Origin of the sequence: Thermobifida halotolerans (genome assembly GCF_003574835.2) — a bacterium.
Lineage (GTDB): Bacteria > Actinomycetota > Actinomycetes > Streptosporangiales > Streptosporangiaceae > Thermobifida > Thermobifida halotolerans.
In genome coordinates, this window is the sequence record NZ_CP063196.1 from 114,590 (window position 1) to 229,932 (window position 115,343).

93 protein-coding genes and 1 riboswitch (2 of these 94 running past the window's edge) are annotated in these 115,343 nt (G+C 71.0%); of the genes, 49 read left to right on the top strand and 44 right to left on the bottom strand.

Annotated elements, in window-relative coordinates:
- The 3 genes in view from pglZ to NI17_RS00540 are tightly spaced (each overlapping or abutting the next) and all read left to right on the top strand, a layout consistent with a single transcriptional unit that may run on beyond the window.
- Positions 1-805 carry the 3' portion of a BREX-2 system phosphatase PglZ gene (gene pglZ / locus NI17_RS00530; RefSeq protein WP_068687706.1) on the top strand. 1,946 nt of this gene lie to the left of the window's left edge, so only the last 805 of its 2,751 coding nucleotides appear in the window; its start codon lies beyond the left edge, outside the window; it ends in the stop codon at positions 803-805.
- On the top strand, positions 806-2,146 hold the full coding sequence (brxD, locus tag NI17_RS00535; RefSeq protein ID WP_119267870.1) for a BREX system ATP-binding protein BrxD: 1,341 nt from the start codon (positions 806-808) through the stop codon (positions 2,144-2,146).
- Complete coding sequence (locus NI17_RS00540) at positions 2,143-4,278, top strand: DEAD/DEAH box helicase (RefSeq protein WP_068687708.1); 2,136 nt, start codon at positions 2,143-2,145, stop codon at positions 4,276-4,278. The genes brxD and NI17_RS00540 overlap by 4 nt, the downstream gene beginning before the upstream one ends.
- A gap of 358 nt (positions 4,279-4,636) precedes the next feature.
- Here NI17_RS00540 and NI17_RS00545 read toward each other — a convergent pair whose 3' ends face one another.
- The 9 genes from NI17_RS00545 to NI17_RS00585 form a co-directional block, all read right to left on the bottom strand.
- Positions 4,637-5,290, bottom strand: a complete 654-nt coding sequence (locus NI17_RS00545; protein ID WP_084012342.1) for a hypothetical protein — start codon at positions 5,288-5,290, stop codon at positions 4,637-4,639.
- 7 nt (positions 5,291-5,297) lie between these two features.
- Entirely contained in the window at positions 5,298-5,807 is a 510-nt protein-coding gene (locus tag NI17_RS00550) for a hypothetical protein (protein WP_147416915.1), read from the bottom strand.
- 852 nt (positions 5,808-6,659) lie between these two features.
- Entirely contained in the window at positions 6,660-8,027 is a 1,368-nt protein-coding gene (locus tag NI17_RS00555; RefSeq protein ID WP_147416916.1) for a hypothetical protein, read from the bottom strand.
- Positions 8,028-8,349: 322 nt separating this feature from the next.
- Positions 8,350-8,487: a hypothetical protein gene (locus NI17_RS00560; RefSeq protein WP_157129656.1), complete on the bottom strand. Its 138-nt coding sequence runs from the start codon at positions 8,485-8,487 to the stop codon at positions 8,350-8,352.
- 384 nt (positions 8,488-8,871) lie between these two features.
- Entirely contained in the window at positions 8,872-9,468 is a 597-nt protein-coding gene (locus tag NI17_RS00565; RefSeq protein WP_147416917.1) for a DUF1275 domain-containing protein, read from the bottom strand.
- Between the two features lie 178 nt (positions 9,469-9,646).
- On the bottom strand, positions 9,647-10,360 hold the full coding sequence (locus tag NI17_RS00570; RefSeq protein ID WP_119267871.1) for an Rv1352/Rv1906c domain-containing protein: 714 nt from the start codon (positions 10,358-10,360) through the stop codon (positions 9,647-9,649).
- Between the two features lie 167 nt (positions 10,361-10,527).
- The gene (locus NI17_RS00575; protein WP_119267872.1) at positions 10,528-11,541 is read right to left on the bottom strand and encodes a DUF4236 domain-containing protein; all 1,014 of its coding nucleotides are present in this window, start codon (positions 11,539-11,541) and stop codon (positions 10,528-10,530) included.
- 142 nt (positions 11,542-11,683) lie between these two features.
- Positions 11,684-11,908 (bottom strand): hypothetical protein, encoded by a 225-nt coding sequence (locus tag NI17_RS00580; RefSeq protein WP_199859896.1) that lies wholly within the window; start codon positions 11,906-11,908, stop codon positions 11,684-11,686.
- A gap of 231 nt (positions 11,909-12,139) precedes the next feature.
- On the bottom strand, positions 12,140-13,942 hold the full coding sequence (locus NI17_RS00585) for an outer membrane protein assembly factor BamB family protein (protein ID WP_068687712.1): 1,803 nt from the start codon (positions 13,940-13,942) through the stop codon (positions 12,140-12,142).
- Positions 13,943-14,410: 468 nt separating this feature from the next.
- On the opposite strand from NI17_RS00585, the gene NI17_RS00590 reads away from it, so the two are divergent.
- The 4 genes from NI17_RS00590 to NI17_RS00600 all read left to right on the top strand — a co-directional run bounded on the left by NI17_RS00590 (position 14,411) and on the right by NI17_RS00600 (position 18,037).
- A complete protein-coding gene (locus tag NI17_RS00590; protein WP_068687713.1) occupies positions 14,411-14,764 on the top strand; it encodes a hypothetical protein in 354 nt (117 codons plus the stop codon).
- A 32-nt stretch (positions 14,765-14,796) separates the two neighbouring features.
- Positions 14,797-17,304 carry a TPR repeat domain-containing protein gene (locus NI17_RS00595; protein WP_068687714.1) on the top strand — a complete coding sequence of 836 codons (2,508 nt, stop codon included), beginning with the start codon at positions 14,797-14,799 and terminating at the stop codon, positions 17,302-17,304.
- A gap of 62 nt (positions 17,305-17,366) precedes the next feature.
- Positions 17,367-17,495: a hypothetical protein gene (locus tag NI17_RS24330; protein ID WP_267887157.1), complete on the top strand. Its 129-nt coding sequence runs from the start codon at positions 17,367-17,369 to the stop codon at positions 17,493-17,495.
- 107 nt (positions 17,496-17,602) lie between these two features.
- Complete coding sequence (locus tag NI17_RS00600) at positions 17,603-18,037, top strand: hypothetical protein (RefSeq protein ID WP_068687715.1); 435 nt, start codon at positions 17,603-17,605, stop codon at positions 18,035-18,037.
- An 11-nt stretch (positions 18,038-18,048) separates the two neighbouring features.
- Here the strand turns inward: NI17_RS00600 and NI17_RS00605 are convergent, their stop codons facing one another.
- The 3 genes from NI17_RS00605 to NI17_RS00610 all read right to left on the bottom strand — a co-directional run bounded on the left by NI17_RS00605 (position 18,049) and on the right by NI17_RS00610 (position 20,897).
- On the bottom strand, positions 18,049-18,228 hold the full coding sequence (locus NI17_RS00605) for a hypothetical protein (protein WP_068687716.1): 180 nt from the start codon (positions 18,226-18,228) through the stop codon (positions 18,049-18,051).
- A gap of 85 nt (positions 18,229-18,313) precedes the next feature.
- A complete protein-coding gene (locus NI17_RS24575; RefSeq protein WP_170163047.1) occupies positions 18,314-18,457 on the bottom strand; it encodes a transposase family protein in 144 nt (47 codons plus the stop codon).
- A 379-nt stretch (positions 18,458-18,836) separates the two neighbouring features.
- Positions 18,837-20,897, bottom strand: a complete 2,061-nt coding sequence (locus tag NI17_RS00610; RefSeq protein WP_211329460.1) for a DEAD/DEAH box helicase — start codon at positions 20,895-20,897, stop codon at positions 18,837-18,839.
- A gap of 208 nt (positions 20,898-21,105) precedes the next feature.
- Between NI17_RS00610 and NI17_RS00615 the strand changes: the two genes are divergently transcribed.
- The gene (locus NI17_RS00615; RefSeq protein ID WP_068687718.1) at positions 21,106-21,828 is read left to right on the top strand and encodes a hypothetical protein; all 723 of its coding nucleotides are present in this window, start codon (positions 21,106-21,108) and stop codon (positions 21,826-21,828) included.
- 511 nt (positions 21,829-22,339) lie between these two features.
- Entirely contained in the window at positions 22,340-24,616 is a 2,277-nt protein-coding gene (locus tag NI17_RS00620) for a GmrSD restriction endonuclease domain-containing protein (RefSeq protein ID WP_068687719.1), read from the top strand.
- Between the two features lie 46 nt (positions 24,617-24,662).
- On the opposite strand, the gene NI17_RS00625 is transcribed toward NI17_RS00620, so the two are convergent.
- Entirely contained in the window at positions 24,663-26,747 is a 2,085-nt protein-coding gene (locus NI17_RS00625) for a UvrD-helicase domain-containing protein (protein WP_068687720.1), read from the bottom strand.
- A gap of 347 nt (positions 26,748-27,094) precedes the next feature.
- On the opposite strand from NI17_RS00625, the gene NI17_RS00630 reads away from it, so the two are divergent.
- Entirely contained in the window at positions 27,095-28,150 is a 1,056-nt protein-coding gene (locus NI17_RS00630; RefSeq protein WP_068687721.1) for a restriction endonuclease, read from the top strand.
- Positions 28,151-28,176: 26 nt separating this feature from the next.
- Here NI17_RS00630 and NI17_RS00635 read toward each other — a convergent pair whose 3' ends face one another.
- The 5 genes from NI17_RS00635 to NI17_RS00655 form a co-directional block, all read right to left on the bottom strand.
- Positions 28,177-28,641 carry a hypothetical protein gene (locus NI17_RS00635; protein ID WP_068687722.1) on the bottom strand — a complete coding sequence of 155 codons (465 nt, stop codon included), beginning with the start codon at positions 28,639-28,641 and terminating at the stop codon, positions 28,177-28,179.
- Between the two features lie 1,123 nt (positions 28,642-29,764).
- Positions 29,765-30,355: a protoglobin domain-containing protein gene (locus tag NI17_RS00640; protein WP_068687723.1), complete on the bottom strand. Its 591-nt coding sequence runs from the start codon at positions 30,353-30,355 to the stop codon at positions 29,765-29,767.
- 134 nt (positions 30,356-30,489) lie between these two features.
- Positions 30,490-31,128, bottom strand: a complete 639-nt coding sequence (locus NI17_RS00645) for a metalloregulator ArsR/SmtB family transcription factor (RefSeq protein ID WP_068687724.1) — start codon at positions 31,126-31,128, stop codon at positions 30,490-30,492.
- The gene (locus NI17_RS00650; protein WP_243597578.1) at positions 31,121-31,951 is read right to left on the bottom strand and encodes an MBL fold metallo-hydrolase; all 831 of its coding nucleotides are present in this window, start codon (positions 31,949-31,951) and stop codon (positions 31,121-31,123) included. The genes NI17_RS00645 and NI17_RS00650 overlap by 8 nt, the downstream gene beginning before the upstream one ends.
- 102 nt (positions 31,952-32,053) lie before the next feature.
- The gene (locus NI17_RS00655) at positions 32,054-33,379 is read right to left on the bottom strand and encodes a vWA domain-containing protein (protein WP_068687726.1); all 1,326 of its coding nucleotides are present in this window, start codon (positions 33,377-33,379) and stop codon (positions 32,054-32,056) included.
- 473 nt (positions 33,380-33,852) lie between these two features.
- On the opposite strand from NI17_RS00655, the gene NI17_RS00660 reads away from it, so the two are divergent.
- From NI17_RS00660 to NI17_RS00695, 8 genes are all read left to right on the top strand, one after another.
- Positions 33,853-40,902, top strand: a complete 7,050-nt coding sequence (locus NI17_RS00660; RefSeq protein WP_068687727.1) for a DUF4011 domain-containing protein — start codon at positions 33,853-33,855, stop codon at positions 40,900-40,902.
- 1,134 nt (positions 40,903-42,036) lie between these two features.
- Positions 42,037-43,041: a serine/threonine-protein kinase gene (locus tag NI17_RS00665; RefSeq protein ID WP_084012346.1), complete on the top strand. Its 1,005-nt coding sequence runs from the start codon at positions 42,037-42,039 to the stop codon at positions 43,039-43,041.
- Between the two features lie 177 nt (positions 43,042-43,218).
- Complete coding sequence (locus tag NI17_RS00670; protein ID WP_068687729.1) at positions 43,219-43,422, top strand: hypothetical protein; 204 nt, start codon at positions 43,219-43,221, stop codon at positions 43,420-43,422.
- A 130-nt stretch (positions 43,423-43,552) separates the two neighbouring features.
- A riboswitch (cobalamin riboswitch) is annotated at positions 43,553-43,728 on the top strand.
- A gap of 62 nt (positions 43,729-43,790) precedes the next feature.
- Positions 43,791-44,816: an ABC transporter substrate-binding protein gene (locus tag NI17_RS00675; protein WP_068687730.1), complete on the top strand. Its 1,026-nt coding sequence runs from the start codon at positions 43,791-43,793 to the stop codon at positions 44,814-44,816.
- Between the two features lie 4 nt (positions 44,817-44,820).
- Entirely contained in the window at positions 44,821-45,846 is a 1,026-nt protein-coding gene (locus NI17_RS00680; protein ID WP_068687731.1) for a FecCD family ABC transporter permease, read from the top strand.
- Between the two features lie 19 nt (positions 45,847-45,865).
- On the top strand, positions 45,866-46,699 hold the full coding sequence (locus NI17_RS00685) for an ABC transporter ATP-binding protein (RefSeq protein WP_369974937.1): 834 nt from the start codon (positions 45,866-45,868) through the stop codon (positions 46,697-46,699).
- A 246-nt stretch (positions 46,700-46,945) separates the two neighbouring features.
- The gene (locus tag NI17_RS00690; protein WP_068687732.1) at positions 46,946-47,653 is read left to right on the top strand and encodes a lytic polysaccharide monooxygenase auxiliary activity family 9 protein; all 708 of its coding nucleotides are present in this window, start codon (positions 46,946-46,948) and stop codon (positions 47,651-47,653) included.
- 397 nt (positions 47,654-48,050) lie between these two features.
- Positions 48,051-50,003 carry an ABC transporter ATP-binding protein gene (locus NI17_RS00695; RefSeq protein WP_243597579.1) on the top strand — a complete coding sequence of 651 codons (1,953 nt, stop codon included), beginning with the start codon at positions 48,051-48,053 and terminating at the stop codon, positions 50,001-50,003.
- Here the strand turns inward: NI17_RS00695 and NI17_RS00700 are convergent.
- On the bottom strand, positions 49,955-50,422 hold the full coding sequence (locus NI17_RS00700; protein WP_068687733.1) for a helix-turn-helix domain-containing protein: 468 nt from the start codon (positions 50,420-50,422) through the stop codon (positions 49,955-49,957). The two genes, NI17_RS00695 and NI17_RS00700, sit on opposite strands and share 49 nt — an antisense overlap.
- 65 nt (positions 50,423-50,487) lie before the next feature.
- Here NI17_RS00700 and NI17_RS00705 point away from each other — a divergent pair, with 65 nt between their 5' ends.
- Positions 50,488-51,120 (top strand): class I SAM-dependent methyltransferase, encoded by a 633-nt coding sequence (locus tag NI17_RS00705; protein WP_068687734.1) that lies wholly within the window; start codon positions 50,488-50,490, stop codon positions 51,118-51,120.
- Between the two features lie 57 nt (positions 51,121-51,177).
- Here NI17_RS00705 and NI17_RS00710 read toward each other — a convergent pair whose 3' ends face one another.
- Positions 51,178-52,167: an MBL fold metallo-hydrolase gene (locus NI17_RS00710; protein WP_068687735.1), complete on the bottom strand. Its 990-nt coding sequence runs from the start codon at positions 52,165-52,167 to the stop codon at positions 51,178-51,180.
- A 109-nt stretch (positions 52,168-52,276) separates the two neighbouring features.
- A complete protein-coding gene (locus NI17_RS00715; protein ID WP_068687736.1) occupies positions 52,277-53,206 on the bottom strand; it encodes a serine hydrolase in 930 nt (309 codons plus the stop codon).
- A gap of 97 nt (positions 53,207-53,303) precedes the next feature.
- On the opposite strand from NI17_RS00715, the gene NI17_RS00720 reads away from it, so the two are divergent.
- The 8 genes from NI17_RS00720 to NI17_RS00755 all read left to right on the top strand — a co-directional run bounded on the left by NI17_RS00720 (position 53,304) and on the right by NI17_RS00755 (position 62,111).
- Positions 53,304-54,269 (top strand): LysR substrate-binding domain-containing protein, encoded by a 966-nt coding sequence (locus NI17_RS00720; protein WP_084012370.1) that lies wholly within the window; start codon positions 53,304-53,306, stop codon positions 54,267-54,269.
- Positions 54,270-54,373: 104 nt separating this feature from the next.
- Positions 54,374-55,402 carry an STM4015 family protein gene (locus NI17_RS00725; RefSeq protein WP_068687737.1) on the top strand — a complete coding sequence of 343 codons (1,029 nt, stop codon included), beginning with the start codon at positions 54,374-54,376 and terminating at the stop codon, positions 55,400-55,402.
- A gap of 77 nt (positions 55,403-55,479) precedes the next feature.
- Entirely contained in the window at positions 55,480-56,529 is a 1,050-nt protein-coding gene (locus NI17_RS00730) for an STM4015 family protein (RefSeq protein ID WP_119267874.1), read from the top strand.
- 75 nt (positions 56,530-56,604) lie between these two features.
- On the top strand, positions 56,605-57,639 hold the full coding sequence (locus NI17_RS00735) for an STM4015 family protein (RefSeq protein WP_068687739.1): 1,035 nt from the start codon (positions 56,605-56,607) through the stop codon (positions 57,637-57,639).
- On the top strand, positions 57,636-58,793 hold the full coding sequence (locus NI17_RS00740; RefSeq protein WP_068687740.1) for an STM4014 family protein: 1,158 nt from the start codon (positions 57,636-57,638) through the stop codon (positions 58,791-58,793). The genes NI17_RS00735 and NI17_RS00740 overlap by 4 nt, the downstream gene beginning before the upstream one ends.
- Before the next feature lie 221 nt (positions 58,794-59,014).
- Entirely contained in the window at positions 59,015-59,833 is an 819-nt protein-coding gene (locus NI17_RS00745; RefSeq protein WP_068687741.1) for an STM4013/SEN3800 family hydrolase, read from the top strand.
- A gap of 50 nt (positions 59,834-59,883) precedes the next feature.
- Positions 59,884-61,227, top strand: a complete 1,344-nt coding sequence (locus tag NI17_RS00750) for an STM4012 family radical SAM protein (RefSeq protein ID WP_068687742.1) — start codon at positions 59,884-59,886, stop codon at positions 61,225-61,227.
- A complete protein-coding gene (locus tag NI17_RS00755) occupies positions 61,224-62,111 on the top strand; it encodes an STM4011 family radical SAM protein (protein WP_068687743.1) in 888 nt (295 codons plus the stop codon). The genes NI17_RS00750 and NI17_RS00755 overlap by 4 nt, the downstream gene beginning before the upstream one ends.
- Before the next feature lie 121 nt (positions 62,112-62,232).
- Here the strand turns inward: NI17_RS00755 and NI17_RS00760 are convergent, their stop codons facing one another.
- Both NI17_RS00760 and NI17_RS00765 read right to left on the bottom strand, forming a co-directional pair.
- On the bottom strand, positions 62,233-63,690 hold the full coding sequence (locus tag NI17_RS00760) for a pectate lyase family protein (RefSeq protein ID WP_243597580.1): 1,458 nt from the start codon (positions 63,688-63,690) through the stop codon (positions 62,233-62,235).
- 299 nt (positions 63,691-63,989) lie between these two features.
- Positions 63,990-64,922 (bottom strand): 3-methyladenine DNA glycosylase, encoded by a 933-nt coding sequence (locus NI17_RS00765; protein WP_068687744.1) that lies wholly within the window; start codon positions 64,920-64,922, stop codon positions 63,990-63,992.
- A gap of 264 nt (positions 64,923-65,186) precedes the next feature.
- Here NI17_RS00765 and NI17_RS00770 point away from each other — a divergent pair, with 264 nt between their 5' ends.
- Positions 65,187-65,993: an OmpA family protein gene (locus NI17_RS00770; RefSeq protein WP_068687745.1), complete on the top strand. Its 807-nt coding sequence runs from the start codon at positions 65,187-65,189 to the stop codon at positions 65,991-65,993.
- 38 nt (positions 65,994-66,031) lie between these two features.
- Here the strand turns inward: NI17_RS00770 and NI17_RS00775 are convergent, their stop codons facing one another.
- Positions 66,032-67,804, bottom strand: coding sequence for a hypothetical protein (locus NI17_RS00775; protein WP_068687746.1), 1,773 nt, complete (start codon positions 67,802-67,804; stop codon positions 66,032-66,034).
- Between the two features lie 354 nt (positions 67,805-68,158).
- Here NI17_RS00775 and NI17_RS00780 point away from each other — a divergent pair, with 354 nt between their 5' ends.
- Both NI17_RS00780 and NI17_RS00785 read left to right on the top strand, forming a co-directional pair.
- Positions 68,159-69,580 carry an aldehyde dehydrogenase family protein gene (locus NI17_RS00780; RefSeq protein WP_068687747.1) on the top strand — a complete coding sequence of 474 codons (1,422 nt, stop codon included), beginning with the start codon at positions 68,159-68,161 and terminating at the stop codon, positions 69,578-69,580.
- A 236-nt stretch (positions 69,581-69,816) separates the two neighbouring features.
- Entirely contained in the window at positions 69,817-70,200 is a 384-nt protein-coding gene (locus NI17_RS00785) for a hypothetical protein (protein ID WP_068687748.1), read from the top strand.
- A gap of 57 nt (positions 70,201-70,257) precedes the next feature.
- Here NI17_RS00785 and NI17_RS00790 read toward each other — a convergent pair whose 3' ends face one another.
- The 3 genes from NI17_RS00790 to NI17_RS00800 all read right to left on the bottom strand — a co-directional run bounded on the left by NI17_RS00790 (position 70,258) and on the right by NI17_RS00800 (position 73,918).
- On the bottom strand, positions 70,258-71,232 hold the full coding sequence (locus NI17_RS00790) for a trypsin-like serine peptidase (protein ID WP_068687956.1): 975 nt from the start codon (positions 71,230-71,232) through the stop codon (positions 70,258-70,260).
- A gap of 134 nt (positions 71,233-71,366) precedes the next feature.
- Positions 71,367-72,968 carry a CocE/NonD family hydrolase gene (locus NI17_RS00795; RefSeq protein ID WP_068687749.1) on the bottom strand — a complete coding sequence of 534 codons (1,602 nt, stop codon included), beginning with the start codon at positions 72,966-72,968 and terminating at the stop codon, positions 71,367-71,369.
- Positions 72,969-73,141: 173 nt separating this feature from the next.
- Positions 73,142-73,918: a DUF4184 family protein gene (locus tag NI17_RS00800; RefSeq protein WP_243597581.1), complete on the bottom strand. Its 777-nt coding sequence runs from the start codon at positions 73,916-73,918 to the stop codon at positions 73,142-73,144.
- A 163-nt stretch (positions 73,919-74,081) separates the two neighbouring features.
- Between NI17_RS00800 and dxr the strand changes: the two genes are divergently transcribed.
- The 5 genes from dxr (at position 74,082) to NI17_RS00825 (ending at position 80,770) form a co-directional block, all read left to right on the top strand.
- Positions 74,082-75,281 carry a 1-deoxy-D-xylulose-5-phosphate reductoisomerase gene (dxr, locus tag NI17_RS00805; protein ID WP_068687957.1) on the top strand — a complete coding sequence of 400 codons (1,200 nt, stop codon included), beginning with the start codon at positions 74,082-74,084 and terminating at the stop codon, positions 75,279-75,281.
- 10 nt (positions 75,282-75,291) lie between these two features.
- Positions 75,292-76,647 (top strand): M50 family metallopeptidase, encoded by a 1,356-nt coding sequence (locus tag NI17_RS00810; protein ID WP_068687751.1) that lies wholly within the window; start codon positions 75,292-75,294, stop codon positions 76,645-76,647.
- A 259-nt stretch (positions 76,648-76,906) separates the two neighbouring features.
- Entirely contained in the window at positions 76,907-78,064 is a 1,158-nt protein-coding gene (ispG, locus tag NI17_RS00815; RefSeq protein ID WP_068687752.1) for a flavodoxin-dependent (E)-4-hydroxy-3-methylbut-2-enyl-diphosphate synthase, read from the top strand.
- Between the two features lie 178 nt (positions 78,065-78,242).
- On the top strand, positions 78,243-79,793 hold the full coding sequence (locus NI17_RS00820) for an alpha/beta hydrolase (protein ID WP_068687753.1): 1,551 nt from the start codon (positions 78,243-78,245) through the stop codon (positions 79,791-79,793).
- A gap of 134 nt (positions 79,794-79,927) precedes the next feature.
- Complete coding sequence (locus NI17_RS00825) at positions 79,928-80,770, top strand: GNAT family N-acetyltransferase (protein ID WP_119267863.1); 843 nt, start codon at positions 79,928-79,930, stop codon at positions 80,768-80,770.
- Between the two features lie 171 nt (positions 80,771-80,941).
- On the opposite strand, the gene NI17_RS00830 is transcribed toward NI17_RS00825, so the two are convergent.
- From NI17_RS00830 to NI17_RS00840, 3 genes are all read right to left on the bottom strand, one after another.
- Positions 80,942-81,697 carry a hypothetical protein gene (locus NI17_RS00830; RefSeq protein ID WP_068687755.1) on the bottom strand — a complete coding sequence of 252 codons (756 nt, stop codon included), beginning with the start codon at positions 81,695-81,697 and terminating at the stop codon, positions 80,942-80,944.
- Positions 81,698-81,799: 102 nt separating this feature from the next.
- Complete coding sequence (locus NI17_RS00835) at positions 81,800-82,498, bottom strand: Crp/Fnr family transcriptional regulator (protein ID WP_068687756.1); 699 nt, start codon at positions 82,496-82,498, stop codon at positions 81,800-81,802.
- Between the two features lie 1,406 nt (positions 82,499-83,904).
- Entirely contained in the window at positions 83,905-84,879 is a 975-nt protein-coding gene (locus NI17_RS00840; RefSeq protein ID WP_119267864.1) for an ATP-binding protein, read from the bottom strand.
- 375 nt (positions 84,880-85,254) lie between these two features.
- On the opposite strand from NI17_RS00840, the gene NI17_RS00845 reads away from it, so the two are divergent.
- Both NI17_RS00845 and NI17_RS00850 read left to right on the top strand, forming a co-directional pair.
- The gene (locus NI17_RS00845; protein ID WP_068687758.1) at positions 85,255-85,749 is read left to right on the top strand and encodes an ATP-binding protein; all 495 of its coding nucleotides are present in this window, start codon (positions 85,255-85,257) and stop codon (positions 85,747-85,749) included.
- Between the two features lie 195 nt (positions 85,750-85,944).
- Positions 85,945-86,232, top strand: a complete 288-nt coding sequence (locus tag NI17_RS00850) for a hypothetical protein (protein WP_068687759.1) — start codon at positions 85,945-85,947, stop codon at positions 86,230-86,232.
- 55 nt (positions 86,233-86,287) lie between these two features.
- Here NI17_RS00850 and NI17_RS00855 read toward each other — a convergent pair whose 3' ends face one another.
- The 5 genes from NI17_RS00855 to NI17_RS00875 form a co-directional block, all read right to left on the bottom strand.
- Positions 86,288-87,127 carry an AMP-binding protein gene (locus tag NI17_RS00855; RefSeq protein WP_068687760.1) on the bottom strand — a complete coding sequence of 280 codons (840 nt, stop codon included), beginning with the start codon at positions 87,125-87,127 and terminating at the stop codon, positions 86,288-86,290.
- 481 nt (positions 87,128-87,608) lie between these two features.
- A complete protein-coding gene (locus NI17_RS00860) occupies positions 87,609-90,011 on the bottom strand; it encodes a helix-turn-helix transcriptional regulator (protein WP_068687761.1) in 2,403 nt (800 codons plus the stop codon).
- A 247-nt stretch (positions 90,012-90,258) separates the two neighbouring features.
- Positions 90,259-92,715 carry an ATP-binding protein gene (locus NI17_RS00865; RefSeq protein ID WP_068687762.1) on the bottom strand — a complete coding sequence of 819 codons (2,457 nt, stop codon included), beginning with the start codon at positions 92,713-92,715 and terminating at the stop codon, positions 90,259-90,261.
- 203 nt (positions 92,716-92,918) lie between these two features.
- Positions 92,919-94,235 carry a histidine--tRNA ligase gene (gene hisS, locus NI17_RS00870; protein WP_068687763.1) on the bottom strand — a complete coding sequence of 439 codons (1,317 nt, stop codon included), beginning with the start codon at positions 94,233-94,235 and terminating at the stop codon, positions 92,919-92,921.
- Positions 94,236-95,314: 1,079 nt separating this feature from the next.
- Positions 95,315-95,752, bottom strand: coding sequence for a VOC family protein (locus tag NI17_RS00875; RefSeq protein ID WP_068687764.1), 438 nt, complete (start codon positions 95,750-95,752; stop codon positions 95,315-95,317).
- A gap of 28 nt (positions 95,753-95,780) precedes the next feature.
- Here NI17_RS00875 and NI17_RS24580 point away from each other — a divergent pair, with 28 nt between their 5' ends.
- The 6 genes from NI17_RS24580 to NI17_RS00905 all read left to right on the top strand — a co-directional run bounded on the left by NI17_RS24580 (position 95,781) and on the right by NI17_RS00905 (position 101,750).
- Entirely contained in the window at positions 95,781-96,500 is a 720-nt protein-coding gene (locus NI17_RS24580; RefSeq protein WP_084012351.1) for a transposase, read from the top strand.
- A 159-nt stretch (positions 96,501-96,659) separates the two neighbouring features.
- Positions 96,660-97,250 carry a GTP-binding protein gene (locus NI17_RS00885; RefSeq protein WP_068687766.1) on the top strand — a complete coding sequence of 197 codons (591 nt, stop codon included), beginning with the start codon at positions 96,660-96,662 and terminating at the stop codon, positions 97,248-97,250.
- 186 nt (positions 97,251-97,436) lie between these two features.
- Entirely contained in the window at positions 97,437-99,737 is a 2,301-nt protein-coding gene (secA2, locus tag NI17_RS00890; protein WP_068687767.1) for an accessory Sec system translocase SecA2, read from the top strand.
- A gap of 251 nt (positions 99,738-99,988) precedes the next feature.
- Entirely contained in the window at positions 99,989-100,252 is a 264-nt protein-coding gene (locus NI17_RS00895; RefSeq protein WP_068687768.1) for a DUF6406 domain-containing protein, read from the top strand.
- Between the two features lie 59 nt (positions 100,253-100,311).
- Complete coding sequence (locus NI17_RS00900; protein ID WP_068687769.1) at positions 100,312-100,605, top strand: Dabb family protein; 294 nt, start codon at positions 100,312-100,314, stop codon at positions 100,603-100,605.
- 161 nt (positions 100,606-100,766) lie between these two features.
- On the top strand, positions 100,767-101,750 hold the full coding sequence (locus NI17_RS00905) for an FkbM family methyltransferase (protein ID WP_068687770.1): 984 nt from the start codon (positions 100,767-100,769) through the stop codon (positions 101,748-101,750).
- On the opposite strand, the gene NI17_RS00910 is transcribed toward NI17_RS00905, so the two are convergent.
- The 6 genes from NI17_RS00910 to NI17_RS00935 all read right to left on the bottom strand — a co-directional run bounded on the left by NI17_RS00910 (position 101,734) and on the right by NI17_RS00935 (position 108,196).
- Positions 101,734-102,348: a DNA alkylation repair protein gene (locus tag NI17_RS00910; protein WP_243597582.1), complete on the bottom strand. Its 615-nt coding sequence runs from the start codon at positions 102,346-102,348 to the stop codon at positions 101,734-101,736. The genes NI17_RS00905 and NI17_RS00910 overlap by 17 nt on opposite strands.
- Positions 102,349-102,907: 559 nt before the next feature.
- Positions 102,908-103,843 carry a cytochrome d ubiquinol oxidase subunit II gene (locus NI17_RS00915; RefSeq protein ID WP_068687772.1) on the bottom strand — a complete coding sequence of 312 codons (936 nt, stop codon included), beginning with the start codon at positions 103,841-103,843 and terminating at the stop codon, positions 102,908-102,910.
- 30 nt (positions 103,844-103,873) lie between these two features.
- On the bottom strand, positions 103,874-105,112 hold the full coding sequence (locus tag NI17_RS00920) for a cytochrome ubiquinol oxidase subunit I (protein ID WP_068687958.1): 1,239 nt from the start codon (positions 105,110-105,112) through the stop codon (positions 103,874-103,876).
- A gap of 213 nt (positions 105,113-105,325) precedes the next feature.
- A complete protein-coding gene (locus tag NI17_RS00925; RefSeq protein WP_068687773.1) occupies positions 105,326-105,991 on the bottom strand; it encodes a response regulator in 666 nt (221 codons plus the stop codon).
- A gap of 39 nt (positions 105,992-106,030) precedes the next feature.
- Positions 106,031-107,182: a sensor histidine kinase gene (locus NI17_RS00930; RefSeq protein ID WP_068687774.1), complete on the bottom strand. Its 1,152-nt coding sequence runs from the start codon at positions 107,180-107,182 to the stop codon at positions 106,031-106,033.
- Positions 107,183-107,278: 96 nt separating this feature from the next.
- Positions 107,279-108,196: a DMT family transporter gene (locus NI17_RS00935; RefSeq protein WP_243597583.1), complete on the bottom strand. Its 918-nt coding sequence runs from the start codon at positions 108,194-108,196 to the stop codon at positions 107,279-107,281.
- 206 nt (positions 108,197-108,402) lie between these two features.
- On the opposite strand from NI17_RS00935, the gene NI17_RS00940 reads away from it, so the two are divergent.
- On the top strand, positions 108,403-109,086 hold the full coding sequence (locus NI17_RS00940; RefSeq protein ID WP_068687775.1) for a hypothetical protein: 684 nt from the start codon (positions 108,403-108,405) through the stop codon (positions 109,084-109,086).
- Between the two features lie 13 nt (positions 109,087-109,099).
- On the opposite strand, the gene NI17_RS00945 is transcribed toward NI17_RS00940, so the two are convergent.
- Positions 109,100-109,933, bottom strand: coding sequence for a spermidine synthase (locus tag NI17_RS00945; protein ID WP_068687776.1), 834 nt, complete (start codon positions 109,931-109,933; stop codon positions 109,100-109,102).
- Between the two features lie 230 nt (positions 109,934-110,163).
- Between NI17_RS00945 and NI17_RS00950 the strand changes: the two genes are divergently transcribed.
- On the top strand, positions 110,164-111,912 hold the full coding sequence (locus NI17_RS00950; protein ID WP_084012372.1) for a proline--tRNA ligase: 1,749 nt from the start codon (positions 110,164-110,166) through the stop codon (positions 111,910-111,912).
- 119 nt (positions 111,913-112,031) lie between these two features.
- Here the strand turns inward: NI17_RS00950 and NI17_RS00955 are convergent, their stop codons facing one another.
- Together NI17_RS00955 and NI17_RS00960 are read right to left on the bottom strand one after the other, a co-directional pair.
- Positions 112,032-112,487 (bottom strand): ferritin-like domain-containing protein, encoded by a 456-nt coding sequence (locus NI17_RS00955; RefSeq protein ID WP_068687777.1) that lies wholly within the window; start codon positions 112,485-112,487, stop codon positions 112,032-112,034.
- Positions 112,488-112,976, bottom strand: a complete 489-nt coding sequence (locus NI17_RS00960; RefSeq protein WP_068687778.1) for a hypothetical protein — start codon at positions 112,974-112,976, stop codon at positions 112,488-112,490. It abuts the gene before it with no gap.
- A gap of 279 nt (positions 112,977-113,255) precedes the next feature.
- Between NI17_RS00960 and rimP the strand changes: the two genes are divergently transcribed.
- The 4 genes from rimP to infB all read left to right on the top strand — a co-directional run.
- The gene (gene rimP, locus NI17_RS00965) at positions 113,256-113,729 is read left to right on the top strand and encodes a ribosome maturation factor RimP (RefSeq protein ID WP_068687779.1); all 474 of its coding nucleotides are present in this window, start codon (positions 113,256-113,258) and stop codon (positions 113,727-113,729) included.
- 24 nt (positions 113,730-113,753) lie between these two features.
- A complete protein-coding gene (nusA, locus tag NI17_RS00970; RefSeq protein WP_068687780.1) occupies positions 113,754-114,764 on the top strand; it encodes a transcription termination factor NusA in 1,011 nt (336 codons plus the stop codon).
- A gap of 17 nt (positions 114,765-114,781) precedes the next feature.
- Positions 114,782-115,042 carry a YlxR family protein gene (locus NI17_RS00975; protein ID WP_234401572.1) on the top strand — a complete coding sequence of 87 codons (261 nt, stop codon included), beginning with the start codon at positions 114,782-114,784 and terminating at the stop codon, positions 115,040-115,042.
- Between the two features lie 249 nt (positions 115,043-115,291).
- Positions 115,292-115,343, top strand: partial view of a translation initiation factor IF-2 gene (gene infB / locus NI17_RS00980; protein WP_068687781.1) — the beginning only. The gene runs 2,963 nt beyond the window's last position; 52 of the gene's 3,015 nt are visible here — the first part of the coding sequence; it begins with the start codon at positions 115,292-115,294; the stop codon falls past the right edge of the window.

A 115,343-nucleotide genomic window follows, 5' to 3' on the forward strand; every position in this document is an offset into this window, starting at 1 on the left:
CCCCGCGCTGCTGGACGCCGCCAGACGCGCCGAACGGCCGATCATCCTCACCTCCGACCACGGACACGTGTGGGACCGGGGCGAAAACCACAAGGTCGGCGACGGCGAGGCCGCCCGCTACCGCACCGGAACCCCGGGAGAGCGCGAACTCCTCGTCACCGGCGACCGGGTGCTCGCCGGAGGCGGCCGGATCGTCGTGCCCTGGGACGAACGCGTCCGCTACACCTCCCGCAGGGCGGGCTACCACGGCGGCATCTCCACCGCCGAGATGGTCATCCCCGTGCTGGTGTTCGTCCCCGACACCCGGCTCGCCCCGTCCGGTTGGCGGCCCCTGCGTCCCACCCAGCACGAACCGGCCTGGTGGACCCGGCCGCTGCCGGTGCCCACCCGCCACGCCGCCCCGGCAGCGCCGCCTCCGACCACCTCCCGCACCCGCGCGGAACCGGTGCAGGACACCGCGCTGTTCGGAGCCGAGGAAGCCACCCGAAGCCTAGGACAGCGCGTCGTGGACTCCCCCGTCTTCGCCGCGGTCCGCGAACAGGTGCCGCGCGGCCCCAGCAGAGATGAGGTCGCGGCCGTCATCGACGAACTCGCCGGGATCGCGGGCGACCGCCCCCGACTGCCCGTCGAGCGGGTCGCCCGCGCCGCGGGCAAGGAGCCCTTCCGCGCGGCGCGATTCGTGAAGATGGTCGCCAAGATGCTGAACGTGGAGACGTTCCCGGTCCTCGTCCTCACCGACGCCGAACGCGCGGTGGAACTCAACATCCCCCTGCTCAGGGAGCAGTTCCCGGAAGGGGCGTCCTAGGTGAACACCACCGTCAGCGCCGCCCGCCGCCGCGAGGTCCTCGACGCGCTGCGGCGCGGCACCGTGCCCCAGTCCGGCCTCGACCTGTTCGCGGTCGGCCTGGAGCGCTACGAGAGCGTCCTCGACACCGAACTCGCGGCCGCTGCGGCGGGCAGTGCCGGGTTCAAGGCGGTGCGCGGCGAGTACGGGTCCGGCAAGACGTTCTTCGCCCGCTGGCTGGCCGAACGCGCCAAACGCGCCGGGTTCGCGGTCACCGAGATCCAGATCTCCGAAACCGAGACCCCGCTGCACCGCCTGGAGGCCGTCTACCGGCGGCTCACCGAACGGCTCTCCACCGCCACCCAGCCGCCCAGCGCGCTGCGCGAGATCGTCGACAACTGGGTCTACACCCTCGAAGAGGACGTCCTCGACCAGGGCGCGGTGCCCGCCGGCGCGGACGGCCCCGACGAGCGGACGCTGACCGCCGAGGTCGCCGCACTCCTGGAGCGGCGGCTCGCCGCCGTGGCGCGCAGCAGCCCCGGGTTCGCGCTGGCGCTGCGCGGCTACCACCGCGCCCAGTCCGAAGGCGAGGGCGCGGTCGCCGACGCGCTCGCCGCCTGGCTCGGCGGGCAGCCCAACGTGGCTGCCGCCGCCAAACGCTACGCCGGAATCAAGGGCGACCTCGACCACTTCGGCGCGCTCGCCGCCCTCCAGGGGCTGCTGACCCTGCTGCGCGACTGCGGCCACCCCGGTCTGCTCGTCGTCCTCGACGAACTGGAGACCCTGCAACGGGCCCGCTCCGACGTGCGCGACAAGGCCCTCAACGCGCTGCGGCAACTCCTCGACGAGATCGCCGCCGGACGCTTCCCCGGCCTCTACCTGGTCATCACCGGCACCCCCGCCTTCTACGACGGACCCCAGGGCGTGCGGCGGCTCGCCCCCCTCGCGCAGCGGCTGGCCACCGACTTCATGCCAGATCCGCGCCACGACAACCTGCGGGCCGCGCAGATCCGCCTGCCCGGCTTCGACCTGCACCGCCTGCACCTGCTCGGCGTCGCCGTGCGCGACCTCTACGCCTCCGGCGCCGAGGAACCCGAGCGGGTGCGCGAGCGCGTCGACGACGCCTACCTGGCGGAGTTCGCCGAGGCCGTCGCCGGGGAACTCGGCGGACAGGTCGGCGTGGCCCCCCGCATGTTCCTGCGCAAACTCGTCGACGTCATCGACCGCGTCAACGACATCGACGACTTCGACCCCCGGCAGCACTACCGGCTCACCATGAAGGCCACCGACCTCACCGACGTCGAACGCAACGCCCGGACCCAACGCGCCGACTCCCCTGACGAGGTGGAACTCGACCTGTGAGCGCGCCCAGCAGCCTCGACCTGCTGCACCCCACCCTCGCCCACCACCTCGTCAACACACTGGGCTGGCCCGGCCTGCGCCCGCTGCAACGCGAGGCGCTGGCCCCGCTGGTGGCGGGCGAGGACGCGGTGCTGCTCGCACCCACCGCCGGAGGCAAGACCGAGGCCGCCTGCTTCCCGCTGCTCACCGCGATGGCCCAGGGCGGCTGGGACGGCGTGTCGCTGCTGTACGTGTGCCCACTGAAGGCGCTGCTCAACAACCTGCTGCCCCGGTTGCAGAGCTACGCCGGATGGCTGGGCCGCACCGCCGCCCTGTGGCACGGCGACGTCACCGCCGCCCGCCGGCGCATCCTGCGGGAACGCCCCGACGTCCTGCTCACCACACCGGAGTCGCTGGAGGCGATGCTGGTGAGCACCAAGGTCGACCACCGCGCCTTCCTCGGCGGGGTGCGCGCCGTCGTCGTCGACGAGGTGCACGCGTTCGCCTCCGACGACCGGGGCTGGCACCTGCTCGCCGTCCTGGAACGGCTGACCCGGCTGTGCGGGCGGCCCATCCAGCGGGTCGGGCTGTCGGCCACCGTCGGCAACCCCGACGACCTGCTCACCTGGTTGCAGGGCAGCGGCGCGGGGAAGCGCCCCGGCCGGGTGATCGCGCCCGGCCTGCCGCCGCCCGGCGCGGCGCCGGGGGAGGGGCCACCGCCCGGCGACGTGGAACTCGACCACGTCGGCTCCCCGGAGAACGCCGCCACCGTTATCGCCGCCCTGCACCGGGGCGAGAAGCGGCTGGTGTTCTGCGACTCGCGGCAACTGGTGGAACGCATCGGCGCGGCCCTGCGCGCCAGGGGCGTCACCGTGTTCCTGTCGCACGCCTCCCTGTCGGTGGACGAGCGCCGCCGCGCCGAGCAGGCGTTCGCCGAGGCCCGCGACTGCGTCATCGTCGCCACCTCCACCCTGGAACTCGGCATCGACGTCGGCGACCTCGACCGCGTCATCCAGGTCAACGCGCCCGGCACCGTCGCCTCCTTCCTGCAGCGCATCGGCCGCACCGGACGCCGCGCCGACAACAGGCGCAACTGCCTGTTCCTCGCGCTCAACGAGCACGGACTGCTGGGCGCGGCCGGACTGCTGCGCCTGTGGGCACGGCACTGGGTGGAACCGGTGGAACCCACGCCGGAGCCCCGGCACATCGTCGCCCAGCAACTGCTGGCGCTGTGCCTCCAGGAGTCCCAGATCGGCGAGCGACTGTGGGCGCAGTGGTGGGACGGCCTGGAACTGTTCGGCCACGCCGAGCCGGTCCTCGCCCACCTGCTGCGCGAGGGGTTCCTGACCCGCGACGGCGGCATGCTCATGGTGGGACCGGAGGCGGAGCGCCGGTTCGGGCGGCGGCACTTCGCCGAACTCACCGGCGTGTTCACCGCGCCCCCGGAGTTCACGGTGCTGCACGGCCGCACCGAGATCGGCCGCACCAACCCGGCGCTGCTCGCCGCGGCCGAACCCGGAGAGGGGCCGCGGCGGCTGCTGCTCGCCGGACGCAGTTGGGCGGTGACCTGGGTGGACTGGAAACGGCGGCGCTGCTTCGTGGAATCGGTCGACGACGACGGCCGGGGCGGGCGGGCGCGCTGGGACGCCACCGGCCACACGGGCTGGTCGTTCGAGTTGAGCCGGGCCGTGCGCGAGGTGCTGCTCGGTGAGGATCCGCCGGTGAGACTGACCCGGCGCGCGGTCGACGCCCTGGCCAAGGCCCGCGACCGGCACGCCGACCACGTCCACCCCGGCGGCACCGTCATCACCCGACACGGCGGCGACGTGCGCTGGTGGACCTGGGCGGGCACCCGCGCCAACCTCACCCTGCGCGCCACCCTCACCGGCCTCGCCGACCCCGCCCAGCAGGCCCGCGACACCCACCTGCGGCTGTGCGACGACGTCGACCCCGCCCGCTGGAAGGCCGCCCGGGAGGGCGCGGCCGACCGCGTCGCGTTGCCGGAGGTGGACGGCAAGGCTCTGGAGGGGCTGAAGTTCACCGCCGCGCTACCCCGCCACCTGGCCGAGCGTACCCTGGCAGCGCGGCTGGCCGACGTGGAGGGGGCCCGGGCGGTGCTGGTGGAAGAGACGCGGTTCGTGGTGGGGGAGTGAAACGGGCGACACCGAAGCAGGGGGAAGGACTCCGACCGGACGGTCGTCCCCGCCCCGCGGTGTCGTGATCCTGTCCCCGGGGTCGAGTTCGCGTGCCGAGTCCGACCCCGGAGTCACGGTGGATGGCTTCACAGCCAGTACTTCATCGAGGTTTGAGTGTCGGGTTCGTGGCGGATGCGATTCCGCCGCGCTCCGGCGAGGTCGAGGCATTCCACAGAACCCTCCAGAAGCGGGACACCACCGGCCACGGCCAGCCCATGGGGCCCGCCCCGGACGGCCGGTGCGGAATGCCTCATCTTCCCCTGATCTCTCTGCAAAGACCCCGCGCCCACCGCAGAACCGAACACTCACACCTCAGTCAGAGCCAGAAGAACTTTGTCACATCCGGGCCCCTGCCGTTCTCGTCCGGCTCGGGAACATGAAGGCCGTACCGCTTGGGTGCGCCGAAGAAGGTGTGGTCGCCCGGGTAGGCCTCCGCGCCGAGAACATCCTCCAGTTCCCTGAGTGCGGCTTCGAGGCGAGGCGCGTTGTTTCGGTACACCTCTGGGTGGGGGTTTCCGAAGAAGTCGTAGTAGGCCCACACATCGTGGTGCACGCTCAGTTTCACCCGGGCCGAGACCGGGTCAGTGTCCACCTGGAGATCTACCAGTTGCGGTTCGGGACGACGCTGACCTTCTGCGTCGATCCAGATCCCGGGACCCGGAAGTGTGATCCAGTTGACCTCGGCGTCGGGATACCCCACGGGGCGACTGGACAGGATGCGCTCGGCTGTTTCAGGCGAGTCCAGAGGATGATTTCCCAGAGCGAGGGAGGTGGTGATACCGGTTCCCCCTCGTCCGGGAACCAGCCAGGAGCACTTGATTCCGTACGGTTCGAGAAGGTCGTACCTGGCAAGTGTTTCCACGGTGCGCCCGGCCAGGTGCAGTCCGGTGGTGAGTCCGGGGTCGGATATGTCGTCGAGGTCGAACGTCCACGAGCCGTTCTCCTTGGGGGAGCTGATCAGAAAAGACATGGTGTCCTCATGGAAAGATGTTTTTGTCCGGGATTGTGACGAATCCATCTTCGAAACGGATCCTGAACGTGGTTCCGGATCGCTCCGCAAACCTCTCGAGTTTTCTCTGTTTGGCTTCTGGGAAATTGTCTACCGGCTGATGGCAGTCGATGATGATGATCCTCTCGGTCAAGGCCCCCTGGTTGATGTTGTCAAACTGCTGGTTTGCCTCCTTGGCTCTCTTGTCGATTCCGTTGATACTCAACACGTCCTTGAGTTCGTATCCGTGGCTGGGCTCTCCGTCCGGTCCGAACGCGACAACGTCGATGTCCTGTGTCTGACCGGTGTCGGGATCGGTGAACCTGTGTTCGAAAGCAATATTCGTTACTCCGGCGTCCTGGAGTTCGGCAGCGTGCTCCAGAGCCATGCGAGGCGCGGCCGGTCGGTTGTCCAGGTCCTGCTTGTCCGCGCACATTGACAGAACTGTCCGGTACCCTGGAACATCCGAAAACCTCCCGCTGGTGACGAGTTCCGCCACTCTCTGGCCGTAGGGAGATTTTCCAGCCTGGAGACAGCATTTTCCCAGATATCCCTGTCGACTCCCGCCTTCCGTAGTTCTTCCCTGACGCTGCTCTCAAGCTCCGGAGACATCCCCCCGGTGGGATCGGACACCGGTCTACCTCCGGGGTCAGAGCCTCCGGTCCCGCTTCCTCCCGCGCCGGAGGAGTTGCCGCTACCTGTCTCCTCGGCACTGCGACTGTTGTCCGGGTCGCGTTCGTCACGGATAGGTTCCTCGCCGTTGTCACCGTCCTTCCGGTCACCGAGATTCCGGTCTTCACCCGGGAGGCCGGAATTCGGCTCCCCCTCCCCTGAGGAGCCCCCAGCTTGGCCGTTGCCACCTGTGCGGCCGTCCAGGCCTTCACCCGGTCCGGATTCAGGGGGACGACCGCCTGTGGGAGGACCGCCGTTTCCGCCGCGGCCGAAGCTGTTTCCTCCGCCGCTGTTGGCGGAGGACCCGCCACTGGTTGACGTGTCCCTGTGGCCGCTGGTGGGACTGGAGTCTCCGTTTCCTGTTCCAGGAGGGTCGGCGGGACCGTCTCCCGGTCCGCCACCGGAACCGGTGGGCTCTCCCGTGGGTGTGTGGTCTCTGCTGTGGGCGCTGGGTGACAGGTCGGGAAGAGGGCCGCCCGGGGTGCGGCCGCCCACGCCCGCGCCGACCGGAGCCTCGGCGTGCTGTTTGAGGAAGAGTTCGAACTCCTCGTGCAGGCGGAGGATCTGTTCGGTGGTGGGCAGCTCGGCCGCCTGGTCGGCATCGGGGCTGCGGACAGGAGAGGGGCTGTCGCTGTTGTTGCCGTTGGGGGTGGTGTCTGCCGGGCGGGACGGAGGCGTGTCACCGGTGTCGGGGGAGGAACCGCTGGGAGTGTCTCCGATGTCGGGAGTCGGGGTGGTGGGCGTGGGGTCGGCGGGGGGCCGGGGTGGGGGTACCGCCGCCTCCACCGGGCTGGTTGCCGAAGTTGTTGGCGTTGGCCAGGGCGTCGTTGAGCGCGTCGGTCTGGGAGGAGGGAATGGACAGGGAGTCGACGGTATCGCCCAGGCCGGAGGTGATGTCGTCCGGGGAGCGGCTGTTGAGAAGACTCCGGAGGTGGGAGGCGGGGTCGAAGCGGTTCAGGGAGGAGTTGGGCAGGATGTCGCCGAGGTTGCTGACGGTGCGCAGAACGCGGGAGCCGCGCCAGGCCAGCAGCGGCACGCCCACCACCGCGCCCACACCGGTCGCGGTCAGCACCGCGCCGCCGACCATGCTGCCGATGCTGATCACTCCGGTGGTGATCACGTAGCCGGGACGGGTGCCCCACTCCCGCCAGGGCACCATGGAGTGGCCGACCTCCTTCCACGCGCCGGAGAAGTTGTCCCACCACTGGCCGCCGGAGTCCACGCCCCAGCCGTTCTCGCCGTAGAAGCCGGTCAGGTAGGCGATGCCTTCCAGGCTGCCGCCCCAGTAGTCGCCGAGATTCCCCCACCACTCGCCCCACGAGCCCACGCCCCAGCCGCGTTGGTCGTGGTAGAGGCCGAACATGCTCGCGAAGTCGGTGACGGTGCCCGCCCCGATGTCCCACAGTGCCGAGCCGACGTCGGCCCACCAGGGCGCGTCGTACTCCTGGGGGGTGGCCCAGTCGGTCTTCATGTCCTCGGGGGCCTCGGCCAGACCGTAGATCCTCTCGCCGTCGGCGGCGACGTTGGAGCCGTCCAGCTTGGCGGCGATGAAACGGGTGCCACCGAACAGGCCGGTGATGGTGTTGGCGCAGTCGCGTTCGGCCGCCTGGTACTCGGTCTGCACCGCGGCCAGGTCATTGTTGAGCTGGTTGTGTTCCTCGACCTTGTCCTCGTCCTTGTTCCACTCCTCGCCTGTTTTCTTGATTTCGACGGCCATGGTCTCGGCGTCGGATTTCAGGCTCTTCCACCTGGCCAGCAGGGGGCGGATCTCTTCGGCGAAGTCGATGAGCGCCTGACCGACGGTGCGGATCTTGCCTTCCATCTCGTCGCCGTCGTCGGCGACCGGATCGACCGCGGCCAACAATTCCTCGGATTCGGGGGCAACGTAGTTTCCCTCCAGTCCGGCCCAGGTCGACTTGATGTCGTGGCCAGCCTGGGCAATGTCTCCGCCATCGTCTTTGAGGGCTTTGCCCGCGGCCTCGATCGCGTCGGGATCCGCGCTGGGAATCACGATCTTGTCGGGGTTGGTCACTCCGCCGCCGCTCACCGACCGACCTCCGTATCTTTCCTCCCGTACCGAGCAACTCCAATTGAGAAGAATCGAGGAACACGGAGTAACGCGCAAGAGGCGCAGAAAAAGGATTGATGCAGGTTATTCAGGTAAACGAGCTGTCTTGGACGACGGAATGGCCAGAAGCGGTCACTACTTCGTGCCAACGATGCGTTGGGATTTCGGTGGAGTGGGGTGGGGCCGGATGCGTCGGACCGCTCCGGTCAGACAGACAGCGCACGCCGGACGTCCACGGCATGCCGCCTGCGACCGTTTCCCCGACGGCCGTCCGGAGCCTCAGGGGAAACAGTCGCGGAGATCAGTCGTTGGAGTAGGCGAAGGCGATCACGTAGACCGCCGCGGTCTCCTCGTCGGGGAAGACCACAACGGCCTTGCGGTCCACTCTGGAGTTGGGATGTCCGCCACGGCAGGTGACCGTGCCCTCGACCGCCTCCACGGTGATGTCGAATTCCTCCCGGTCCTCGGCGTCGGGGGACTGGGACTGCGGTAGGTGCTGAATCCGTCCGTCGTGCAGAACCGCTCGGCTCCGCCACGGCCCGGGGTGAACCGGACACGGTAGACGGGCAGGTCCGCCGCGTTGTTCTCACTGAGGTCTGACGGTCGCCTTCGCGACGGACACCGGCCGTGTGGAGAAGAGGGGGCAGCCGATCGGCCCAGGGCGTTCCACACCAACCCCTGCGGTGGGATACCACCGGTTGCCGGTTGCCGGTCGAGGTCAACCCGTGGTCGCCCGCCCCGAACGCGGGGGGTGGAATGTCTCGTCTTTCTCCGGTTGCTCCGAAAAGAACCCGCGCCCGCCGCAGAACCGAACACTCAGACCTCAGTCAGTGGTGATCCGCACGTCCGTCGCGTCCTGGGGAACGGTCAGGCCGTTCAACTCCTCGAATCCCGCGAGCAGGTCCTCGCTCGTGATGGGCGGGAGGGACAGCGTTTCAGGAGTCACCCGAGGAAAGACGATCCGGAAGGTCCCATCGCGGTACGCGAGGCGGTGCTCGCGGCTCGGGAACGGGAGTGTGTCCGGGGCTTCTCCGAATCCCGCCGGGGCTTCGTCAACGGCGGCGGGCCGCCGCGCCGGTCGCGGCCACCGCGAGGACCACGGCCGCCAACAGCAGCAGCGCGAGACCGGGGTGGACCCGCAGCGCCAGCGCTCCGGTGGCCGCGCCCGCGCCGAGCAGTGCGGTGGTGCGGCGTGTCCAGGCGGCGGGGTACGCCCCGCAGCACCCGCCCGGCCAGGACGGCGCCCGCGGCGAAGGCGACCAGGGCCACCGCGGGCCGCCATGCCGAGAAGCAGCACGTTGCCGGTGAAGATCCGGTACAGCCCGAGGAAGCTGACCGCGTCGACGATCCCGATGGAGAAGGTGAGCGCGAGCAGCAGTCCGGGAAGCCGGTCCGGGGCCGCGGGCGGCTGACCGGTCATGCCCCGCCACTGCCCCCGGCGGGACGGAAGCAGACTCCGGAAAAGCCCTTTTGCGTCCTGGTCTCGTTCGCCGCGGCCGCGCTTCCGCTCCCAACCGAACCGCCGTCCGCGCTCACGTCTGGCCAACGAGAGCGACAGCGGTCGGCGGACGGCCGGGAACTACGGTCAGCCGCCAGAGTCAGTCGCTGCGGGTCCACTCCCCGCACCCGCTCGTTTCGAAGGCGACGTCACCGGAGCGGATGGTGACGACCTGCGCCCCCGAACCGAAACTGTTGGTGATGATCGAGCCGAGTTCACCGTCGGTGCTCGACAGCCGCGCCCAGTAGCAGTCCCCCGAGCCACTGCTGCGATAGGTCCCGGGTTTGATGTCCTCGCCGACCAGGTAGGTCCCGTTGCCGGGGAAGGTGTTCTCCGCGATCTCCCGCTCGGTTGCGGAGATGTCCTCCTCACGCTGGTCCAACTCGGCCTCACGCTCGTCGAGGCTTTCCGCGCGGTCGTCGAGTTCGCTTTCCCGGTCGTCGAACTCGGCTGCCTGCTCCTGCAGCGGCTGGAGTTCCTCCTGAAGGTCCTCCTCCCGTCCGAGTGCCGCCTCCAGTCGCTCCTGGTGCCTGTCCCGGTCATCGACCGCACTCAGATACTCCTCGGACGCGGTCGGTGCCGGATGCAGCAGATAGCCGAGAACTCCCCCGGTCGGCAGTGCGACCAGAGCGGTGACCAGGGGAAGGACCCACGGGTTTGCGGTGGTGAACCATCGGGCAGCCGTACTCCACGTGGCACCGTGGGCACGCACCGCGGGTTCGGGGGCCAAAACCTCCGCAGTCGCCTCCTGCACCGCGTCGGCCGCGGCCTCTTCCGCGTTCTCCTCGCCGGACGGTTCGCCAACACCAGACATGACCAGACTCTCCAGGGGTGGGGGATGCCTGGATTGTGGCAGGGGCGGCCGGTCTGGCGCGGGGTCCGCGCCCGACGTGTTCCCGAAGCGAGACCCGACAGTCCACGCGGTCGCAAAAATTGAGGCCGCGGCCCGGGCCCGTGCCGGGAAACGCCGCCCGCGGGGGGTCAGTCCGCGGATTCCACCTGCCGCAGCAGGTCGGCCAGTCCGGGGAACGCGGCGTCGCGGGCGTAGAGCCGCTCCAGGATCTGGCGGGCCCGCGCACGCTCACCCCGGTCGAGGGCGAGCCGGGCCTGCTCGATGCCCGCGAGGGTCACGATCTCGGGGTCGGTGCCGCGGCGGCGCAGCACCTCCTTCAACGTCTGGTGCGCCCCGTCGCCCATCCCCCCGGCCGCCAGCGCGCGGGCCCGCATGACCAGGAGGAAGGCGTGCGGATCGGAGGCGTTGGACAGGTTGTTGGTCAGGTCGATGACCGCGTCGTGGCGGCCCGTCTCGCTGTAGAGTTCGGCGAGGGAGACGGCCGCGCTGAACGTGGGCTCCAGCCCCTCGACGACGGCGATCGCCTGCTCGGGCCGCCCGGTGGCCTGGTACAGCTCGGCGAGGGTGAGCCCGACCGCCTCCCGGCTGGGCGGCAGGGCCGCGTCCACCCCGTGGGCGATGCGCAGGGTGATCACCGGCATGTCGACGTAGGCGCGGACGAACGGGTGGTCGGCGATCTCCCCGCCGTGGTCGAGCGCGGTGCGCAGCGCGGCCTCCGCGTGGGCGAGGTCGCGGCCGTGGTAGGAGAGCAGACCGTCGAAGGCGGCGCACAGCGGCGCCCAGTCGGGGTGGCGCCCGGCGATGTGGGGCAGTCGGCCGCGGTCGCGGTCCTCGAACAGCGCCCGGTACAGCTCCTTCTCCGGGGCGGGGGCGAACAGTCCAGGCTTGTTCTGTTGCGGCTGTGCCGTCTTCGGCTGGGGTCGGGAAGCCGGACGGGAGGGGCGGCGAGGGCGGCCACCGTCCAGCCGGGTGGAGTAGGACAGCCCGGAACCGGGAATGCCGACGCTTCCTGTCAGCCGTCCGCCAGCCGACCTGCTGATGCGCATCCCCCGACCGCCGACGGAGTAGCCCACGCCCCGGTGGGAGACGGTCATCCGCACGCCCGGGGCGATCTTGAAGCTCTTGCGCAGCCGAAAACCCATCGGCTCCTCCTCGGCGGGTCCGCGTCACCTCGCCTTGAACAGTATCTGTCCTGGCAAACCACCTCATCCTTCACTTTTGTCACGTATTGCTTCGAAGGGTGGGGGAGGTCGAAATCCGGACAGCTTCTGGCGGTCACCGACGTCAGGCGGTGGCGAGGTCGGGACGGAGTTCGGTCGCCCGCATGGTGAGGGCGAGGAGTTCCCGCGCCTCCCCGGACAGGTCGCAGCCTTCGGAAACCGTGGAGGCGTCCAAGGCGGTCCTCAGGTTCCCCGCGTCCGCCGGTCCCGGCGAGACGAGAGGCTTGGCCAGCATGTTCGACGGGTGCTGCAGGTCGGGCACGACCGTTGTCATCAACAGACGGGGCACGGGGAACCCCCGTAGACAAACGGGTATTCATCCACCACCCGGTGGCGACCAGGGTGAAGAGGGCTCAGCGCGTCGCAGCACGCCTACGAGCGGGCGAGGGGGAGACAAGGCCTCGCGACCGCGTACGGCGGTGCCACCGCGTGTCTCCTCGCGGAAACGGAACTCCGGGCCACTGCCGGGAGCAGGCGGTAGGCGGGGGATGAACCGGAGGACAGGAGTTGGCCCGCCAGATCAGGCCAGGCCGACGATCTGGACGGGAGACTCCTCGGAACCGGAGGAGGAATCGGTGTGGTCCGGAACCTCGACCTGGCCGGTCCGTACCACCAGCAGCGCCCCGGGAGCGGGCAGCAGGCGTAGTGCGGACGGTTCGGGCACCGGGACGGCCACCCCGTCGAGCGGGACGCGCACGGGCTCTCCATCCCGGGGCAGTACGGTGACGTCGTAGCGCCAGCCGGGACCGTGCTCCCCGGTCTCGGTCCATTCCTCCAGGGACACCCACACGCTCTGCTCCTCCCAGGATCCCAGTGGCAGCGCATGCAGCAGGTCCTGGTAGGGCGTCTCCACCGTGTCGACGAGTTCGCCGGACAGGTCCCGGTAGGCGACCACGACCGGTTCCGTGTCGTCGCCGGGGCGGGGGAAGGCGACGAACCCGTCAGAGGTGAAACGCACCGGACCAGCCGATTCCGACACCGGGGAGCGGGGCGTCCCAGCCAGCAGGTCGCCCGAGGCGGGGTCGAGGACCAGAAGGTCGCCGTCGTGGTTCAGGGAGTCCACGACCACCACCGAGCCGTCGGAGACAGCCTCCCACACCGCCAGTCGGGGGGAGCCGCTGAACGCGGGCGGGTGGCTGCTCTGGTAGGCCCCGGCCTCAGCGGTCCACTCGTACCTCCACTGCTGCTCACCGGTCGCCGAGTCCAGGGCGAACAGTACGGCGGTGGCGTCGTCCTCTTCCCGCTGGGAGGTGCCGCAGAACCCGGAGACGAGCACGGAGCCGCCGACAACCTGAAGGGACTGGGGAAGGTCGGTACGCCACACACAGCCGGAGGGAACCTCCGCCGACCACACGAGCGTGTTGTCGGTCAGGTCCCGCGCTTCCAGAGCGCGGTCGGGGCCGCCGGTGATCCGCGCGGTGTCGGTCAGGGCGCCGATCGTCGGGGCCTCCTCCCACGCACCGCCGCCCGGCGTCGGCAGCAGGCCGGGCATCAGGTCGTCGCTCAGGATCTGGCCGGTGGCGGCGTCCAGGGTGAGCAGTCCGTCCCGGGGGCCGCGGGTACGCAGGTCGGTGAAGGACAGCACCACCGTGGCACCGTCCGGGGTGACCCGCACGTCCACGTCGCCGATGTCGGGGCTGCGGTAGCGCCAGGCCTCCTCACCCGTGGCGGTGTCCAACGCGATCACGCCGTCGCCGAGCGAGACGAGTGCGCCCGCGGCGGTGGGATGCACGCCGGTGACCCGCACTCCCTCCGGAGCGGTCCACTCCCACGCCGCTTCGGTCACCTTGGTGGGAACCGGCGGCGGTGTTTCCGCCGAGGCGGTCGTGTGCTCCGCCCGGGCGAGGTCCGCCACGAACGCGGGAACGAGCAGCAGCACCGGGGCGAGCAGCAGACCGACCGCCGGGACCAGCAGCGACGACCTGCGGCGCCCCGGGTGCAAGGAGGTTCCCGCGGCCGCGACCGCTCCCGCGCCGAGCAGCGCCGCGACCACGCCGACGAGGTGGGAGAACTGCCACGGACCGCCGTGCTCCTGCCCGGTGAGCAGGTTCCGGAAGGCCACCAGGTCAACCGCCGCGGCCACGACCACCCCGACAACCGGAAGCGTTCGCCGCCACCGCGACGCCCCTTCCGTCAGGAGAGACCCGACGGTGAGTCCGCCCGCCAGCACCCACAGGACCACACGGACCGCCGCCGGGACACCGGAACTCTCCGCGGTGGAGAACAGCGGCGCGGTGAGGGCGGCCAACGCCCCCGCGACACACAGCACGATCCCGGCCCACGCCGGGACACGGGCCCGAGGCGGCGCGTCAGGGGAGTTCATTGACCGTCCTTTCCGGTGTCCGCGTCCGTGTTGGCCCGTCCGGAACCACGCCGAGCACGGACAGGCGGGCCGCAGTTTACGGATGGAAGCAGAAAACCACGGACATTGATATCACAGCGGTCTCGTTGGCCACATTCGGTCACACCGCCGAAGCGGCGCCACCGGCCGCTGAGTCGCCACCAATTCTCTTTTCTCAGGATATGGAGGCTGACGTGTTTCCTGGCAGACCTCTGATCCGAACGAATCCCCCTGCCACACGCGGTTCCGCCCCCTTCGGAGACAAGGATGAATTGGTCTGGTGAAGGCGGATGGGAGATACTGCTCCAACCACCGCACCCATTTCTCACCGGGCGCGGAACGACCTTCGCCGGGTTCCCCGCACCGTTCCCGGCGGACGTGAGCAGAAGCGGTCAGGAAGCACGGTGGTCCCCGTGTGCCCGGCAGAACCCGTTCGACAGGAGGTAGGACGTGGGCGACGAGGTTGGCGCCAACCCCTACGAGGCTTACCAGCGGGGGGAGGGCGCGGTCACGATCGCGGAGACCTTCACCGGGTTGAAGTCGGCGTTCGACGACGCGATCACCGCCGCCAAGACCGCCGCGGTGGAGCCGCCGTGCGCGAACGCCTATCCCGACTTCGGTGAGGCCAACGCCGCGCTCATGGCCGACATCCAGGAGCACGGCATGTCGCTGGGCGGAAACGTGCAGGCCGGAGCTCAGCAGACCGCCAACACCGACAGCGAGGCCGGAGACGACTTCACCGACGTCGGCGGGGTGCTGTCGCGCCAGATCAACGAGCAGACCAGCCGCTACACCGGCGAATAACCCCTCCTCCAAGAACCGGACACACGTCGAAGATGGCATCGTTCGATCCCCAGGACACCGAAGCAGACGAGGAAACCATCCGCGCGGCCGCCGACGACCTGTACGACGTCGCCGGGCGCATCATCGGCCGCTCCGGCGACCTGCGGTCGGCCTTCACCGGCGCGGCCGTGGAGTTCACCGACCTGGTCACCGAGGACATCCGCAGCGAGGGCGACTACGACGAGCAGTTGTGGCAGCGTTCCTCGATGGCCGTGGTCTACGCGGCCGGCGTGACCGACATGTGGGCCGAGGACGTCAAGTGGTTCAAGGACAAGCGTCAAGAGCTCATCGACGGCTGGGAGGACGAGGTCGCCGACGACTTCGGCGTCCCCCATGAACCCACCTCCGAACCGGGACCGCCCCCGGTCGCCCCCGGAGAGACACCGCCGGAGCGGCCCTCCCCAACGGCAAGCCGCGACGCCAAGATCGCCGAGAAACGGCAGGAACGGCTCGACCACTACGAGGGCGAGGCCGCCGACCTGTGGGAGAAGTTCCAGGAACGCGCCGAGGAGAAGGGGCAGATGCTGCGTGACGGTCCCGAGCCCGAGCACGTGCGCGAACTGGTGGACGCTGGAGTGCTGGGATGGGCTCCCTACAACATCATGGGCGCCGAATCCGAGCCGCCCCTGCCCCTCACCGAGGACGAAGCGGTGCGGATGGCCAACAACCTCGACCGCTACCTATCGGAGGACGGTGAGGAACTCGACGCCGAGTACGCGGAGATCCTCGCGGCGCTCGCGGTCATCAGCCTCAAGGCGCAGGAGGCCCAGAAGAACGGTGACCGACTCCCTGCGGGGGAGATCGCCTTCCTGGAACGCTTCTACGCCGAACTTGACGACGCGGGCGGAGACCACGACCTGCCCTACAACGTCGTTGAGATCCCGGCGCACCTCGACGAACTCGACACGATGAGCGACGAGGAGAAGGACGAGCTGCTGAAGGTGCTGGGCGAGGGCATTCTGACGCTCTCCCACGAGGACCTCGGAGGGTCGTTCGAGCAGCTGCCGCAGAGTGTGCGGAACGCGGCCGTCGGCCCGGTGGACGACACCCAGACCGAAGGCCCCATGCCCTACGGGTACGTCGACTGGGCGGACGACATCGTCGGACTCTCCCGTCTCCTCGGCGGCACCGACGACGACCTGGAGGGAGGCGAGGACTTCTCCGTCAACCTGCTCTCCACTCTCGGCCACGAGATGGCGGATCCGGCTCTCGGGCCGCCGCTCGAACTCACCTCGGAGACGGGAATTCCCCTCGTTGAGGCCGCGACCCGCAACATCGAGGCCAACCACGCACTGCTGACCGGGGACTACTCCCACCCCCGCTTCGGTACGGAATCGGGAGAGGTGCTGAGCGGCCTCTATGCCTTCGAGTGGTCGGACGACGGCGAGGCGGTGAGTGGCCTGACCGACTGGATTCCCGAGTACTCCAGGGCCGACGGCGAAGCGGGGGAGGAGCAGCGTCTCCTGGCGGGCGAGGCCACCGCAGGCCTGATCAAGCACATCACCAGCAACGACGCGTTCGCGGCGCTCACCAACACAGGGGTGACCGTGGGCGACGACGGAAACGCGGCTTTCGGCCAGTACAATCCGGAACTCGCGGAGAGCCTCGCCGGGATCTTCGTCGCCTACATGGACGATTTCGGAATGGACGTCCAGTTGAACGAGGAAGGGCTGGCGGAGTCCGACTGGGTCTTCAACTTCGACAGCAACGAGAACCTGGTGCTGAACGAGTTCGGCCGGGCGAGGTTCCTCCAGTACATCGTTGCGGACGAGGCCACCGCGATCGACACTTACGCAGCCGTTCAGTTGCATTCGAGCGACCAGTTCACCAGTTATCTCGGCGGCGAGCCGGACAGTTACGGATTCCGGGTCAACGGCACCGAGGCGGGAATCCTCAACGGGCTCTTCGAGGCGGCCCTGATGAACGAGGCGGCGGACCGCTCGGCAGACATCGAGCAGACGATCACGGAACGGAAACTGGCCAGCGACATGGTGATGGCCTCCGTCACCGGGCCGCTTCCTCCCCCGGTCGGGGCGCCGCTCGCGGACTTCCTCAAATACCACGGGGGAAACATCGTCAATTCGGGAATCTCCTCCTACACGGTTCCGAACGTTTCCGGGGTCTCGGGTGAAACCCAGACGGTCAACGAGTACGAACTGCTCGCGGTCAAGTTCCTCGCGGAGGACGAGAACCGGGACATCTCCTACCAGGATCTTGAGGACATCTACGTTCACGGGGCGCCCGGACGGCTGGAGATCCCGAACTCCGCGGACGAGTGGGCGCCCGGCGACCAGCGACGGGCGGGCGTGGAAGCCGCCTCCAACATCCTGCAGCAGGAGACCGTGGAACTGCCCATCGGCGGGGACGGCGAGACGAAGACCGTGACTGTACACGAAGCCGTCGACGACTACCTGTCGGCCTACGGGAACGGATACAACGACATCCAGCGGTTCTACGCGTCGGATTACGAGAACTTCTCCCAGGGCAACAGGGGCAGGTGACCACAGGCACGGGGCGGGGTGTCTTTGAGATTCGTTGATCGGGTTCTGATTCGGAGTCGGGTGTGGGCGAGGAATCCGTGGAGCGGGTCGAGACGGTGCCGGAGGTGCCGAAGTCCAGCGCGGACGGCACCGGCCGGTTCAGCCAGGCCCAGCGCGGCGAGGCCGGCCAACGCGGTGAGTTTGAGGTGTGACCACACGCCCTCCACCGGATTCAGTTCCGGGGAGGGCAGGTAGACCATCTCCGGCCAGGAATGGGTCGCGGTGCTCTCCGGTCGGCCGGAGAACCGCCAACGAGATCGTGCTGAGCATCACCGACGAGGCGATCCGCTACGGACTCGGCCAACAGGACGGCCCCTCTGTGGAGTACGTTCCGACCAACAGCGGCGACAGCGAGACGACGCGCACCAGCCTGGGCACCCAGACGCGGCTGCAGATGCTCGACGCGCTGCTGCAGGACGGGCGGATCAAGGCGTCCGACGTTCCTCCGGAACTGCTCGCCGAGGACACCGAGGGCGGCGACCGGATCAGGCCGCTGCACGAGTTCTCCGGAAGCGACGGCCGGGAACTGGACCGCATCGCCGAGGACCTCATCGTCGAGCACGGCATGGCCGAAGCCACCGACGACTACCGGGACGAGTACTGGAACGGCTACGCCGACGTGCGCGACGCCTACCGCGCCGTGGACCTCGACGACTACGAGAAACTCGAACAGGGAATCAGGCTGACCAACTGACCCCGGGGCGCTCACCGCAGCCCGGTGAGCGCCCCGGGGTCCTCGCCCGTGCCGGTGACCACGACCGCTCCGGGCACGGGCAGCAGTCGCAGGCCCTCGACGCCGTCCAGCGACTCCGGTGCGGCCACCTCGATCGTGTGCGCGGCCCGGTCGGCTCCCCACGGGACGACGGCGGCCTCGACCCGTTCCATCAGCGGGCCGGCGGTCGGTGGATCGTGGGTTCGGAGGGCAGGGCCTGCCTGGGCAGAAACGGATCAGGGCGGGCGCCGACCTGTTTCAGTCCGTCTCCCCGGGGGTATCGGCGATCCGCTCGCCGACCGCCGGCAGTGAGGTCGCTGCGGCCTGCACCGCGCACGCGGTGAGCGCGAGCACAACGGCCAGGCGGTGGCGTACTCCGCGTGGATCACGCGGGTCGGGCACCTCGGCCGACCGCTCCGGCAGGCCCGGAACCCTCAGCGGGGCTGACCTTGTGGATTCTCGCGCAGTTGGTCAAGGGCGGGCGGGATCGGCGATGATCCGTCGGCAGGCACGGTCTTCCACCCAGATCACAGGGCGTAGAGAACTCCATGGTCTTGGAAGCCGTGCCTGCCACGTTCCCAGAGCGCCACTGCGCCAACAGATCACTACGAACCGGGCACCACGCGACTACGCCGAAACCCTAACCTCGATCCAACCCCCGGCGGGGTCCTTGTCGACACGCGCCCGCTGCGGTGCCCTGGGCTGGGGTTACGCACAAGGCTTGAAAGGCGCTTAGCTCTCAGCGAGCCTACGGAGCTCCGCGGAGTTCGCGGCGTGGGCTTCAGAGCCTGGCACGATCCGACCCACCTCGCTGCCACCGAAGCTCTTGGCCAATCGGGCCGCGGCCTGCGACGGTGTGAGTCCGGAGCGGTGGAGGCGGCGCAGTTCGTCCGTCCAAGCGACGGCCGCGTTGTAAGGAGCGTCGCCTCCCGTTCTGCGGGGTTCGAAGGCAGCGGCGTGTTCGGTGTCGCTGTACCAGAGATACCCGAGGATCTCGCCGGACCGGGCCACCCGCACGTACCGGACCGGACCTTCCGCTGTGGAGACAAAGCCTTCCAACTTGCCCACCAGCGTGAACGGAAGATCGTCGGTGATTCGACGGTTGTTGTCTCTTTTTCTCTCCATCGGTAACCCCGGTCTTCTCAGGATGTCGAGCGGGTCGAGTTGGTCGAGACCACTTCTCCTGCGGGAGGCGGTCGCGGTACTGGGGCAGCAACTGGGGGGAGCCGTCGTCGCCGACCGTCACCCACGACTCGGGGAGACGGCCCCCAGCGAGCGGATCCTCGGGCCACGGAAGGTCGTCGCTGACATACAGATAGCCGGTGGTGACCTCGTTCTCCCCGGCCTCGTCCTGCTGCTGGTTGCTGCTGTAGACCGCCGGACCGGCACTGCCCACGGACCGGTTCACCGCCAGGTACTCCTGGCCGCACTCGCGGCAGAACGCCAGCGGCAGCAGCACCTTGTCGCGCTCGCCGGGCTTGCTCACCTGGTACTTGCCGGTGATGTGCCGCTCACCGGGCGGCTCCAGGCTCACATACACCGTGTCGCCCTTGGACAGGAACTGGTGCAGCCGGAACGCGAACAGCGGACGCCTGGTCTCGGGATGGCGGGCCCGCGAACCCTGCCGCAGCAGTTCGGCGATGGCCTCCTCGCAGCGCTTCTCGGCCACCCCGGTGAGTTCGCTGAGCCGCTGGGCAGCGGCGGGCAGCGTGGTGGGACGGCGGCGCACCAGACGGGCGGGCGCGTCGGCCCGCTCCGACTCCTCCACGGTCAGGCCGAAGGTCGACTCCACCCAGCTCGCCAGCGGATCGGCGGCCAGCTCCGCGCGGTCGCGCTGCGGGCCGCCCGCCAGCGCCGCGTCGATGCCGCGCACCAGCTCCCCGGGGGAGGGGTCGAGGTCGGCGGTGGCGCGGCGCAGCGTCTCGCCGATGACCCGCTCCGGTTTGACACGCGTGCCGAACAGCCGCGTCGCCACGTCGGCCACGGCGTGCTGCGCTTCGGTGAACGTGGCCGCCGACGCCATCGTCGCCGACGTACCGATGCACTGCAGGCTCTGGGAGGCGCAGGCGTCGCGCAGCCGCCGCACCAGCAGCGCCACGTCGGCGCCCTGGCGGCCCCGGTAGGTGTGCAGCTCGTCCAGGACCAGGAAACGCAGCCCCTGCGCCGCGCCGATCAACCGCTGGCGCTCGTGCGGGCGGGTCAGCATGTACTCCAGCATCACGTAGTTGGTGAGCAGGATGTGCGGCGGATGGGCGAAGACCTGCTCGCGCTGCTCCTGGTTCTCCTGGCCGGTGTAGCTGGCGAACCGGATCCGGTGGTCCCGGCGGGACAGGCCCCAGCGCAGGTATTTGGTCAGCTCGTGGTGCTGGCTGTTGGCCAGGGCGTTCATCGGGTAGGCGACGATCGCCCGGATGCTGCCGCCGCGCGGCTCGACCGGCTCGCGCAGCACCGCGTCCACAATCGGCAGGATGTAGGAGAGGCTCTTACCGGAACCGGTGCCGGTGGTCAGCACGTAGCTGTCGCCGGTGCGCGCCGCGTCCAGTGCCTCGCGCTGGTGGCGGTGCAGGGTGAGCGGGGCGTCGCCGGGATCGTCCTCGTCCTTCTTGTGCCGGAAGAAACGCTCGCACTCGGGGCGCAGCACCCCCTCGGCCACCAGGTCGGCGACACCGCCGCCGGGCTCGAAGTCGGGATTGAGGGACAGCCACGGATCGGGCCAGCGGAGCTTCTGCTCCTTTTCCTGATTCAGATAGTCGGCGATCTTTGGATCACGGACCTGAACCAGCGAACTCGTGTACTCGCTGTAGTGCCTGACCAATTCACCGTGAACGGAGAAGACGTCCATACCACCCAGATCCCGTGGTGTCTCGCGGCAACCCACCGTGGCGCCGCACGATGTTCGAACGTCATGGGTAGCACAGGGGAACGACAAAAGGGAATTTACGAACAGGCGTTCGAGAAATTGCCGGGTGGTGGAAAACCCCACGGAGATGTCGTATTCGACTGCTACGGTTCCGCACACGCCTGGAATCCGGCCGTAGGGAGCGAACCCCGTGCTCAGGGACAAGGAAGCGCTTGAGGAGTTCAAGGAGCTCAAGAAACGGCTGAATGTCGAATTCGCCGCCCTCGACCAGCGGCTCACCGAGGTCTCCCAGCGCATCGGGGAGCACGCGGCGCGCATCGAAGGAGACCTGGACGACTTCCGGTACCCGAGGATCAAACGGTGCGTCGACGACCTCTGCGCGACTGTCGACCACCTCGACGAGGCCCCGCTGCGCGTCTACGCGGCCCTGGCGCGGGTCGCCAAGGACGTGCTGCTCGACGACTGGGGAACTGACTTCTGGGCCGTTCCCGGCAAGGTCGGCTACACGCCCAGCGGAGAGATTCCCCGGTGGGCGGCGGAGGAGGAGCAGGGCGACCTCTTCGCCGACGACGAACTCCCCGAACCGGCCGATTCCGGAACGGAGGAGGACGCGGACCGGGAGGAGACCGCTGCGGAACTCCTCGACCGGATCGACCGCTGCGCCCTCCATCTCCGGGCGCTGTTCGCGAGCTTCGCCGAGGTCTGGACCGCGGTGCGCTCGGCGGCGGAGATCGGCGACGACTCCGCGCTCACCTTCGAACTCGCCAAACTCGGGAGACTCCCCGAAGAACTGCGGTCGGCCTTCGAGGCGTGGACCGACGACGTCGACCGGCTCTACGAGGTGTCGCCCGAAACCCTCGGTCACATCAGAGCCGTCGTGCGACCCACACCCGGCCAACTGGAGATCTTCTGACCAGTCCCGGCGCGCGTGTCCCCGTCATCGACCGCCGTCCGATAACGGGACCCCGTGCGGCCCATCGAATCCCCGCACCCTTTTCCAGACAGAACTCCGGGCACGAGTCCCGATTCCCCAATCGAGGTGTGATGGTCGGATTCCGTGGCGGATACGGTTCCGCCACCACTCCCCACGAAGCCGAGGTATTCCACCCCAACTCCCGGAAACGGGCCACCACGGGTTGCCAGTGGTCGGTCGAGCCGCCCCGGCGCCGAGTCCGGACACGGCCCACCCACCCGCACCCTCCACAACACCCCCGCGCCCCTGGGGTACCGGCTCGGGGTGGCCGGTGTCCTCGTAACTCATCCGCCTGTGGGGCGCGCCTGGACTCGGCGCCGGGGCGGCTCGACCAGTCGCTGCCAGCCGGTGGTGGCCCGCCCCGGACGGCCGGGGTGGAATACCTCGGGTTCTCCGTGAAGAACCCGCACCCACCGCAGAACCGGACACGCAAACCCCGAAAGAGGACACGATGACCAAACTCTCCACCATCCTCGACCACATCGACAGCGGAGCGATGCTGCTGCCCGAGTTCCAACGCGGCTACGTGTGGAACCGCGACCAGGTCCGGGGCCTCATGGGCTCCCTCTACCGGGGGTACCCGGTCGGTTCGCTGCTGGTGTGGGAGACCGAGGTGGACCCCGAGTCGGTCCGGGGCGCCAGCGACGTCGTCGGCACCCGGGCGCTGCTGCTCGACGGGCAGCAGCGCATCACCTCGCTGTACGGGGTCATGCGCGGGCGTCCGCCCGCCTTCTTCGAGGGCGACGCCAGCGCCTTCACCGGCCTGTACTTCAACGTCGAGACCGAGGAGTTCAAGTTCTACATGCCCACCCAGATGCGCGGCGACTCGCGCTGGGTGGACGTGTCCCGATTGTTCACCGAAGGGCTGCGCTCCGCACTCCAGACCTTCGACCCCAGCGACCCCGGCATCGACATGATCGTGGTGATGGAGCGGCTCACCAAGCTGCACGCCATCCAGGAGCGCGACTTCCACGAGGAGAAGATCACCGGCAGGGAGAAAACCGTCGACGTCGTCGTCGACATCTTCAACCGGGTCAACTCCGGCGGCACCAAACTGTCCAAGGGCGACCTCGCGCTCGCCAACATCTGCGCCGAGTGGCCGGGGGCGCGCTCCACCATGCGCGAACACCTCGCCCGCTGGGAGGCGGCCGGGTACTCCTTCAGCCTCGACTGGCTGCTGCGCTGCGTCACCGCGGTCGCCACCGGGCGCGCCCTCTTCTCCTCCCTGGAGGAGATCAGCCCGCAGCAGTTCCGCGACGCGCTGGACGCCGCCGTCAGCTATGTCGGCAAGTTCCTCGACACCGTCTCCGGGCGGCTGGGCCTCGACCACGACCGGGTACTCATGGGCCGCTACGCCATCCCCGCCGTGTGCCGCCTGCTGCACCTCAACGGCGGCGACTTCGACGACGCCGGGCACCGCGACCGCGTCCTCTACTGGTACGTCCACGCGGCCCTGTGGGGACGGCACTCCGGCTCCACCGAGACGATGCTCGCCCAGGACTACGCGGCCGTGCAGGACGACGGCGTGGACGGGCTCATCCGGGTGCTGGAGAAGTGGCGGGGCGGCGCCCTCACCGTGCGGCCGGTCGACTTCGCCGGCTCCACCATGGGCTCCCGCTTCTACCCGATGCTGTACCTGCTCACCAGGGTCGGGCAGGCCCGCGACTTCGGTTCCGGGCTGCCGCTGCGCAAGGAGATGCTGGGCCGCCTCACCAGCCTCCAGGTGCACCACATCTTCCCCAAGGCCCTGGTCAAGCAGCACTACAACCGCCGTCAGGTCAACGCGGTCGCCAACTTCTGCTTCCTCACCCAGGACACCAACCTGAAGATCGGCAGGCGCGACCCGCGCGAGTACTTCGCCGAGGTCGAGCAGAAACACCCGGGCGCGCTGGCCTCCCAGTGGATCCCGCTCGACCCCGCACTGCGCGAGGTGGAACGCTACGAGGACTTCCTCAACGAACGCACCCGGCTGCTCGCCGACGCCGCCAACCGGTTCCTCGACGAACTCCGCGAGGGACGCCCCGAGACCGCGGAGAGCGTCGCGCTGGAACGGGTTGCCGTGGTCGAGGAGGAGGACACCGAACACGACGCCCGCACCGCCCAGCTCGACGCCCTCATCGGGGAGCTGACCGCGCTCGGCTGCGCCGCGCCGCAACGCGACGTCGAGATCGCCGACCCCTCCGACGGGCGCCCCCTGGCGGTCGCCGAGGCGTACTGGCCGGACGGGCTGCAGACCGGGCAGGACGACCCGGTGGTCCTGGAACTCGACCCCGAAGAAGCCGACGAGGCCGCACTGGAAGGGCTCGGCTACCGCGTCTTCACCTCCGCCGACGCGCTGCTGGAGTATGCGCGGCGGCGCAACGCCAAGGCCGCTGGGGAGGAGGAACCGGCGCCGTCCGCCGAACCGGAGACCACCGGCGGCAGGGTGGACCCGGAGATCCTCGCCGCGTTCGACGAGGCCCTCAACTCCGTGTGCGACCGGACCTGGGCGGAGACCGGCTACCGGCCCACCTACTTCCGGAAGATGCTCAACGAGCGCGGTGCCCTGGCCACCGCCAAACTGCTGCTGTCCAAGCCGACCATCTCCGACGGCTTCGTCAGGCTGTGGGAACTGGGACGGCTCGACCTGACCGCCGAGGCGGTCGTGCTCAGCAACCCGGCCTACGCGAAGCTGTTCACCCCCGACGAACTGGAGGCCGCCCGCGCCCGTGTCGGCGACTACCTGTAGCGGAGAACGCGGGGCGGGCCGGGGCTTCGGCCCGCCCCACACACTGCTACGGCAGGAACGGGCTCGGCTCGCCGCTGTGCGACACGTACAGCGCGTCGCGCGCCCGGGTGCACGACACGAACAGCAGGTTGCGTTCCCGCTGCAGGTCGTGGCCGTGCGCGACGGGGTCCTCGGCGCGGTCGGTGACCTGCTCCGCGTACGGCACGACGTCGGCGTCCACGCCGACGACCGCCACGCACCGAAACTCCAGGCCCTTCATCCCGTGCATGGTGCCCACCCGCACCCCCGTGCCCTGTGCCAGGGGACCGTTGCCGATGCCCGCCGCCGTCAGACGCGCGGCCGTCTCCTCGGCGAGGGACCGGGTGCGCGCGGCGACCCCGACCGAGTCGGCCTCCACGCCCTGGTCGAGCCACTCCTCGACCTGGGCGACCAGCGCGTCGAGTTCGGCGGCGCGGTCGGTGAAGCCCCGCACCACCGGTCGGTGCCCGTGCAGCGGGGAGGAGTAGGTGTCGAGGCTGTCGGCCAGGTCGTCCAGTCCGGTCACCGGGGCCGCCCCGAGGACCCGCACCGCCCACGACAGGATCTCCTGGGTGCTGCGGTAGCTGACGGTCAACCGGCGGCTGCGGCCCCGCACGTTGATGCCGAGCGCGCTCAGCGACACCCGGTGGTCGTAGATGCGCTGGTGCGGGTCGCCCGCGAGGAACAGGTCGTCAGGACCCTCGGCGACCAGCGCCCGCACCAGCCGCCACTTCGCCGGGTGCAGGTCCTGCGCCTCGTCCACCACCACGTGCTCGTACAGCCGCCGCCCGGTGCGCTCCAGGATGTCGGCGGCCTCCGCGGCGATCTGCGTGAACGTCCACCGGTTGGTCTCGGCCATCCGCTCGGTGGCGGCCAGCACCGCGCGCCACACCCGGCGCCGCTGGTCGGGGCCGAGCCTGCCGCCCCGACCGCGCCGCCGCGCCTCCAGGTAGTCGCGCTCGGTGCGTAGGTTCTGTGCAAGGATCACCTGCTCCCACTCGGTGAGCAGGAACGCGCCGGGAAACCCGCTGCCCGCGCCCGCCTCATCCCACAGCGGCTCCAACTCCGAGACGCGGCACGGATCGGGCCGCACCCCGCGGTCCTCGGCCACCACCTGGTAGGCGACCTTGTCGAGGTTGCGCACGTCCACCCGCTCCCGCTGGGCGGGGTCGGTGACCAGCAGCTCCAGTTGCGCGCGCAGCGCCGCGTCCAGGGTCTTGGTGAACGTGGTCAGCAGGATCGGCTGCCCCGAGTCGTAGTGGGCCGCCAGGTGCGCGACGCGGTGCAGCGCCGTCACCGTCTTGCCGGTGCCCGCGCCTCCGGTGACCATCGCCGGGCCGGTGTAGTCGCGGTAGGCGATCCGGCGCTGCTGCGGGTGCAGGAACACCCGCCACAGGTCGAACGGGGCGTCCAGCAGGTCACGCAGGCTGTCGGGCCCCTCCACGAACACCGCCCGGTCGGGGGAGCGGCGGATCGCCGCGGTGAGGTCGTCGGGGTCGACCTCCTCGGGCGCGGCCTCCTCGACCAGGTCCCGGCTGAGCTGCTCCCACGCCTCCTCCACGGTCATCCCCGAGGCCAGCGCCACCAGGGCGTTGTGCTGGGCCGGAGGCAGTAGGGTCTCCAGCGCGTCCAGGTGGGCCTCGTCGGTCAGCAGCCGCACGATCGACAGGACCTGCTCGTCGACGCCCAACTGCAGCAGGTGCTTGTCGGGCACGTGGTCGAACAGGCGAGTCTCGGTGCTCTCAGCGACCGAGGCGAGCACGCCGCTCATCGTCTCCAGGCCCGCCTCGTCGCGGACCTCCAGCACGCCCAGCGCCTGGTTGACGGAGAAGCGCTTGTTGCGGATGTAGGCGTAGGCGTCGTCGTGCGGCAGCACCGTCACCAGCAGGTAGGTGCCGCCCTGTTCGGGGGCCAGCACCACGCCCCGGTAGTCCTTGGTGATCCGCAGCGTGCGCACCCGGGGGTCGCGGGCGTCGGCGATCTTCTCCAGGTGCCCCCCGTTGCGGTGGTTGTCCGCGAACTTGTCGAGCGCACCGTCCACGGCCTTCTGTACGCGCCTGTCCAGCTTCGCGTAGCGCTGCAGGAAGTCCTTGTCGATGGCGAGCTGCGGCATGGCGGGGGATCTCTCCAGTCGTCAGGGGCGGGCGAAAGCGCTGCCTTCGGGGCGAAGGGTGCGGAACGCGTTTTCTACCTTACGAGCGCAGCGGCCGGGGCGGCGCGAAACCGGGCGATTCGCGAAGACGAAGAGCTTGTGGACGTGGCAGGACGGAGCCGGAAGGCCACCCGTGCGCTCACGCTCCATTCGGAGGAAACGTGGGAGTTCGGAGGAACTCTTCTCTAGAGTGTGCGAGGAACATCCCCCCGAAAGCCGACATCCTTTGCCCCGGTGGGCGAAACGGTCACCTGTGGTGTGTGTCGGACGCGTCGGGGGACGACCCTCGGACGAAAGGACGGCGACCGGTGCGGGTCTGGCTGGTGCGGGGCGGACGGAACGGAGAACGCGAGGAGTGGGCGCTGGAGCACGGGCGCGCCGTCGTGGGCTTCCACGAGGTGGGAGACCTCAGCGCGACGCACAGCCGCGACGACGTCTTCACCGAGGTACGCCGGTACCTGCCCAACGACGGAGAGAACCGGGTCAGGAACTTCGCCGCGCAACTGTGGGCGTTCCGCGGCCGCATCGCGGTCGGCGACCTCGTGGTGATGCCGCTGAAGACCAGGGGCACGATCGCGATCGGCCGGGTCACCGGCGACTACACCTACCAGGCCGACGCGGAGCCGGGCGTCCGCCACACGCGTCCGGTGAAGTGGGGCGCCGACGACATCCCCCGTTCGGCGATCAAACAGGACCTGCTCTACTCGCTCGGCGCGTTCATGACCGTCTGCCAGATCAAACGCAACGACGCGGAGCACCGCTTCGAGCGCCTGGTCGCGACGGGGACGGACCCCGGTGCCCGTTCCGGGGTCGTGAAGGCCGCGACGTCCAACGGCAACGGTGACGAGGACGGAACCAGCGACGTCGACACGGTCACCTTCGACATCGAGCAGCAGGCCACCGACCGCTTGCGCTCCCACATCATCGAGACCTTCGCCGGGCACGAGATGCAACGCCTGGTCGCAGCGGTCCTCACGGCGGAGGGGTTCCGCTGCACCACGCTGCCCCTGGGGCCTGACGGCGGAGTCGACGTGCTCGCGGGCACGGGGCCTCTCGGACTGGACTCGCCCAGGATCGTCGTCCAGGTGAAGACCGAGACAGCGGCTGTAGGCGCCCCCGTGCTGCAGCAGTTGATCGGCGCGACCCAGCACCTCCAGGCCGACCAGGGACTGCTCGTGGCCTGGGGCGGCGTGACGAAGCAGGCCACGCAGATGCTGATGGGCAACCAGTACTTCAGGATCCGCGTCTGGAAGGACACCGACCTGCTGGACGCGATCTTTCGCACCTACGACCGCCTGCCCGAGGAGATCCGCAAGGACCTGCCGCTCAAGCGGGTGTGGACCCTGGTGGAGGAGACGGGCTGACGGTCGCCGTGGAGGGAGCGGTCCGGTCAGCAGTCCTGTGGTGAACCGCTTCTCCGCCACTCGCGTGCGGCGGAGACCAGGGAACTGACCAGGTCGTCGAGAGAGGACTCGCGAGCGAAGGCGGTCAGGCACGGGCAGGTGGCCAGGGTGCCCCGTACCGCACACGCGTGGATTCCCAGCAGGCGCAGTCCACGCGCCACGGTCCGCAGTTCCCGCGCCGCCAGTGCGTGCTCCCCGTTCAGGGGGAACAACTGGTGTGAGATGTCGAGCCTGCGGAGCCGTTCCCGGATGAGCGCGCGCAGGCCCCGGTTCTCCTTGACGGACGGGGACAGACCGCCGCGCACCCCTCCCGAATCGAGTTCACCGATGGCCGTGGCCGCGTCGGGTTCTGGGTTCTCGCAGACCTCCGCCAGAGCGTTCAGCAGTATGCAGTCGGGGCGGCCTCGACGGGAACGGATACTCCGGCGCAGGTCGGGCGGGACTACACCCATGATCCCCGCGTCGAACTCTGGCCGCAGTTCATCCCCCCAGGCCGCTGCGGTGCGGAACGCCGCCGCCTGGGGTGGGGGCGAGGGGGCCGCGCCGTTCAACCGGTGTACGGGGACCGTGAGCCCGCTGCGGTGGCGGAGGAGTGCTCTTTGGCGGGGCCTTCCCGACCGGAGGGAACGGCGCAGTGCTCGATGGGCCAACGCTTGCGGAGTGTGGTCGTTGCAGGGGGGATTGTTGCGCTTCCGACGGCACGGTGTCCCGCCGAGTGTCTGTCCACCGCAGAATCTCGCCATGGACCCAACAATGCGACTTGTGTTCTTCTTCTGCTGATACCCGGGAAAGCCACTTCTTTCTTCCCGTGGGGATCGCATGCTGCTGCGGAGCCCACGGACGGCTTCTGGATTTTCTGTTCTCCCTGTTCAGGTGGCCGCCAGTGGCGTTCTCGGGGAGTGTGTCCGCGATTTCGGCGTCCGGCGGGAAGGAAATACGTGGCTTTCGGGCGGCTGGAAAAGCTGAATCTGTCCGGCGGTTTACGGAAACAGTTATGGAGTTCTGTATTGTCGGTGATGCTTCCGCCGGAGTCCGGCCTTTGGTTCCAGGGGCGATCTCGGCGGGTGAGAAGTGATCCCGGGACAAGATCACGGCCGGACATCGGTGGCTCGGGCCCGCCAGTCGCTCGCGCAACTCCTCCATCGGCGCCGACCGGACATGGTCTGACTGGCCGAGGTTTGAGTGTCGGGTTCGTGGCGGATGCGGTTCCGCCGCGCCCCGGCGAGGCCGAGGCATTCCACAGAACCCCTCAGAAGCGGGACACCACCGGCTGCCGGTGGCCGGTCGAGGCGCCCCGGGCGCCGAGTCCGGACACGGCCCCACCCACCCGCGCCTTCCACAACGGCCCCGCACCCCTGGGGTACCGGCCCGGGGTGACCGGTGTTCTTCCGGCTGATCCGCCCGTGGGGCGCGCCCGGACTCGGCGCCCGGGGCGCCTCGACCAGGCACGGCCAGCCCGTGGGGCCCGCCCCGGACGGCCGACGCGGAATACCTCACCCCTCCCCGGGGTCTCCACAAAATCCCCGCGCCCACCGCAGAACCGAACACTCACACCTCAGTGAGCGCCGACCGCGGTCACCAGTCGCCGTCGCGGACGTACGGGCGCGACCACAGTGCCACCTGCAGCGTCACCGCCTTGAACCACGCCTGGTACATCGCCTCCACCTGTTCGGCGCTGTGCCCCTTCCTTGCCAGGAAGGGCCGGACGGTGGCGGTGATCGGGTAGATGAAGGCGATGACGTGGCGCAGCGGGATGTTGTCCACCGAGTCCACACCGTCGGCGGTGTTCTTCTTCTCGTGGGTGTGGCGCAGGGCGATCTCTTCCTGGTAGTCCAGCCAGGACCGGTCGTAGGGGCGGCGGCAGGTGTCGAGGATCCACCGGCCGAACCGCTGCCGCGCCCGGTCCAGGTAGGCCTGGATCGGCTGCCCGTCGGGAGTGGAGAAGTAGGCCAGCAGGTGGGGATGGTCGGCCACGAAGCCATACCACACGTCGAGCACGTCCTCGACCTGGTCTTCGAGCACGTCCCCGGCCAGCCGCAGCGCCTCCGCGTCGTCGCGGGTGAACATCACGGTGGCCTTGAGCCGGTCCAGTTCCTCCAGCCCGACCGGCGACCGGGGCAGTTCGGCACTGCCGTACGCGTAGCCGGGAACCATCGTCTTCTGCATCCCTCCACCTCTCCACACGTCGGAGACCCCTGAGATCCCCAACGTACGGATCCCGGAGGCGACCGGAAGGAAGACACTTACCGCATTGCCGAACACCCCGTCTTCACTGGTCAGAAGATTAAGGTGGGCGCCGGTCAGGTCCGCCTCCACCGGGTGAAGCCGCCGTCCAGCGTGCGTGCCCGGCGGCCGTGGTCGCGCAGGACCCGGACGGCCGTGGGCGAGAGCACGCAGTAGGGCCCCTGGCAGTAGGCGACGATCTCCACATCCTCGGGCAGTTCGGCCAGCCGCTCACGCAGCTCCTCCATCGGCACCGACACCGCGCCCGGCACGTGGTCGGCGGCGTACTCGTCGGGTGCGCGCACGTCCAGGACCAGCAGGTCCGGGTCGTCGAGGCGCTCGCGCAACTCCGAGGCCCGCATAGGGCGCAGCTCGGCCGGGTCGCCCAGATGCTCGGCCACCGCGTCGCGCAGGTCCGCGAGCCGCTCCTCCGCGAATTCCTGGAAGCAGCCGAGGAAGCGCGACACCCCCGGGTCGGCCAGCCGGTAGCGGACCCGGCTGCCCTCCCGGCGGCCCGCCACCAAGTGGACCTCGCGCAGCCGCTGCAGTTGCGCGGAGGTGTTCTTCAGCGGAACCCCCGCCGCCTCGGCGAGTTCCTCGACGGTGTGCTCCCGCTGGTCGAGCAGGTCGAGCAGGCGCAGCCGCACCGGACTGGACAGGGCCTTGCCGAGCCGGGCGAGCTGCGCGTAGATCGGCTCCTCGGTGAACTCACCCATCGAGGTCCACCTCGCCGCGCAGGAACTGGACGTACCTGTCGGCGGACGACTCCAGGACCCGTCGGGCGTCGCGGCGCAGCACCGGCTGCCACCAGCCTCCGTAGACGCGGTCGAATCGGTAGGGGCGCAGCGCGTCGACAATGCCGCGCACCCCGCGTTCGGGCAGCGGCAGCCGGTTCGGCGCGCTCCACATGAAGGTGAGGCGGTCCTCGCCGGGGGTCACCATGATCGTGTCGCCGACCAGCAGGACCCCGGCCCCGTCGGCGCCGTCGGCCCAGTGCAGCGCCGTGCTGCCGGGGAAGTGCCCGCCGCACTGCACGAGCGTCACGCCGGGCAGCACCGGCAGCGTGCCCGACCAGGTGCGCACGGCCGCCGACGGCCGGTTGAGCCAGTGCGCGTCGGCTTCGGGCAGCAGGATCTCGGCGTCGAACGCCTCGCTCCAGTCGACGATCGCCCCGTACATGTGGGGGTGGCTGGCGGTGACGGCGCGCAGCCCGCCCGCGTCCCGCACCGCCTGGACGGCCCGGTCGTCGAGGAAGGCGGGCGGGTCCCACAGCAGGTTGCCCTCCGGGGTGCGCACCAGCAGGCCGCGCTGGTTGACGCCGATGTCCTGGCGCACCCCGATGCCGAGCAGGCCGGGCTCCACCTCGCGGACCTCGGTGGTGTAGCCGTCCGCGGCGAGACCGGCCAGGGTCGCCCACCGCTGGCCGGTCGGCGGGACCCACTGGCGTTCGTCCTCGCAGAGGCGGCAGGCGGCGGGCGGCTCCTCGGCGGCGGGGTAGTGGCCTCCGCAGGTCAGGCAGATCCACGGCGAGTGGTCCACGACAATCTCCCCCATGATTCTGTAGTGCTAAAGATTTTTAGAATATGAAGGGATGGTGGCACTTCCGTGCTCCGGACGCAAGAGGCCCGGGGCACGGGACGGTCAGCGCCGCGGGCCGCCGTCCGGGGCGTCCGGCGGCGTCCGCCGGTCCGTGCCCCGCGGCGGCTGCGGCGGAGGACTCTGCGGCCTGCCGCGCTTGCGGCTGGCCTGGTACTGGTTGGCGTAGATGTTCTTGGCGGTGCGGTTCACGTCGTCGACACCGGCCTGCGCCGCCAGCGAGTCGAGGTCCGCGATCTGGGCGCGCAGCTCCCCCGACGGGTCCAGGGGCAGGGAACCGGTGAGCGAACCGCTGGCCTCGGACAGGATGCCGGTGGCGGCCGCGCGGTCGCCCCGGCGCATCGCCTCGGCGGCCCGCCGCTTGGCGGTCTGCGCCTCCTGGTAGGCCAGTTCGGTGCGCACCGTCGGGTCGGGCACCCGGCCCGCGGCGTCGTCGCCGGGCACCACGTTCACCGACACCGGCAGCGACACCGTGTACGTGGTCAGCGACGCCGGATCCACGTAGGTGACCTCCAACTCCGCGACCTGCGCGGGGCCGAGCACCGCCACCCCGGGAACGTCGACGCGCAGCAGCAGCTTCCGCTGCTCCCCGGAGTAGAAGTCGCCGAGCTCCACCATGACCGTCCCGTCGGACAGGCGGGTCGACGGCAGTTCACCGACGACGGCGACCGCCCGCGCCGCCCCGGCGGGCCTGGCCCGCAGCGACGCCGCCTGCACGGTCTTGGCGAGCAGGTTCTCCACCTCGTCCGCGATGAGCGCGCCCGCGGTGTCGGGGTCCTCGGCGAACAGCGCACTGCCGGTCCCGCCGTCGGAGATCGCGCCCAGCAGCTCCTCGTCGTAGCCCAAGCCGTAGCCGAGCGTGGTGGTCGCCACCCCGTGGCCGTAGGCCGACCGGGCGATGCCGGCGAGCCGCTGGTGGTCGGTGACGCCCTGGTTGGCGTGCCCGTCGGAGATCAGCAGCAGCGTGGCGCCCCGGTCCGCGGAGGCCCGACGCGCCTCCTGGATGCCGCGCAGCAGCCCGCTGGACAGGTCGGTCAACCCGCCCGGCCGCAGGCCGCGGATGCGCTCCCGCACTGCGGCCTTGTCGGTCAGCGGGGCGGCGGCGACCTCCACCCGCGCCGCGCTGTCGAAGGAGACCAGCCCGAAGTTGTCGGTCGGGTCGAGCCGGTCCACCAGGTCCAGCAGCGCGCGCATCGCCCCCTCCAGGCGCTCCCCGGCCATGGAGCCGCTGCGGTCCAGCACGACCTGAAGGGTCGCGGGCGGGCGCTGCTCACCCGGCCGCTCCGGTGCGGTGATGTCGAGCAGGACGTGCACCGTGTCGGCGGAGTCCACCGGGACGGCGTCGAAATCCAACAGGGCCGAGACGTGCATGGGCTCCTCCGGACGGGGCGGTGAAAACGGCGTGCGCCATGTGGGATCCACCTCCCGGGGGAGGTGGATGGGGGATGGCCGGTGTCGGCCACGGGGAGGCGGTGGGGACGGAGCACCGGGATGCGGGTTCTCCGGTGCCATTTCCCCAAAAAGGATGACTCCGGGGCTACTAGGCTGCCGGGAGGCGGACGGCTGCCCGGGCAACGAAAGCAGGCGGTCCGCTCCAGCCGACGTCGGATCAGACTCTCGGACACGGGGGCGCGCGGGAGTCAGAACCCCGCGCGAAACGGACAGGAACTCGTCCGATGACCGCCTCCGCACGAGACGGCGCCCCGGTTCCCGACGACGAGACGGATGCCGTGACGGTCTCCTCGGCGGTATTGGCAGAAAGATGCGAAAATCGGGTCGTGGTCGTTACACGGTTGCCGTTGACTTTCTATGTTGACAGTGGACACAACAAGTAAGGAGTGCGGGTGGACGCCACCTCCCACGACAACAGGGCGACGCTGCACAAGCAGTTGGAGAACTGGCGTGAGGAGTTGCTCGACCTCAGCAAACGCAATCGGCTGCTGCGCTTCCGGCATACCAGAACCACCACCCTGGAGATCCGCGGACCCGGCCACACCGAACTCCTGAGACGACTGCCCCGGGGTGTGGGGTTCGCGTCGCTGCCTTTCAAACCCGCCAAGGACGCCGGAAGCGAAAGCCCTGACAAAGCCGAGGAAGACCATCCCGCCACCCAGGAGGAGAAAGACCTCGCCGCTGGCGCGGAAGAGGCGCCCTCCACCGACGTCCGCAAGAAGAAGCGCCAGGAGATCACCACCCAGCGCAGGTACCAGGAGGACCTCGACGCGTCGCTGCGCAGGATTGCCCGGGAGAGCCAGCGCGCGGCCCTGGAGACCGGTATCTGGGTCCTCTACCTCGCCGTGGGCTTCCTCCAGTGGAAGGATCCCAAAGACCAGGATTACTCCCGCGCGCCGCTGGTGCTCGTCCCGGTGGAGTTGAGGGCGACCGGCGATGGAGGCTACCGGCTGCACTCCTCCGACGCCGCGGAAACCGTCGTCAACCCCTCCATCGGCATCAAACTCGCCGAGTACGGCATCGACTGGAGTCGCGTCGAGGAGGCCTCCCCCGAAGACCCCGGAGAGGTTCTCGACGCCGTCCGCCGCTGTGTGGCCAAACAGCGCGACTGGACGGTCGACGACAGTATGGTCGTGGCGCGGTTCACCTTCCACAAGGAAGCGATGTACCGCGACCTCATCGACAACGAAGCCAGGATTCTGGACCACCCGCTGGTCCGTGCCGTGGCATCCGATCCCCGCATCAGTGCGGACGACCCCACGCTCGCCTACGACCTGCCGCCCCTGGAACGCCTCGACGAGGTACAGGAGCCCGAGAGCACCTCGCTTGTCCTCGACGCCGACGCCTACCAGCGACGGGCCGTCGCCGCGGCCTGCCAGGGCAAGAGCTTTGTGCTCAACGGTCCGCCCGGCACCGGCAAGAGCCAGACCATCGCCAACATCATCGCCGGACTCGTCCACGCCGGACGCACCGTCCTGTTCGTCAGCGAGAAGGCCGCCGCGCTCGATGTCGTCCACAAACGGCTGGCCTCCTGCAGAATCGACATCACCACCCTTCCCCTCCACGACGGCAAGACTCGCGGCGGGGCCGTCGCCAAGGCCCTCAACCGCGCGCTCAGGGCCAGGATCGCCCCGATGCCACGCCAAGCTGCCGACTGGCGGAAGGAGGCGCGCAGACTCCGGGAGCGCCTCTCCACGCACGCCCAAGCGATCAACGAGGTCGACCCGGAAACCGGACTCTCCCTCCACCAGGCGCTGGGAGTGGTCGGCAGCCGTCCCGAAGGCATGCCCGACGACGCAGAACTCGGCGTGGTCACCCCCGACGCCGCCCTGTTCACCCGAGAAGGCCGGGCACGAATCAGGCGGACCGCCAAGGACATGGTCCACGCCTGGGAGGTGTTCGCCGCTCCGGAGAAGTCTCCCTGGTTCGGTATCGAACAGGTCGACGAGGCCGAGGAGGCGCTCCGTCGGGCCCTGACCGCACTCACCGAACTCGTCGGACAGCAGCAGCGGTACGCCCGCATCGCGGGCGACCGGGGAATCCCCAGCGTCGACCGCGCACACCGCTGGATCGCGTTGCTGGACGTCCTCGACGAATGCGACGACGTGCCGCCCCACTGGTTCGTCAGCGCCGACTTCGACACCGAGGTGGCCCGCCCCGTCGCCGAAGCCGCGGGACGGCTCACCGAACTGGCCTCCCTGCGTGCGCGAGCGGACTTCGACTGGAAGAGGGTCAGCCGCCTGCCCACGGTCGACGGCATCGAGAAGGGCACACCAACCGCGGCGGAACCACCGACCACGATCCCACTGGCGGCTCTCACCGGAGCGGAAGCGCGTGAACTGGCGGAACTGTGCGGCGAGTGGGCTCGGCGCATGGCGGACGCAGCCGGGACCGTCGAAGAGACGGTGCGACGTACCGGCCTTCCCGTCCCCGGGGAGCACCAGGTGGCCCAGCGCCTGCTCGCGGTCGCGGTGGACCTGAGCGCCGAACCCCTCCCGGAGCCCCGCTGGCTTCCCGGAAGCCGGGTCCAGGAAGTCCGGGCCAGTCTCGGGGACTTCACCCGGCAGCGGGCCCAGTTGCGAACCAGCAGGGACGCGGCCAAAGACCTGTTCCATCCCCGCGTCCTCGACCGCGACGACCTCACCGAGTTGCAGAACCGGCTGCGCACCTGGCGGCGGGCGGTTCAGACCGTCACCGAACGCGGGGACGTCCCCGCCCACTGGCTCACCGCCGCCGATTTCACCACGGAGGTCCGCACCCCGGCCACGGCGGCCTGGGAGCGTTGGCGGACCTACGTCCACGCCGAAACCGATCTGCGAGCGTTCACCCGCGTCGACTGGAGGACACTGCCCGACGTCGCCGCGCACACCGACCCCGAGGGAGCGGGAACCGACTTCGACACCGCGGGACTCGGTGCCGACCGGGCGCGCTCCGACGCCGAGTTCTTCGACCGCTGGGCGCGGACCCTGGAGAACCTGCTCGCCACAGGACGTGACATCGCCCGAACCCTGTCGCTTCCCGTCCCCGAGGACCACGACAGTGTTCACACGACGCTGGAGATCGCCGCCCGACTGGAGTCCGCGACCATGCCGTCCCCGGCCTGGCTGGACGAGGACGCACTGCGAGCCGCCCGAGAAACCGCACAGGACGCCCGGGCACAGGTCGCTGAGCTGGCACAGGCCCGCGAAACCGCCTCCGACCTGTTCCACGAGAATCGGGTGCTGACCCAGGAGTGGTTGGCGGAACTGTGCGAGCGGTTCACCGGTTACGGTGCGCTGAGCAGGCTCGGCTCCACCTACCGCGCGGACAGGAAACTGGCCTCCTCGCTCACCGTGACCGGCAACTGGGACAGGAGGATTCCCGAACGGCTGGGCGAGGCGCTCCGATGGCAGCGAGCACACCGGGAACTGGAACAGCGCAGCACCGATTACCAGACCGTTCTCGGCGAGTACTGGGACGGAGAGGACACCGACTTCACCGCGCTCGACACCGCGTTCTGTATCGCGGGATTGATGGTGGCGTCGGCGCCGGAAACCGACCGCAGCGGAGTCCGACGTTTCCTCGCCCACGGTGAGCCCTTGGGGGAAGCGGCCAACCAGCGGGCCAGGACCGCCCTCGACGAACTCCGGTCCTGGCGGGAGGCCCAGAAGTACCTACCCGACGGTGCCGTACTCACCGAACGTCCGCTGGCCGAAGCCGTGGCCTGGCTGCGGGGGGCGGCAGCCCGCCTACGTTCCGACACCGGTCTCATCGACCTGCTCACCCCCGCCGTGGGCAAGGATGCCACCACCACGGACCAGGCACGCGGCATCCGTGACGCACTGCTGCGCCTCCGCGAGGCATGGGTGAACCTCGACCAGGAGGAGAAGGCGGACCGGGCCGTGCTGGGCCCCTTCTGGCAGGCTCCGATCAACCGGGAAACCGAACTGCGCCAGGCGTTGGACTGGGCGGAGCAGGCGAACCGGGTGTGCCGCGAGACCCTGGACGGGCTTGTCGACGGAGTCCGGGGGGAACCCGCCGACATCACGTCGCTCCGTGAACAGGCCGCCGTCTCCGACGTCGCGGAGAGCGACCCCCGGGTACAGGGCGTTCTCGGCACCGCCTACCACCGTGATCGTGCCCTGGCCGCCTCGCTCACCCTGAACAGTCGGTGGCAGGACGAGATCACCGACCGGTTGGACGACGCTCGCCGGTGGCACCGCGACCACTGGCTGCTGCGCGAACAGTTCCCCCGGTTCGCCGACGTCTTCGGCTCGTTCTGGCTGGAGGAGGAGACCGACACGGCCGGAGCCGAGGAGGCGGTCGCCAAGGCCGAACGCTGGCGTCGGGAACTGGACAGCCAGGAGTTGGCGGTCCTGGCGAGTTTCCTCTCCCAGGGAGATCTGAGCGACCTCGCCGACAGCCTGGAACAGGCACGGCACACCCTGGAAGAGTGGCCCACCGTGGCGAGGACCGGACTGGGCGGCACGGCAGCGGTCGCCCGCCTCGCACCGGAGCACGCCACCCGATGGCTGGACGCCAACACCGAACGCGTCGCCCACGCGGCGCAGACGGTCGAAGGAGCCTTCGGCACTGCCGCCGCCTCCGCGACCGTCGCCGAGGCGGACCGGCGGATCCGGTTCGCCCGACAACTCCAAGCGGCCGAAGCCGTCCGGGAGCAGTCCGAGACCGCAGACCGTTCCCTTCTCGGCAGGCTCTACCGCATCGACAAAAACCTGGACGACGTCCTGGGACAGGCGGTCGACTGGGCGCGCGGAGTCCACGACATCGTTTCCGGTCTGCGCGCGGACTCCTCGGAGGGGTGGTCCGCCGAGGCCATCACCGGGTTGCAGGCCGGTAAGAACACCACGGACCTGCGGAGAGCCATCGAGGAATGGGAAGAGGCACGGCAGGCGTTCACCGCGCTGTTCCAGACGGCCGTCCGCCAACGGCTCGCCGAGGAACTGGGGGAGGACCTCACCGAGGCCGAGAAGCGCCTGCTCGGCATGAGAGACAGCGTCGCGTCCCTGGACCAGTGGCGTACTGCGGCGTCCACGGGCGAGGAGATACGCCGGTACGGTCTCGAAGCGCTGCTGCGCCGTTACGTCCAGGCCGGAGGAGACCCGAACCTGTGGCCGGACGCGGTCGAACGGGCCGTACTCCGAGCCTGGGTGGACCAGCGGCTCGCCGAAGACGGACGGCTCCGCCTCGAACCCGGTGAAGCGCGTGATGCGGAAGTAGCGGAATTCCGCAGCCACGACGTTCGACTGCAGGAATGGGCCCGGTACTCGACGCTGCACCACTGGGCGGCACGGCGTTCGCACGTACGGTCGCAGTCCACGGGAATCACCGTCATCAAGCGTGAGGCCGAGAAGAAGCGTCGCCACAAACCGGTACGCCGCCTGATGGAAGAGGCGGGGAGCGACGTGCGTGACATCACCCCGTGCCTGATGATGAGTCCGCTGACCGTCAGCATGTTCCTTCCCCCGGAACTCACCTTCGACGTGGTGATCTTCGACGAGGCATCCCAGGTCAAACCGGCGGACGCGATCAACTGCGTCTACCGGGGCAGAGCGCTCATCGTCGCCGGGGACCAGAAGCAGTTGCCGCCCACCAGCTTCTTCGACCGGGTGGCCGACGAGGACGAGGAGTGGAACGAGGAAGACCCCGACAGCTTCCAGTCGCTGCTGGACATGTGCAAGGCCAGCGGCCGGATGCGGGAGCTGCCGCTGCGCTGGCACTACCGCAGCCGCCACGAGGACCTGATCGCCTTCAGCAACCGCAAGTTCTACGACGGTGAACTCGTCACCTTCCCCGGCGCGCGTGTCGAGGACAACAACACCGGCGTCGTCTTCTTCAGAGCCGACGGCGTCTATGATCGGGGCGGCCGCCGCAACAACCGTATCGAGGCCGAACTGGTCGCACAGCGGGTCATCCACCACTTCCGGACCCGGCCCGGCCTCACCCTGGGCGTTGTCGCGATGTCCCGAGAGCAGGCGGACGCAATCGAGGACGCGGTCGACAAGGCATTCGACCAGTATCCGGAGTTGCGATCCCGCACGAGCGGCGACGACCGGTTGGACGGCTTCTTCGTCAAGAACCTGGAGACGGTCCAGGGCGACGAACGCGACGTCATCATCCTGTCCGTCGGCTACGGCCCCACCAGCGACGGGAAGTTCCACAAGAACTTCGGTCCGCTCAACCGACCGGACGGCTACCGCCGGCTCAACGTCGCCATCACCCGCGCCAAGCACCGGGTGGAGGTCGTCGCCTCCTTCTCCGCCGACCAGGTCGCCCTCGGCCCCAACGACGCCGAAGGGCTGCGGCGGCTGTGCGAATACCTCCGGTATGCCGAATATGGACACGCCGTGCTCGACCCGCAACCCACCGGGGACCGAGACGAGGACACAGCGACGGAGAGCCCGTTCGAGGACTCCGTCATGGCGGTGCTGCGGGAGTGGGGATACGACGTCCAACCGCGGGTCGGTGTGGCCGGATACCGCGTCGACCTCGGGGTGCGCCACCCCCAGGAACCCGGCCGCTACGCCATCGGCATCGAGTGCGACGGGGCGATGTACCACTCCTCCCGCGTGGCCCGCGACCGCGACCGGCTCCGCGAGGGTGTGCTGCGAAACCTCGGCTGGCGGCTGCACCGCATCTGGGGCACCGAGTGGTACCGGGACCGGGAAGAAGCTGAGAAGCGACTCCGGGAGGCGGTGGAGGCGGCGATCGCGGAGACCACACCCCGAGACGACGCGGAACCACCGGCTGAACCGGTGGAGGACGTCCAGGAGCAGGGGACGGCCCAGGAAGCGGAGGGGCCGATTGTCGAGATTCCCGACGAGGACGACGGCGGTGACGTCCCCGAGCCCGTCGCGCACGGACGTCCCTGGCTGGAGGAATATGTCGAGGCCGAGGTGGCGGAATCGGTGATTCCCCACGATCTCGATCCGCGCTCGCCGGAAGCCCGGCCCTACCTGCAGCAGATGTTCTCCGCGATCGCCGCGGTCGAGAGTCCGATCGAAAGGGACCTGCTGTTTCGTCGGGCCTTCGACCACTGGCCGGAAGGGACGCGGCTCACCAAGCCCGTCCGGCAGAACTTCGCGCAGGCACTGCAGGGACTGATCAGAGGAAAACTGCTGCACAAGAAAGACGACACCGTCTGGGCTCCGGGCAGCGAGTTGAGTGTCCGCCGTCCCGCCCCCGGACAGGATCCGCGCAGAGTCGCCGAGGTGCCTCCCGTCGAACGGCGGGAGGCGATGCGGATGCTGGTGGCGGAGTCCCGACGGGTGGCGAGGGAGACCCTGCTGAGGTCGACCCGTGAGGTCTTCGGGTGGAAACGCAGCGGAAAGGACATCACCGCCGCGCTCACCAAAGACCTCGAAGCGCTGCTCGACTCGGGAGAACTCGCGGAGGAGGACGGACTGATCGTCCCGGCCGAGCCCCCCGGGGAGGACAGGTAGCGGTTCACCGGGACGCGGAACCCGCCTGCGGAGCGGATTCCGTACGAGGGCGGCGGTGCCAGCCTCGCCCAGTCCCGCCTGGAGTTGGTCGGCGGTGTCCGGAACGAACCGAGGGCCGCGTCCTCCACGAGGACCGGCGAGAGGAGGTCCGATTACGCTGCCCCCTCGGGGGGTTCGGGACCGGAAGGACAGGCACAATGAGATGCCGTGGAGACCCACCTCGCGCAGCCCCTGGAAAGCCAGGGGAGTTGCGTTCTGGAATTCAAACGCAACACCAGGGACCGAACGATGATTCGCAGGGCGATCTGTGCTCTGGCCAACAACCAGGAGTAGAGGGAGCGGTGACCTGCCGACCGGAGTGCGAAACGACGGTTCGGCGGAACCGGGCAAGTCGACACCTCCGACGAGGCACTGTCCGACATCGCACAGATCTGACTGACTGAGATGTGAGTGTTCGCTTCTGCGGTGGGCGCGGGGGTCTTTGTGGAGAACCCAGGGAAAGGGGAGGTATTCCACCCTGGCCGTCCGGGGCGGGCCACCACCGGCAGCCGGTGGTGGCCCGCTTCCGGAGGGTCCTGTGGAATGCCTCGACCTCGCCAGGAGTGGCGGCGGGACCGTATCCGCCACGAACTCGGCCATCAAACCTCGGTGAGACGAGGGCAAGGCTCTGATCGGCCGTCGATGACCGTGGAGGAAGCCCCCTACCGGGGGAGGCGATCATCCGCGTCCACGTCGAGGCCTCACGCACTCCGCTGGTCAGGCTCGACGGAGCTGACGGGATCTGACCGTTTCGTGAGCGGAGACAGCGACCGGGAACAGCGGCACCAGAGTTCACCGTCCGCAGTGTGCCAGGCCCCGTCAGGAGGCGCCCCGGCGCAGCAGTGCGTGCGACACCCCGGCCAGCATCGGGGATCCGCGATCGCCCTGACAGCCGAAGCGCAGGTGCGGGATTCCAGACCCCCGGTCCGCGCCAGCGCCCCCGTAGCGGCTCCGACGGTATTACGGACCGCGGTTTTCCGTCTCGAAAAGATACCGTTTTTCGCTCTTCTGTGTGTATGTGTGTGAGTAAGGCGGCCGCTTCGGGAAGTGCGCACGATGATGGCACCTGACGGCTCTGCGCTCGGAGGGTTCTCTATGGCTTTTCCCGGGGAACCGGCGACGGTTCCCTATGTGGCGACAACGGATACCGGATACGGGGAGAAACCGGGTCCGGTACAGACAGAAAAATATCGGATCACAGGACGAATCGGGTCGGGGGGCGCCGCGGTGGTCTACGCGGCCCGCGGCCCGGCGGAGGAGCGGGTCGCGGTCAAGGCCCTGCGTCCGGAGACGGCCGCCGACCCGGCCCACCGGGAACGCTTCGCCCGTGAGGCCGCGCTGCTCGACCGCGTCGACGCCCGCCGCACCGCGGCGCCGATCGACGCCGACCTCCACGCCCGCCGACCCTGGCTGGCCATGCGTCACGTCCTCGGGCCGACGGTGGGCGACTCCGTCGACGCCGACGGCCCGATGGCGGGCGTGAACCTGGTGGACTTCACCGCACGACTGGCCGAGGCCCTGGCCGACATCCACCGATCGGGGATCGTGCACCGCGACCTCAAGCCCGGCAACGTCCTGCTGGCTGAGGACGGTCCCCGGGTGATCGACTTCGGGATCGCCCGCACCGTCGACGAGCCCGCCGACACCGATTCAGGGGAGATCCTCGGCTCGCCGGGCTGGATCAGCCCCGAACAGTTCCGCAACCGCGTTCCCGGTCCCCCCGCCGACGTCTTCGCCTGGGGCGGACTGGTCGCCTACGCCGCGACCGGGCGGCGCCCCTTCGGCTCCGGAGCGGTGCGCGACACGGCGCTGCGGGTCCTCAACGGTCAGGCGGACCTGCGCGGTGTCCCCCGGAGCCTGCTGCCCTGGGTGCAGGCGGCGCTGGACGCCGACCCCGACCGCAGGCCCTCAGCTGCGGAGTTGGCCGCCGCGATCGGCGGACTGGCCGTCGGCCGGACCCGAAGCTGCGGCGCGGTCTCCCGGCCGCGCACGGCACCGCCGTCGCGCTCGGCGGTGCGCACCCAACCGGTCGCGCCGTTCCGGCGGCAGACCCCTGGACGGGCGCCCCGGCGCGTGCAGAGGGCCGACCGGCGGGAATGACCGGCGCGAGCGAATCCACAGCGGGGTGAACACGTCGGCGGTGGTGCGGCGACTCCGGTGGTCAGGTCCTTCTCCGCGGGGCCGGGGGCCGGAGCTCTCCTCCCGGATTCTCCTCGGATGGACCCGCCCGCGCCGGGTAGGACGAGCACACGAACCACCGACCCCCCAGGAGGAGCAGTGCGCGGTCTGGCATCGCTGATCGTCGTCGCCTGGCTGGCCATCGGAGTGTTGGCGGCCTGGCAGCGCGGCTACTTCGACACCTCCGAGCAGAACTGCGCGTCGATCGGGACCACCCTCGTCACCGTCGTCGCCGGTCCGCTGAACTACATGGGCGCCAACCCGCAGATCGACTGCGAGGAACTGCCCGAGCCCTCGGAGTGAGCGATCCCGCCCGCCGGGGTCCGCCGCACCCCGCGGCGAGCCCCGGCGGGACGGGACCGCGTGCGCGGCGGGGCGGATCCCGGAGCGGTCGCGGCGTCCAGGGGAGGCTCGATGGAGCCGAAGACCGGCGTGGTATGTTGCGGCTGCCAGTCAACCCACGTTGGGCCAGGGAATCCGGTGGGAATCCGGAGCTGACGCGCAGCGGTGTGGGGGACGGGCGGGGCAACGGCCACTGGGAGACCTCCGGGAAGGCGCCCCGTTCGGACGAACCCGAGCCCGAAGACCTGCTGGCACCTCCGTCCGCGCCGTGGACGGAGGCCGAACAGCCGCCAGGCTCCGCGAACGAGCCTCACGCACCAGGAGCCACCATGTCGTCACCGCGACGCCTCCTCGCCGCGATCGCCCTCCCCCTTCTCCTCCCGCTCACCGCGTGCGGCGCGCAGGCGGCCGAACCCGCGGCCGACGCCGCCGACGGCTATCCCGTGACCGTTGGGAACTGCGGCCGGGAGGTCACCGTCGAAGCCCCGCCGCAGCGGGCGGTCTCGTTGAACCAGGGCTCCACCGAGATCCTGCTCTCCCTCGGCCTGGCCGACCGCATGGTGGGGACCGCGACCTGGACCGACCCGGTCGCCGAGGGGCTGGAGGAGGCCAACGCCACCGTTCCCCGGCTGGCCGACAACGCGCCGTCCTTCGAGAAGGTCCTGGCGCAGGAGCCCGACTTCGTGTCCGCGTCGTTCGCCTCCACCCTCGGCGAGGGCGGGGTCGCCGCGCGCGAGGACTTCGAGAACCTCGGAGTGGCCACCTACCTGTCCCCGGCCGACTGCGTCAAGTCCAACGAGGGCGACGGGGACGGCGTCCGCGAGGAGCCGCTGACGATGGACGCCGTCTACGGGGAGGTGCGCGACCTCGCGGCGATCTTCGGGGTCGCGGAGCGCGGCGAGGAACTCGTCGCCGAACTCCAGGAGCGCGTCGACACCGCCACCGCCGACGTCGACGCCTCCGGAGTCACCGTCCTCTACTGGTTCGCCAACTCCGAAGCCCCCTACATGGCGGGCTGCTGCGGCGCGCCCGGGATCATCACCGGGGCGGTCGGCGCCGACAACGTCTTCGACGACACCCATGCCGAGTGGCCCCAGATCAACTGGGAGACCGTCGCCGACCGCGATCCGGACGTCCTCGTCATCGGCGACCTCACCCGCGAGAGACAGACCGCGGAGACCGCGGAGGCCAAGATCCGCTTCCTGGAGACCAATCCGGTCACCCAGCACATGGACGCGGTGAGGAACGAACGCTACATCCTGCTCAGCGGCGCTGCCATGAATCCGTCGATCCGCACCGTCGAGGGGATCGAGAAGGTCGCCCAGGGGCTGCGCGACCTCGGCCTCGTGGACTGACTCGGTGACCAGGCTCGGCCCCGGAGGGGTCCTCCTGCTGTGGACGGGCGGCCTCGTCCTGCTCGTGCTCTCCGTCGCCGTGGCGATCACGTTCGGTCCCGCCGACATCGCCGTCGGAGACGTCGCCGCGGTCGTCGCCTCCCGGCTCGGCGGAGGCGAGACCGCCCTCACCCCCATCCGCGAGGGGATCATCTGGGACCTGCGGCTGCCCCGCACCCTGCTCGCCGCGGTGTGCGGGGCGGGACTCGGCGTCTGCGGCGCGGTCCTGCAGTCCCTGCTGCGCAACCCGCTCGCCGATCCCTTCCTGCTCGGTGTCTCCTCGGGCGCCTCGACGGGGGCGGTCCTGGTGGTGGTGCTCGGCGTGGGCGGCGGGGCGGTGTCGCTGTCCGCGGGTGCCTTCGCGGGAGCGCTGTGCTCCTTCGCCTGCGTGCTGCTGCTCGGCTACGCCTCCGGCGGCACCACCGACCGCCTCGTCCTCTCCGGGGTCGCCGCCATGCAGCTGTTCTCGGCGCTGACGTCGTTCATCGTGATCTCCTCCGCCGACGCCGAGCAGACCCGCGGCGTGCTGTTCTGGCTGCTGGGCTCGCTCAGCGGCGCGAGCTGGACCGACGTGTCCCTGGGCGCCGCCGCCCTGGGCGCGGTGCTGCTGGTGGCCGTCCACACCGCCACCGCGTTGGACGCGTTCGCCTTCGGCAGCGACGCGGCGGCCTCGCTCGGCGTCTCCGTCGCCCGCGTCCGGCTGCTGCTGCTCACCGCCACCGCCCTGCTGACCGCCGTCCTGGTGAGCGTGGCCGGAGCGATCGGGTTCGTGGGACTGGTGCTGCCGCACGCCGTGCGCGCCCTCGTCGGTTCCGGGCACCGGCGGCTGCTGCCCACCACCGCCCTGGCGGGGGCGGTCTTCCTGGTGTGGGTCGACACCGTCGCCCGCACCGCCATGGACCCGCAGGAGATCCCGGTGGGGGTGGTGACCTCACTGGTCGGGGTGCCCGCCTTCGCGGTCGTCCTCTACCGGGGACGCAAGGGGACGTGAACGTGCCGGAGGAGGCGGCGTGGGGCTGAACGCGGAGAACGTCTCGTGGACGGCGGACGGCAGGATGATCGTCGACGGGGTGAGCCTCGAACCCCGCGCGGGCGAGACCGTGGGACTGCTCGGCCCCAACGGTTCGGGGAAGTCGACGCTGCTGCGCCTGCTCGCCGGGGTGCGGCCGACGTCGTCGGGGGTGGTCCGGCTCGACGGGAATCCCCTGGAGACGCTGGGCCGCAGGGCCGTCGCGCGGCGGGTCGCCGTCGTCGAGCAGCACGCCACCACCCAGGTCGACATGAGCGTCCTCGACGTGGTGCGCCTGGGGCGGATCCCGCACCGGCGCCCCTGGGCGGCCCGCACCGCGGAGGACGAGGAGGCGGTGCGCGAGGCCGTCCGCCACACCCGGCTGGAGGAGCGGCTCGGGCAGTCCTGGCACACCCTGTCCGGGGGAGAGCGCCAGCGGGTGCAGATCGCCCGGGCCCTCGCCCAACGGCCACGCGAACTGCTGCTGGACGAGCCCACCAACCACCTGGACATCCAGTACCAGTTGGAGCTGCTCGCCCTCGTCGCGCGCCTCCCGGTCACCAGCGTGGTCGCGCTGCACGACCTCAACCTCGCGGCGATGTTCTGCGACCGCCTGGTGGTGCTCAAGCACGGCCGGGCCGTCGCGGCGGGGACGCCCGAGCAGGTGCTGACCGAGGAGCTGATCGCCGACGTCTACAACGTCCGCGCCGTGGTGACCCGCGACGGCCCGAACGGCAGCCCCTCCGTCCGCTTCCTGCCCCCGGTCCCGGGGAACGGGGACCCGGCGCCCGCGGGGGCCGACACGGTCGGAGACCTCCCCCGCGCCGGGGGGTGACGCGGGCGGCGCTTCGGCGGCGCGGGCCCCTTCCGGTGGGAGGGACCGTTCACCGGGCCGCCGTCCGCGGAGGTGCCGTCGCGGTCTGCCGCCTGCGGGAAGGCACAGGAGGCGATTGCGCAAAGTGGCGCTCTCTGTACGGAAAGCAGTTTTCCGTGCTGTTATGTATTGATTACGCAGAGATTGCCTGCCTACTATCCCTGCGGGAGCACAGCACCGAAAACCCCGTTTCGGAGTGGAGGTCCCATGTCTTCCGCAGGGCATGCCCGCCGTCGCCTCGGGCGGCGGGCGCTGGTCGTGGCGTCCGCGAGCACACTGCTGCTCTCGACCGTCATGACGGGCAGCGCGTCCGCGCACGGATCCACCATCGACCCGCCGTCCCGCAACTACGGCTGCTGGGAGCGGTGGGGCAGCGATTTCCAGTCTCCCGACATGGCCACCGAGGACCCCATGTGCTGGCAGGCCTGGCAGGCCGACACCACCGCCATGTGGAACTGGAACGGCCTGTACCGCGAGCACGTGGCCGGAAACCACCAGGCCGTGATCCCCGACGGGCAGCTGTGCAGCGCGGGCCGCACCGGCGGCGACCGCTACGCCGCGCTGGACGTGCCCGGCGAGTGGCACGCCACCGAGGTCGACAACGACTTCACCGTCACCGTGCACGACCAGGCCCACCACGGCGCCGACTACATCCGGATCTACGTCACCGAGCAGGGCTACGACCCCGTCACCGAACCGCTCGGCTGGGACGACCTGGAACTGGTGGCCGACACCGGGGTCCTCGCGCCGGGCGAGGGGCGTCCCGAAAGCCAGTACCCCCTCAACGGCGTGTCGATCGACATCGACGTCCACGCCCCCGGGCGCACCGGTCGCCACGTCGTCTACATGATCTGGAAGGCCAGCCACTACGACCAGACGTTCTACGCGTGCAGTGACGTGGTCTTCCCCGGCTGACCCCGCGAGGGGCGCCGCGCGGTCTCCGTTCGTGTTCTCGTCCCCACGGCGAGCGGAGGCCGCGCGGCCGACCACCCCGCCGCCCAGCGCTCGGGTATGGTGCCGACCGCAACAGGAGCGTGTTGCGACGCTTCCCGAAGGGGACGCGCTGAGACCGGAACGGGACGCGCCACGCCGCCGGGAGGGGCGGAAGGCCCCGGTGCGGACCCGGTTCACCGGCCACGGCACCGAGCCGCACGCCCTGTGCGGTACCGACCGGTACCGGGCCGGCCCGGCGGACGGGTGGGGCGGCGGCGGGATTCGGACCGCTCCTAATTCCGCCCGGCCCGGAAAACCCCCTGCGCCGCACCGCGCGCGACGCCATCATCGAGGCGGCGTCGACTGTGCGGAGGTGCGCGTGCGATCCAAAAAGGCCGGGGCGGAGAAGAAGACCAGGGGCAGGGGGGCGGCGACCGGGCTCGAACTGCCGGAGTTGGCCGCACCCCAGTGGTACCGCCACGACCAGGAGATCATGCGGACCGGGTGGACGCGCATGGCCGGACGGCTACCCGGTCTCGTGGTCCGGGCCCTGGCCCTGGCGTGGCGGGCCTCGCCCCGCGACACCGCGGCCACCGTCGCCTTCAACATCGCCTCCGGGATCTTCACCGCGGTCGCACTGGTCGCCACCGCCGGAGTGCTCGAAGAACTCTTCGCCGAGGGCCCCACCCCCGACCGGGTGCGCGCCGCGCTCCCCGCGCTGGTGCTGGTGGCAGCGGCCACCGTGCTGCGCGGGGCGCTGTCGGCGGCGGCCGGATGGGCGCAGTCGCGGCTGGAGCCGTACGTGGAGCAGGCCGCCGAGACGCGCCTGATGGAACTGGCCACCGCCGTCCAGGTCCTGGCCTTCGACGACAACGACTTCCACGACCGCATGTTCCGCGCGTCGGTACGCGGCGCCAGCGAGACCAAACGCCTCGTCAGCCACACCATCGACATCCTCACCGGGCTGGTCGGCATCTGCGCCGCGGCCGGAGTGCTGGGAGTGCTGCACCCCGTCCTGCTCCCGCTGCTGCTGCTCACCGTGCTGCCCGAGGGGTGGGCGGCGGCGCGGGCGGCCCGCATGCGCTACACCTGGCTGCTGGCGATCACCGACAGCCGACGCCGCAAGGGCATGCTGGACGATCTGATGACCACCCGGGACACCTGCGCCGAGATGCGCTCCTTCACCATGCGCGGGCCCCTGCTCGCCGAGTTCGCCGCGATCGCCGGACACGAACGTGACGTGCAACTGGACCTGGCCCGCCGCCAGACCCTGGTGCGGCTGTTCGGCGACGGCGCGGGCGGCGCCGCCTCTGCGCTGACCTACGTCGTCCTGGGCCTGCTGCTGGTCAACGGGATGATGCCGCTGGCGGTGGCGGGCACCGCGGTACTCGCCATCCGCACCGGCCGGTCGGAGTTGGCCGCCGCACTGCACTCGGTCAACAGCACCTACGAGTCCGGGCTGTACTTCCACGACTACCTGGACTTCTGCGAGCACGCCGAGAAGTGGCTGCCGCCGCCCGCGCCGCTGCCCGCGCCCACCACCTTCGACCAGGTCACCGTGGACGACGTGACCTTCACCTATCCGGGCAAGGAGGAGCCCGCGCTCGCCGGGGTGAGTCTGCGCATCCGCCGCGGCGAGACGATCGCGCTGGTCGGCGAGAACGGCTCCGGCAAGACCACCCTGTCCAAGCTGCTGGCCGGGCTCTACCGACCCGACCGGGGCCGGGTCCTGTGGGACGGCACCGACCTCGCCGGCGTCGACACCCACGCGCTGCGCGAGCACATCGCGGTCATCGCCCAGGACCACACGCACTGGCCGCTGTCGGCCCGCCGCAACGTCACCATGAGCAGCCCCGACGACGACGCGCGACTGGAGGAGGCCGCCCGCCGCTCGGGAGCCGACGAGGTCGTCTCCGAACTCGGCCACGGCTGGGACACCCTGCTGGACCGCCGCTTCGCCGCGGGCCAGGAACTGTCGGGCGGCCAGTGGCAGCGCCTGGCCGCGGCCCGCGGCTTCTACCGCGACGCGCCCCTGTTGATCTGCGACGAGCCCACCGCCGCGCTCGATGCCCGCGCCGAGCACCGACTGTTCGCGTCGATCCACGAGCACGCCCGCCGCACCGGCAGCGCGGTCGTGCTCATCACCCACCGCCTGGCCAGCGTGCGCATGGCCGACCGCGTCTACGTACTGGACCAGGGCCGCGTCGTGGAACACGGCACCCACGACCAGCTCATGCGCGACCAGGGGCTCTACGCCGAGCTGTACTCGCTCCAGGCGTCGGCCTACCGGAGTGTTCCGGCCACACACGAGGACGGTCTGCGCTCGGCCTGATCCGCCGGGGACGCCAGAGCGCGAAGCACCAGCTCGTCAAGCATCGCGCGCATGTTAGGGCAGGTCAGGAAGTCGTCGGCGTCGCACGACAGGGTGTGCTCGACGAGCGAGCGGGCCACCTGGAGCTGGGCGATCTTGGTGTCCAGAACGGCCAGGTGCTCGCTCATGAGCGCGCGGCGGGCGGCCCCGTCGGGCGCGTCGAGGATCTCCCGCAGCTGCTCCAGGCTGAAACCGGCGTCCTTGCCGCGCAGGATCAACGCGACCTGGGCCAGGTGGTCGGGGGTGTAGCGGCGGCGCCCGTTGACCCGCCGGGCCGGGCGCAGCAGCCCCATCGACTCCCAGTGCCGCAGCACGTGCGTGGCGAGCCCGAACCGTTCGGCGAGTTCTCCGATGGACAGCTCCACAGTACTTGACTTCATGTTGACATTAACTTCCACACTGGAGGTAGAAGTCAACCGTGAACGACGGGAAACGGCGGGAAACCATGAGACAGCAGTCCAACAGGGCGCTCCAGGACCGAGCCGTCATCGACACCCGGCGGTTCTGGGACCGCAGGGCCGCCGGGTACGACAGAGGCGCGGCCCTGGAACGGCGGATCCTCGGAGACGTCCGGGAACAGGTGTGCGGCCAGGCGCGCGGGCGGGTGCTGGAGGTGGCCGTGGGCACCGGGCGCAACCTCGCCCACTACTCCGACAAGGTGGACGAGGTGGTCGGCATCGACCTGAGCCCGGGCATGCTGGCCCAGGCGCGGATCGCGGCCGACCGGGTCGACTTCCCCGTGGAACTGCGCGAGGAGGACGCCAGGACGCTGCCCTTCCCCGACGAGAGCTTCGATACGGTCGTGTGCACCCTGGCGCTGTGCGAGATCCCCGACCAGGCCGCCACCCTCGCCGAGATGCGCCGGGTGCTGCGCCCGGGCGGCCGGCTGCTGCTGCTGGACCACATCGAGTACACGCGGGTCCCGTTCCGCTGGATCGAGCCGATGCGGGCCCGGCGGCGAGGCACCGCCCCCCGGCGGCGTCCCGTGGACATCGCCGGGGAGCAGGGCTTCGTGGTCGACCGGCACGAACGCCTGGCGCTCGGCTTCTTCGACCGGGTGGCCGCACACCGGCCCTGACCGCGGCGACCGCCGCACCACGGGGCCCGGATCAGCGAAAGCCCCCTGGTGCCGAGGTCATCGCGAGAAGGTGTAGGGGGTGAGGTACTCCGGAACGACAACCTCGGTGGCCGGACTCGCCGCACGTACCGCGTCGGCGAACCCCGCGACCGAGAACGCCGTGGTCGGATCCTGCTGGGGCGGGTTGGCCAGCGGCACCTCGAAGACGTCCCAGTGCACCGGCACCACCGTGCGCGGATGGTCCAGCGCCTCCAGCAGGCGGGGGACGTAGTCGTGGGTCCTGGTGGTGGCGGGCACCGCCAGCATCGCCACGTCGGGGGACAGTCCCGCGAGGTTGCGCTCCACGAAGTCGCTGGCGCCCATGAAGAACAGCGACGGCCCGCCCTTCACCGTCACCTGGAAGTCCAGCGTGTCCCCCTCCGGCAGGTCCGCGATGGTCCTCGGGCGCTTCCTCGGCCGCTCCAGCCGCACCCCGGGGAAGGCCATCGAGTAGTTGTTGTTGCGGCTGTGCAGCGACGCCACCACCTCCACCGTGTAGTCGCCGAAGTCCAGCACCTCACCGCCCTTGACCGGACTGACCTGGGACTGCGGCACGTCCATGGCCAGCGCCAGGTTGGTGGTCGTCGCGGTGCCCACCACACGCGCGCCGGTGGTCGTCGCGATGTGCGGCACGTCGTTGAAGTGGTCCCAGTGCGAGTGCGTCACCAGGACCACCTCGGGAGTCCCGGCGTGCTCGTCGACAGTGGCGGCGTCCACGGTCAACCTCGTCTTCGAGTCGAAGCCGCGGCCGTCGAACAGGCCCGTGGAGTAGCGGGTGAGGTAGGGATCGACCAGCACCAGTCGGTCCCCGACCCTCACCCGCCACCCCGAGGTGCCCAGCCACTCACACGTCGCGGTCCCGCCCCCGCCCTCCCCGTCGTCCGCGGGCGGGGAGGAGGGGGCGGTGGCGGCGTGCGCGGCGGTGCCCGCCCCCAGCAGGGAGGCGAACGCGGTCCCCGCGCCCGCCGCGCGCAGAAAACCGCGCCGGTCGAATCCGGTGTCGGACATGTCGATCCCTCTCGGTCGGTGTCGGAAAGGTCACCGCGAGGAACCCAACCACCCCGGATCGGACCGCGTCCAAGACCGGACACCGCCGCGACCGATATCCGTTCGGCTATCAGCCCAGGCCCGGTCGTGCCGCCGCACCGCCCGAGGGCGCGGAAAAACCCGTGCCGCGCAGCGCGTCCACGGCCGTGCGCGCTGCCCGCCCCATCGCCAGGTCCACGTCCAGCCGCCGCAGGTCGAGCCGTCGCGACTGGGCGAACACCGCGACCGCGTAGCGGCCGCCGTCCGGGTACTCCACCACCCCGCACTCCATGTGCAGGCTCGGCAGGGTGCCGGTCTTGGCCGACACCCGAACCCCCTCGTCGAAGCCGGAGGCGATCCGGGTCCAGAAGATCTGCCGGGCCATGCAGGCGCGCACCGTCGCGCACGCCTCCGCGGGACCGGCCTCGTCAGCCCACACCATCCGCAGCAGTCGGGTCAGCTCCCGGGGCGTGCTGGACGTGGTGTGCGCCGGGTCCAGCACCCGCATCGCCAGCACCCGCTCCGGCGGAAGCGTCGGGAAGAGCCGCGCGAACTCGGCGTCGTCGCGGGCCCCCACGTCCGCGAACATCGTCTCCAGCACCTGGTGGGGGCCGCCCACGATCCGGGTGCGCGCCAACCCCAGCTCGGCGGCCAGCAACTGCACCGTGTCCAGCCCGATACGGCGGATGATCAGGTCGGCCGCCGTGTTGTCGCTGACCGACATCATGAAGTACGCCAGGTCGCGCAGTGACAGTTCGGCGTCGTCGGCGCAACCGGCGGTCCCCCACCCGCCCAGCCGGTTCTCCCGGGACACCGTGACCCGCTCGGTGGGATCGACCTGCCCGGCCACGACCTGCCGGGCGAACTCCAGCAGCACCAGGATCTTGAACATCGAGGCGATGACCACCTGGTCGTCGGCGCGCAGGCCCACCTCCGCCCCGGTCGCCAGATCCACCGCGTGCAGTCGGGCGTCCACGCCGGCCCGGTCGAACAGGGCGGCGATCCGTTCGTGCGTCTCCACGGCCCGACGCTATCGGAGGTTCCGGGCGCACAACGGGACCGCGGAGCCGCGGACGGCGGTCCGCGAGCGGCGACGCGGCCGGGCTAGGGTGTGCGCGGTGAACCTGTCACGGCATCTTCGCCACTTCGTCGCCGTCGCCGAGGAGATGAACTTCGGCCGGGCCGCGGAGGCGCTGGGAATGGCCCAGCCTCCGCTGAGCCAGTCGATCCGGCGACTGGAGGAGGAACTGGGCGTCACCCTGTTCGACCGGTCGCGCCGCCAGATCAGACTGACCACCGCCGGAACCCACCTGCTCGCCGAGGCACGCGAACTGCTGGCCCGCGAGGAACGGCTGCGCGCCGTCATGCGCCGGGTCCGCGACGGCGAACTCGGCGCCCTCCGCCTGGGCGTGCCGCCCGGCACCCCCGCCACGGCGCTGCACGCCCTCCTGGCCGCCGTCACCGAGCGCGTTCCCGACCTGCGCGTTGAACTCGACGAACTGACCAGCGCCGAACAGGTCCGGCGGCTCACCGAGGCGGACCTGGACGTGGGCATCGTGCAGCATCCCGTCGACGCCGACAGCCTGCGTCTCGGCCCCGTGGCGCGCACCCCGCTGGGCGCGGTGCTGCCGCGCACCTCCCCGCTGGCGCGGCGGCGCGAACTCGCCCTCGCCGACCTGCGCGGCCACGACCTGGTGTCCCTGCCCCGGTCGGCGGCGCCCGCCTGGCACGACCACGTCCTCGGCGTGTGCCGGGAACACGGGTTCACTCCCGGCCGGGTACGTGACGCCGCCACCCCGGAGTTCCTGTTCGGGCTGGTGCTGGCCGGACAGGGGGTGGCGTTCACGACGGAGGCGGTGGCCCGCCGCGAACCGCGCGTGGCGTGGCGGCCCCTCACCGACACGCCGCTGCACCACCGCGTCTCCGCCGCCTGGCCCGCCGCGTCCCCGCATCCGGCCGCGCCGCGCCTCGCCGAACCGGTCGCCGCGGCCCTGGGAGAGGAGCGCCCGGCCTCCCCGGTCACCCCGACCGAGGCCGCCCCCCTGCCGTGGACGGTGGTCTACACGCCGCCCACGGCCCCGTGACCCGCGGGACCCACCAGAGCGGTTCCGGGCGTGGCGTGCCCTCCCCCGTCGATCAACGCTGCTTCACTAAGGGCGACCGTGACCCTCACCGATAGAGCGCGACCATGACCATCAACGAACACCTCACCGAGTTCGCCGGACTTCCCGTCGTGGAGTTTCCGTCTCCCGAGATCGAGGAGGAGCGGCTGCTCAACGCCCAGGACCACGCCAGACGCGACAACCTGCCGGTACCGGACCGGCTGGAACCGGACGAGGCCTACACGGCGGCGCTCGCCGCCCCGGAGTCGGCGGCGTGGCGGCTGCGCGTGGTGGTCGACGCGGAGGAGACGTTCGAGGCGTACTTCGCGCACTTTCTGAACAGGGTCGACACCACGAGGGTCACCGCGCTCAGCGTCGGCTGCTGGGGGGAGAGCCACGAGGACCCGGGAGTGGTCCCGCGCGACCTGCTGGTGGACAACGCCGTCCGGTTCCCGCAGCTGCGTTCCCTGTTCTTCGGCGAGTTCGTCCAGGAGGAGGCCGAGATCTCCTGGATTCCGCAGTGCGACGTGGCCCCGCTGCTCGCGGCGTTCCCGGCGCTGGAGGAGCTGGCGGTGCGCGGCGGCAGCGGCCTGGAGTTTCCCGCGACCGGCCACGACGCGCTGCGCGGACTGGTCGTGCAGACCGGCGGCCTGCCGCGGAAGGTCACCACCGGCATCCTGGCGTCGCGACTGCCCGCGCTGGAGCACCTGGAACTGTGGTTCGGGGTCGAGGACTACGGCGGTACCACCACCGTGGACGACCTCGCCCCGCTGCTCGCGGGCGAGCTGTTCCCCGCCCTGCGCAGCCTGGGGCTGCGCAACTCGACATGGGGCGACGAGCTGGTGCGCCGCCTCGCCGACGCGCCCGTCCTGGACCGCGTCGGCGTCCTGGACCTGTCGGGCAACGTGCTCACCGACACGGGCGGCGAGGTGCTGGCCACCGCGCCCGCCTTCCGGAACCTGGACCGCCTCGTGCTGCGCTACCACTTCCTCACCGAGGAGATGCTGGACCGGCTGCGCGCAGCCCTGGCCGGAGTGGACCTCGACGTCAGCGGAGGAGAGAAACCCGACGTCTACAGGGGCAAGGCGACCTACTATCCCGAGGTCACCGAGTAGCCGCCCGGCCGTTCGGGGATTGTGTCGGGGCCGTCTGGTACCACTGTCGTGTCCACTCCCCGAATCCGGAGCATCGCATGGCCTTCCACGAGCACGTCACCGAGTTCGCCGGACTTCCCGTCGTGGAGTTCCGCACCCCCGAGACCGAGGAGGAGCGGCTGCGGCGGATCCAGGAGGAGGCCGAGTACCGGGAGGAGCCGATCCCCGACCGGCTCGCCCCCGATCCCGCCGCCGATGCCGCCTACGCCGCCGCGCTCGCCGACCCCGGGTCGGTGGCGTGGCGGCTGCGGCTGGTCCCCGAGATCTCGGAGGAGCCGTTCGACGACTGCTTCGCGCGCTTTCTCGACGAGGTGGACACGGCGCGCGTCACCGCGCTGATCGTCGGCTGCTGGGGAGAGGAGAGCGATGACCCGGCCTCGGTCCCGCGCGACCTGTTGGTCGAGCACGCTGGCCGGTTCCCGCGGCTGCGCGCGCTGTTCCTCGGTGAGGTCCTCCAGGAGGAGGCCGAGATCTCCTGGATTGTGCAGTGCGACGTGGCCCCGCTGCTCGCGGCGTTCCCGGCGCTGGAGGAGCTGGCGGTGCGCGGCGGCGACGGCCTGGAGTTTCCCGCGACCGGCCACGACGCGCTGCGCGGACTGGTCGTGCAGACCGGCGGCCTGCCCCGCGAGGTCACCACCGGCATCCTGGCGTCGCGACTGCCCGCGCTGGAGCACCTGGAACTGTGGTTCGGGGTCGAGGACTACGGTCGCACCACCACCGTGGATGACCTGGCCCCACTGTTGGCTGGAGAACTGTTCCCCGCCCTGCGCTCCCTGGGGCTGCGCAACGCGGAGTACACCGACGACCTGGTGCGCGCCCTGGCCGACGCGCCGGTCCTGCGCCGTCTGGAGGTCCTCGACCTGTCACTGGGCACCCTCACCGACACGGGAGCCCGCGTGATCCGCGACAGTCCGGCGGCCTTCCGCCGCCTGCGCCGCCTCGACCTGCACCGCCACCACCTGTCCGAGCCGGTCATGGACGAACTGCGAGAGGCCCTGCCCGATGTCGATCTCGACCTCGGCGAGCCGACCGAGCCCCGCACCTTCGACGACGGCTCCCGGTGGTACCATCCGGCGGTCACCGAGTAGCCGCACGACCCCGCGGGCTGCCGTCTCCGCCCGGCGCCGCTGCCGTGTTCCACGCTCTCCCGATCGGAGCACCGCATGCCCAACCACGAGCACGTCGCCGAGTTCGCCGGACTCCCCGACGGGGACTTCGTCACCCCGGAGATGGAGAGGGACTGGCTGTGGCGGATGTGGCGGAGGGCGGAGTACAGGGGCGAGCCGCCCCCCGACCCGGCCGGTCTCGACGCGGCCCGTGCCGCCGCGCTCGCCGATCCGGGGTCGGTGGCGTGGCGGCTGCGGGTACGCCTCGACCACGACAGGGAGGCGTTCGGAAGACTCTTCGCGCGGTTTCTGGACGAGGTCGACACCGCACGTGTCACCGCGCTGATCGTCGGCTGCTGGGGCGAGGGGGGCGACGCGGCGCTGGGGGCGGGGGCCCGGGACCTGCTGGTTGAGCACGCCGACCGGTTCCCGAGGCTGCGCGCGCTGTTCTTCGGCGAGTTCGTCCAGGAGGAGGCCGAGATCTCCTGGATCCTGCAGACCGACGTCACCCCGCTGCTGGCGGCGTTCCCCCTCCTGGAGGAGTTCGCGGTGCGCGGCGGTCGGGACCTGGAGTTCCCCGCGACCCGGCACACCTCACTGCGCAGACTGGTGGTGCAGACCGGCGGCCTGCCCCGCGAGGTCACCGAAGGCGTCCTGGCCTCCGACCTGCCCGGGTTGGAGCACCTGGAGCTGTGGTTCGGGGTCGAGGACTACGGCGGTGACACCACCGTGGACGACCTCGCCCCGCTGCTCGCGGGAGGGCTGTTCCCCGCCCTGCGCTCCCTGGGGCTGCGCAACTCGGAGTGGGGCGACGAGCTGGTGCGCCGCCTCGCCGAGGCGCCCGTCCTGGACCGGGTTCGCGAGTTGGACCTGTCGGGGCACGTGCTCACCGACGCGGGCGGCGAGGTGCTGGCCTGCGCGCCCGCCTTCCGCGCGCTGAAGCGCCTGACGGTGAACCACCACTACCTCGGCGAGGAGATGCGGGAGCGGATCCGCGAGGCCCTGGCAGGCGTCGACCCGGAACTGAGCGAGGCCGAGGAACCCTCCGTCTACGGAGGCGAGAAGCACTACTACCCCGAGGCCACCGAATGAGCACCGCCCGCCTCGCCGTCGTCGCCGTCCCCGGAAGCCGCAGGCTGCGGCTGTTCACCGACGCGGTGCGCGCCGCCGGACTGCCCGCCCCGGTGCTGCTGCCCTGGCCGGAACTCGCGGCCGGGCACGTGCGGGTGCCGCCGGGCGCGCTGGTGCGCGTCGACTCCCCTGGGGAGGACACCGAGACGGCGCGGCTGCTCAGCGGCCTCGACCGCGCCCCCGACCCCTACCGGGTGGAGGGCGGAACCGCCTTCCACATGGGACTGCGCTCCGCCCTGGACCGGCTCGCCGCCGCCGTCGCCGAGACCCCCGGCGCACGGCTGCTCCAGGACACCGCCGAACTCGCCGCCATGTGCGACAAGCGGCGCTGCCACGCCCTGCTCGACGCCGCCGGGGTGCCGGTGCCGCCCGCTTTGGACGGGCCGCCCGCTGACTACGCCGACCTGCGCGCCCGCATGGCCGAACGCGGCTGGAGCCGGGTGTTCGCCAAACCCGTGCACGGCTCCTCCGCCTCCGGAGTGGTGGCGCTGGCCACGCGCCCCGACCGGGTGCGCGCGGTCACCTCCGCCGACCTGGTGCGCACCGACACGGGTGTGGAGTTGTACAACAGCCTCGCCCTGCGCACCTACACCGACGAGGCCGATGTGGCGGCGGTCGTCGACACGCTGTGTGCCGAGGGTGTGCACGTGGAACGCTGGCTGCCCAAGGCCGGACTGCACAACCGCACCATCGACCTGCGGGTGCTGGTCGTGGCGGGACAGGCCACCCACGTGGTGGTGCGCGCCTCGCGGTCGCCCATGACCAACCTGCACCTGGGCAACGCCCGCGGCGACCTCGCCGCGCTGCGCGAACGCATGGGCGAGAGGGCCTGGCACAGCGCGATGCGCACCGCGGAGGCCGCCGCCGCGTGCTTCCCGCGCACCCTGCACGCGGGAGTGGACCTGCTGCTGGCCCCCGGCTGGCACACCAGCGCGGTGTGCGAGGTCAACGCGTTCGGCGACCTGCTGCCCGGAATCCTGCACGAGGGCCGCGACACCTACGCCGAACAGGTCGACGCGGTGGTCTCGGGACGGTTCACCCCGCCCCCGCCCAACAGGACGCACCGGGCACACAGCAGCATGGCAGGACGGGAGGTGGCGGTGAGCGTGGACTGAGTCACGCCCCACCCCGTCCGGGGGCAGACCACCCCCTGACCGAGGAACCGCGAAACAGAGTCTGCTCGCTGTCAACCCCCCACGGCAAGCGGCACCGTGTCCGCTGTGGACAACCCTGGGAGGACCGCACCCCGAGGCCGCGCAACCGGGCACAGCACGGGAAACAGTCCCCGGAAGCGGCCGCCCGCGTTGGACCGGGCAGCGGACGAGAGGAGAAACCGATGGACACCCGCCCCGACATGAACGAGGTGGTCGGCACCCACGACATCCTGCTCGTCACCCTCGACACGCTCCGCCACGACGTGGCGGAGCGCCTGCTCGCCGAGGGACGCACCCCCAACCTCGCCGCGGTGCTGCCCGACGGCGGCTGGGAGCGGCGGCACGCCCCCGCGAGCTTCACCTACGCCTCCCACCTGGCGATGCTCGCCGGATTCCTGCCCACCCCCGCCGAACCCGGCCCCCATCCCCGACTGTTCGCGGCGGGCTTCCCCGGCAGCGCCACCACCGACGGGCGGACCTGGACCTTCGACGCCCCCGACCTGCCCACCGCCCTCGCCGAGGCCGGCTACCACACCGCCTGCGTGGGCGGCACCGGCTTCTTCAACCGACTCTCCGCGCTCGGCTCGGTGCTGCCCGACCTGTTCGCCGAGAGCCACTGGGAGCCCGCCTTCGGCGTCGCCGACCCCGCCTCCTTCGAGCACCAGGTGGCGTGCGCGGTGGAGGTCGTCAACACCACCCCCGCCGACCAACCGCTGTTCCTCCTGGTCAACGTGTCCGCGCTGCACCAGCCCAACTGGTTCCACCTGCCCGGGGCCACCCGTGAGGACGGCGACTCGCCCGCCAGCCACGCCGCCGCCCTCGAATACGTCGACCGGCACATTCCCGCCCTGTTCGACGCGGCCGCCGCGCGCCGCCCCTGCTTCACCATCGTCTGCTCCGACCACGGCACCGCCTACGGCGAGGACGGCTACACCGGCCACCGCCTCGGCCACGAAACGGTGTGGACCGTTCCCTACGCCCACTTCACCCTGCGGCGCTGACACGCGACAGCCCGAGCCCGTACCCGACCGCACAGAAGGACCGACGGCCCGTGACCACCCTGCACAGCCACCCCGTAGCCGCGCCGCCCGCGGACTCGCCGTACCACTCCTACGTCTACGGCTATCCGCACAAGACCGCCTACCGGCCCCTCACCGAGGCCCCGGCACTGGCCGACGTGTGGCGCGACGAGCCGAAGGACGCCCTGTCGCTGTACTTCCACATCCCGTTCTGCGAGACGCGCTGCGGCTTCTGCAACCTGTTCACCCGCTCCACCCCGCCCGCCGAACAGGTCACCGCCTACCTGGACGCACTGGAACACCAGACCGCGGCCGTGGCCGACGCGCTCGGCGGCGCCCGCTTCGCCCGCGCCGCCCTCGGGGGAGGCACCCCCACCTACCTGACCGCCGCCGAACTGGGCCGCCTCTACGACCTGGCCGAACAGATCCTCGGCGCGGACCTGCGGACCGTCCCCACCTCGGTGGAGACCTCCCCGGCCACCGCCACCCCCGACCGCCTGGAGGTGCTGGCCGAACGCGGCGCCACCCGGGTCAGCATCGGCGTGCAGAGCTTCGTCGACACAGAAGCGCACGCCGCCGGACGCCCGCAGCGCCGAGCCGAGGTCGACCGCGCCCTCGCCGCGATCCGCGCGCACACCCCCCGTGCCCGCCTCAACATCGACCTCATCTACGGCATCGCCGGGCAGACCCCGCAGACCTGGCGGTACTCCCTGGACACCGCGCTGGAACACCGCCCCGAGGAGATCTACCTGTACCCGCTGTACGTGCGTCCGCTCACCGGGTTGGGCAGAAGCGGTCGCGCCTGGGACGACCAGCGCCTCGACCTCTACCGGCGGGGCCGCGACCACCTGCTGGAGCACGGCTACCGGCAGGTGTCCATGCGCATGTTCGAGCGGGTCGACGCGCCGTCCGTCGACGGTCCCGCCTACTGCTGCCAGACCGACGGCATGGTCGGCCTGGGCTGCGGGGCCCGCTCCTACACCGGCGGCCTGCACTACTCCTTCGACTACGCGGTCGGCGTCACACCGGTGCGCGCCATTCTCGACGACTACGTCTCCCGCGGGCCGGACGGTTTCGACCGCGCCGAGGTGGGGTTCCGCCTCGACGACGGCGAGCGCCGCCGACGCCACCTGCTACAGTCGCTGCTCCAGGCCGACGGCGTGGACCCGGCCCTGTACCGGTCGCGTTTCGACTCCGATCCGCGCGCCGACTTCCCCGCCGAGTTCGCCCTGCTCGACGCGCGCGGCTGGGTCGCCGACGGTCCCGACGGGCGGGTGCGGCTCACCCCGGACGGTCTGGCCCACTCCGACGCGGTCGGCCCGCTGTTCTTCTCTCCCCGTGTCACCGAGTTGATGGTGGGATACGACGCGCGATGACCCTGCCACCGACACTGACCCTGCTGTACCGGGGACCGCTGGCCAGTTGCGACTACGACTGCCCGTACTGCCCGTTCGCCAAGCGGCGCGACACCCCCGAGCAGTTGCGCGCCGACCGCGCCGCCCTGGACCGGTTCGTCGGCTGGGTCGCCGACCAGGCCGAACAGAGCCCCGGCACGCGCCTGTCGGTGCTGTTCACCCCGTGGGGGGAGGGGCTGGTGCGGTCCTGGTACCGCGCCGCGATCGTCCGGCTCAGCCACCTTCCGCACGTCGACCGGGTCGCCATCCAGACCAACCTGAGCGGCCGCGTCGAGTGGCTGGCCGAGTGCGACCGCGCCGCCGCGGCGCTGTGGACCACCTTCCACCCCACCCAGACACCGCGCGAGCGGTTCCTCGCCAAGTGCCGCCGCCTCCGTGAACTGGGAGTGCGCTTCAGCGTGGGGATTGTCGGACTGCCTGAGCACCTGGACGCCGCGCGCGGGCTCCGCGCCGACCTCCCCGACGACGTCTACCTGTGGGTGAACGCCGCCGAGGGCCACTCCTACACCGATGACGAGGCCGCCCACTGGCAGGCCGTCGATCCGCTCTTCCACCACAGCCGGTATCCGCACGCCAGTCGGGGCCTGCCGTGCCGCACCGGCGACACCGTCGTCTCGGTCGACGGGGACGGGACGGTGCGCCGCTGCCACTTCCTCCCCACCGAGTTGGGCAACCTCTACGACGGCTCCTTCGCCGAGCGGCTGCGCCCCCGCCCGTGCCCGGCGGCCAGTTGCGACTGCCACATCGGATACGTCCACCTCGAACCCCTCGACCTGTACCAGGTGTTCCGCGGCGGAGTGCTGGAGCGCATCCCGGCGGGCTGGGACCGGAGCGGAGCCACGTGATCGTGCCGCGGCGGCCACGGTGCGTCGTCGACCGTGGCCGAGGAGACGGAACCACGCCCCGAAGCACGGGACGGGGAGCCCGGTGTGGAGCGGGCCCCCCGTCGGTCTCGGGTCGGTCAGGTCAGATCTTGCCGGTTCCGGCGCCGTTGCTGACGATGTTCGGGATGTTGTTCGGGTTGTCGAGGGTGTAGCTGTAGGGGATGGCGGCGACGCTGCCCGCCGACTCGGGGGTGCCGGAGCCGTTGGCGTAGACGTTGTTGCGTTCCACCAGGTTGCCGTCGTCGGAGGAGCCGTAGCCGACCAGCGTCGGGTCCTGGACGTTGTCGAAGTAGTTGCCTTCGACCAGGACTCCGGCGTTCTCGGTGGAGGCGACGCCGTAGTCGTTGCCGACGTAGTAGTTGTTGAACACGTGTACCGGGTTGCCGAAGCGCACGCGGGGGTGGCGGCTGTAGGAGCCGTCGAAGAAGTTGTGGTGGTAGGTCACCCGCAGGTGGCCGATGTCCTCGGTGTGGCTGTCGGAGTGGCCGAGCAGCATCGATTTGCGGTGGTTGTGGACGTGGTTCCACGAGACGGTGATGAAGTCGGACTCGCGTTTGATGTCGACCGCGCCGTCGTAGCCGTCGGTGAAGCTGTTGTGGTCCACCCAGATGTTCGTGGAACCTTCCTGGATGTTGATGGCGTCGTCGTCCCAGCCGCGGAAGTTGATGTTGCGGATGATGACGTTCTCGACGCCGCTGAGGTCGAGGCCGCCGCCGGTGATGGTGGCGTCGGAGCCGACGCCGATGAGGGTCTTGTCGGAGGCGACGTCGTTCATGCCGTCGAGGTCGATGGTGCCGCTGACCCGGATGACGCGGGGGCCGCTGGCCTGCATCGCCGAGATCAGTTCGGAGGCGGTGTCGACGTTGATGGTGGTGCCGCCCTGGCCGCCGGTGGTGCCGCCGTTCTGCGTGGCCCAGCCGACCAGCCCGTCGAGCGGAACCTCACCACCCGGATCCGGCGTGCCGACGTTGGTGTCGGCCTTGACCAGTTGCCAGCGCTGGTTGGCGCCGTCGTGGTCGGTGTACTGCGACAGGCGGGCGCCGTTGTCGGTGGACCACTCCCACACCTCCAGGGCCTTGCCGCTGTTGCGGTTGATCAGCCGCACGTCGCCGCCGGCGGAGTCCACGACGCGGAACTGCTGGTTGTGGCCGTGGGTGACGTCGTACTGGCGGATCTCGGCGCCGTCGGCGGTGGAGTGCTCCCACACGTCGACGGCCTTGCCGCTGTGCCGGTTGACCAGCACGTAGTAGCCGTCCCCGGCGGAGACGAACCGGAACTGCTGGTTGTGGCCGCCGAGGTTGTCGTACTGGCGGATCTCACCGCCGTTGTCGGTCGACCACTCCCAGACGTCCATCGCCTTGCCGCTGTGCCGGTTGACCAGCACGTAGTAGGCGTCTGTGTCGATCGTCGCCGCGGCGGCGGACTGGGCCACCGCCGCGAGTGCGGTCAGGGCCATGGCCAGGACCGCGGTGATCGCGGTGATCGTGCGCCATCGCTCCGGCAGCCGTCGGACCGGAGCGGTCGCTGTCTGCGCTCGCATGTGGAGAGCCTTTCGTCGTTCCTCCTGCCGTCGCCGATGGCGGGACCTCAGTTCGGTCCGCCGTGGGGAATCGGGGACGGTGTTCTCTGAGAGCCGTTACGGACCGGGCACGACGGGCACACCTGGTGGCCGCCGCGGTCGTGCCTTGGTGGGGGAGTTTCACCCCGCCGTGTGCAGCAGGCCGGGAAAGCGCTTTCCGTAAGGAAAATATTACGGAACGCATACGGCGATGTCAATACTTTGGTGTTGCCTCGCTCACACTCGGCCACTGATCCGTCGGTTCCGACAGCGACGGCGTCCTAGTCGACTGCGGGGTGCCCGACCTCGACGCCCAGCGTCTCGATCACGGCCAGGAGTCGGTCGCGCAGCGCCTGCCCGCGCTCACTGAAGCCCCGCTGGGCCGCGGTGTACTCGGCCTTGCCCTCGGGCGTCTCGACGCGCACCGGCGCGTACCCGTGGGCGGACAGGTCGTAGGGCGAGGCGCGCATGTCGAGTTCACGGACGTCACGTGCCAACTCGAAGCAGTCCAGCAGCAGTTCGCCCGGTGTGGCCGGCGAGAGCTTGTAGGCCCACTTGTAGCAGTCCATGGTGGCGTGCAGGCAGCCCGGCTGGTCGAGGGCGACCTGGCTGTCCCGGGTCGGCTGGAGCTGGTTGAGGGGGCGCGCCTCGGGGGTGAAGAAGCGGAACGCGTCAAAGTGCGAGCAGCGGATGCGGTGCGACTCGACCACCCGGTCGGTCCCCTCGGCGCCGAGCCGCAGCGGAAACGCGTGCCGCCGCTCCTGTGCCGACTGCCGGTAGACCATCGCCCACTCGTGCAGCCCGAAGCAGCCGAAGTTCGCCGAACGCGCCCGGGTGGCCGCCAGCAGGTCGGCGACGAACCGCAGCGCCCGGGACCGGTCGGCGACGAAGGCCGCGACGTCCAGTTCCACGCCGGTGACCCGCGCCCCCGAGGCGTCGGTGACGGTGGCCGGACGGTACCAGCGGCCGAACTCGGCGCGGGCGGCCTCACCCAGCAGCACCACCCCCGGCCCCGGATGCCAGCGGCGCAACTGGGCGGGCCGGTGGCTGTAGTAGGTGAACAGGAAGCTCTCCACCGGCCGGGCCGACTCCCGCCGGGCGCTGCGGACGAACTCCTCGGCGCGGTCGGCGTGCCGTGCGGCGCGCTCCCGCCACTCCTGCTCGGTGAGGACGACGCGGGGCGCGGGGATCGGAAAACGGGCGGCGCTGTCCATGACGGTTCCAGGGTAGGGCTTCGCAGAAGCCGGATGTGTCCCGTTTCCGGCGGAGCCCACCGGGGTCCGTGAATGTGTGATCTGCGCCACTTGCCTTTCCGGGGCGGCTCGGCGAAGAAGCCGGACAAACCGCAGAACCCGACCGACAAATGGGTGGGAAAAACACCGGGGAACAGCACCGGAGAAGAGTCCGGGAGACAGCCGTAAACGGATTCCCGGCAAACGCCGACACCACGGCGGTCAAGATTTCCTAACCTCGGTTGGGTGACAGAACGACAGTATGGGCAATGGCGGGCCGCAGCGTCCCGGAATACGAGAACGGCGGGCTGGGAACGGGAGTCGGGTGCCGGTCTGTGCTCCGGCTTCGTCACCCTCCCCTTCGTCGGTGTACTCGCCCTCGGCCTGTTCGCGTTCTCGGTCGCGCTGCTCCCGCCCGAGGAGTCGGAACACGGTACGGCTGCGCACGAAGCCGAAGACGTCTCCGGCAAGAAGGCGACAGAACCGAGGAGGAAGGAATCGGAGTTCGCAGCGGGAGAAAAGGAGGCCGATCCCGCCGAGAGCGGAGAAGCGGAAGAAGACCGGAGAACCGGATCAGGGGAGAACCCGACCGGAGAAATCGAGGCGGTTGTCCACTTCTCCCACAACGGCACCGAACTCACCTATGAGGGAATCGTCGAGTTGCAGCGTTTCGCGGAGGAGGCGACGGAGGCGGACGCCTCGTGGGTGCGGATCGACGGATACGGCGACAGCACCGGAGCAACCGAGGCGAACCTGCGGGTCTCTCTGCAACGCTCCGAGGAGGTGGCGGCCTTCCTCCAGGAGGTGATGCCGACCGGCGGGGTCGAGTTCGTCACCGCGGGCCACGGCGCGGCCGACCCGGTGGCCGACAACAGCACCGAGGAGGGGCGCGCCCGCAACCGCCGGGTCGAGGCGACGGCCGGTACGGCGGCCTACGTTCCCGGCGGCTTCGACCGGGAGGACTCCCCCGCCGAGGAGACCGGAGCAGAGAAACGCGGCGACGTGGCGGGAGTGGCCGTCCCGCATCCCGGACCACCGTTCCCCACGGACTGAGGACCGGGCGCGGCGCACGTCCGCCCCGCGGGCGGAGCTCAGTTGGTGCTGTGCACCCTCAGGTGGCGGCCCAGATACCCGATGTAGATCCGGTTGGTCCGCCCCGGGCCCAGGTCCGGGTAGTAGTACAGGCGTGGGCAGATCCCGTACTCGGTGTCGAGCTTGATGTGCGCGAACATCGGAACCTCCCCGTCGGGGTGCACCTCGGCGGGAACCCGGAAGACCCGCTTGCCGCTGAGTTTCGCCCGGTTCTGCACGGTGTCGCTCTCGTGGGCGGCCATCCGCTTCACCGGGATGGTGTGGAAGCCGTCGGGCTGGTCGCGCAGGTAGTCGTGGAGCGTCTTGCCGTTGTCGGGGTGCGTCAACTGGTAGCGCACGTAGTCGTTGAGGGCGCGCAGCGCCTCCCACGCCTTGGTCGCCCACAGCCGCTCCTTCTTGTTCCCACTGAGCTCACGCACGTCGTCGAGCGAGTCGTCGATGGTCATGTGCAGGTAGGGGAAGGCGGCGTGGTCGGTCATGCGCTCCAGCAGCTCCTGGAAGTCGTTGGGCGGCCGCTCACTGGGCGCCACGGGGGGCTTCGCCCCGGCCAGCGCGTACTGGCCGATCCTGCGCAGTTGGTCGCGCAACCAGGTGTTCTCGTGCCGGGCCGCGCGTAACTGCTCCTGGAACTGGTCGCGTTCCTCCTCGGTCTCGGCCAGTTCCGCCAGCAGGCGCTCGCGCTCCTTCTCCAGTTCCGCGATGCGCGCGTTGCGCCGTTTGATCTCGCCGGTCAGCTCGGTGGTGCGGTCCTGGCCGGTCGGGGGGACCACGGACAGCCGGGAGGCCGTGGCGGACTCGGTGCTGTAGACGACCGTGGCACGGGGGGACAGGGTCAGTCCCGCGGGGAGCGCGGACAGCTCCGCCTCCTCCTCGTTCAGCAGCGAGTCCAGGGAACGCAGTTCGCCGGGGAGCGGGGCGTCCAGGATCACCTCGCGCACCGAGTGCACCAGCGCCCTGCCGACCCAGGAACGGACCATGCCTCCGGTGCGGGCGGCGTCCATGCTGCGCGTACTGAGCCGGGGATGCCGGAGGGGGTCGCCGGGGTCGCTCAACCGCACCCCGGGGCGGAAGGTGCGGACCCCGCCCACGGGGACGTCGAAGTCCTTGGGCAGCCGCGCGGCCACCCGCTCCTGGGCGGCCCGGTCCAGCACGTAACCGGCGTACATGCCGCACGCGAACTTGAGCACCTGGGTCATGGCCGCCCGCCAGCCGACAACGGTGAGGTCTGCGGGCGCGCCCGTGACGATCACGGCCATCCGCCGGGTGTCGTCGCCGATCGCCGCCAGCAGCGCGTCGACCGCCTGCTCGTCGCGGCCCCGGACGATCACCGGCTCCTCGGTCAGGACCGCCGCGCCGTCCGAGCACCGCGCCGCGTTCAGAAACGACCGCACGAGCTTGGGCCGGACCACCTCCAGCCGCTCCTCCTCCGGTTCCTCTCCCGGCTGGTCCGCGGTCATGTCGACCCACACGGTCCGGTCGGAGGCGCGCCCCGGATCGGACACGGCGGTCAGCACGGTCCGCCACACGGTCCCGTCCCTGTCGTGGGTGGACTCGGTCTTCAGCCGCAGGAAGCGGATGTCCTCGTCGGGGTTCTCGTGCCGGATGACCTTCACGGTGTAGCGGTGGTCCAGCGCGTAGTGGCCCGACCGGCGGACGTCCACGTGCTTTCCGCCGGACTTGTGGGCGAGCCAGGTCGAGAACGTGTCGAGGCTGAGGTCGATGACGTCGTGCGGGGGAGAGACGGTGAAGATGGTGCGGTAGACGAGCGGCAAGCGGCATTCTCCAGTCGACGGTCCTCTTGGTTCTACCCGGCGATCGGCGGGACCCGCTTCCTCGGAGTCCCGGACGGGGCTGCGCCGCCCCGGACGCGCGAGCCGATTCCGCGGCGGCCGGTGTACACGTCCCGACACAACTGTGACCGACCCGCGCGGGATGCGCCACCTGGTGGGGGATGACTGCGCACGACACCCGGCGGGGAGCGCCGCGAGGAGGCGGGGCGGCGGCCGAGCGGGGGGACGCGCGCCGTCCGGACACGGCGGGAATCCCGCCAATATGGAGTACAGAACCGCGCTGTTGGTCCCGATTGGATGAGGAACGGCGGGGGAGCGGACGGTAGCGTCGCGGACATGTCCAAACGTCCGTTCTGGCTGGCCGGAGCCGCTGCCACCGGCGACACCGAACTCACCGTCACCAATCCCTACACGGGTCGGGTCGTGGCGACCGCCGCGGTCCCCACCCCGGCCCAGATCGACCAGGCCGTCGCCGCCGCCCACGGCGTCCTCGACGAGGCCGCCGCCCTCTCCGCCCACGCGCGCGCGGAGGCGCTCAGCCACGTGGCCCGTCGGCTCGGGGAGCGGTCCGAGGAGATCGCCCAGCTCATCACCGCGGAGAGCGGCAAGCCGATCCTGTGGGCGCGCACCGAGGCGAATCGGGCGGCCTCGGTGTTCACCTGGGCGGCCGAGGAGGTCCGCCGTGACAGCGGACGGATGCAGCGCCTGGACACCGACCCCGGGGGAGCGGGTCGGGTCGCGCTGATCCGCCGCGTGCCCAAGGGCGCGGTGCTGGCCATCTCACCGTTCAACTTCCCCCTCAACCTGGTCGCGCACAAGGTCGCCCCGGCGATCGCGGTGGGCGCCCCCGTCATCGTCAAGCCCGCCCCCGCCACCCCCCTGTCGGCGCTGCTGCTCGGGGAGATCCTCGCCGAGACCGACCTGCCCGCGGGGATGGTCTCGGTGCTGCCGATGCCCAACGAGCTGGCTCAGCCGCTGATCACCGACGAGCGGCTGCCGGTCATCTCCTTCACCGGCGGCCAGTTCGGCTGGCAGTTGCGCAGGATGGCTCCCGACAAGCACGTCACCCTGGAGTTGGGCGGCAACGCCGCCGCCGTGGTCCTGGCCGACGCCGACCTGGACCACGCCGCCGAGCGCATCGCCCTGTTCGGCAACCACCAGGGCGGACAGGTGTGCATCGGCGTGCAGCGGGTCGTCGTCGAGGACTCCGTCTACGACGAGTTCGCGAGCAGACTCGTGGAGCGCGTCGAGGCGCTGGTGACCGGCGACCCGGCGGACGAGGCCACCCAGGTCGGCCCGCTCATCGACGAGGCCGCCGCGGCCCGGGTCGTGGACTGGGTGGACGAGGCGGTCAGGGGAGGCGCCACACTGCTCACCGGCGGCACGCGCGACGGCGTCACCGTGGCCCCGACCGTCCTGGCCGACGCGCCCGACGACGCGAAGGTGGTGTGCGACGAGGTGTTCGGCCCGGTGCTGGTGCTGCGCCGGGTCAGCGGCGTGGACGAGGCGTTCGCCGAGGTCAACAACAGCGACTACGGTCTGCAGGCGGGCGTGTTCACCCGCGACCTGCACACGGCCTTCCGGGCGCACCGCGAACTCAAGGTGGGCGGCGTCATCGTCGGCGACGTGCCGTCCTACCGCGCCGACCAGATGCCCTACGGCGGCGTCAAGAAGTCCGGAGTCGGCAAGGAGGGGATCCGCTCGGCGATGGACGACCTCACCGACGAGCGGGTGCTGGTACTGACCGGGGTGCTCTAGGGGCCGCCGACCGCAGCACCGGGGCGACTTCGTGGTTGCGGCCCCGGCGTCGATCCCGGTCCTGCGCCTCGCGGCCGGAGCAGATGCGGTACCCGACCGCTGACGTCGTCCCCGCCTTCCGACTGGCCCCGAGCAACCACAACGGCGGTCTTGTACCCGAGGTCACCCCGACTGTGGTTCCAGGGGCGGGATCACCGCCGGGGCGGGGCGGGCGCGGCCTTCAGTACGTTGTGGCGGTGAGCGGAGAGGCCGCGGGCCGCGACGCCAGGATCGGGGCGGCGCGCCACCAGTCGGAGGACCGCCTTCGGAAGTTGGCGGTACTGGTGGCCCCGCGCACCGAGTGCACGCTGGTCCACGGGGAGTCGGGCCCCGACCACGTCCCCGTCGGCGACGACGGGCGTGCCGTGCTCGTCGACGTCGAAGTACATCAGGCCCTCGATGTCGACGAGCACGTCTTCCCGCGCGTCCGCTTCTGCGAGCACTACGCCGCCCCGGCGCGTCCGGGACTTGACCCGCGGCGCCTTCTCGACGGCGACTTCCCCGACCGGGACGTCATGCGGGGGATCGCCGAACACAACCTGCGGGAGACGCTGACCCTCCTCGAACCGGCCGGAGACTGACCCCGACGCCGGAGGGCCGAAACCGCGGGAACAGGCCCTGCGGCGTCGAGACCATGGTCACAGCGTCTGCGCGGCCTCGTAGACGCGTTCGGCCTCCTCGCCCAGGCGGGGGCCGTACTGGATCTCGGAGTCGTCGGCGTACTTGAAGCTGATCAGCGAGGTGATCGTGCCGGTCCCGGTGTCGGGGTCGAAGTCGGCGAACCACGGGCCGCCGCTGGAGCCCTGGGTCATCGCGCAGCGCATCCCCGACCCGTGGGTGCCCTGCCGGTCCGGGGTGGTCGGACCGGCGCAGTAGTGCAGGTGCTCGCCCGAGTAGGGCGGCGAGGACGGGTAGCCGAAGGCGTGCACGTGGGAGGCGATGCGGCCGTCGAAGGAGACCTCCTGGGTGCCGGTGCGGTCGGCGACGTGCCTGCCCAGGGGGTCGGTGTTGAGCACGACCAACCCGAAGTCGTAGCTGTCGTCGCCCTGCCGGGACCACCTCGGCGAGACCAGCATGTCCCGGGCGGAGTAGCGCCCGTAGGGCTCGCGCCCGTCGGTGTGCCCCGGGACGAAGATCCAGTTCTCCGCCCACGATCCCGTCTTGTCCTTCAGGCAGTGGCCCGCCGTGAGCACGGTGTCCCGGTTCTCGGCGGTGATCACCGAGGCCGTGCAGGTGTAGTCCGCGCCGTCGATGGTGAGGTACACCCGGCCGGTGGTCGCCGCGACCCTGCCGCCGTCGGTCCAGCGGTGCACGGTCGCGGTGTCGTCGGCGGTCTCCGGGCTGCGCGGCCGGTCGAACAGCGGCGGCAGCGGAGCGGGCAGGTCGCCGAGCGACAGCGCCCGGGGCGCGGCCGCGGCCATGCGTTCGGGCGTCCAGTAGTCCAGGACGGTACGCCGCTGCTCCGGGGTGACCGCCGCGGCCTGGTGCACCACCTCCCCGAGGACCGGTTCCGCCCCCCGCTCGGCGGCGGGCACGGCCGCCGAGGCGGGGGGCACGCCGACCACGGCGAGGACGAGGGAGGCGAGAGTCGAGTACGCGATGGACCGAATCATGCCCCGGATCATGCCACACGCTCTGTGTTGGCGTGGCTTCTTTCGGTGATTTCCCTCTGGGGGTGAGGGACGACGCGGACAAAGGGGGCGGCCTCCCCGGCGCGGTGGGGAGGCCGCGGTCGCAGGGGCGGCCGTCAGGCCGTCGGCACCCGCAGCCAGGACGGGGCGTCGGCGGAGGAGCTCACGGTGACCGTGCCGCCCGCACGGTTCTCACTGCCGTAGCGCAGGTCCTGGCCGTCGACGACCAGGGCGAGACGGTGTCCGGCGGGCACCCGCCACACGACCGGCTCCAGCGCGATCTCCACCGTCCGCGCCTCGCCCGGGGCCGCTCCACGCAGGGTGTAGGGCTTGTGCGTGAGGAGTGAACCCGTCCCGGAGGAGTCCACCGCGTACAGGTAGACGAACAGGGAGGCGTCGGCCCGGTTGGGGGTGAGGGTCAGGCGCACTCGCGGTGTGCCGCTCACCGTGGCTCCGCCGGGCAGGACCGGGCCGGTCCACACACCCGCGTAGACCCGGTTGACCAGCGGCAGCGAGACTCCGGTGGGGATGTCGGCGAACTGCTGGACGGCGCCGCTGAGCAGCAGTGCCCCGCTGTTGGCGGTGGTGCCGAAGGCGGTGCGGATCCGGTAGCTCCAGTCACCGGGGACCTCGGTGCTCAGGCCGCCGGTGGACCGCCAGTTCGTCCAGGTGACCGCGGGCCTGGTCAGGTGGTAGGTGGTCGTCGAGGCGGTCACCGACTCCCAGTCGGGGTAGCCGGTCCACGTCCCGCCGCCGCTGTTCGGTCTGACCTGGACGGGGGGTTCGGCGTCGATGCCGTTGTCGATTCCGCGCAGGTGGTGGTCGAACCAGCGGCCCAGCGACTCCCAGGTCTCGTTGGGCAGCCCGAACGCGCCGAAGGCCTCCTGGGTGGCGTGGTCGCCGGGGGCCAGCATCAGCCGCTTGGGGGTGCGCAGCGCGCCGTAGAAGTCGGTCATCTGGCTCGGCGGGAAGATCCCGTCGTTCCAGGCGTGGGCGATCATGATCGCGGTGCCGTTGGCGTTGATGTCGTCGACCCCGGTCGCCGCCGAGCGCACGGGCGCGGCGTCCAGGGCGGGTCGCGCGTCGCCGTCGCGGTAGCCCTCCTCCATCGCCTCCAGGGTGTCGCCGGGGGTGCCGGTGAGTCTGGCGGAGGTCAGCAGCAGTTCGACGGCCTGGGTGCTGAAGGTCTCGTTGGGGTAGACGGAGGCGGCCAGGTCGGCCCAGCCGCTCATCGCGCCCACGGCCCGGACCCGGTCGTCCTCGGCTGCGGTGAGCAGGCTGATGCCCGCGCCGTAGGAGATGCCCGCCATACCGATGCGGTCGGGGTCGGCCTCGGTGGTGGCCAGCGCCCAGTCGATGACCGCGCGCGCGTCGGCGACGTCCCGGGGACCGGCGACCTCGATCTCGCCGCCGGACTCGTTGAAGCCGCGGGAGGTGTAGCTGATCACCTGGTAGCCGGACTCGTGGGCGAGCCTTCTGGCCGCGCCCACGTAGAGGGTCTTGTTCGTGGCCCAGGCGGAGGGCATGACCAGCAGCGGGTGCGGGCCGGACGTGCCGGTGGGGGTGATGACGAGCGCGCTCAGTTCGACACCGTCGTCGACCTGGATGCGGACCCGTTCGGTGGTGGAGCCGAGAGTGGCGTGGGCGGGAGGTGACAGTAGTGTGACGCTGAGTAGTGCTATGAGGGTTGCGCTGATGACCGTCTTCAGGCGTTCCATGGGACCTCGTTCCGGAATGAGCGGGAGATGACGGACGGCCGCGCCTGCCGTCGCATCCCGGTGGGCCTGTGGGGGTCCCCTCGGGGAGGGGTTCTTGTTACCGCGAAGTAAGTTACTCCAAAGTTAAGTTAAAACCGGGCCAAGGGTTTGTAAAGCCCTTCCTGTGAAGCGGATCACTTCTCCTCGTCGGTGGCTTCCGCCCCGAAGGACCGGGCGGCCCGGAGCAGATGCCAGACCGCCGCGAGGCAGACCACTCCCACACCGGCCCCCCGGAGCAGCCCCAGCAGCACGCTGCGGACGAAGTCGTAGCCGCTCACCGCCGCCTCGGGGGACGCGGCCCACCACACGGCCCCCGCCGCCCCCGCCGCGAGCAGGCCGACCCACAGCCGGCGGCGCGCGCCCCCGCCCAGCACCCCCTCACCGGCGGACCCGGCGGGCGCCCGCCGGTACCAGCGCACCACCCACCAGGCCAGGACACACAGCCCTCCGGCGGAGCTGAGGTACATGAGCACGTTGTACAGCCGGTGCGGGCCCACCACGCCCACCTCCAGAACCGGCCAGGCGGCCACCGCGAACCCGTGGGGCTGCGTGAAGGAGTCCCACACCACGTGCGTGGCCGCCCCGACGGCCAGCGAGAGCACGGTCCAGGCCGGGGCGGCCGCCCCCCACCGCGGACGGGGAGCAGCGGCCAGGCGCCCCCGCAGCGGGGCCGGAGCCAGGTCGACGAGCGGGGCGCGCAGCAGTCCGTGGAACAGCGCGAACACGGCCAACCCCACGGCCACGTCCGCCCCCACCGGGCCGAACAGGCCGTGGGTGGCGGCGGGGTCGACCGGAAGCGGCAGGTAGTAGGGCAGGTCCGGGACGAGGGCGCCGATCACCAGCGCGGAGGGCACCAACCGCCCCCGCGCCAGCGGAACGACGGCGGCGGCGTGACTGACGGTGAAGGGCATGGAGGGATTATCCGGGAGCGCCGGACCGGTGCCGTCCGCTCCGGACATCCGGGACGAACATGAGGAGGCGCTGCGCCACAATGGGGACGTGACCACTGCTGCTCAGCCCGACGAGGCGTTCGACCCGGCATCCGCACAGTCCGCACCGGCCCCGCGCGAGGTGGTGATCCTCGGCTCCACCGGCTCGATCGGCACCCAGGCCGTCGACGTCGTCCGGCAGGCGCCGCACCGCTTCGACGTCGTGGGCCTGGCCGCCGGGGGCGGCCGCCTCGACCTGCTGGTCGACCAGGCCTGCGCACTCGGCGTCCAGGCGGTCGCGGTCGCCGACCCCGCCAGGGCGGCCGAACTGCGCGACCGGCTCACCGAACGCGGCAGCGCCGCCAAGGTGCTGGTCGGCCCCGAGGGCGTCGCCGAACTCGCAGCGTGGGAGTGCGACGTCGTCCTCAACGGCATCACCGGCGCCCTGGGCCTGGAGTCCACCCTCGCCGCACTGCGCGCCGGACGGCTGCTCGCCCTGGCCAACAAGGAGTCGCTGATCGTGGGCGGTCCCCTGGTCCGCGAGATCGCCGCCCCCGGCCAGATCGTGCCGGTGGACTCCGAGCACTTCGCGCTCGCCCAGTGCTTCCCCCGGCTGCCCGGCGGCCAGCTCACCAGCCTGGCGCAGGGCGCCGTCACCGCCCGGCGCGACCAGGTGCGCCGCCTCGTCATCACCGCCAGCGGCGGCCCGTTCCGCGGCCGCTCCGCCGCCGAACTCGCCGACGTCACCCCCGAGCAGGCGCTCGCCCACCCCACCTGGAGCATGGGGCCGGTCATCACCGTCAACTCCGCGACCCTGGTCAACAAGGGACTGGAGGTCATCGAGGCGCACCTGCTCTTCGACATCCCCTTCGACCGGATCGAGGTCGTCGTCCACCCGCAGTCGGTGGTCCACTCGATGGTGGAGTACGTGGACGGCTCCACCATCGCCCAGGCGAGCCCGCCCAGCATGCGCATCCCCATCGCCCACGGCATCGCCTGGCCGGACCGGGTCGCCGACGCCGCGCCCGCGATCGACTGGACCAGGGCGCAGCAGTGGACCTTCGAACCGCTGGACCACGAGGCGTTCCCCGCGGTGCGGCTGGCCTGCGAGGTCGGTACGGCGGGCGGAACCGCGCCGGCCGTGTACAACGCCGCCAACGAGGAGGCCGTCGACGCCTTCCTCGCCGGACGCCTGGCATTTCCGGCGATCCTGGACACCGTTGCGCGGGTAGTCTCAGAACACCGGGGAGAGGCTCGGGGAGCCGGACTGCGACTCGCGGACGTCTACGCGGCCGACGCGTGGGCCCGGGTCCGAGCCAGGGAACTCATCTCCCGACAGGGGTGAGGAGACGTACATGGTGGCGTTGCTGACCACGCTCGGGATCATCATCATGGTCCTGGGGCTGCTGTTCTCGATCGCCTGGCACGAACTGGGACACCTGGCGACGGCGAAGATGTTCGGCATCCGCTGCACCCAGTACATGGTGGGCTTCGGCAAGACGCTGTGGTCCGTCAAGCGCGGCGACACCGAGTACGGCATCAAGGCGGTCCCGCTGGGCGGGTACGTGCGCATGGTCGGGATGATCCCGCCCGCCAGGCCGCGCCCGGACACCGGCAAGCCCATGTCGCGGTGGCGCGCGATGATCGAGGACGCCCGCGAGGCGTCGTTCGTGGAACTGGAACCCGGCGACGAGAACCGGCAGTTCTACCAGCGTCCGCCGTGGAAGCGGCTCATCGTCATGTTCGCCGGACCGTTCATGAACCTGGTCCTGGCGATCGTGCTGTTCGCCGTGCTGCTGATGGGCATCGGCACCTACCAGCCCACCACCGTCGTCGGCTCGGTGCACGACTGCGTGGTGCCCGCGACCAGCGCTACCGGCACCTGTCCCGAGGACGCCGAACCCTCACCGGCGTCCAGGGCCGGACTGGAGCCGGGCGACGAGATCGTCGCGGTCAACGGCCGACCCACCCCCGACTGGGAGGCCGTTCAGGCCGCCATCCGCGCCCACGTCGGCCCCGGCACCGTCCAGGTGGTCCGCGACGGCGAGGAGCTGACGCTGACCGCCGAATTCATCGAGAACCAGGTCGTCAAGCGGGACGACGACGGAAACACCGTGGTGCGGACCGACGCCGACGGCGATCCGGTCCTCGACGAGGAGGGACGGCAGATCCCCGAGACGGTCACCGCGGGCTTCCTCGGGTTCGTGCCGCAGCAGCAGCGCCAGACGCTGAGCGCGGCCGAGACCGCCGTCTTCTTCGGCGACACCATGGTCGCCGTCGGAGAGGCCATCGTCACGCTCCCGACCAAGATCCCCGACGTCTTCGCGGCGGCGTTCCTCGGCGCCGAACGCACCCCCGACTCGCCCGTCGGCGTGGTGGGAGCCTCCCGGATCAGCGGGGAGATCCTCGCCATGCCCGCGCCGGTCCTGGACCGCGCCTCGATGGTGATCAACCTGCTGGCCGGGATCAACCTGTTCCTCTTCGCCTTCAACATGCTGCCGATCCTCCCCCTGGACGGAGGGCACATCGTCGGCGCGCTGTGGGAGGCGATCCGCAGGCGCATCGCCAAGCTCTTCAAGCGCCCCGACCCCGGGCCCTTCGACGTGGCCCAACTCATGCCGGTCGCCTACGTCATGGTCGCCTGCTTCCTGGGCTTCAGCCTGATGCTGTTGGTCGCCGACATCGTCAACCCGGTCCGCCTCGTCCAGTGACCCCGACCCACGGTCGGTGACGCGGCGGCGACACCTCGGTGAACGCGCGCGGACGGTTCGAGGAGCCGTCCGCGCGCGGGCGTTCGGCGGTGTCGGGAGCCGGTGTCCAGGCCGGGTAGCCTTGTCACACACGAACCAACGGCGAGGTCCGCAGCCCCGTTCCGCGCCGCGACGCCCGTCCGCGCCGCGGCGATCCCCTGCCAACCAGTAAGTCGAGCAATGCCGTCGGCCACCCCGGCGGCCAGCGAGGTGAAGTCGCGTGTCCGTCGATCTCGGAATGCCCGTTGCTCCTCCGCAGCCGCTGGCTCCGCGCCGCAGGTCGCGGCAGATCATGGTCGGCAGCGTCCCGGTGGGCGGCGACGCGCCCGTGTCGGTGCAGTCGATGACCACCACGGTGACCGCCGACATCAACGCCACGCTGCAGCAGATCGCGGAGTTGACCGCGGCGGGCTGCCAGATCGTGCGGGTGGCGGTGCCCAGCGCCGACGACGCCGAGGCGCTGCCGATCATCGCCAGGAAGTCGCAGATCCCGGTGATCGCCGACATCCACTTCCAGCCCAAGTACGTGTTCGCCGCGATCGACGCGGGCTGCGCGGCGGTGCGGGTGAACCCGGGCAACATCAAGAAGTTCGACGACAGGGTCGGCGAGATCGCCAAGGCCGCCGCCGACGCCGGAGTCCCGATCCGCATCGGCGTCAACGCCGGATCGCTGGACAAGCGGCTGCTCGCCAAGTACGGCAAGGCCACGCCCGAGGCGCTGGTGGAGTCGGCGCTGTGGGAGTGCTCCCTGTTCGAGGAGCACGGCTTCCGCGACATCAAGATCTCGGTCAAGCACAACGACCCCGTTGTCATGATCCAGGCCTACCGGCTGCTGGCCGAGCGCTGCGACTACCCGCTGCACCTGGGCGTCACCGAGGCCGGACCGGCCTTCCAGGGCACCATCAAGTCTGCGGTCGCCTTCGGGGCGCTGCTGGCCGAGGGCATCGGCGACACCATCCGCGTGTCGCTGTCGGCGCCGCCCGCCGAGGAGGTCAAGGTCGGCACCCAGATCCTGGAGTCGCTGGGCCTGCGCCAGCGCGGCCTGGAGATCGTCTCCTGCCCCAGTTGCGGACGCGCCCAGGTCGACGTCTACACCCTCGCCGACCGGGTCACCGCCGGACTCGACGGCCTGGACGTGCCGCTGCGGGTGGCGGTCATGGGCTGCGTCGTCAACGGCCCCGGTGAGGCCCGTGAGGCCGACCTGGGCGTGGCCTCCGGCAACGGCAAGGGCCAGATCTTCGTCAAGGGCGAGGTCATCAAGACCGTGCCGGAGTCGCAGATCGTCGAGACCCTCATCGAGGAGGCCATGCGCATCGCCGAGGAGATGCGCGCGGCGGGCGCGCCTTCCGGGGAGCCCACCGTCGGCGTGGCGGGCTGACCGCTTCGGACACTCCACGGCGGCTCGCCCCGGGGCCGCCGTGAAACCCCTGCCCCCGGCCTTCCGGCACCGGCCTTCCGGGACGCCACGGAACCGGAGCGCGAGTGTCGCTTCCCCGTTCCGCCGCCCTTCGTCGGCAGAATGCCTCTGAACTGCTGATCGGGGAAGGGCGGAACGGATGCGGCACGCGGCGGCCAAGGCGGCCGGGGCGGTTGTGGCGGGGATGCTGCTGACCTGCGGGGCCGTCGTCCCGGCCGAGGCGGGCGGGACGCTGCGCTGGGAGGAGTGCGCGGACCTGGAGTCGCAGCGGGTGCGGGTGGAGTGCGCCGAACTGCGGGTCCCCATGGCCCGCGGCGAAGGCGCGGACCGGACCGCGACGGTCACCCTCGCGCTGTCGCGGGTGCCCGCGAGCGGGCACCGCCGGGGCACCCTGCTGGTCAACCCGGGCGGGCCGGGCAGCCCCGGACGCGATTGGGCGGCCGTCGTCGCCGAACGGCTGCCCGAGGAGCTGCGCTCCTCCTACGACGTGGTGGGCTTCGACCCGCGCGGCACGGGCGCGTCCATCCCCGGCGTCGTCTGCGACCCCGGCTACTTCGTCCCGGTCCGCCCCGACACGGTCCCCGCCGACGGGCGGGCCGAACAGGTGCTGCTGGACCGGGCGGCCGACTACGCCCGCGCCTGCGCGGAGCACACAGGGGAGCTACTGGACCACATGACCACCGTGGACACCGCCGACGACATGGAGGACATCCGGCGCGCTCTGGGCGTGCGGCGGATCGACTACCTCGGCTACTCCTACGGCACCTACCTGGGCGCCGTCTACGCCACCCGGTACCCCGACCGGGTGCGCCGCCTCGTTCTGGACAGCATGGTCAACCCCGACCTGCCCTGGTACGAGGGGAACCTGGCGCAGAGCCGCGCCCTGGACGCCGCGGCGCGCAACTTCTTCGACTGGACCGCCCGCCACGACGGCGTCTACGGCCTGGGAACGACCGGAGCGCAGGTCGCGGAGCACTACTACGCGACCCGTGAGGCGCTCGCGGAGGAACCGGCCGCCGGCACGGTCGGCCCCACCGAGTTCGAGGGCGTCTTCCTCCTCGCCGCCTACACCAGCGCCTACTGGCCGTCGCTGGCGCGGACCCTGTCCGCCCACGTCGTCGACGGCGACCCCGCGGCACTGCCCGCCGCCTACGAACGGTTCGGCGAGGACGTCGGCACCGACCCGGTCTTCGGCGGCTACCTGGCCACCGAGTGCACCGACGCGCCCTGGCCCGTCGACTGGGAGACGTGGCGGGAGGACGCGGTCAAGACGCACACCGAGGCACCCTTCATCGCCTGGAACAACATCTGGTACAACGCGCCGTGCCGGTTCTGGGCGGGGTCGGCCCGTTCCTGGTTCGAGGTGGACGGCACAGCGGTGGACAGCGCGCTGCTCGTCCACGCCACCGAGGACGGACCGACACCGCTGGCCGGGGCGTACGCGATGCGTGCCCGCTTCCCGAACGCCCGTCTGGTCGTCGAGGACGGCGGGGTCGACCACGGGGTGGCGCTCAGCGGCAACCCGTGTGTGGACCGGGCCCTCGCCGCGTACCTGCGCGACGGAACCCTGCCCCAGGCCGGTGGCGGCGCCGACGGCGCCGACCTGACCTGTGTCCCGCTGCCCCCGCCCGAGCCGCACAGCCCCGCAGGGGGGAGCGGTCCGGACACGGCCCCGCTCCGAGGGGCGTGACCGCCGATGGCCGTGCTCGGGGAAGCCGCGGGGAATCCGCTGGGCGGCACGTTTCACCGCCCACGCTGCGGCTACGATTGCCCTAGAGCGGCGGCTGCCCCCGCCTCTGACAACTCGCAGGTGAGGTGATACGGATGCTGCGGACCTCGCCGATACGCGTACTCGGGGAGCGAGACCACGCCGAGGTGTACGCGCTCCTCGACCGCGACCCGGTCGGTAACGTCTTCGTCGCCTCCCGGCTGCGCTCCGCCGGGCTGGAGCCGGGGCAGCTCGGCGCGGAACTGTGGGGATACGTCGAGCACGGTTCGATCACCGCGCTGTGCTACGCGGGCGCGAACCTGATTCCGGTCAACGCCGGGCCCGAGGCCGTCAGACACTTCGCGAGCCGGGCCCGCTGGCAGGGACGCCGCTGCTCCTCCATCGTGGGGCCGATCCCGGCCGTGACCGACCTGTGGCGGCGACTCCGCCCCTACTGGGGACCGGCTCGGGAGATCAGGGCGAGGCAACCCGTCATGGCGACCTCGCAGGAGCCCTCCGTGCCCGCGGACCCGCTGGTGCGCCGGGTCCGACCGGAGGAGTTGAGCATCCTGCTGCCCGCCAGCATCGCCATGTTCACCGAGGAGGTCGGCGTGCCGCCGGACGCGGGCGACGGCGGCGCGCTGTACCGGGCGCGGGTCGGGGAGCTGATCCGGGCGGGGCGCGCGTTCGCCCGCATCGAGGACGGCAGGGTGGTGTTCAAGGCCGAGGTCGGCGCGGTCACCCCCCATGCCTGCCAGGTGCAGGGCGTGTGGGTGCATCCGGAGCTGCGCGGCCGGGGCCACTCGGTGGCCGGGATGGCGGCCGTGGTGCGGACCGCGCTCGCCGAGATCGCGCCCACGGTCACCCTCTACGTCAACGACTTCAACACCCCGGCTCGCGCCGCCTACCGCAGGGTGGGTTTCCGCGAGATCGGCGAGGTGATGTCGATCCTGTTCTGACGGGCGCGCCTTCCCGCGCGCCCGTCCGCTTCCGGAGGAATGAACCAGAGCGGCGCGGTCCGTCCGACCCCGCGCCGCCCCGGAACCGTCCGCCCTCCGCCTGCCCGCGGAGAACGGACGGGGAGACGGCCGCTCTGTACGGCCCCTCCCAGCCCGTGCGGAGGGCGCGCCTCAGGGGTGCCCTCCCTCGGTGACGGAACCGCCCGTGCCGTTGACGGTCACGGTCCCGTAGTTGTAGTGCACGTGGGCCTGGGGGCCGGTGTTGGTGACGCGCGGCGGCCACCAGCGCATCTGGTCGGGGGAGGAGGCCCGGTAGGACACGGCCGCCTGGATGCGCGGGTGCGTGGTCGGCACGTGCACCCAGGCGCGGGTGCGGAAGCGTTTCTCGGTGTCGGTGACCTCGACGGGGGTGAACTCCCTGCTGTACAGGTCGTAGTCGCCCTGTTCGACCACGTCGGTGTAGATGGAGTCGGAGACGACGAGGACGAAGTCGACCTCGGGATTGTCGCGCAGCGCCTGTCGGGCCGCCGCCGAGTCGCGGAGGCGGCACACCGACACCACGGCCGCACCCGTGTACCCGTTGGCGCCCAACGAGACGTTGCCCTGGTCGAACGCCACACGCAGCCGCAGCCGGGCCTCGTCCCTGAGGGCGGCGTTGTGGTGGTAGAGCGCCATGGCGAGTTCGTGCGTGAAGTAGGCGATCACCCGGGCCTCCTCGATGCCCGGCTGCAGCAGGGCCAGTTCCCCGTCGCCTTGGGGCTGCACCTCCCAGCAGGAGCGGTCGAGGTCGGCGTTGTCGCAGACCAGGTCCATGATCCTGGTCAACCACTGCTGGACCTCGTCCTGGGAGCGCCGGTTCCGGTCGCTGTACGCCTCAGCGTCCACGGCCAGGCACATGCGACGGATGGCTGGGGTGGGGTAGTCCATGGAGACGCCTTTCTAGCGGTGGGGGAGGAGCGTCGCGAACTTCCGGGCGCCGCCTCCACGGTGGCGCGGATCAGTGGCGGAGATCCCGTACTGCTACGGGCTTCACGGCAGTTCCGCGAACTGGCGCAGCGCGGCCTGGTCGCGCACCACGTAGTTGCGGTAGCCGACGGTGATCACCCCGTGCTTGCGCAGTTCGGCGAGGGCCTTGTGCACGGCGGGCTCGGAGGCGGCCACGATCGCGGCGAGTTCGGGTTGGGTCAGCGGGATTCCGATGGAGACGCCGCCCTCGACGGGGCGGCCGTGGTCGGCGAGGATGCGCAGCAGGGTGCGGGCCACCCGGATCGGCACCTCCTGACTGCTGAAGTCGACGATCTTGTCGGTGGCCGAACGGAGTTTGGCGGCGATGGAGCCGTTGACGGTCCGCACGGCGTCGGGGTGGCGCTTCAGGAAGCCCTCGAACTCGGCGAAGGGCAGGACCCGGGCGCCGATCGCGCCGATGGCCACGACCCGGGCCATGCGCGGACTGGAGTCCATTCCGGCGAGTTCGCCGACCAGGTCGCCGCGGGAGCGTACGGCCAGCAGGACGGTGCGTCCGCTGTCCGATTCGCTCATGACCTTGACGTGCCCGGTGATCAGGACGAACACGTGCGTGCTGAGGTCCCCCTGGCGGATGAGGACCTGTCCGGCGCCGAACTCCCGGCGTACGCCGAGGGAAAGGAGGTCGTCGCGCTGGGAGTCGGTGAGGCGGCCGAGGACACTCGTGGCGGGCCAGGGGCGGTGGGAGGAGTCGTCGAGCCGCATCGTCCAGTTCTCCGTGTCGCGGACTGCACATACAGGGCGCCTCAGGGCGGGGCGGGGGTGGCCCCCTGACGTAGAAAGCTACCCGAAGGTAGCGAAGTGTGGGATGAAAGTTCCCTTCCTGTTTATAGAGATGATTGTTACATATTCCTGGTCAATGGCCGCTCGGTGGTGGCCTCGAAGACAGGGGACGGGGATGCGCGTATGCACCGGATCCGGCATTCCACTCTGAAGTCGATAAACGGCAGGAAAGGCATTGTTCTCCGTGATCACCCGCGTTTGCCACAAATCCTGGTTGATTTGAGCAAGGCGGTAACGGTGTGAGAACCGTGATGGATGACGCACGTTCTGACTGAGGTGTGAGTGTTCGGTTCTGCGGTGGGCGCGGGGGTTCTTTCCGGAGAACCCGGGAAGGGGTGAGGCATTCCGCACCGGCCGTCCGGGGCGCCTCGACCGGCCACCGGCAACCGGTGGTGACCCGTTTCTGGGGGGTTCTGTGGAATGCCTCGACCTCACCGGGGCGCGGCGGAATCGTATCCGCCGCGAACCCGACACCCAAACCTCGATGAAGAGCCCAGAAAAGCCCAGAGGAGGTGGCGCGGGGTCTTCGGTCGATGCTCCCTGCGGGCATCGGAGACCGCTCCGGCGCGACTCACCGGACTCTGATGGACGGGGATCGCGGAGCCGTCCGGTCGCTCGGGGGTACGGGCCCGCTGTGCACAGCCAGACCAGGCCGAGGCGCTCCGCAGAACCCCAATCCTCGGAGGGGAACACCCCGGGTTGCCTGCGGGCGGTCGAGGCGCCCCCGAGTCCACCGGTCCCCCGGGGCGCCTCCCCATGCCAACCCGGGGCGGGGCCGTGCCGGGCGCTTGGCTGGAACGCCTCGCCTCTCTCCTGGTCTTCCGGGAAGAAGCCTCCACCGCAGAACCAGACCGTCGGACCCCGGTCAGTTCGACAGGAGTGGAAAAGACGGAGAGGTCCACGTCAGTCATCGGGACCGCCGAGGCCCAAAGCGCGCCCGGACCCCGGATGCCCGCCCGTGACCCCGCTCGTCCGTGCGGTTCCAAAGACGTCTACCGGGGACTTCGCCAGGTGGTGCGGACCGATGCCGCCCACCGGAGCGTGAGCGGGCCCGCGGCGGTTCGGCGCCGACACGTCAGGACGGCCACGCGGACAGGCTCCCGCCAGAGGAGGACACCTGGCACGCCGAGGCCGGCGGCTTTTCGGACACCGTCCGGCGCGCGGTGGACGACGCCCGGCTCACCCCGGACACCCCCACCACTCGCGGTTCGGCGGGGAGGTTCACACCGGCCCGCATCCGCTGTTCGGCGCGGCGCCGCCGGCCCGATGCTCCGGAGGAGGTCCGCACGGCCGCCGACAACGCGCCGCGCGGGCGGTGAGGGCGGCCCTCAACCGGCCCGCCGGGCCGCCTCCAGGGCCCGGGGACCCATCGTGAACTCCGGGTCCACCTGGGCGGCCAGGTCGACCCCGGTCGCCGCGTTGGCCCACCGGGCGGCGTTGCGCAGGTGGAACTCCACGTTCTGGCGGGTGAACCTCGCCCAGTCCTTCTCGGTGGCGTCGACGAGGTCGCGCATCCAGGCGAGCGCCTTGAGGTTGTCCTCCTCCAGCGTGCCGAAGTCCGGGTAGCGGCCCTTCTCCATGGCGCGCACGAACTCCGAGTGGGTCAGGCAGACGCTGAGCGCGTCACCCACGTGCTGGCGCAGGAACTCGACGTCCTCGGGGCCGTGCACCTTGTTGCCGACGACCCTGACGGTGACGTCGTGGTCGCGGGCGTACTCGGCGTACTGGCGGTAGACGCCGACGCCGCGCAGGGTCGGCTCCGCGACCAGGAAGGTGACGTCGAACCGGGTGAACATGCCCGAGGCGAAGGAGTCCGCCCCGGCGGTCATGTCCACCACGACGTACTCGCCGGGGCCGTCCACCAGGTGGTTCAGGTACATCTCGACCGCGCCCACCTTGGAGTGGTAGCAGGCGACCCCGAGGTCGTCCTCGCTGAACGGTCCGGTGAGCATGAGGAGCACCCCGCCGGTCAGGTGGCCGAAGCGTCGGTGCACGGGGTTGTGCTCCGAGAGGTCGAGCAGTCGGGAGCCGCGGCCCGGCGGGGTGGTCTTGACCATCTGCTCCGCCGAGGCGATGCGCGGGTTGTCGCCGCGCAGCAGTTCCTTGATCTCGGCGATGTGGCCGCCCAGGGCGGGGACCGCGGCGAGTTCGGCGGGGGACGCGCCGAGGGCGGGACCGAGGTGCTGGTTGATGTCGGCGTCGATGGCCACCACGGGGGCGCCGCAGTGCGCGAGGTAGCGGGCGAAGAGGGCGGACAGGGTGGTCTTCCCGCTGCCGCCCTTGCCGACGAAGGCGATCTTCATGGGTGCTCTTTCCGTGGTTCGACGGTCGGATTCCGGTCGGGCACTCTCGGTGTCCAACAGTACGCTTGACAACGATTATCATTACCGATCGTGATCGTGTCGCGTATTTGATCACGATCGGGTAGCGAATTGGGAAAGACCGAATCTCGGTCTCCTGGACCGATGTCGCCGTTGCCGGAACGTTGCAGCTCAAGGGGGGGTGGCGTGGCCTACGCGTGGAATCCTTGATGCTGTCTCGTCGGGACACGTGATGGCGTTTTACGGGGCTGCCGTATCCGGAAAACGGTCGGTGTGCTGTGCTGTTGTCCAGTTCCGCCGTGATGGTTCCGTGGGCGTGCGATCCTGGCGGTCCCACCGGACAGCGATGGGAGTGACATGGGAACGACCGATTCGCAGGAGCTCCGCACCTTCGACGCGGCCGACTCCCACAACACGCCCGTGGTCGACCCGGCGGAGTTCGTCGGCTCGGCCACCGACCACACGGTGTGGAGCTGTGTCGGCAACCTCACCGCGGTCCGCTCCATCCGAGCCCGGGTCCGCGAGTTCCTCGGCCGTGCGGGATGCGCCGAGGTCGTCCGGGACGACGCCGAACTCGCCGTCAGCGAACTCGCCACCAACGCCCTGCTGCACTCCCGCTCGGGTCAGTCCGGCGGGGTGATGACCCTGTTCATCCGGATCGACGCGGGCAACGTACGCGTGGCAGTGGCCGACCAGGGGCGCAAGAACCCCGAGGAGAGCGACGTGATCGGCCGGGAGGACCAGAACGAGTACGGCCGCGGCAAGCTCATCGTCGAGGACTGCTCCTCCCGCAGTGGCGAGTACTGGACCGAGGCCACCCACGTCGCCTGGTTCGAGATCGACCTCTCCTGACGCCCCGCCGCACCGGGGCGGCCCGGCCGCCCGCGGGTGACCTGACCACCGAAAAGATCGGCTCGGGCAGTCGGGTGCAGGCGGCGGCACCGGCCTACCGGACCGGGCTGGTCCGTCCCGGGGACCGGGCGGAGCACCGGCTACCGTCAGCGGAGTAGGCGGGACTACTCCGTTACGCCGACGACCGCGGCGGGGGTGCCTGCCGGGGCGCTGGTCGTCTCCCAGGCGGTGGTGCTGGCTGCCCTCGCGGTCGTCGGAGCGGCGACGATGCTCGGACTCGCCCATGTCGGGTTCGGCCTCGCGGCACCCGAGTCGGCGGCGGGCGTGGCCGTGGGATTTGTCCTCGGCGTGTGCGCGTTCGCCGGCACCGGAGTCCTGCTCGGCTCGGTCCTGCCCAGTCCCCGAGCCGCCCGGGGAGCGGGACTGCCGCTGTTCTTCGGCGCGGCGACGTGCGCCTCGCCCGGGACTGACCGTATGCGGTGACCTCTCTCCGGACGCACAACCGGGGCCGCGGCCAGCCCAACGCGGCCCCGGTGGGTCAGGGACGGCCGGAGGCGACGCGGACGGTGGCCCGGTGCGAACGCACGGCCGCGCGGGCGGCGGCCTCGTCGTCGGTCGGCAGGGCGAGCACCGAGGCGCCGTTCCACAGCGCCACCGAGGCCAGCACGCACCGGTCCAGCTCGGTCATGCCGTTCTCCAGGACGACGGTGTCGTCGCGGGACAGCCGGAGTTCGGCGTCGAGGCGCCGGAAGTGAGCGGCGAGCTCCCGGTGGGGGTGGCGGATGACGCGCGGCGGCGCGCCGGGGACGGCCGCGTAGTCCAGCAGGCCGCTGTCGAACAGGCAGTGCGCGGGATCGTAGGCGCCGTGGTGGGGAGCGGGACGCAGCAGTTCGGCGAAGGGAGTGGTCTCGGGAGCGCCGTCGAAGGAGACGACCTGCCGCACCCGCGACCGCTCGGCCAGCTCCACCGCCAGGGGAGCCAGTTCGCCGGTGACCAGGATCATCCGGGCGTCGGTGTCGACCAGCACCCTGATCAGGGTGTCGATGTCCGAGGTCAGCTCCAGCGGCAGTGCGACGCAGCCGACCGCCATCGCGGTGTGGACGGAGACGAGGCGGGCGGTGGAGACCGGAGCGAGCACCGCCACCACGTCGTTGGGGTGCAGGCCGCGCCGGCTCATCCCGATGGCGGCGCGCTGGACGGTGGCGGCGAACTCGGCGCCGCTCATACGCGCCCCCTGGTGGTCGATGACCGAACCGGACCCGCCGAAGCGCCGCAGCCGGTCCAGCAGTCCGCCGGTGAGCGAGCCGATCGGAGCCGAATCGCGCGGAGAGCGCACCACCGGTCCACTGGCGGCGCGCGGCAGCCGATCGACTCTCATGCCTCCCAGACCTCCCATACGTCCGTGTGACCGCGGCCGGGGTCGTCACGCCCCCTCCACGTGACGAACCCGGCCGCCCGTGGTCGGTGCCGCGGGCGCGCCTCCCCTCAAAAGCGCCCCGCGGCGGCACAGGTTCCGACCGGACCGCGGTTGCGGGCCGACCAGGGCGCGGTCTCCACGAGGTGACCCGTGGCGGAAACGGTGACCGAGGACGCCGGGGCACCGCGCCCAAGGCGCGTACGGACGTTCCACGGACAATCCGCGGACGTCGACCGCACAGTCGTGAGACTACCCTCATCGAGCCCGTCTGCACATGCATTCTCGCGTGCATATGCATATGTAGATTCTCTCCGGGGGGAGTATGTAGAAGGTCTTTTCGCAGTTCAGGACAGTAGTGAACGCTGTGCCAAAGGATACATTCGATGATCGTTCCGAAGGAAGAGGATGCTCTACCCGAGAGCGGAGAAACCTCCGGCCGCGGTCATCCCCGATTGATCCACGCGGCGATCTGGGTCCGGGAATTGAACCCCAGCTTGGTGTTGATGTTGGCCACGTGCCGAGCCACGGTCGCCGGACTGATGAACAGCCGCTCCCCGATCGACCGGTTGGTCATCCCCTGGCCGATCAGCACGGCGACCTCCCGCTCCCGCGGGGTCAGCGCCGCCGTGTCCACCCCGACGGGCGGCGGTCGGCGCGGCGAACGACTCACCCTGGCCAACCGCAGAGCCGAGCGCACCGCCTGGTCCGCGTCCAACCGCCGCCCCTCCTCCCACCGGGCGGCGAAGACGCCGTCGCGCATCGGCCACGGGGAACCGGCGGCGGGGTGGCCGGAACGTTCCCGGATCCCGGCCGCCGCCCCGGCCAGGCGGGTGGCCTCCTCCGCGTACCCCTGCGCCGCGGCGACCGTGGCGATGGCGAGCAGCCCCCGGGCCGTTCCCAGGCGCTGACCGGTGTCATGGCACAGCGTCAGACTCTCGCACAGAGAGTCGTACGCCTCGCCGACCCTCCCCTGCCGGGCCAGTACCCGCCCCACCCCGGCCAGACAGCGCGCCAGTTCGGGCGCGCCGCCGATGGCGCGCTGGATGTCCAGAGCCTCACGGAAGCACCGCTCGGCGCCGGAGAGGTCCCCGCGGGCCTCGGCCACCCCGCCCTGACCGATGAGGATGAGCCCCACCCCCCAACGGTGGTCGAGGGTACGCAGTAGCGCCAGCGCCTCCTCGTAACGGGCCTCGGCCTCCGCCAGCCGCCCCTCCCGCGCGGCCAGCGCCCCCTGGGCGCCCAGGGCGACCCCCTCGTTCCACGGATCGTCCGTCGCACGGGTCAACGCGACAGCCTCGGCGAGCCGCTCACGGGCACGCTCCAGGTTCCGGGCGCGTATGTCGGTCATGGCCAGGATGTTCAGAGCCAGGGCCACCGAGGCGTGGTCGCCGGCGTCCTGGCAGCGCCACAACCCCTCCTCGCCGACGCGCACGGCGTGGACGTGGTCCTGCTGGTCCCAGGCCAACTCGGCCCGGCGCACCATCGCCCGCCCCCGCAGCGCCTCGTCGGCGCAGTCCATGGCCAGGAAGCGGTCGGTCCAGTACGCCCCCTCGGAGAGCAGACCGCTGACCATCCAGTAGGGGCGCAGCGCCACACACAGCCGCAGACCCTCGACGGCGTCCCCGCGGTCGGCCGACCAGCCGAGCGCGGCGCGCATGTTGCAGTAGTCGTCGCGCACCCGCTGGAAGGAGGAGAACCGCAGAGCCCAGGGGGTTCCACGGCCGGACACGGCGTTGCGCGCCGCCTCCTCGGCCAGCGCCAGCATCTGCGCCCGGTGCCGCAGCCGCAGGCGCTCCTCCTCGCCGCTCTCCGCCAGTCTGGCCGCGGCGTAGTGCCGGATGGTGTCCAGCATCCGGTAGCGCATCCGGGCCTGCGCCTCTCCGACGACCACGACCAGGGAGCGGTCCACCAGCGAGACGATCAGGTCGAGTAGCGACCGGGCGGGCAGCGCCTCGTCGGCGCAGACCGACTCGGCCGACTCCAGGTCCCAGCCGGAGAACACCGACAACCGCCGCAGCAGCGTCTGCTCCGGTCCGTCCAGCATGCCGTGGCTCCAGTCGATGACCGCGCGCAGCGTCTGCTGGCGGGCCGGTGCGCCGCGGTCGCCGGAGGTCAGGACCGTGAAGCGGTCGCCGAGACGCTCGGCGATCTGGGCGACCGACAGCAGTCGGACCCGGGCGGCGGCCAGTTCGATGCCCAGCGGAATCCCGTCGAGACGACGGCAGATCTCCGCGATGGCGTCCAGGCGTTCGGGGGTCACGGCGAAGTCGTGCGCGTTGGCGCGGGCGCGGTCCACGAACAACTGGACCGACTCGGTGCTGAGCGGGTCGCCGTGTCCCGGCTCGGGCACGGTCAACGGAAGGACCCGCCACACGGTCTCCTCCGGGACGCGCAGCGGCTCACGGCTGGTGACCAGGAAGGAGACACCGGGACACCGCGCGACCAGATGCTCGACCACGGCCGAGACGTCGGCGACCGCGTGCTCGCAGTTGTCCAGTACCAGCAGCAGTCGACGGGTGCGCAGCACGTCGGACAGCGCCTGCTCCGGGGAGCGCTCGCTGTCCTCCCGAGCGCTCAGGACGGCCGCGATCCGCGCGACGACCTCCTTGCGCGTGGTGGTCTCGGCCAGCTCGCACAGCCAGACCCCGTCGCGGAAGCGCTCCGTGGCCTGCGCCGCGGCACGCAGCGCCAACCGTGTCTTGCCGATTCCCCCCACCCCGCACAGCGTGAGGACCCGTTGCGTCCGGAGCAGGCGGGAAATGGCGTCGAGATCGCGTTCGCGGCCGACGAATCTGTTGAGTTCCAGAGGCAGGTTCTGCTGCGCCTGTACCGTATTCGCTGCCATGGCCTCCGTGGGGTCAGGCGGTTGGGAACGCGGCGTCCTGCCCGGGGAGAGCACGCGTTGCGGGGAGCAGACCGAAACAGGGGGGAAGGGTCATCACGTTCTGTCTTAGCGGCTGTTTCTCCCCGGCGCAACCAGAACGAATGTTTTTGCTGGTCGAAACGGTGATGTTCACGGCATGGAAAAGGGGGCCCGGGGCGGGGGCCCGGAGTGTCCGGGATTCGGTCCGTTCGTCGGCACGGTTTCCGCGTCAACCGGGCGGCGAGGCCGTACCGTCCGGAGCGAGGCGGGGCGGCAGTTCGGCGCGGGTGGAGATCCCGAGCTTGGTGAAGATGTTGGCGATGTGCCGCGCCACCGTCGCCTGGCTGATGACCAGCCGGACGGCGATCTCCCGGTTGGACATCCCGGCCCCCGCCAGTTCGGCGACCTCGCGCTCCCGCGGGGTCAGCGCCCGGCCGTCGCCGAGCGGCGGAGCGGGCAGCGCCGCGGCCAGCGCCTCCTCCAGGGGCAGGGCGCGGGCGCTGGTCCACGCCGCGGCCGAGGCGGCGTCGCCCAGCCGCTGCCTGACGTACTCCCGCAGCACCCGGCTGCTACGGGACGGCGCTCCCGCCGCCTGCTGGCGCAGCGCCTCGGCCTGCGCTCCCAGCAGCACCACCCGGTCGGTCACCCCCTCGGAGGCCGCGAAACCGGCCAGGTCCTCCAGCGCGCGGGCCAGCGCCAGCCGCCGCCCCGAGGCTCCGCTGCGGCGGACCCCCTCACTCAGGTACTCCCACGCGCTGCCCAACGCGCCGCGCCGGGCCGCCAGATGCCCGAGACCGGCCAGACAGCGGGAGGCCTCCAGCGAGCAGCGCATCCTCGTGAACAGCGCCAGTGCGCGGTTCAGGTGCTCCTCGGCCGAGGCGTAACCGCCCTCGCGGATCGCGAGAACGCCCAACCCGTGGTGGCACCGGGCCGAGTTCCAGCCGCAGCCGGTCTCCTCGGCCACCTCCAGGGCCGAGGACAGCCACCGCCGCGCCCCCTCGTGGTCACCGGCGGCGTCGGCCAACTGTCCGTGCAACTCCATGGCGTGCGTCTCCAGGAGGCGGTCGCCGAGGCGCCGTGCGATCTCCAGGCACTCGGCGGCGTGGCCGAGACCCGCGGAGATCTCCCGGTTCCGCAGCGCGACGGCGGTCAACGCGGCCAGCGCGTCGGCCCGGACCGCGTCGTCGCCCACGGTCTCGGCCAGCCGCAGGCCGGCGGTGATCCGCTCCCGGGCGACCCGTTCGCCATCGAGGTCCAGGGTCAGCTCACCGTGCAGCACCAGGGCGCGCGCCCGCAGCGGCGCGGGCAGGTCCTCGGGGGCCGCCGCGAGCAGCACGGCCATGAATTCGGCGCCCTCGGCGCAGCGGTCGAGTGCCAGCCAGTACCTGCGCAGCAGCGCGCAGATGCGCAGGCCCAGCTCCGCCTGGCCGTGGTCGGCGGCCCAGTCCAGGAAGGAGCGGGTGTTCTCCCGGTTGTGCTCCACCCGCTCCAGGATCTGCAGCCGCTCCTCCCACCGCAGCGACCCGGACATGGCCCTCTCGAAGGACTCCCCCCACCGCACCCCGTACTCCAGGGTCCGTCGGCAGTAGGTCTCGGCCTCGCCCGCGGCGTGCAGCGCCTCGGCGGCGTAGAGGCGGATGGTGTCGAGCATCCGGTAGTAGACGACGCCCTCGACCTCCTCCTCCACGACGATCAGCGACTTGTCCAGCAGGGAGCCGTGCAGTTGCAGCAGGTCGTCGCCGAAGTCGGTCGTGAAGAGGTCCTCGGCCATGTCCAGCGACCAGTTCGCGAAGATCGACAGCCGACGCAGCAGGGCCTTCTCCGCGTCGGTGAGCAGGGCGTGGCTCCACTCCACCACCGCCCGCATGGTGCGCTGGCGCTCGGGCAGCCGCCGGTCGGTGCTGTTGAGCAGGGTGAAGCGGTCGTCGAGCCGCTCCAGGATCTGCTCGACCGACAGCACCCGCATCCGGGCCGCGGCCAGTTCGATGGCGAGGGGGACACCGTCCAGCATCCGGCAGATCCGCACGACGGCGTCGACGGTGTCGGGGGTGACCGTGAACCCCGGCCGCGCCTGGCGGGCCCGGGCCGCGAACAGGCGGACCGCCGTGGAGCGCATCGCCTCGCGCACGCTCAACCCTGTGGCGGGTGCTGTCGGGGACCAGGTGTCGTCCGCCGGAAAGGTCCGCGGGGAGGCGGTGGGAAGGGCCAGCGGGGGCACGCGCCAGATGTTCTCCCCGGGGATGCGCAGCGGTTCCCGGCTGGTGGCCAACAGCCGCAGTCTGGGGCAGGTGCTCAGCAGGGCCCGGCACAGTTCGGACAGCGGCGCCACGACGTGCTCGCAGGTGTCCAGGACGAGCAGCAGGTCGAGGGAGCGCAGCGCCAGCAGCACCGCCTCCTGCAGCGGATGCCGCCGGTCCGTCTCGATGCCCAGGCAGTCGGCCACCGAGCGCAGCATGTGGTCGCCGGAGGCGGCCGTGCTCAGGTCGACGAAGACCACTCCGTCGGCGAAGCGGTCGCGTTCCTGCTCGGCGACCCGCAGTGCCAGACTCGTCTTGCCGATGCCTCCCGCGCCGGTGAGGGTGACCAGTCGCACGGCGCGGAGCAGGCGGCCGATGTCGGCGGTGTCGCGTTCACGGCCGATGATCGGGGTACGGGGGGCGGGCAGGTCCTGGCGTGGCGATGGCATGGTCTCGTCTCTGGAACCGTGGTGTCGCCTCCTTGTCGTCTCCGATTCCCGGACGGATATTCCGGAAGGCGTGAAAAGAGAAGAAAACGGCAGGGCAGGGTGCCGGACGCCCATCGCGCCACCGGTGGGCGGAGCGTCTCCGGGAGGTGCCCGGTGGAGGCTTTCCGGGGCGGCCGCCCCGGAAAGCCTCCACCGGGCGGGGTCTAGCGCTGCCAGGAGGCGGGGTCGGCCTCGGTCTGCTCTCCGGTGGCCAGGTTCTTGACCTCGTGCGGTCTGCCGTCCTCGAACGGCGGGAACCACACGAAGGGGATGCCCTTCTTCGAGGCGTACTGGATCTGCTTTCCGATCTTGGCGGCCTGGTGGTAGACCTCGGTGTTGAATCCGCGCTCGCGCAGCAGCGCCGCGGTGGCCAGGGCGGCGGGGCGGCGCTCGTCGCCGGGCAGCACCACGAGCACGTCGGTCGGGCAGAACCTGCCGTCGGTGATCCGGCCCTCGGCCACCAGTTTGGCGAAGATCCGGGTCAGGCCGATGGAGATGCCCACTCCCGGCAGGGTGCGGCGGATGAACTGTCCGGCGAGGTCCTCGTAGCGGCCTCCCGCGCAGATGCTGCCGTATCCGGGGTCGTCGTCGAACGTGGCCTCGTAGACGGTGCCGGTGTAGTAGTCCAGGCCGCGGGCGATGGACAGGTCCGCCACGACGCTGCCGGAAGGCAGGTCGGACAGTTCGTCCAGCACCCCGCCCAACTCGTCCAGCCCGGTCGACAGCAGTTCGCCGGAGACGCCCAGTTTGGCGACCTCGTCGACCACCGAGGTGTCGGTGCCGCGGACGCGCGCCAGGTCCAGGCAGGCCGCGGCCTGGTCGGAGCTGAGACCTGCCTGGTCGACGAGGACGGCGCGCACGGCGTCCGCGCCGATCTTGTGCAGCTTGTCCACCGCGCGGATCACCGCCAGGGGCTCGGTGACGCCGAGCCCCTCGTAGAAGCCCTGCAGGACCTTGCGGTTGTTGATGTTGAGCGTCCATGCGGGGATGTCCAGCCCGGCGAGCACCTCGTGCACGATGCGCGGCAGCTCGGCGTCGAAGTGCATCGGGACCCGGTCGATGTTGATGACGTCGATGTCGCACTGGGTGAACTCGCGGAACCGGCCCTCCTGGGGGCGCTCGCCGCGCCAGACGCGCTGGATCTGGTAGCGCTTGAACGGGAAGACCAGGTCGTTGAAGTGCTGGGCGACGTATCGGGCGAACGGCACGGTCAGGTCGAAGTGCAGCCCCAGTCGCGCGTCGCTGTCGTCCCTGGCGTCGGCCTGGAGCCGGTGCAGGGTGTAGACCTCCTGGGAGGTCTCGCCCTTGGACATCAGCACGTCGAGAGCCTCCACCGACGGTGTCTCCACGGAGGAGAACCCGTACCGCTCGAAACCGCGGCGGATATGGTCCAGCCAGCGCAGCTCCACGGACCGGATGCGGGGCGTCCACTCGGGGAAGCCGCTGATGGGCGTGGGACGGACGATGCGCTGCTCGGACATGGGTTCGGTTGGCTCCTTGCCACAGGCCGTCTGGTGTACGCCCTCATCGTAGGCGGTCGCGGGCGGGGCGGGCGCTTGCGGGCGCCGCGCCGACGGACCTCCCGGCGACGGCGGGTCGAAACCGACGGGGGAGGGCGTCCTCCGCCGCCCGGGAATCCGCGGGACCCCGGAAGCGGCGTCCGTTCCTCCTCGTGGAGAAGTGGAGAAACCGTGCCCAAGACAGTGGCGAACGGAGCGGGAAACACTTTTGGGAGACGGAACCATAACTTTTCCGCCGGGTGGATTCGGGGTGTCCCGCGCGGGGCGTATCCGGGGGGAAGCCATTGTTTCGGGGCGGCGGTCAACGGGTTCCGCCGCGGAGGCGGAGCGCGGCGGGAACGGGGTTTCGGTGACGGACGGTGAAGCCGGAGGAAGAATGGCGCCCCGGTGCGGTCGCGGCCGGAGGGGGCGGGCGCGGACCGCCCGGACGGGGTGGGCGCCGACCCCGCTGCGGGCGGGGCCCGTCGAGGGGACGGGAAGGCGGCCGGGGCGGTGTGACCTGTCCGGACAGGAGAGGGTGGGTTTTCGTAGCGCTCGTTACGTATGTCGGAATTTATGAAAGAAGAGAAGATCGGAAGTTCGCACAGTGTCGCGAATCGGACTTCGGTTGTGTGGCGGTGTGGAAGATTTCCCGGTCAATGAGGGAATGTTTGGCGTTTTCTTGACCTACAGATGTGGAAAGCCTAGGCTTAGTTAAGGAGATGGCGAGAGGCGGTGGCTGTCCCCCCTCGTGAGGTTTCCCTCCAAGACCGCACGATGTTGCCGCCCTCTGTCTTCCGAGTCCCCGGAGCATCCAGTTCCGGGGACTTTTGCATTTGTTCCGGCCGGTCCGGCGGTGTCGCGGAACAGAAAAGAAGTCCTGTTTTCCCGTTTGTTTGCCCTATGGTAAATCTGTGGTTTTCCTGAGAGCGTGTTCGAGAAGGGTCAGGTCTTGGGGGGCTTCGAGGGTCCGGGCTCGTTGACGGGCAGCGGGCCTGCCGCGGATCCTGCTGCTTCCGTGCCCGGATGACTCTTCGGGGAAGCGGCCCGCCTCGAACGCTTCAGCCGGGCTGCTCGGCCGGAGCGACGATGATGCCTTCGGGGCCGCGGACGTGGCAGAGCCGATAGCTGTCCTCGTACCGCTCCAGTTCGCCAGCGAGTTCGGCGCCATGGGCCCGCAGGCGAGCGAGTACGTCCTCGACGTCTTCGGCGGCGAACATGGTGCGACGTATGCCCAGCGTGTTCGCCGGTGCGTTCGGCTCGGCGCCGACCGCCGTCGGCGTGTGGGACTTCATCAGCTCAAGCCGGCCGTGGCCGCCCGGAGTCCGCACCGTCGCGACGTCGACCCGGACACCGTCGAGCCCGACGACGCGGTCCGCCCACCGTCCCCCGACCCGCCCCCTGTCCTCCAGTTCCGGACCGAGTTCGGCGAAGGACGCGGTAGCGGCCTCCAGGCCGTCGGCGACGATGCCGGCGTCGTCCATCCGCTGAATCGTCATCCCCCGAGCATGGGTGGGACGTTCGGCCATGTCGGTGAGGGGCGGCACCCGGCCCCACGCCGGAGCCGCGAGCGTCCGTGGTGGCCGGGTGGTGCGCCAGCGTCGTCACCCCTCGGACCTGACCGATGCCCGGTGGGCGTTGACCGGGCTGTTGCCGCCGGCGCCGAACACCGGTGGACGGCCCGGGAAGCATCCGCGACACGACATCGTCGACGCGGTCTTGTCCGTGGTGCGCACCGGCTGCGCGTGGCGGCGGTCGCCCTTCGGCTTCCCGCCCTGGCAGACGGTCTGCCGGTACTTCACGCGCTGGGAGAAAGACGGGGTCACCGAGCCGATCCTGGCCGTGCTGTGCCGGCCGGCGCGCGCCGCCCGGGGACGCGCTGACGAGCCGACCGCCAGCGTCATCGACTCCCAGAGCGCCAAGGGCGCCGCCACCGGCCCACGCGGACGGGACGCGGGCCGGTGGGCAGCCGAACACCGCGAACCGTCCGAGGAACCACGGGTTCGGTGCGGACCACCCCGCTCGGCGACCGCACGGCGTCGTGTGCCAGAACTGTGGCGTCACGGACGCCGACGGGGTGGTGCCGTCGCGTCCACGGTAGCCCCCGAGAAGTCGCACTCCCAGTACTCCGATCGGCCGGAACAGGCCGCCGACGGTATTGACATCCCCTCTGTTCCCCCTCTCGGGGAGAGCGCGATCCGGCCGCGGGCGCCGCGCCGGAGCGGTGTGCGCCACGTCTCACAGTGAAGGGAATTACGGGGAACGCCGCAGAGTGAGCCGAGACGGTGCTAGGTTCACCTTACTGATGATCATGTCCGTCGTCGGCCGCGTCCCTCACGTCCTGCGGCGGACCCTCCAGAGCGGGGCCGCGCACGCGCTCCCTCAGTCGCCCGAGGTAACGAACACGTGAACGATTCCCCGAAACTCACCACGAAGATCATCGTCGCCGGGGGCTTCGGCGTCGGAAAGACGACGTTCATCAGCGCGATCTCGGAGATCCCTCCGGTACGCACCGAGGCGGCGATCACCAACGCCAGCATCGGAGTCGACGACCTGTCCAAGACGCCCGACAAGAAGAGCACCACGGTGGCCATGGACTTCGGGCGGATCTCGCTGCCCACCGACCTGGTGCTCTACCTGTTCGGAACCCCCGGCCAGCAGCGGTTCTGGTTCATGTGGGACGACCTGGCGCGCGGGGCGCTGGGCGCGGTCGTCCTGGTGGACCCCCGGCGCCTGGAGGACTGCTTCCCCGCCATCGAGTACTTCGAGCAGCAGCACCCCCTGCCGTTCGTCATCGCGGTGAACACCTTCGAGGCCGACGGGGACCACTACCGCTACACCGAGCGGGAACTGCGCGAGGCGCTCGCCATCCAACCCGACGTGCCGATCGTGCACACCGACGCCCGGAAGCGCGAAGCGGTCCTGGAGACCCTGGTCAGTCTGGTCAAGCACGCGATGGCCGTCGAGCAGCGGCAGAACCGCCAACTCGTGCACTGATCCGGCCGGCGGTCCGCGACGACAGAAACCAAAAAACATGCCCAGGGTGATCAGGCGATAACAGCAGGTCAACAAGGCGCTTTCCCGTTTCGGAGGCGAAGCCGTCGCCGAAACGGTGTGATTCGTGCCTCTCCGGGGGAACCGGACGGGCGCGAACAGCGTTACCCTGCTGTGGTGTTCGGACGAATGGCAGAGAGTGTGCGACGCCTTCTGGGCAAGCCCGGATCGGTGTCACTCCAGCCCTATACCAAGCTGCTGAAGACGATCGAGGAGCGCGAAGAGGCGCTGCGCGAACTGAGCGACGCCGAGCTGACGGAGACCGCGGCCGAACTCGGCAACGCCGAACTGCCCTACGATCGCGCCGACCTCGCCGAGCTGTGCGCGCTGGGCCGCGAGGCGGCCCGACGCACTTTGCAGGAGCGCCCCTTCGACCCCCAGCTGATCGGCGTCATGGCGCTGCTCGACGGGCACGTCGCGGAGATGGCCACCGGTGAGGGCAAGACCCTGACCGGCGCACTGGCCGCCGCCGGGTTCGCACTGCGCGGACAGCGGGTGCACGTGCTCAGCGTCAACGACTACCTGGCCCGACGCGACGCCGAGTGGATGCGGCCGCTGTATGAGCTGCTCGGTGTCGAGGTCGGCTGGATCGGCCAGGAGTCCACCACAGAGGAGCGCCGCGCCGCCTACGCCGCCGACATCACCTACGCGTCGGTCAGCGAACTCGGCTTCGACGTGCTGCGCGACCGGCTCGCCACCGACACGGCCGACCTGGTGGTGCCCGAACCGAACGTGGCGATCGTCGACGAGGCCGACTCCGTGCTCGTCGACGAGGCCCGGGTGCCGCTGGTGCTCGCGGGGGCCGCCGAGGCCGCCGAGTCCGACGCCGCGATGGCCGAACTGGTGCGTCGGCTGCGTCCCGGGATCGACTACAGAATCGACGACGACGGCCGCAACGTCCACCTCACCGACACCGGGATCGACTCGGTGGAAAAGGCCCTCGGCGGCGTCGACCTGTACTCCGAAGAGGACACCACGCTGCTGTCCCGCGTCAACCTGGCGCTGCACGCGCACGCGCTGCTGCGGCGCGACATCCACTACGTGGTGCGCGACGGCAAGGTGCGTCTGATCAACGAGTCGCGGGGTCGGATCGCGCTGCTGCAGCGCTGGCCGGACGGCCTGCAGGCCGCGGTCGAGGCCAAGGAGCACCTGGCGGCCAGTGAGACCGGTGAGGTACTGGACTCCATCACCGTGCAGGCGCTGGTGCTGCGCTACCCGCTCCGCTGCGGCATGACCGGCACCGCGATGGCCGTCGCCGAGCAGCTGCGCGAGTTCTACGAACTGGAAGTCGCGGTCGTCCCGCCGAACAAGCCCAACATCAGGGTGGACGAGGAGGACCGGCTCTACGCCACGGCCGAGGAGAAGGAGGACGCCGTCGTCGAGAAGGTCGCGGCCGTGCACGCCACGGGCCGTCCGGTCCTCATCGGCACCCAGGACGTCGCCGAATCCGAGCGGCTGGCCAAGCGCCTGGAACGGGCCGGACTCGAATGCGTGGTTCTCAACGCCAAGAACGACGCCGACGAGGCCGCGGTCATCGCCGAGGCCGGAACCCACGGCAGGATCACCGTGTCCACCCAGATGGCGGGGCGCGGTACCGACATCCGCCTGGGCGGCAGCGACATGGGCGACCGCGACCGGGTGGTGGAGACCGGCGGCCTCTACGTCATCGGCTACGGCCGCTACCCCAGCAGCCGACTCGACGACCAACTGCGCGGACGCGCCGGACGCCAGGGCGACCCCGGCGGCTCGGTCTTCTACGTCAGCGTCGAGGACGACCTGATCGCCAACAACGTGCCCGAGGCGCGTGACTACCGGGTCTCCTCCGCCGACGGCGAGATCACCGACCCCGCGTGGCGGCAGACCGTGGACCACGCCCAGCGCGTCGCCGAGGGGCAGCTGCTGGAGCTGCACCGCAACACCTGGCGGTACAACAAGCTCATCGACGTCCAGCGCGGCGTCGTGCTGGAGCACCGCAGGGCGGTGCTCCACGACGACCTGGGCAGGCGGCAGCTCGCCGTGGACTGTCCCGCCACCTACGAGGAGCTGGTCGAGGAGGTCGGTGAGGAGGAGGTCGCCCGCGCGGCCCGCCTGGTCACGCTCTACCACCTGGACCGGGGCTGGACCGACCACAACGCGTTCCTGACCGACCTGCGCGAGGGCATCCACCTGCGCTTCCTGGGGCGGCGCGACCCGTTGGACGAGTTCAACCGCGACGCGGTCCCCGCGTTCAAGGGCTTCCTCGACGAGGCGCGCGCCCGCGCCGCCGAGATGTTCGCGGAGCTGAAGGTCGTGGACGGCCGTCTCGACGTGGCCGCCGCCGGGGTCAGGCGCCCCTCCACCACCTGGACCTACATGGTGCAGGACCAGCCCTTCAGCACCGACTTCGAAAACATCGTCGGCAGGGTGAAGAACCTGGTCGGCCGGGACTGACCCCGCCGCGTCAGGACCCATGACCCGGCCGTTCCCGCAACGGCTCCGCCGTCCGTCCCACGGTCCCGGTGACTTCGGTCACCGGGACCGTGACGTTTGGTCACGAAACAGTGGTCAACGGGACCTATGGGTCGTGTGAGGAGACCGGGAACCTGGATAGGGTCACTGGAGGCCGCCCGGAGCGACGGAGCGACCGTGCAGTCCATCGGCGTGTTCGCCGAAACCTCTCACAACTTGGAGTGGAATCCGCCGTGGCCCACGAAGTCGGTGCTCAGGAGAAGATCACCTACGGACGCAATGACCGGTTCGTCGGGGGACCCGTCGGAGGGGGTGGGTTCTGGGTCGACGACGAGGGGGAGCCGGTGGCCAGACTCGGCGGTCCCACCGAGTGGCGCGGACTGCTGGAGGTGCGGACCGGAGAGACGTTCACGGTGGGCGACCAGGTGTGGCGGGTCGACGACATCGTGGCCCCCGAGACCCCGGACGCCTACCTGGTCGCCACCCGCATCGGCTGACCGGCCCCACCCGGTGGGGGACGACGGCGCACCGGGGCGGGTGCACTAGGTTTCTCCGCATGGGAATTCGGCACATCGCACTGTTCCGCTGGACCGAGGACGTCACCCCCGAGCAGGTCGAACAGGTGGAGAAGATCCTGGGCGGCCTCCCCGGGGCGATCCCCGAGCTCAAGAGCTACTCCTTCGGAGCCGACCTGGGCATCGGGACGGGCAACCACGACTTCGCCGTCGTCGCCGACGTCGAGGGGGAGAGCGGTTTCCTGGCCTACCAGAACCACCCCGACCACCAGGCGGCGCTGAGGGTCATCAGACCGATGCTGGCGGACCGCGCCGCGGTGCAGTTCGACATCTGAGCCACACCGTTGACCCTGACGGTCGCGGGCGGCTTTTTGACCTGCCCCCGGCCGCCAGGATCGTCGGTCGGTCACACTTCTGTGTACGGAGAGTAGTCTGCTGTTCTCCGGGGTAGTGGGAACGTCGCGTCGCAGCAGAAGAGGCCAGGCAGGAGGGCGAGATGCCGCCAACACACCCCTCGGTAACCGACCACCGCCGTAGCGCCGTGAGCCGCCGACAGCGCTGGTACGGAACGAAGAAGCACGTCAAACGGATCCTGGGGTGGCGGCTGCCCCACCTGGCGATGCGCGCCACGGTCAGCGCCGTCGCCCCGGGGGTGCGCGCCACCGGACGGCTTCCCGCGCCCGCCGCGCTCCGCGAGGTCACCGGCCGGGTCGACGGCGTCGAGTACGTGATGCGCGACCCCTCCCGCTGCATCATCGCCAAGGAACTGTACTGGGGCGGTGGCCGCCGCCCGCAGCCCGCCGACGACCTCGCGGTGCGCACCTTCGCCGCCGCGGTCCGCGACGCGGCCGCACTGTTCGACATCGGCGCCTACACGGGGCTGTTCACCCTGGTCGGCACAGCGGTCAACCCCGTACTGCGCGCACACGCCTTCGAGATCGTGCCCGAGGTGTACCAGGCGCTGGTGGACAACTGCGTGCGCAACCGCGTCCTGCACCGGGTCACCCTCCACCACACCGGAATCGGCGACCCCGCGACCACGGTCACGATGCCCGCACGGTCCGCGGACTCGGCGCTGCCCTGCTTCTACTCCAGCCGACTCGACTTCTCCGACGGTGTCCCGGTCGAGGTCGTCGCGTTGGACTCCTTCACCGACCAGGTCGCGCCGGGCAGTCGGGCGGTGCTCAAGGTCGACGTCGAAGGAACCGAGGCCGCGGTCTTCGAGCACGGCCAGAAGTTCCTGGCCGCCCACCGTCCCGACATCCTGTGCGAGATCCTGCCCGGAGCCGACACCGACCGACTGCGGGCGCTGCTGCGACCACACGGCTACCACTGTCACCTCGTCGGAGACCAGGCCCTGGCGCCCGCGTCCGACCTCGTGCCGCATCCGCGCTTCCGCGACTGGTTCCTGACCACCCGCACCCCCGACGAACTCGCCGGACTCGGCATCGGGGTGGCCCGGACTAGCCCAGATTCCTGAGCGCCTCGCGCAGCGACAGCGGCGACATCTGGTCCCGGTGTTCCTCGACGAACTTCACCACGCGCCCGGAATCGGTCTTGGCGTACTCGCGCAGCGCCCAGCCGATGGCCTTGCGGACGAAGAAGTCGGGATGGGGCAGGTTCGGCTCGACGCAGTCGAGGAGCAGGTCGACGTCGGTGGCCTCCCCGGAACGCAGTTGGCACAGGATCGCGGTGCGGCGCAGCCACCGGTCTCCCGCCAGCGCCCAGCCGCTGACCCGGGGACGCAGTTCCCGGGGATAGGCGCGCAGCAGGGGACCGATCCGGTTGATCGCGATCGGGTCCACGTAGTCCCACCACGCGCCCGCCACGATCAGTTCCTCGTACAGCGGAACGGCCTCGGGAACCTGGTGGACGGCGTAACGCCGGTAGCCGGTCAGTTCCACCGCCGCGTACCGCTCCTCCCGGTGCGACGCCACCCGCCACAGAGTGCGGACGGTGTCCTCCCAGGTCTCGAAGTCTCCGAGGGGGCAGGTGGCGAAGATGTCGACGAACAGTCTGCGTCGGTCCGCCGTCGGTACGCCGTGGAAGGGCATCTCGGACTTGAAGTACCGTCGCATGGACTCCGCCCTGACCGGGTCGGCGGCACCGCGGAGCCGGTCGCGAACAGCGGCGATCAATCCGAGATGGGCAGGCATGCCCCCATTATCGTGCAGCGCCGTCACCGGAATCCGCCCAGCAGTGCCGTCTCCGTCACGGAAAGGGGCGTTCGGTGCGGAACACGGCAGGTCGCGGCGCACCGCACAGCACCGGAAGAGGACACCGGCAACAGGGAAGCGGGCCGTCCCGGGGGGAGGGGACGGCCCGCGTCGGAAGGCGGAGGGGCCCGCCCTGCTCGGGTCGCTCGGTCAGCAGTTGCCGCCGCAGGAGCAGGAACCGCCGTTCTGGCACCCGCACCCGCAGTTGGATCCGCAGCCGCAGCCGCCGCGGACACGTGTTTCGACGTGAAGCATGCTCCCTCCTCCACACTCGGACGGTGTTTCCGACACCGGGATGTCGTCCGTCGAGGAAACCCCTTCCCGCGTCCCCGCGCGGGTCAACCGGAATGGCCGGTTCCGGCAAATCCCCGTCAACGAGGTTTGGAGAGCCCGATGCGGGGAATCCCGCTCGGGACCGCGCTCAGGCGAAGAAGCCGGACGAGGCGGCCGGGCGGCGCACCATTCGGTACAGCCACACCTGTCCCACCACCATGGCCGGAAGCATCGGAGCCGCCGCCAGAGCCACCAGCGTCGCCGACCCCGAATCGGGCACGGCGACGGGCAGTCGTCCCCCCACCGCGGCCACCAGAGGCAGCACCGCCATCGCCACCGCCGACGTCGGCCGCGACCGGTGCGGTCCCGAGAGCCCCGCCGTGGCCGCCAGTGCGCCGACCACCACGACGGCTCCGGCCAGGGCCGCCGCCTCCCGGTCCACCCCGCCGTCCACCCACACCGCGACCACGGCGACCGGTACCGCGACCAGTCCGGCCCGGGCCAGCACCCGGGTGGCGCGCGCCGCCGTGTCGGCCGACGCGGCGCAGTCCGCACCGGAACGGTCGTCCGCGGGCACCAGGCGCTCCGCGCCGAACGCCGCCCCCCGCAGCAGGAACAGGACCGCCACCGCCACCGCGCACACCGGCGCGGACAGCGGGGACAGCGTCCCGCCGCCCAGCAGCACGGCCAGGACCAGCCCCCAGGACAGCGCGATCGTCCAACTGCCCACCACGACGGCCGCGTCCCAGACGGCGTGCCATCCGGGGGCGTCCAGGCGGCCGCGCAGCCACAGCCCGGCGTCGCGCCACAGCCACCCCGCCAGCAGCGCGACGAACAGCGGTTGGTGACCGGCCACCACCTCGCCCTCGAGTTCCGGGAACAGGCCGGCCACCACACCGACGGCGGCCACCAGCCACACCTCGCTGCCCAGGAAGTAGGGGGCGACGGCGAAGACGAGTCGGCGGCGCTCGGCCGGGGTGCGCGCCGCGTACGGCGCCAGCATGCCCAGCCCGACGTCGCATCCGGCCAGGACGAAGTAGCCCGCCAGCAGGCCGACGAGAAAGAGCACGGCAACGGATTCCACGAGAACCTCCCGGTCTGGAGGGGCGGACGGTCAGTAGGTGTGGACGGGGACGGCGACCCCGTCGTCGGGGGGAGGCGCCGGGGCCAGCGGACCGCCCTCGGGGCCGCGCCGGGCGAAGCGGACGAGGAGCCACCAGGTGATGCCTGCCAGGACCGCGGACGCGCCGGTGAAGAGCACGAACGAGGTCACCGCCAGGCCCGGGGACAGCTCCGTCACCGCCTCGGCGGTGGTCATGTGGTGCCTGACCGCCCACGGCTGGCGGCCCAACTCCCGGTAGACCCAGCCGCCCACCCCGGCCAGCAGCGACAGCACGGGCATGACGGGAAGCACCCACTGCAGCCAGCGCCAGCGGTCCAGACCGCGCAGTGGCCAGGCCAGCAGCGCCACCGGCAGGAAGAGGAGGAACACCGTCCAGCACAGGACCATCACGGCGTTGCCGGCCTCGGCGAGCACCGGAGCCGTCCCCGCCCCCGCAGCCTCGATCCGCTCGATCTCGGCCTCGGCCAGTGTCGTGCCGCTGGTCGGCGGCGCGCCGAACAGCGCGTACTGGGCTCCGCCCACCGCCGGAGTCGGGAAGAGCGCGAGGGAGGCCACCAGCACGCCCCGCCGCACCCCCCGCCGGAACATCCCCTCCGGATCACCGCCCCGACGCAGGTGGTAGGCGCTGACCCCGGCCATCACCAGTCCGCCCACCAGCAGCGCGCTGGTGGCCACGTGGCCGAACGCCAGAAGCGCCGACGGGTTGGTGACCAGGGCGACGGGATCGGTCAGCACCGCGACCCCGTCCCGCATCTCGAAGCCCACCGGATTCTTCAGAAAGCCGTTGGCGACCAGCACCCAGAACGCCGAGAGGTAGGCCGTCAGCGTCACCACCCCGAACACGGCCAGGTGCGCCCACCGGTTCATGCGGTCCCAGCCGAAGATCCACAGGCCCAGGAAGGTCGACTCGACGAAGAACGCGGCCACCGTCTCCACCGCCAGCGGCGCGCCGAACACGTGACCGAACACGTCGTTCAGCCCGCCCCAGTTCAGCGCCAACTGCAACTCCATGACCAGGCCCGACAGCACGCCCATGCCGTAGTTGACGGCATAGAGGCCGCCCCAGAACCGCACCGCGGCCATCCGCGCCCCGTCCCCACGCAGGACCGCGCTGAACTGGGAGACCAGGATGAGCGCGGCCATGCCCAGGGTGAAGGCGACAAACATGTAGTGGGTGCCCGCGGTCAACGCGAACTGCAACCGCGCCCACAGCAGCGGATCGTCGAACATGGGGGACTCCTCGACCGGGCCGTCGTCGGGGGACACGACGATGCTCTCCGGCCGAGCGGGTCGGGCACATCGCCCACGGGGAGGCGGTTGTGCTACCCCGACGGAGGTGGCGCGGACGCGGCGGCTACCTTCCGGCGGCTAGGGGAGAACCCCGAACCGCCCCCGGGGGGTGGGGACAGCACGTCCGGGACGGGGACCGCCGCCGCGCGGGCGCTAGCGCATCCACCCCGGCGTCACCAGTCCCGTCTCGTAGGCGAGGACCACCAGTTGCGCCCGGTCGCGCACCCGCAGCTTGACCATCGCCCGGCTCACGTGGGTCTTGACCGTGGCCGGACTCAGCACCAACCGCGTCGCGATCTCCTCGTTGGACAGCCCCTCTCCGACCAGGGCCACCACCTGGCGTTCCCGACCGGTCAACCCGCCCAGCCGCTTCACCGGGTCGGGGCGGCGCGGGCGGCCCGCGTACTCGGCGATGATGCGCCGGGTGACGTTCGGTGACAGCAGCGCCTCGCCCGCGGCCACCACCCGCACCCCGTTCAGCAGGTCCTCGGGTTCGGTGTCCTTGACCAGGAACCCGCTCGCCCCCAGCCGCAGGGCCTCGAAGATGTACTCGTCGATGTCGAAGGTGGTCAGGATGACGATCCGGGTCGACTCCAGCCGGGGGTCGGCGAGGATGCGCTCGGCCGCCGCCAGGCCGTCCATCCCCGGCATCCGGATGTCCAGCAGCGCGACGTCGGGCCGCCTCGCGACGGCCAGCCGGACCGCCTCGGCCCCGTCCGCGGCCTCGGCGACCACGTCGATGTCGGGAGCGCTGTTGAGCAGGGCGCCGAAACCGGCCCGCACCAGCGCCTGGTCGTCGGCGAGAAGTACGCGGATCACAGGTCCTCCCACAGGGTCGAACACCGGCTGGGTCGCCGGTCAGCCCGGTAGCCACGCCCGCACCGTGAACCCGCCTCCCGGGTCGGGAGCGGCACTCAGCTCACCGCCCAGCGCCGCGGCGCGGTCACGCATCCCGGCGATGCCGTTGCCGGGGACGAACCCGTCACCGGCACCGCGGCCGTCGTCGGACACGCGGACCGTCAGCCCGTCGGAGGCGTACCCCACGAAGACGGCGACCGTACGCGCCCCGGAGTGCCGTACCACGTTGGTCAGCGACTCCTGCACGATACGGTAGGCCGCCGCGTCGACCCCCGCGGCCGGTCGGCGCGGCTCGCCCACGGTCTCCAACCGGACCTCGACGCCGGAGGCCCGCACCCCGGCCACCAGTTCGTCCAGCCGGTCCACCCCCGGGGCGGGGGAGCGGGGCGCCCGCTCGTCCACCGCGCGCAGCACGCCCAGGATCGCGCGCAGCTCCCGCAGCGTCTCCTTGCTGGTCTGCTTGATCGCGGCCAAAGCCGCGGCGGCGCGTTCGGGCTGGGAGTCGATCAGGTAGAGGGCGCTGCCCGCCTGCACGTTGATCAGCGAGATGTTGTGCGCGATCACGTCGTGCACCTCGCGCGCCAGTTTCAGCCGCTCCTCCGAGGTGCGGCGGCGCGTCTCCTCCTCCCTGGTGCGCTCGGTCTCCTCCGAGTGCCTGCGCACCACGTCCAGGTACTCGTGGCGCTTGCGTATCACCTCGCCGCTGATGAGCACCACGAGCACCCAGGCGAGCATGCCCAGCGCGTACCCCAGGCGCGGCTCGCCGAAGTGCAGCGTCTCGAAGACGTGGATGATGAGGAACTGGACGAGGCCCAGCAGCCAGCCCGTGCGTCGGTACCCCCGGGCGACCAGGTTGAACAGCGCGACCGCGCCCGCGGCGATGACGAGGTTGTCGGGGTGGCCGAGCGGATAGTAGAGGGTGGTGGCCAGCACCGACACCACGGCCACGGGAACCGGGAAGGAGCTGAGCCACAGCAGCGGCAGCACCGCCAGCACCATGAGCAGCAGTCCCCACGGCAGCAGGGTGCGCAGCGCTCCCAACCCCTCGGGGGTGTCCACCACGGGAAAGACGGTGGAGGCGACGCAGACGCCGCCCGCCACCAGGGTCACCGCCAGGTCCACGTGCGTGGTCCGCCACAGTCGTCCTCTCACGTCTTCCGACGGTACGCACCCGGAGTCCGCGGCGCGTCCGCGCCGCGGAGGCTCCACGCCGCGCCGGCTACCTCCCGCGGAGTAGTCCGGGGACGGTCACCGCCGCGCGGGGCGGACGTACTCCAGCAGGATCGCGGCGAACAGCAGCGCCGCGCCCAGCAGTCCCACCGGGGTGAGCGTCTCGTCCAGCAGCAGCGCCGACAGCAGGGTCGCGGTCAGCGGTTCCAGGACCACGGCGAGCGCCGCCGCCGTGGCGGGGGTGCGCCGCAGACCGCCGAAGTAGGCCAGGTAGGCCAGTGCCGTGGGCGCGACGCCGAGGTACAGCAGCGCCCCGAGGGCGGCGGGTGTCGGAGTGAGCCCCATCCCGGTGGCCGCGGCGACGGGAAGCAGCAGCACGCCTCCGAGGAGGCAGCCCAGGGCGGTGATTCCCAACGGGTCCAGTCCCGGCACCGGACGGCGGTTGACCAGGGTCAGCGCGGAGAAGGAGACGCCCGCCGCCAGCGCGCAGCCCATCCCCAGCGCGGTCCGGCCTGGGGAGGCGTCCGAGCCGGGGAACCCCGCCAGCAGCACCAGGCCCGACACCCCGCAGCCGACCGCGGCCAGCAGAGCGGGCCGGGGCAGGCGCCGCTCCAGTAGCGCCGAGGCGGACGTGACGAACACCGGGACGCTGCCGATGGTGATGAGCGTGGCCAGGCTCACCGAGGTGGCCGCGATCGCCGCGAAGTAGCAGGCCTGGAACGCCGCCAGCAGCACGCCCGCCGCCGTGGCGCGGCGCACCGCGGCGGCGGTGCGCGGCAGCCGCCGCAGCCGTCCGGCGGCGGCGAGCAGTCCGGTCGCGACCGCTCCGCCCACCAGCAGGCGGTAGCAGGCCGTCGCCAGGGGGTGCACGCCGGTCAGACCCTGCAGGACCGAGCCGGCGAAGCCGCCGGTGCCCCACAGCACCCCGGCGAGCGCGAGCAGCAGTGGTCCCCGCCACCCGGGCGGGGCGGAGCGGGGCAGGACGGTCTCGGACACGGGGAACTCCACGCTGACGGACGGGGGAGGCGCAACGGCCCGGGGACGGGCAGCCGAGCTTCCAAACATGGGATGAATCTTGTCCGATGGGTGGGCGCCACGACAAGCCGCAGGCGATGCGTCGCTGTCGGTCAACAGCGGTACCGTACGGACAGAAGCAGTCCGCACCCGGCGGGCACGAGCATGAGGAAACCACCACGAGCCCCATGAACCCTCCCCATCCCGGCCGCTACTCCGGTCCCCAGGGCAACCTGCACGAGGAACTGCTGCGCGTCCCCTTCGACGCGGTCGCCCCGTGGCTGCGCGTGATCCTCACCGGAGACCCCACCCCGCTGGGCGCGGACAAACTCGCCTACTCCATCAACCCCCACCTCACCGCGCTGCTCGTCTACCGCACCGACCCCGGCAGCTACTCCAGCGCGGTCCTCGACAGGCGCCACGCCCACGCGTGGGGACGCAACAAGCAGGACCTGTGGTTCACCGCCCTGGGTAACATGGCCTACGACCGGTACCAGGAGTACACGGTCAACTCCGGGACCGACACCGACGTGCACGTCGTCCAGGGCATCGACTGGGCCGGATCCGCGCACGTGATGCGGCTGCCCGAGGTCATGCGCCGGCCCGCGCCCCACGGCGCCCTGGTCATGCTGCCCGACTCCAACGTCATGGTCTACGCGGTGCTGCACAGCCGCCGCTCCCTGCCGGTGATCCCGTTCCTCTACGACGTCTTCCGGAGGCTCAACGAGAACGGGCCGGTCACCGACCAGATGCTGTGGTGGCGCGGCGGCCGCGTCGAAGGCATGTCCACCCGCCCCGCCGAGGGCGGCGGAGTTCAGCTCAGGCAGTCCCCGGAGTTCAACGACCTCGTCGAGCGGGAACTGCCCGCCTGAACCGCGCCGCCGCTCAGAACAGGCCCTCCGGCGGCGCGGGGGAGTCCTCCGCGGTCGCGTCCCGCACGACGGCCGCCCCCGAGGCGAACCGGTCCAGTTCGTCGCCCGAGAGCACCCGCGCCATGTCCGGGTCGCGGTGCGCCCGCCGGGCCAACTCGTCCACGGGCAGTTCGCGGTGCCCCGCCACCAGGACCAGGTTCCCGAACCGCCGTCCGCGCAGCACCGAGGGCTCCGCGACCAGCGCCAGGTGACCAAAGACCCGGGCCGCGGTGGCGACCTGGGCCCGGGCGTGCCGCAGCGGGCGGCCGTCGCCCACGTTCGCCGCGTACAGGCCGTCGGGCCGCACCACCCTGGCCGCCTCGGCGACGAACTCCACCGACGTCAGGTGCGCGGGGGTGCGCGCACCGGCGAAGACATCGCACACCACGAGGTCGGCGCTGGCCTCCCTGCGGGCCGCCAGCCAGGTCCGGGCGTCCCCCGCCGCCACCCGCAGGTCCGCCCGGCGGTCCCACGGCAGTTCCCGCCGGACCAGCGCGACCAGGTCCGCGTCGATGTCCACGGCACGCTGCCGCGACCCCGGCCGGGTGGCGGCGACGTAGCGGGCCAGCGTGAGCGCCCCGGCCCCCAGGTGGAAGGCGTCGACGGGCTCGCGTTCGGGCGCCACCAGGTCCACCACGTGCCCCAACCGGCGCACGTACTCGAAGTCGAGGTGGGTGGGGTCGGCCAGGTCGACGTGGGACTGCGGGGTGCCGTCCACGACGAGTACCCACGAGTCGGGGCGGTCGGCGTCCCGCAGCAGTTCCGTCCTCGGCCGCTCCCGCGCCGCCCCGGTGTCGCCCCCGCCCATCCGCCCCCGCTTCCCGCCGTCCGTGGTGACCGTGCCGATTCAACGGTAGGCGCCCCGGACAGCGGAACGGCACACCGCAGGAGCGCGGAGCCGCCGCCCCGGACAGTCGGGCGTCCGCGGCGCCCGCTCGGGGCCGCTAGCCTGGAAGCCCTTCCGGGCGAAGCCGCCGACTCGCCCGACCGAGAAACCCGAGCGGATTGCCTCCGCGATCTCACCGAGGAGTGGTGGTCGTGCTACTGCGGATGTCGAACCTGTTCCTGCGCACCCTGCGTGAGGACCCGGCGGACGCCGAGGTGCCGAGTCACAAGCTTCTGGTGCGCGGCGGGTTCGTGCGCCGCGCCGCGCCCGGCGTCTACTCCTGGCTGCCCCTGGGCAAGATCGTGCTGGAGAACGTCGCCGCCGTGGTGCGCGAGGAGATGAACCGCATCGGCGCCCAGGAGGTGCTGCTCCCCGCGCTGCTGCCCCGCGAGTACTACGAGGCCACCGGCCGGTGGACCGAGTACGGCGACACCCTGTTCCGGCTGAGGGACCGCAAGGGCGCCGACTACCTGCTCGGCCCCACCCACGAGGAACTGTTCACCCTGCTGGTCAAGGGCGAGTACTCCTCCTACAAGGACTTCCCGGTCATCCTCTACCAGATCCAGGAGAAGTTCCGCGACGAGGCCCGGCCGCGCGCCGGAATCCTGCGCGGCCGGGAGTTCCACATGAAGGACTCCTACTCCTTCGACATCGACGACGAGGGGCTGCGGCGCTCCTACGACGCCCACCGCCAGGCCTACGTCCGCATCTTCGACCGGCTCGGCCTGGAGTACGTGATCGTCACGGCGACCTCCGGTGCGATGGGCGGGTCGGCGTCCGAGGAGTTCCTGGCGGTCGCCCCCAGCGGCGAGGACACCTTCGTGCGCAGCACCGGCTCCGACTACGCCGCCAACGTGGAGGCCGTGGTCACCCCCGCGCCCCCCGCCCGGCCCCTCGACGGACTGCCCGAGGCGCGGGTGCACCACACCCCGGACACCCCCACCATCGAGTCGCTGGTGGACTTCCTCAACGGCGCCGGACTCGGGCGGACCTTCACCGCCGCCGACACCCTCAAGAACGTCCTGGTCAAGACACGGCGTCCCGGTGAGGACGACTGGGAGATCGTCGGCGTCGGCGTGCCCGGCGACCGCGAGGTCGACATGAAGCGCCTGGAGGCGTCCCTGGCCCCGGCCGAGGTGGCGCTGCTGGAGGAGGAGGACTTCGCGGCCAACCCCTTCCTGGTGAAGGGCTACATCGGTCCGGGCGCGCTGCAGGCCAACAAGATCCGCTACCTGGTCGACCCCCGCGTCGTCGAGGGCACCGCCTGGGTCACCGGCGCCGACCGGGCCGACCACCACGTCGTCGACCTGGTGTGCGGACGCGACTTCACCCCCGACGGCACCGTCGAGGCCGCCGAGGTCCGCGACGGCGACCCGGCACCCGACGGAACCGGCACCCTCTACACCGCGCGCGGCATCGAGATCGGGCACGTCTTCCAGCTCGGCCGCAAGTACACCGACGCGTTCTCCCTCGACGCGCTCGGCCCCGACGGCAAGCCCAGGCGGGTCACCATGGGCTCCTACGGCATCGGCGTCTCGCGCGTGGTCGCCGCGGTCGTCGAGCAGTCCCACGACGAGCGGGGCATCATCTGGCCCCGGGAGGTCGCGCCCGCCGACGTGCACGTGGTCGGCACCGGCAAGGGCGAGCAGATCGAGGTCGCGCTGCGGATCGGCCGGGAACTGGCGGACCGGGGCGTGCGGGTGCTGGTGGACGACCGCAAGGGGGTGTCCCCGGGCGTGAAGTTCACCGACGCCGAACTGCTCGGCATCCCCACCGGGGTCATCGTCGGCAGGGGCCTGGCCGACGGCGTGGTCGAACTGCGCGACCGCGCCGGCGGCGGACGCTCGGAGATCGCCCTGGACAGCGTGGTCGACACGGTCGTCGACATCGTGAGGGGCTGACCGGGTCCGGAAAGGCCCCGAGGCTCGGGCCCCGGGGCCGGAACCCTCCCCCCTCGGGCCGGGGCCGTCCGCAGCCCTCCCCGCCTTCCCGGCACCGGCCTGGGGTCACCCCCGGGAGGTCACAGCTCCCCACCCGGAAAGCCCGGGAACACGCTCAGCGGCGAGCCCAGGGCCAGGACGCGCAACGTCGCCTCTCCCAGGGCGCGCCCCGCGAGGTCGCGCAGCCCGGGGACGGAGACCGCGGCCAGCTCCAGGTACGCCTGGGCGGTGGTCTCCTCCAAGCCGACGGCGAAGGCCGCCAGCGCCTCGGGGCCGGTGTCCTCCGGCAGCGCGTAGGCGTCCTCCCCGCCGGGGGGAACGCTCCCGCGCGCCACCAGTTCGGCGTGCAGCGCGTCCCGGCCCGCGCGGTGCTCCTCCAGGTGGGCCAGGCACAGATCGTGCAGCTTCGAGCCGATCCGGGACGCGGCGAAGCCGTATCCGTACACCGCGGCATGCTCGGCCAGCAGCGCGTCCCGCAGTGCCGCGACCGCGGCGTCGGCCGGATCGGTGGGGGTCGGGTCGGGTGTGCCGGTCAACTATGCCTCCGACAGTAGGTGGACGTGCCCCGCCTCGCAGGCGCCGATGCTGGCGAGGAGCTGGGCCAGCGCGGGGTCGGCGGCCTCGCCGAGTTGGCGGAGCCGGTGTGCCGCGGCGGCCTCCTCCGCGACACGCAGTCCGTCCCGGTCGGCGGCGGGGGCAGGGGGCGGCTCGGAACTCGGGGACGGGCTCGGCGCGGTCCCGTCCCGTTCGGGGAGCCGCTCCCGCAGCACCGCCAGGTGGCGTTCGTGGTGGCCGCGCAGCTCCTCGTACAGTCCCGGATCGTCGGCGCCTCCGCTGTCGAGCAGCGCCGTGTAGCGGGAGACCAGCCGCTCCTTCTCCGCGATCACCGAGCGCAGCAGGTACTCGTCGGGGGTGATCTCGCTGGGGTACCAGTCCGATCCCCGGCAGCCGCTCACCCCGAGCACGGCCGCCGCCAGCGCGCCGCCCGCCAGAACCGTGCGGCGGGGGAGGGCGTGGTGGCGCAACGGTACCTCCTGAGGACGTAGGGAAGGGGAGTCGAACCCGCACCATCTTCGCACGCCGCGACCGCCCCGCGGGCTGGCCCGACCGGAGGCGGCCGGGAGCCGGGGACCGCCGCGCCGGGCGCCGTGGCCGCCCCGATGCGCCGAACGATGCCGGAAAACCACTGACTGTGGATACCCTTGAAGCAAAGCCGCCGTCCACCGGGCGACGGCGACCAAGTACACAGCTGGACCGCCCCGAGGTCACCGCGACCTGGACGGAAATAGCCGAGGAGGATCACGATGGGCGCGCAGGCCCGCCACGAGCGTCTCGCGCAGCTGCTGACCCCCATCCTGGCCGAGGCGGGACTCGACCTGGAAGGGCTTGAGATCACTCCGGTCGGCAAGCGCCGCCTGGTCCGTGTCGTGGTGGACTCCGACGACGGTGCCGACCTCGACGCGATCGGCGAGATCAGCCAGAAGGTCTCCACCGCGCTTGACGAGGCCGATGCCATGGGGCAATCTCCCTACGTACTGGAGGTGACCTCGCCTGGTGTGGACCGGCCGCTGACCGAGCCGCGGCACTGGAGGCGCGCACGGGGACGCCTGGTGCACGCCCCCCTCGTCGCGGGCGGTCAGGTGAGAGGACGTGTGGTCTCCGCCGACGAGACGGGCGTCACCTTCGACGTCGACGGCCGAAGCCAGGTGTACGCCTTCTCCGACCTGGGACGAGGCAAGGTCCAGGTGGAATTCCGCCATGACGACGCGGCGGACTAGAGGGGGAGCCCCGTGGATATCGATATGAGTGTCCTGCGCAGCCTGGAACGCGAGAAGGACATCTCGGTGGACCTCGTCGTCAAGGCGATCGAGGACGCACTGCTGATCGCGTACCGCCGTCAGGAGGGGCCCGACACCCACGCCAGAGTGGAACTGGACCGCACCACGGGACACGTCACGGTGTGGGCCGAGGAACGCGACGAAGAGGGAGGCTTCGTACGCGAGTACGACGCCACCCCCTCCGGCTTCGGTCGCATCGCCACGTCCACCGCCAAGCAGGTCATCCTGCAGCGGCTGCGCGACGCCGAGGACGAGGTCACCCTGGGGGAGTTCGCCGGACGCGAGTCCGAGATCGTCTCCGGGGTCATCCAGCAGGGCAAGGACCCGCGCAACGTACTGGTCGACCTCGGCAGGATCGAGGCGATCCTGCCTCCCCAGGAGCAGGTGCCCACCGAGACCTACCACCACGGCGACCGGCTGCGCGCCTACGTCGTGCAGGTCCGCAAGGGACACCGCGGCCCCTCGGTGACGCTGTCCCGCACCCATCCCAACCTGGTGCGCAAGCTCTTCCAGTTGGAGGTCCCCGAGATCGCCGACGGCACGGTCGAGATCGCGGCGATCGCGCGCGAGGCGGGCCACCGCACCAAGATGGCCGTCAAGTCCAACAGGCCCGGCGTCAACGCCAAGGGCGCCTGCATCGGACCGCTCGGCAGCCGGGTGCGCAACGTCATGAACGAACTGCGCGGCGAGAAGATCGACATCGTCGACTACTCCGACGACCCGGCCAGGTTCGTCGGCAACGCGCTGTCGCCCGCCAAGGTCACCCACGTCGAGGTGGTCGACGCCGCGGCGCGGGTCGCCCGGGTCACCGTGCCCGACTACCAGCAGTCGCTGGCCATCGGCAAGGAGGGGCAGAACGCTCGGCTGGCCGCCCGCCTCACCGGGTGGCGCATCGACATCCGCTCCGACATCGAGCCCGCGGCTGGGGCAGAGGAGGCGGAGAAACCGGACGACGGGACCGGCGCCGAAGGGTGATGAGGCCGCGGGGTAGAATGAGGGACGGCTCAGCAGCTCCCGTGCGCACGTGCGTGGGCTGCAGGTCGAAAGCAGCCCAGTCCGACCTGGTGCGGTTGGCGCTGGACGGAGACGCCGTCGTGTGCGACAGGGCCCGGCGAATGCCGGGGCGGGGCGCCTACCTCCATCCCGACCGGCGATGTTGGGAGGCCGCACAACGACGCCGCGCCTGGACACGGGCGTTCCGCGTCGGACGCGCCCTCGACGCGTCAGCCGTTGCCGCGTGTTTCACGGTCTGATTTCGAGTCGGCCGTGGTTCTGGATTAGGGTTGGAATGATCACGCCGTTAGTTCGGTTGTAATGACCGGGCAGGCGGCGGGTCTTGTCATGCCGGCAGATCCGGTGTCACCCACCCATTGTTGTGTAGCAGACGAGTCGGAAGCGGGTCGAGATTGCGATGAGCGCTCGATGAGTACGCAGCGATGAGTACGTCAAGCTAGCGACGGTCCGGCACAGACCCATGTCCCGGACCGAGGTAGAGGAGAGCAGTGGCGAAGGTCCGGGTATACGAACTCGCCAAAGAGTTCGGTGTGGAGAGCA

Coding starts and splice junctions, on each gene's coding strand:
- NI17_RS00545 (WP_084012342.1), bottom strand. CDS start 5,290: ATGTCTTTTCTGATCAGCTCCCCCAAGGAGAACGGCTCGTGGACGTTC.
- NI17_RS00565 (WP_147416917.1), bottom strand. CDS start 9,468: ATGACCGGTCAGCCGCCCGCGGCCCCGGACCGGCTTCCCGGACTGCTG.
- NI17_RS00570 (WP_119267871.1), bottom strand. CDS start 10,360: ATGTCTGGTGTTGGCGAACCGTCCGGCGAGGAGAACGCGGAAGAGGCC.
- NI17_RS00575 (WP_119267872.1), bottom strand. CDS start 11,541: ATGGGTTTTCGGCTGCGCAAGAGCTTCAAGATCGCCCCGGGCGTGCGG.
- NI17_RS00585 (WP_068687712.1), bottom strand. CDS start 13,942: ATGAACTCCCCTGACGCGCCGCCTCGGGCCCGTGTCCCGGCGTGGGCC.
- NI17_RS00595 (WP_068687714.1), top strand. CDS start 14,797: ATGGCATCGTTCGATCCCCAGGACACCGAAGCAGACGAGGAAACCATC.
- NI17_RS00605 (WP_068687716.1), bottom strand. CDS start 18,228: ATGGAACGGGTCGAGGCCGCCGTCGTCCCGTGGGGAGCCGACCGGGCC.
- NI17_RS00610 (WP_211329460.1), bottom strand. CDS start 20,897: ATGGACGTCTTCTCCGTTCACGGTGAATTGGTCAGGCACTACAGCGAG.
- NI17_RS00620 (WP_068687719.1), top strand. CDS start 22,340: ATGACCAAACTCTCCACCATCCTCGACCACATCGACAGCGGAGCGATG.
- NI17_RS00625 (WP_068687720.1), bottom strand. CDS start 26,747: ATGCCGCAGCTCGCCATCGACAAGGACTTCCTGCAGCGCTACGCGAAG.
- NI17_RS00635 (WP_068687722.1), bottom strand. CDS start 28,641: ATGGGTGTAGTCCCGCCCGACCTGCGCCGGAGTATCCGTTCCCGTCGA.
- NI17_RS00640 (WP_068687723.1), bottom strand. CDS start 30,355: ATGCAGAAGACGATGGTTCCCGGCTACGCGTACGGCAGTGCCGAACTG.
- NI17_RS00645 (WP_068687724.1), bottom strand. CDS start 31,128: ATGGGTGAGTTCACCGAGGAGCCGATCTACGCGCAGCTCGCCCGGCTC.
- NI17_RS00655 (WP_068687726.1), bottom strand. CDS start 33,379: ATGCACGTCTCGGCCCTGTTGGATTTCGACGCCGTCCCGGTGGACTCC.
- NI17_RS00665 (WP_084012346.1), top strand. CDS start 42,037: ATGGCTTTTCCCGGGGAACCGGCGACGGTTCCCTATGTGGCGACAACG.
- NI17_RS00675 (WP_068687730.1), top strand. CDS start 43,791: ATGTCGTCACCGCGACGCCTCCTCGCCGCGATCGCCCTCCCCCTTCTC.
- NI17_RS00690 (WP_068687732.1), top strand. CDS start 46,946: ATGTCTTCCGCAGGGCATGCCCGCCGTCGCCTCGGGCGGCGGGCGCTG.
- NI17_RS00700 (WP_068687733.1), bottom strand. CDS start 50,422: ATGAAGTCAAGTACTGTGGAGCTGTCCATCGGAGAACTCGCCGAACGG.
- NI17_RS00705 (WP_068687734.1), top strand. CDS start 50,488: ATGAGACAGCAGTCCAACAGGGCGCTCCAGGACCGAGCCGTCATCGAC.
- NI17_RS00710 (WP_068687735.1), bottom strand. CDS start 52,167: ATGTCCGACACCGGATTCGACCGGCGCGGTTTTCTGCGCGCGGCGGGC.
- NI17_RS00725 (WP_068687737.1), top strand. CDS start 54,374: ATGACCATCAACGAACACCTCACCGAGTTCGCCGGACTTCCCGTCGTG.
- NI17_RS00730 (WP_119267874.1), top strand. CDS start 55,480: ATGGCCTTCCACGAGCACGTCACCGAGTTCGCCGGACTTCCCGTCGTG.
- NI17_RS00735 (WP_068687739.1), top strand. CDS start 56,605: ATGCCCAACCACGAGCACGTCGCCGAGTTCGCCGGACTCCCCGACGGG.
- NI17_RS00740 (WP_068687740.1), top strand. CDS start 57,636: ATGAGCACCGCCCGCCTCGCCGTCGTCGCCGTCCCCGGAAGCCGCAGG.
- NI17_RS00745 (WP_068687741.1), top strand. CDS start 59,015: ATGGACACCCGCCCCGACATGAACGAGGTGGTCGGCACCCACGACATC.
- NI17_RS00755 (WP_068687743.1), top strand. CDS start 61,224: ATGACCCTGCCACCGACACTGACCCTGCTGTACCGGGGACCGCTGGCC.
- NI17_RS00760 (WP_243597580.1), bottom strand. CDS start 63,690: ATGCGAGCGCAGACAGCGACCGCTCCGGTCCGACGGCTGCCGGAGCGA.
- NI17_RS00765 (WP_068687744.1), bottom strand. CDS start 64,922: ATGGACAGCGCCGCCCGTTTTCCGATCCCCGCGCCCCGCGTCGTCCTC.
- NI17_RS00780 (WP_068687747.1), top strand. CDS start 68,159: ATGTCCAAACGTCCGTTCTGGCTGGCCGGAGCCGCTGCCACCGGCGAC.
- NI17_RS00790 (WP_068687956.1), bottom strand. CDS start 71,232: ATGATTCGGTCCATCGCGTACTCGACTCTCGCCTCCCTCGTCCTCGCC.
- NI17_RS00795 (WP_068687749.1), bottom strand. CDS start 72,968: ATGGAACGCCTGAAGACGGTCATCAGCGCAACCCTCATAGCACTACTC.
- NI17_RS00800 (WP_243597581.1), bottom strand. CDS start 73,918: ATGCCCTTCACCGTCAGTCACGCCGCCGCCGTCGTTCCGCTGGCGCGG.
- NI17_RS00810 (WP_068687751.1), top strand. CDS start 75,292: ATGGTGGCGTTGCTGACCACGCTCGGGATCATCATCATGGTCCTGGGG.
- NI17_RS00820 (WP_068687753.1), top strand. CDS start 78,243: ATGCGGCACGCGGCGGCCAAGGCGGCCGGGGCGGTTGTGGCGGGGATG.
- NI17_RS00825 (WP_119267863.1), top strand. CDS start 79,928: ATGCTGCGGACCTCGCCGATACGCGTACTCGGGGAGCGAGACCACGCC.
- NI17_RS00830 (WP_068687755.1), bottom strand. CDS start 81,697: ATGGACTACCCCACCCCAGCCATCCGTCGCATGTGCCTGGCCGTGGAC.
- NI17_RS00835 (WP_068687756.1), bottom strand. CDS start 82,498: ATGCGGCTCGACGACTCCTCCCACCGCCCCTGGCCCGCCACGAGTGTC.
- NI17_RS00840 (WP_119267864.1), bottom strand. CDS start 84,879: ATGAAGATCGCCTTCGTCGGCAAGGGCGGCAGCGGGAAGACCACCCTG.
- NI17_RS00845 (WP_068687758.1), top strand. CDS start 85,255: ATGGGAACGACCGATTCGCAGGAGCTCCGCACCTTCGACGCGGCCGAC.
- NI17_RS00855 (WP_068687760.1), bottom strand. CDS start 87,127: ATGAGAGTCGATCGGCTGCCGCGCGCCGCCAGTGGACCGGTGGTGCGC.
- NI17_RS00860 (WP_068687761.1), bottom strand. CDS start 90,011: ATGGCAGCGAATACGGTACAGGCGCAGCAGAACCTGCCTCTGGAACTC.
- NI17_RS00865 (WP_068687762.1), bottom strand. CDS start 92,715: ATGCCATCGCCACGCCAGGACCTGCCCGCCCCCCGTACCCCGATCATC.
- hisS (WP_068687763.1), bottom strand. CDS start 94,235: ATGTCCGAGCAGCGCATCGTCCGTCCCACGCCCATCAGCGGCTTCCCC.
- NI17_RS00875 (WP_068687764.1), bottom strand. CDS start 95,752: ATGACGATTCAGCGGATGGACGACGCCGGCATCGTCGCCGACGGCCTG.
- NI17_RS24580 (WP_084012351.1), top strand. CDS start 95,781: ATGTCGGTGAGGGGCGGCACCCGGCCCCACGCCGGAGCCGCGAGCGTC.
- secA2 (WP_068687767.1), top strand. CDS start 97,437: ATGGCAGAGAGTGTGCGACGCCTTCTGGGCAAGCCCGGATCGGTGTCA.
- NI17_RS00900 (WP_068687769.1), top strand. CDS start 100,312: ATGGGAATTCGGCACATCGCACTGTTCCGCTGGACCGAGGACGTCACC.
- NI17_RS00905 (WP_068687770.1), top strand. CDS start 100,767: ATGCCGCCAACACACCCCTCGGTAACCGACCACCGCCGTAGCGCCGTG.
- NI17_RS00910 (WP_243597582.1), bottom strand. CDS start 102,348: ATGCGACGGTACTTCAAGTCCGAGATGCCCTTCCACGGCGTACCGACG.
- NI17_RS00920 (WP_068687958.1), bottom strand. CDS start 105,112: ATGTTCGACGATCCGCTGCTGTGGGCGCGGTTGCAGTTCGCGTTGACC.
- NI17_RS00940 (WP_068687775.1), top strand. CDS start 108,403: ATGAACCCTCCCCATCCCGGCCGCTACTCCGGTCCCCAGGGCAACCTG.
- NI17_RS00945 (WP_068687776.1), bottom strand. CDS start 109,933: ATGGGCGGGGGCGACACCGGGGCGGCGCGGGAGCGGCCGAGGACGGAA.
- rimP (WP_068687779.1), top strand. CDS start 113,256: ATGGGCGCGCAGGCCCGCCACGAGCGTCTCGCGCAGCTGCTGACCCCC.
- nusA (WP_068687780.1), top strand. CDS start 113,754: ATGAGTGTCCTGCGCAGCCTGGAACGCGAGAAGGACATCTCGGTGGAC.
- NI17_RS00975 (WP_234401572.1), top strand. CDS start 114,782: ATGAGGGACGGCTCAGCAGCTCCCGTGCGCACGTGCGTGGGCTGCAGG.